176 protein-coding genes and 1 tRNA gene are annotated in these 97,221 nt (G+C 33.6%); 86 read left to right on the top strand and 91 right to left on the bottom strand.

Features of this window, described 5'->3' with window-relative positions; genetic code table 11:
* Positions 1 to 990 precede the first annotated feature (990 nt).
* The gene (locus O5637_RS03050; protein WP_269606014.1) at positions 991 to 1,161 is read left to right on the top strand and encodes a hypothetical protein; all 171 of its coding nucleotides are present in this window, start codon (positions 991 to 993) and stop codon (positions 1,159 to 1,161) included.
* A 126-nt stretch (positions 1,162 to 1,287) separates the two neighbouring features.
* Here O5637_RS03050 and O5637_RS03045 read toward each other — a convergent pair whose 3' ends face one another.
* Complete coding sequence (locus O5637_RS03045) at positions 1,288 to 1,431, bottom strand: hypothetical protein (protein WP_269606013.1); 144 nt, start codon at positions 1,429 to 1,431, stop codon at positions 1,288 to 1,290.
* Between the two features lie 673 nt (positions 1,432 to 2,104).
* Between O5637_RS03045 and O5637_RS03040 the strand changes: the two genes are divergently transcribed.
* Positions 2,105 to 2,437: a hypothetical protein gene (locus O5637_RS03040; RefSeq protein ID WP_269606011.1), complete on the top strand. Its 333-nt coding sequence runs from the start codon at positions 2,105 to 2,107 to the stop codon at positions 2,435 to 2,437.
* 148 nt (positions 2,438 to 2,585) lie between these two features.
* Here the strand turns inward: O5637_RS03040 and O5637_RS03035 are convergent, their stop codons facing one another.
* On the bottom strand, positions 2,586 to 2,774 hold the full coding sequence (locus O5637_RS03035; RefSeq protein ID WP_269606010.1) for a hypothetical protein: 189 nt from the start codon (positions 2,772 to 2,774) through the stop codon (positions 2,586 to 2,588).
* 253 nt (positions 2,775 to 3,027) lie between these two features.
* On the opposite strand from O5637_RS03035, the gene O5637_RS03030 reads away from it, so the two are divergent.
* Entirely contained in the window at positions 3,028 to 3,168 is a 141-nt protein-coding gene (locus O5637_RS03030; protein ID WP_269606008.1) for a hypothetical protein, read from the top strand.
* Between the two features lie 14 nt (positions 3,169 to 3,182).
* Here O5637_RS03030 and O5637_RS03025 read toward each other — a convergent pair whose 3' ends face one another.
* Positions 3,183 to 3,350 (bottom strand): hypothetical protein, encoded by a 168-nt coding sequence (locus O5637_RS03025; RefSeq protein ID WP_269606006.1) that lies wholly within the window; start codon positions 3,348 to 3,350, stop codon positions 3,183 to 3,185.
* 160 nt (positions 3,351 to 3,510) lie between these two features.
* Between O5637_RS03025 and O5637_RS03020 the strand changes: the two genes are divergently transcribed.
* Genes O5637_RS03020 through O5637_RS03010 form a run of 3 tightly spaced genes read left to right on the top strand, consistent with a single transcriptional unit; the run spans position 3,511 to position 4,457 of the window.
* Positions 3,511 to 3,981 carry a hypothetical protein gene (locus O5637_RS03020; protein WP_269606003.1) on the top strand — a complete coding sequence of 157 codons (471 nt, stop codon included), beginning with the start codon at positions 3,511 to 3,513 and terminating at the stop codon, positions 3,979 to 3,981.
* Between the two features lie 58 nt (positions 3,982 to 4,039).
* Positions 4,040 to 4,195, top strand: coding sequence for a hypothetical protein (locus O5637_RS03015; RefSeq protein ID WP_269606001.1), 156 nt, complete (start codon positions 4,040 to 4,042; stop codon positions 4,193 to 4,195).
* A gap of 10 nt (positions 4,196 to 4,205) precedes the next feature.
* Positions 4,206 to 4,457, top strand: a complete 252-nt coding sequence (locus O5637_RS03010; RefSeq protein WP_269605999.1) for a hypothetical protein — start codon at positions 4,206 to 4,208, stop codon at positions 4,455 to 4,457.
* Between the two features lie 447 nt (positions 4,458 to 4,904).
* Here the strand turns inward: O5637_RS03010 and O5637_RS03005 are convergent, their stop codons facing one another.
* Complete coding sequence (locus O5637_RS03005) at positions 4,905 to 5,126, bottom strand: hypothetical protein (RefSeq protein WP_269605997.1); 222 nt, start codon at positions 5,124 to 5,126, stop codon at positions 4,905 to 4,907.
* Between the two features lie 192 nt (positions 5,127 to 5,318).
* Between O5637_RS03005 and O5637_RS03000 the strand changes: the two genes are divergently transcribed.
* Together O5637_RS03000 and O5637_RS02995 are read left to right on the top strand one after the other, a co-directional pair.
* Positions 5,319 to 5,468: a hypothetical protein gene (locus O5637_RS03000; protein ID WP_269605995.1), complete on the top strand. Its 150-nt coding sequence runs from the start codon at positions 5,319 to 5,321 to the stop codon at positions 5,466 to 5,468.
* A 79-nt stretch (positions 5,469 to 5,547) separates the two neighbouring features.
* A complete protein-coding gene (locus O5637_RS02995; protein ID WP_269605994.1) occupies positions 5,548 to 5,793 on the top strand; it encodes a hypothetical protein in 246 nt (81 codons plus the stop codon).
* Between the two features lie 274 nt (positions 5,794 to 6,067).
* On the opposite strand, the gene O5637_RS02990 is transcribed toward O5637_RS02995, so the two are convergent.
* Positions 6,068 to 6,202 carry a hypothetical protein gene (locus O5637_RS02990; RefSeq protein ID WP_269605992.1) on the bottom strand — a complete coding sequence of 45 codons (135 nt, stop codon included), beginning with the start codon at positions 6,200 to 6,202 and terminating at the stop codon, positions 6,068 to 6,070.
* 8 nt (positions 6,203 to 6,210) lie between these two features.
* Here O5637_RS02990 and O5637_RS02985 point away from each other — a divergent pair, with 8 nt between their 5' ends.
* Positions 6,211 to 6,390 carry a hypothetical protein gene (locus tag O5637_RS02985; protein ID WP_269605990.1) on the top strand — a complete coding sequence of 60 codons (180 nt, stop codon included), beginning with the start codon at positions 6,211 to 6,213 and terminating at the stop codon, positions 6,388 to 6,390.
* 132 nt (positions 6,391 to 6,522) lie between these two features.
* Here the strand turns inward: O5637_RS02985 and O5637_RS02980 are convergent, their stop codons facing one another.
* From O5637_RS02980 to O5637_RS02950, 7 genes are all read right to left on the bottom strand, one after another.
* Positions 6,523 to 8,217: a protein adenylyltransferase SelO family protein gene (locus O5637_RS02980; protein WP_269605988.1), complete on the bottom strand. Its 1,695-nt coding sequence runs from the start codon at positions 8,215 to 8,217 to the stop codon at positions 6,523 to 6,525.
* Between the two features lie 212 nt (positions 8,218 to 8,429).
* Positions 8,430 to 8,681 carry a hypothetical protein gene (locus O5637_RS02975; protein ID WP_269605986.1) on the bottom strand — a complete coding sequence of 84 codons (252 nt, stop codon included), beginning with the start codon at positions 8,679 to 8,681 and terminating at the stop codon, positions 8,430 to 8,432.
* 7 nt (positions 8,682 to 8,688) lie between these two features.
* Entirely contained in the window at positions 8,689 to 8,973 is a 285-nt protein-coding gene (locus O5637_RS02970) for a DUF3764 family protein (RefSeq protein WP_269605984.1), read from the bottom strand.
* A gap of 141 nt (positions 8,974 to 9,114) precedes the next feature.
* Positions 9,115 to 9,459: a hypothetical protein gene (locus tag O5637_RS02965; RefSeq protein WP_269605982.1), complete on the bottom strand. Its 345-nt coding sequence runs from the start codon at positions 9,457 to 9,459 to the stop codon at positions 9,115 to 9,117.
* Between the two features lie 107 nt (positions 9,460 to 9,566).
* A tRNA-Gly gene (locus O5637_RS02960) sits at positions 9,567 to 9,638 on the bottom strand.
* Positions 9,639 to 9,703: 65 nt separating this feature from the next.
* Positions 9,704 to 9,868, bottom strand: coding sequence for a hypothetical protein (locus O5637_RS02955; protein ID WP_269605981.1), 165 nt, complete (start codon positions 9,866 to 9,868; stop codon positions 9,704 to 9,706).
* 110 nt (positions 9,869 to 9,978) lie between these two features.
* Positions 9,979 to 10,575, bottom strand: a complete 597-nt coding sequence (locus O5637_RS02950; protein WP_269605979.1) for a hypothetical protein — start codon at positions 10,573 to 10,575, stop codon at positions 9,979 to 9,981.
* Positions 10,576 to 10,889: 314 nt separating this feature from the next.
* On the opposite strand from O5637_RS02950, the gene O5637_RS02945 reads away from it, so the two are divergent.
* The 3 genes from O5637_RS02945 to O5637_RS02935 all read left to right on the top strand — a co-directional run bounded on the left by O5637_RS02945 (position 10,890) and on the right by O5637_RS02935 (position 11,754).
* Entirely contained in the window at positions 10,890 to 11,027 is a 138-nt protein-coding gene (locus tag O5637_RS02945; protein WP_269605977.1) for a hypothetical protein, read from the top strand.
* 203 nt (positions 11,028 to 11,230) lie between these two features.
* Positions 11,231 to 11,413 carry a hypothetical protein gene (locus O5637_RS02940; RefSeq protein WP_269605976.1) on the top strand — a complete coding sequence of 61 codons (183 nt, stop codon included), beginning with the start codon at positions 11,231 to 11,233 and terminating at the stop codon, positions 11,411 to 11,413.
* Between the two features lie 56 nt (positions 11,414 to 11,469).
* Positions 11,470 to 11,754, top strand: coding sequence for a hypothetical protein (locus O5637_RS02935; protein WP_269605974.1), 285 nt, complete (start codon positions 11,470 to 11,472; stop codon positions 11,752 to 11,754).
* A 156-nt stretch (positions 11,755 to 11,910) separates the two neighbouring features.
* Here the strand turns inward: O5637_RS02935 and O5637_RS02930 are convergent, their stop codons facing one another.
* Positions 11,911 to 12,708, bottom strand: coding sequence for a TIGR01548 family HAD-type hydrolase (locus O5637_RS02930; RefSeq protein WP_269605973.1), 798 nt, complete (start codon positions 12,706 to 12,708; stop codon positions 11,911 to 11,913).
* Positions 12,709 to 13,566: 858 nt separating this feature from the next.
* On the opposite strand from O5637_RS02930, the gene O5637_RS02925 reads away from it, so the two are divergent.
* From O5637_RS02925 to O5637_RS02910, 4 genes are all read left to right on the top strand, one after another.
* A complete protein-coding gene (locus tag O5637_RS02925; protein WP_269605971.1) occupies positions 13,567 to 13,779 on the top strand; it encodes a hypothetical protein in 213 nt (70 codons plus the stop codon).
* 599 nt (positions 13,780 to 14,378) lie between these two features.
* A complete protein-coding gene (locus tag O5637_RS02920) occupies positions 14,379 to 14,594 on the top strand; it encodes a hypothetical protein (RefSeq protein ID WP_269605969.1) in 216 nt (71 codons plus the stop codon).
* Positions 14,595 to 14,596: 2 nt separating this feature from the next.
* Positions 14,597 to 14,860 carry a DUF1651 domain-containing protein gene (locus O5637_RS02915; RefSeq protein ID WP_269605967.1) on the top strand — a complete coding sequence of 88 codons (264 nt, stop codon included), beginning with the start codon at positions 14,597 to 14,599 and terminating at the stop codon, positions 14,858 to 14,860.
* 243 nt (positions 14,861 to 15,103) lie between these two features.
* On the top strand, positions 15,104 to 15,280 hold the full coding sequence (locus O5637_RS02910) for a DUF4278 domain-containing protein (RefSeq protein WP_332299754.1): 177 nt from the start codon (positions 15,104 to 15,106) through the stop codon (positions 15,278 to 15,280).
* A gap of 105 nt (positions 15,281 to 15,385) precedes the next feature.
* Here O5637_RS02910 and O5637_RS02905 read toward each other — a convergent pair whose 3' ends face one another.
* Entirely contained in the window at positions 15,386 to 15,550 is a 165-nt protein-coding gene (locus tag O5637_RS02905; protein ID WP_269605966.1) for a hypothetical protein, read from the bottom strand.
* A gap of 786 nt (positions 15,551 to 16,336) precedes the next feature.
* Between O5637_RS02905 and O5637_RS02900 the strand changes: the two genes are divergently transcribed.
* The 3 genes from O5637_RS02900 to O5637_RS02890 are packed head-to-tail and all read left to right on the top strand — an operon-like array spanning position 16,337 to position 19,702.
* Complete coding sequence (locus O5637_RS02900) at positions 16,337 to 17,554, top strand: FkbM family methyltransferase (protein ID WP_269605964.1); 1,218 nt, start codon at positions 16,337 to 16,339, stop codon at positions 17,552 to 17,554.
* A gap of 47 nt (positions 17,555 to 17,601) precedes the next feature.
* Positions 17,602 to 19,302, top strand: a complete 1,701-nt coding sequence (locus tag O5637_RS02895) for a tetratricopeptide repeat protein (protein ID WP_269605962.1) — start codon at positions 17,602 to 17,604, stop codon at positions 19,300 to 19,302.
* A 4-nt stretch (positions 19,303 to 19,306) separates the two neighbouring features.
* The gene (locus O5637_RS02890; protein ID WP_269605960.1) at positions 19,307 to 19,702 is read left to right on the top strand and encodes a DUF6165 family protein; all 396 of its coding nucleotides are present in this window, start codon (positions 19,307 to 19,309) and stop codon (positions 19,700 to 19,702) included.
* A 911-nt stretch (positions 19,703 to 20,613) separates the two neighbouring features.
* On the opposite strand, the gene O5637_RS02885 is transcribed toward O5637_RS02890, so the two are convergent.
* Positions 20,614 to 20,835: a hypothetical protein gene (locus O5637_RS02885; RefSeq protein ID WP_269605958.1), complete on the bottom strand. Its 222-nt coding sequence runs from the start codon at positions 20,833 to 20,835 to the stop codon at positions 20,614 to 20,616.
* A gap of 100 nt (positions 20,836 to 20,935) precedes the next feature.
* On the opposite strand from O5637_RS02885, the gene pip reads away from it, so the two are divergent.
* Positions 20,936 to 21,886: a prolyl aminopeptidase gene (gene pip, locus O5637_RS02880; protein ID WP_269605956.1), complete on the top strand. Its 951-nt coding sequence runs from the start codon at positions 20,936 to 20,938 to the stop codon at positions 21,884 to 21,886.
* 92 nt (positions 21,887 to 21,978) lie between these two features.
* On the opposite strand, the gene O5637_RS02875 is transcribed toward pip, so the two are convergent.
* Entirely contained in the window at positions 21,979 to 22,203 is a 225-nt protein-coding gene (locus tag O5637_RS02875; RefSeq protein ID WP_269605954.1) for a hypothetical protein, read from the bottom strand.
* Between the two features lie 789 nt (positions 22,204 to 22,992).
* Here O5637_RS02875 and O5637_RS02870 point away from each other — a divergent pair.
* From O5637_RS02870 to O5637_RS02860, 3 genes are all read left to right on the top strand, one after another.
* On the top strand, positions 22,993 to 23,169 hold the full coding sequence (locus O5637_RS02870; RefSeq protein ID WP_269605952.1) for a hypothetical protein: 177 nt from the start codon (positions 22,993 to 22,995) through the stop codon (positions 23,167 to 23,169).
* A gap of 471 nt (positions 23,170 to 23,640) precedes the next feature.
* Positions 23,641 to 23,874, top strand: a complete 234-nt coding sequence (locus O5637_RS02865; RefSeq protein ID WP_269605949.1) for a DUF1651 domain-containing protein — start codon at positions 23,641 to 23,643, stop codon at positions 23,872 to 23,874.
* A gap of 187 nt (positions 23,875 to 24,061) precedes the next feature.
* Positions 24,062 to 24,346 carry a hypothetical protein gene (locus O5637_RS02860; RefSeq protein ID WP_269605947.1) on the top strand — a complete coding sequence of 95 codons (285 nt, stop codon included), beginning with the start codon at positions 24,062 to 24,064 and terminating at the stop codon, positions 24,344 to 24,346.
* Positions 24,347 to 24,540: 194 nt separating this feature from the next.
* On the opposite strand, the gene O5637_RS02855 is transcribed toward O5637_RS02860, so the two are convergent.
* The 7 genes from O5637_RS02855 to O5637_RS02825 form a co-directional block, all read right to left on the bottom strand.
* Complete coding sequence (locus O5637_RS02855; protein WP_269605945.1) at positions 24,541 to 24,681, bottom strand: hypothetical protein; 141 nt, start codon at positions 24,679 to 24,681, stop codon at positions 24,541 to 24,543.
* Positions 24,681 to 24,929: a hypothetical protein gene (locus O5637_RS02850; RefSeq protein WP_269605944.1), complete on the bottom strand. Its 249-nt coding sequence runs from the start codon at positions 24,927 to 24,929 to the stop codon at positions 24,681 to 24,683. The genes O5637_RS02855 and O5637_RS02850 overlap by 1 nt, the downstream gene beginning before the upstream one ends.
* A gap of 23 nt (positions 24,930 to 24,952) precedes the next feature.
* Positions 24,953 to 25,282, bottom strand: coding sequence for a hypothetical protein (locus O5637_RS02845; RefSeq protein ID WP_269605942.1), 330 nt, complete (start codon positions 25,280 to 25,282; stop codon positions 24,953 to 24,955).
* A 576-nt stretch (positions 25,283 to 25,858) separates the two neighbouring features.
* Positions 25,859 to 26,239, bottom strand: coding sequence for a hypothetical protein (locus O5637_RS02840; protein ID WP_269605940.1), 381 nt, complete (start codon positions 26,237 to 26,239; stop codon positions 25,859 to 25,861).
* Between the two features lie 135 nt (positions 26,240 to 26,374).
* A complete protein-coding gene (locus O5637_RS02835; protein WP_269605938.1) occupies positions 26,375 to 26,788 on the bottom strand; it encodes a DUF1499 domain-containing protein in 414 nt (137 codons plus the stop codon).
* 192 nt (positions 26,789 to 26,980) lie between these two features.
* Positions 26,981 to 27,151: a hypothetical protein gene (locus O5637_RS02830; RefSeq protein ID WP_269605936.1), complete on the bottom strand. Its 171-nt coding sequence runs from the start codon at positions 27,149 to 27,151 to the stop codon at positions 26,981 to 26,983.
* 58 nt (positions 27,152 to 27,209) lie between these two features.
* On the bottom strand, positions 27,210 to 27,407 hold the full coding sequence (locus O5637_RS02825) for a hypothetical protein (RefSeq protein ID WP_269605934.1): 198 nt from the start codon (positions 27,405 to 27,407) through the stop codon (positions 27,210 to 27,212).
* A gap of 36 nt (positions 27,408 to 27,443) precedes the next feature.
* Here O5637_RS02825 and O5637_RS02820 point away from each other — a divergent pair, with 36 nt between their 5' ends.
* From O5637_RS02820 to O5637_RS02810, 3 genes are all read left to right on the top strand, one after another.
* The gene (locus O5637_RS02820) at positions 27,444 to 27,647 is read left to right on the top strand and encodes a hypothetical protein (RefSeq protein ID WP_269605932.1); all 204 of its coding nucleotides are present in this window, start codon (positions 27,444 to 27,446) and stop codon (positions 27,645 to 27,647) included.
* 6 nt (positions 27,648 to 27,653) lie between these two features.
* A complete protein-coding gene (locus tag O5637_RS02815; protein WP_269605930.1) occupies positions 27,654 to 27,860 on the top strand; it encodes a hypothetical protein in 207 nt (68 codons plus the stop codon).
* Between the two features lie 345 nt (positions 27,861 to 28,205).
* Positions 28,206 to 28,682: a hypothetical protein gene (locus O5637_RS02810; RefSeq protein ID WP_269605929.1), complete on the top strand. Its 477-nt coding sequence runs from the start codon at positions 28,206 to 28,208 to the stop codon at positions 28,680 to 28,682.
* Between the two features lie 59 nt (positions 28,683 to 28,741).
* On the opposite strand, the gene O5637_RS02805 is transcribed toward O5637_RS02810, so the two are convergent.
* On the bottom strand, positions 28,742 to 29,026 hold the full coding sequence (locus tag O5637_RS02805; RefSeq protein WP_269605927.1) for an inward rectifier potassium channel: 285 nt from the start codon (positions 29,024 to 29,026) through the stop codon (positions 28,742 to 28,744).
* A 185-nt stretch (positions 29,027 to 29,211) separates the two neighbouring features.
* Between O5637_RS02805 and O5637_RS02800 the strand changes: the two genes are divergently transcribed.
* The 8 genes from O5637_RS02800 to O5637_RS02765 all read left to right on the top strand — a co-directional run bounded on the left by O5637_RS02800 (position 29,212) and on the right by O5637_RS02765 (position 32,154).
* On the top strand, positions 29,212 to 29,586 hold the full coding sequence (locus O5637_RS02800; RefSeq protein WP_269605925.1) for a hypothetical protein: 375 nt from the start codon (positions 29,212 to 29,214) through the stop codon (positions 29,584 to 29,586).
* 603 nt (positions 29,587 to 30,189) lie between these two features.
* Entirely contained in the window at positions 30,190 to 30,429 is a 240-nt protein-coding gene (locus tag O5637_RS02795) for a non-structural protein (NS2)-like protein (RefSeq protein WP_269605923.1), read from the top strand.
* A gap of 7 nt (positions 30,430 to 30,436) precedes the next feature.
* Positions 30,437 to 31,168 (top strand): type 1 glutamine amidotransferase, encoded by a 732-nt coding sequence (locus O5637_RS02790; RefSeq protein WP_269605921.1) that lies wholly within the window; start codon positions 30,437 to 30,439, stop codon positions 31,166 to 31,168.
* A 34-nt stretch (positions 31,169 to 31,202) separates the two neighbouring features.
* Positions 31,203 to 31,403 (top strand): hypothetical protein, encoded by a 201-nt coding sequence (locus O5637_RS02785; protein WP_269605919.1) that lies wholly within the window; start codon positions 31,203 to 31,205, stop codon positions 31,401 to 31,403.
* A 133-nt stretch (positions 31,404 to 31,536) separates the two neighbouring features.
* Positions 31,537 to 31,743, top strand: a complete 207-nt coding sequence (locus tag O5637_RS02780; RefSeq protein ID WP_269605917.1) for a high light inducible protein — start codon at positions 31,537 to 31,539, stop codon at positions 31,741 to 31,743.
* 20 nt (positions 31,744 to 31,763) lie between these two features.
* Positions 31,764 to 31,883, top strand: coding sequence for a high light inducible protein (locus tag O5637_RS02775; protein ID WP_011294968.1), 120 nt, complete (start codon positions 31,764 to 31,766; stop codon positions 31,881 to 31,883).
* Positions 31,883 to 32,029: a high light inducible protein gene (locus tag O5637_RS02770; RefSeq protein ID WP_269605758.1), complete on the top strand. Its 147-nt coding sequence runs from the start codon at positions 31,883 to 31,885 to the stop codon at positions 32,027 to 32,029. The genes O5637_RS02775 and O5637_RS02770 overlap by 1 nt, the downstream gene beginning before the upstream one ends.
* The gene (locus O5637_RS02765; RefSeq protein WP_332299753.1) at positions 31,969 to 32,154 is read left to right on the top strand and encodes a chlorophyll a/b-binding protein; all 186 of its coding nucleotides are present in this window, start codon (positions 31,969 to 31,971) and stop codon (positions 32,152 to 32,154) included. Before O5637_RS02770 ends, O5637_RS02765 begins: the two co-directional genes overlap by 61 nt.
* A 137-nt stretch (positions 32,155 to 32,291) precedes the next feature.
* Here O5637_RS02765 and O5637_RS02760 read toward each other — a convergent pair whose 3' ends face one another.
* The 3 genes from O5637_RS02760 to O5637_RS02750 form a co-directional block, all read right to left on the bottom strand.
* The gene (locus tag O5637_RS02760) at positions 32,292 to 32,468 is read right to left on the bottom strand and encodes a hypothetical protein (RefSeq protein ID WP_269605913.1); all 177 of its coding nucleotides are present in this window, start codon (positions 32,466 to 32,468) and stop codon (positions 32,292 to 32,294) included.
* Between the two features lie 117 nt (positions 32,469 to 32,585).
* Positions 32,586 to 32,978, bottom strand: coding sequence for a DUF3804 family protein (locus O5637_RS02755; protein ID WP_269605911.1), 393 nt, complete (start codon positions 32,976 to 32,978; stop codon positions 32,586 to 32,588).
* 142 nt (positions 32,979 to 33,120) lie between these two features.
* Positions 33,121 to 33,336: a hypothetical protein gene (locus O5637_RS02750; RefSeq protein ID WP_269605909.1), complete on the bottom strand. Its 216-nt coding sequence runs from the start codon at positions 33,334 to 33,336 to the stop codon at positions 33,121 to 33,123.
* 441 nt (positions 33,337 to 33,777) lie between these two features.
* On the opposite strand from O5637_RS02750, the gene purT reads away from it, so the two are divergent.
* From purT to O5637_RS02715, 7 genes are all read left to right on the top strand, one after another.
* Entirely contained in the window at positions 33,778 to 34,941 is a 1,164-nt protein-coding gene (gene purT, locus O5637_RS02745) for a formate-dependent phosphoribosylglycinamide formyltransferase (RefSeq protein ID WP_269605908.1), read from the top strand.
* A 58-nt stretch (positions 34,942 to 34,999) separates the two neighbouring features.
* Positions 35,000 to 35,191: a hypothetical protein gene (locus O5637_RS02740; protein ID WP_269605906.1), complete on the top strand. Its 192-nt coding sequence runs from the start codon at positions 35,000 to 35,002 to the stop codon at positions 35,189 to 35,191.
* A 623-nt stretch (positions 35,192 to 35,814) separates the two neighbouring features.
* The gene (locus tag O5637_RS02735) at positions 35,815 to 35,985 is read left to right on the top strand and encodes a DUF4278 domain-containing protein (protein WP_269605905.1); all 171 of its coding nucleotides are present in this window, start codon (positions 35,815 to 35,817) and stop codon (positions 35,983 to 35,985) included.
* Positions 35,986 to 36,710: 725 nt separating this feature from the next.
* The gene (locus tag O5637_RS02730) at positions 36,711 to 36,980 is read left to right on the top strand and encodes a hypothetical protein (RefSeq protein WP_269605904.1); all 270 of its coding nucleotides are present in this window, start codon (positions 36,711 to 36,713) and stop codon (positions 36,978 to 36,980) included.
* A 151-nt stretch (positions 36,981 to 37,131) separates the two neighbouring features.
* Positions 37,132 to 37,683 (top strand): nitroreductase family protein, encoded by a 552-nt coding sequence (locus tag O5637_RS02725; RefSeq protein ID WP_269605903.1) that lies wholly within the window; start codon positions 37,132 to 37,134, stop codon positions 37,681 to 37,683.
* Between the two features lie 262 nt (positions 37,684 to 37,945).
* Positions 37,946 to 38,278, top strand: coding sequence for a DUF1499 domain-containing protein (locus O5637_RS02720; protein WP_269605901.1), 333 nt, complete (start codon positions 37,946 to 37,948; stop codon positions 38,276 to 38,278).
* An 80-nt stretch (positions 38,279 to 38,358) separates the two neighbouring features.
* Positions 38,359 to 38,532 (top strand): hypothetical protein, encoded by a 174-nt coding sequence (locus O5637_RS02715; protein ID WP_269605900.1) that lies wholly within the window; start codon positions 38,359 to 38,361, stop codon positions 38,530 to 38,532.
* Between the two features lie 23 nt (positions 38,533 to 38,555).
* On the opposite strand, the gene O5637_RS02710 is transcribed toward O5637_RS02715, so the two are convergent.
* On the bottom strand, positions 38,556 to 38,825 hold the full coding sequence (locus tag O5637_RS02710) for a DUF3764 family protein (RefSeq protein ID WP_269605898.1): 270 nt from the start codon (positions 38,823 to 38,825) through the stop codon (positions 38,556 to 38,558).
* 802 nt (positions 38,826 to 39,627) lie between these two features.
* Between O5637_RS02710 and O5637_RS02705 the strand changes: the two genes are divergently transcribed.
* The 3 genes from O5637_RS02705 to O5637_RS02695 are packed head-to-tail and all read left to right on the top strand — an operon-like array spanning position 39,628 to position 40,278.
* Complete coding sequence (locus O5637_RS02705) at positions 39,628 to 39,831, top strand: hypothetical protein (RefSeq protein WP_269605897.1); 204 nt, start codon at positions 39,628 to 39,630, stop codon at positions 39,829 to 39,831.
* A gap of 5 nt (positions 39,832 to 39,836) precedes the next feature.
* The gene (locus tag O5637_RS02700) at positions 39,837 to 40,097 is read left to right on the top strand and encodes a hypothetical protein (protein ID WP_269605895.1); all 261 of its coding nucleotides are present in this window, start codon (positions 39,837 to 39,839) and stop codon (positions 40,095 to 40,097) included.
* Position 40,098: 1 nt separating this feature from the next.
* Positions 40,099 to 40,278 (top strand): hypothetical protein, encoded by a 180-nt coding sequence (locus O5637_RS02695; protein ID WP_269605893.1) that lies wholly within the window; start codon positions 40,099 to 40,101, stop codon positions 40,276 to 40,278.
* 1,001 nt (positions 40,279 to 41,279) lie between these two features.
* On the opposite strand, the gene O5637_RS02690 is transcribed toward O5637_RS02695, so the two are convergent.
* The 7 genes from O5637_RS02690 to O5637_RS02660 form a co-directional block, all read right to left on the bottom strand.
* On the bottom strand, positions 41,280 to 41,414 hold the full coding sequence (locus O5637_RS02690; RefSeq protein WP_269605891.1) for a hypothetical protein: 135 nt from the start codon (positions 41,412 to 41,414) through the stop codon (positions 41,280 to 41,282).
* Positions 41,415 to 41,462: 48 nt separating this feature from the next.
* Positions 41,463 to 41,654 (bottom strand): hypothetical protein, encoded by a 192-nt coding sequence (locus O5637_RS02685; RefSeq protein WP_269605889.1) that lies wholly within the window; start codon positions 41,652 to 41,654, stop codon positions 41,463 to 41,465.
* A gap of 90 nt (positions 41,655 to 41,744) precedes the next feature.
* The gene (locus tag O5637_RS02680; protein WP_269605887.1) at positions 41,745 to 43,220 is read right to left on the bottom strand and encodes a glycosyl hydrolase family 57; all 1,476 of its coding nucleotides are present in this window, start codon (positions 43,218 to 43,220) and stop codon (positions 41,745 to 41,747) included.
* A gap of 200 nt (positions 43,221 to 43,420) precedes the next feature.
* Positions 43,421 to 43,981 (bottom strand): CIA30 family protein, encoded by a 561-nt coding sequence (locus O5637_RS02675; protein ID WP_269605885.1) that lies wholly within the window; start codon positions 43,979 to 43,981, stop codon positions 43,421 to 43,423.
* 214 nt (positions 43,982 to 44,195) lie between these two features.
* The gene (locus O5637_RS02670; RefSeq protein ID WP_269605884.1) at positions 44,196 to 44,369 is read right to left on the bottom strand and encodes a hypothetical protein; all 174 of its coding nucleotides are present in this window, start codon (positions 44,367 to 44,369) and stop codon (positions 44,196 to 44,198) included.
* A gap of 134 nt (positions 44,370 to 44,503) precedes the next feature.
* On the bottom strand, positions 44,504 to 44,767 hold the full coding sequence (locus O5637_RS02665; RefSeq protein WP_269605883.1) for a hypothetical protein: 264 nt from the start codon (positions 44,765 to 44,767) through the stop codon (positions 44,504 to 44,506).
* Positions 44,768 to 45,130: 363 nt separating this feature from the next.
* Positions 45,131 to 45,448, bottom strand: coding sequence for a hypothetical protein (locus O5637_RS02660; protein WP_269605882.1), 318 nt, complete (start codon positions 45,446 to 45,448; stop codon positions 45,131 to 45,133).
* Between the two features lie 215 nt (positions 45,449 to 45,663).
* Here O5637_RS02660 and O5637_RS02655 point away from each other — a divergent pair, with 215 nt between their 5' ends.
* Positions 45,664 to 45,888: a hypothetical protein gene (locus tag O5637_RS02655; protein WP_269605881.1), complete on the top strand. Its 225-nt coding sequence runs from the start codon at positions 45,664 to 45,666 to the stop codon at positions 45,886 to 45,888.
* Entirely contained in the window at positions 45,872 to 46,102 is a 231-nt protein-coding gene (locus O5637_RS02650; protein ID WP_269605879.1) for a hypothetical protein, read from the top strand. The genes O5637_RS02655 and O5637_RS02650 overlap by 17 nt, the downstream gene beginning before the upstream one ends.
* A gap of 23 nt (positions 46,103 to 46,125) precedes the next feature.
* On the opposite strand, the gene O5637_RS02645 is transcribed toward O5637_RS02650, so the two are convergent.
* Both O5637_RS02645 and O5637_RS02640 read right to left on the bottom strand, forming a co-directional pair.
* Complete coding sequence (locus O5637_RS02645) at positions 46,126 to 47,655, bottom strand: phytoene desaturase family protein (RefSeq protein ID WP_269605878.1); 1,530 nt, start codon at positions 47,653 to 47,655, stop codon at positions 46,126 to 46,128.
* A gap of 95 nt (positions 47,656 to 47,750) precedes the next feature.
* The gene (locus O5637_RS02640; RefSeq protein WP_269605876.1) at positions 47,751 to 48,512 is read right to left on the bottom strand and encodes a PAP/fibrillin family protein; all 762 of its coding nucleotides are present in this window, start codon (positions 48,510 to 48,512) and stop codon (positions 47,751 to 47,753) included.
* A gap of 576 nt (positions 48,513 to 49,088) precedes the next feature.
* Here O5637_RS02640 and O5637_RS02635 point away from each other — a divergent pair.
* Positions 49,089 to 49,676: a hypothetical protein gene (locus O5637_RS02635; RefSeq protein ID WP_269605874.1), complete on the top strand. Its 588-nt coding sequence runs from the start codon at positions 49,089 to 49,091 to the stop codon at positions 49,674 to 49,676.
* Positions 49,677 to 49,749: 73 nt separating this feature from the next.
* On the opposite strand, the gene O5637_RS02630 is transcribed toward O5637_RS02635, so the two are convergent.
* Positions 49,750 to 50,076 (bottom strand): hypothetical protein, encoded by a 327-nt coding sequence (locus O5637_RS02630; RefSeq protein ID WP_269605872.1) that lies wholly within the window; start codon positions 50,074 to 50,076, stop codon positions 49,750 to 49,752.
* 173 nt (positions 50,077 to 50,249) lie between these two features.
* Here O5637_RS02630 and O5637_RS02625 point away from each other — a divergent pair, with 173 nt between their 5' ends.
* On the top strand, positions 50,250 to 50,837 hold the full coding sequence (locus O5637_RS02625) for a rhomboid family intramembrane serine protease (protein ID WP_269605870.1): 588 nt from the start codon (positions 50,250 to 50,252) through the stop codon (positions 50,835 to 50,837).
* A 91-nt stretch (positions 50,838 to 50,928) separates the two neighbouring features.
* Here the strand turns inward: O5637_RS02625 and O5637_RS02620 are convergent, their stop codons facing one another.
* The 9 genes from O5637_RS02620 to O5637_RS02580 all read right to left on the bottom strand — a co-directional run bounded on the left by O5637_RS02620 (position 50,929) and on the right by O5637_RS02580 (position 54,579).
* Positions 50,929 to 51,189: a hypothetical protein gene (locus tag O5637_RS02620; protein WP_269605868.1), complete on the bottom strand. Its 261-nt coding sequence runs from the start codon at positions 51,187 to 51,189 to the stop codon at positions 50,929 to 50,931.
* 137 nt (positions 51,190 to 51,326) lie between these two features.
* Complete coding sequence (locus O5637_RS02615; protein WP_269605866.1) at positions 51,327 to 51,530, bottom strand: hypothetical protein; 204 nt, start codon at positions 51,528 to 51,530, stop codon at positions 51,327 to 51,329.
* A 51-nt stretch (positions 51,531 to 51,581) separates the two neighbouring features.
* The gene (locus tag O5637_RS02610) at positions 51,582 to 51,794 is read right to left on the bottom strand and encodes a hypothetical protein (protein WP_269605864.1); all 213 of its coding nucleotides are present in this window, start codon (positions 51,792 to 51,794) and stop codon (positions 51,582 to 51,584) included.
* Between the two features lie 59 nt (positions 51,795 to 51,853).
* Positions 51,854 to 52,156, bottom strand: coding sequence for a hypothetical protein (locus O5637_RS02605; RefSeq protein WP_269605862.1), 303 nt, complete (start codon positions 52,154 to 52,156; stop codon positions 51,854 to 51,856).
* Positions 52,157 to 52,185: 29 nt separating this feature from the next.
* Complete coding sequence (locus O5637_RS02600; RefSeq protein ID WP_269605861.1) at positions 52,186 to 52,377, bottom strand: hypothetical protein; 192 nt, start codon at positions 52,375 to 52,377, stop codon at positions 52,186 to 52,188.
* A gap of 181 nt (positions 52,378 to 52,558) precedes the next feature.
* On the bottom strand, positions 52,559 to 52,750 hold the full coding sequence (locus O5637_RS02595; RefSeq protein WP_158466707.1) for a hypothetical protein: 192 nt from the start codon (positions 52,748 to 52,750) through the stop codon (positions 52,559 to 52,561).
* A gap of 268 nt (positions 52,751 to 53,018) precedes the next feature.
* Positions 53,019 to 53,219, bottom strand: a complete 201-nt coding sequence (locus O5637_RS02590; RefSeq protein ID WP_269605859.1) for a hypothetical protein — start codon at positions 53,217 to 53,219, stop codon at positions 53,019 to 53,021.
* Positions 53,220 to 53,282: 63 nt separating this feature from the next.
* Positions 53,283 to 54,200, bottom strand: coding sequence for an AEC family transporter (locus O5637_RS02585; RefSeq protein WP_269605857.1), 918 nt, complete (start codon positions 54,198 to 54,200; stop codon positions 53,283 to 53,285).
* 157 nt (positions 54,201 to 54,357) lie between these two features.
* Complete coding sequence (locus tag O5637_RS02580; RefSeq protein WP_269605856.1) at positions 54,358 to 54,579, bottom strand: hypothetical protein; 222 nt, start codon at positions 54,577 to 54,579, stop codon at positions 54,358 to 54,360.
* Between the two features lie 104 nt (positions 54,580 to 54,683).
* Here O5637_RS02580 and O5637_RS02575 point away from each other — a divergent pair, with 104 nt between their 5' ends.
* Entirely contained in the window at positions 54,684 to 54,995 is a 312-nt protein-coding gene (locus O5637_RS02575) for a DUF3764 family protein (RefSeq protein WP_158466703.1), read from the top strand.
* A 744-nt stretch (positions 54,996 to 55,739) separates the two neighbouring features.
* Positions 55,740 to 55,937 carry a hypothetical protein gene (locus tag O5637_RS02570; RefSeq protein ID WP_269605853.1) on the top strand — a complete coding sequence of 66 codons (198 nt, stop codon included), beginning with the start codon at positions 55,740 to 55,742 and terminating at the stop codon, positions 55,935 to 55,937.
* A gap of 119 nt (positions 55,938 to 56,056) precedes the next feature.
* Here O5637_RS02570 and O5637_RS02565 read toward each other — a convergent pair whose 3' ends face one another.
* Positions 56,057 to 56,545, bottom strand: coding sequence for a hypothetical protein (locus O5637_RS02565; protein WP_269605851.1), 489 nt, complete (start codon positions 56,543 to 56,545; stop codon positions 56,057 to 56,059).
* A gap of 397 nt (positions 56,546 to 56,942) precedes the next feature.
* Here O5637_RS02565 and O5637_RS02560 point away from each other — a divergent pair, with 397 nt between their 5' ends.
* Positions 56,943 to 57,116, top strand: a complete 174-nt coding sequence (locus O5637_RS02560) for a hypothetical protein (protein WP_269605849.1) — start codon at positions 56,943 to 56,945, stop codon at positions 57,114 to 57,116.
* 59 nt (positions 57,117 to 57,175) lie between these two features.
* Here O5637_RS02560 and O5637_RS02555 read toward each other — a convergent pair whose 3' ends face one another.
* Both O5637_RS02555 and O5637_RS02550 read right to left on the bottom strand, forming a co-directional pair.
* Positions 57,176 to 57,814 carry an SOS response-associated peptidase gene (locus O5637_RS02555; RefSeq protein WP_269605847.1) on the bottom strand — a complete coding sequence of 213 codons (639 nt, stop codon included), beginning with the start codon at positions 57,812 to 57,814 and terminating at the stop codon, positions 57,176 to 57,178.
* Between the two features lie 56 nt (positions 57,815 to 57,870).
* The gene (locus O5637_RS02550) at positions 57,871 to 58,731 is read right to left on the bottom strand and encodes a PD-(D/E)XK nuclease family protein (protein WP_269605845.1); all 861 of its coding nucleotides are present in this window, start codon (positions 58,729 to 58,731) and stop codon (positions 57,871 to 57,873) included.
* A gap of 713 nt (positions 58,732 to 59,444) precedes the next feature.
* Between O5637_RS02550 and O5637_RS02545 the strand changes: the two genes are divergently transcribed.
* The gene (locus O5637_RS02545; RefSeq protein ID WP_269605844.1) at positions 59,445 to 59,645 is read left to right on the top strand and encodes a hypothetical protein; all 201 of its coding nucleotides are present in this window, start codon (positions 59,445 to 59,447) and stop codon (positions 59,643 to 59,645) included.
* Positions 59,646 to 60,085: 440 nt separating this feature from the next.
* Positions 60,086 to 60,604: a hypothetical protein gene (locus O5637_RS02540; protein WP_269605842.1), complete on the top strand. Its 519-nt coding sequence runs from the start codon at positions 60,086 to 60,088 to the stop codon at positions 60,602 to 60,604.
* 114 nt (positions 60,605 to 60,718) lie between these two features.
* Here O5637_RS02540 and O5637_RS02535 read toward each other — a convergent pair whose 3' ends face one another.
* Both O5637_RS02535 and O5637_RS02530 read right to left on the bottom strand, forming a co-directional pair.
* A complete protein-coding gene (locus O5637_RS02535) occupies positions 60,719 to 61,015 on the bottom strand; it encodes a hypothetical protein (protein WP_269605840.1) in 297 nt (98 codons plus the stop codon).
* 70 nt (positions 61,016 to 61,085) lie between these two features.
* Positions 61,086 to 61,253, bottom strand: coding sequence for a hypothetical protein (locus tag O5637_RS02530; RefSeq protein WP_257473357.1), 168 nt, complete (start codon positions 61,251 to 61,253; stop codon positions 61,086 to 61,088).
* A 127-nt stretch (positions 61,254 to 61,380) separates the two neighbouring features.
* Between O5637_RS02530 and O5637_RS02525 the strand changes: the two genes are divergently transcribed.
* Positions 61,381 to 61,536 carry a hypothetical protein gene (locus tag O5637_RS02525; RefSeq protein ID WP_269605837.1) on the top strand — a complete coding sequence of 52 codons (156 nt, stop codon included), beginning with the start codon at positions 61,381 to 61,383 and terminating at the stop codon, positions 61,534 to 61,536.
* A 21-nt stretch (positions 61,537 to 61,557) separates the two neighbouring features.
* Here O5637_RS02525 and O5637_RS02520 read toward each other — a convergent pair whose 3' ends face one another.
* Positions 61,558 to 61,716 (bottom strand): hypothetical protein, encoded by a 159-nt coding sequence (locus O5637_RS02520; RefSeq protein WP_269605835.1) that lies wholly within the window; start codon positions 61,714 to 61,716, stop codon positions 61,558 to 61,560.
* 177 nt (positions 61,717 to 61,893) lie between these two features.
* On the opposite strand from O5637_RS02520, the gene O5637_RS02515 reads away from it, so the two are divergent.
* Positions 61,894 to 62,160: a hypothetical protein gene (locus O5637_RS02515; protein WP_269605834.1), complete on the top strand. Its 267-nt coding sequence runs from the start codon at positions 61,894 to 61,896 to the stop codon at positions 62,158 to 62,160.
* Positions 62,161 to 62,284: 124 nt separating this feature from the next.
* Here the strand turns inward: O5637_RS02515 and O5637_RS02510 are convergent, their stop codons facing one another.
* The gene (locus O5637_RS02510) at positions 62,285 to 62,419 is read right to left on the bottom strand and encodes a hypothetical protein (protein WP_269605832.1); all 135 of its coding nucleotides are present in this window, start codon (positions 62,417 to 62,419) and stop codon (positions 62,285 to 62,287) included.
* A 194-nt stretch (positions 62,420 to 62,613) separates the two neighbouring features.
* Between O5637_RS02510 and O5637_RS02505 the strand changes: the two genes are divergently transcribed.
* Positions 62,614 to 62,775 (top strand): hypothetical protein, encoded by a 162-nt coding sequence (locus O5637_RS02505; protein ID WP_269605831.1) that lies wholly within the window; start codon positions 62,614 to 62,616, stop codon positions 62,773 to 62,775.
* A gap of 158 nt (positions 62,776 to 62,933) precedes the next feature.
* A complete protein-coding gene (locus O5637_RS02500) occupies positions 62,934 to 63,098 on the top strand; it encodes a hypothetical protein (protein ID WP_269605830.1) in 165 nt (54 codons plus the stop codon).
* Positions 63,099 to 63,110: 12 nt separating this feature from the next.
* Here O5637_RS02500 and O5637_RS02495 read toward each other — a convergent pair whose 3' ends face one another.
* Both O5637_RS02495 and O5637_RS02490 read right to left on the bottom strand, forming a co-directional pair.
* Positions 63,111 to 63,308: a hypothetical protein gene (locus O5637_RS02495; protein WP_269605829.1), complete on the bottom strand. Its 198-nt coding sequence runs from the start codon at positions 63,306 to 63,308 to the stop codon at positions 63,111 to 63,113.
* Between the two features lie 8 nt (positions 63,309 to 63,316).
* Complete coding sequence (locus O5637_RS02490; protein ID WP_269605828.1) at positions 63,317 to 63,481, bottom strand: hypothetical protein; 165 nt, start codon at positions 63,479 to 63,481, stop codon at positions 63,317 to 63,319.
* Positions 63,482 to 63,691: 210 nt separating this feature from the next.
* Here O5637_RS02490 and O5637_RS02485 point away from each other — a divergent pair, with 210 nt between their 5' ends.
* Positions 63,692 to 64,102, top strand: a complete 411-nt coding sequence (locus tag O5637_RS02485) for an MAPEG family protein (protein WP_269605826.1) — start codon at positions 63,692 to 63,694, stop codon at positions 64,100 to 64,102.
* Here the strand turns inward: O5637_RS02485 and O5637_RS02480 are convergent.
* From O5637_RS02480 to O5637_RS02440, 9 genes are all read right to left on the bottom strand, one after another.
* Positions 64,079 to 64,360, bottom strand: coding sequence for a hypothetical protein (locus tag O5637_RS02480; RefSeq protein WP_269605825.1), 282 nt, complete (start codon positions 64,358 to 64,360; stop codon positions 64,079 to 64,081). The two genes, O5637_RS02485 and O5637_RS02480, sit on opposite strands and share 24 nt — an antisense overlap.
* A 15-nt stretch (positions 64,361 to 64,375) precedes the next feature.
* Complete coding sequence (locus tag O5637_RS02475) at positions 64,376 to 65,224, bottom strand: LOG family protein (protein ID WP_269606885.1); 849 nt, start codon at positions 65,222 to 65,224, stop codon at positions 64,376 to 64,378.
* Between the two features lie 93 nt (positions 65,225 to 65,317).
* On the bottom strand, positions 65,318 to 65,659 hold the full coding sequence (locus O5637_RS02470; protein WP_269605823.1) for a DUF1330 domain-containing protein: 342 nt from the start codon (positions 65,657 to 65,659) through the stop codon (positions 65,318 to 65,320).
* Between the two features lie 87 nt (positions 65,660 to 65,746).
* Entirely contained in the window at positions 65,747 to 66,157 is a 411-nt protein-coding gene (locus O5637_RS02465; RefSeq protein WP_269605821.1) for a DUP family protein, read from the bottom strand.
* Between the two features lie 70 nt (positions 66,158 to 66,227).
* Positions 66,228 to 66,473 (bottom strand): hypothetical protein, encoded by a 246-nt coding sequence (locus tag O5637_RS02460; protein WP_269605819.1) that lies wholly within the window; start codon positions 66,471 to 66,473, stop codon positions 66,228 to 66,230.
* Between the two features lie 296 nt (positions 66,474 to 66,769).
* Positions 66,770 to 66,946 (bottom strand): hypothetical protein, encoded by a 177-nt coding sequence (locus O5637_RS02455; RefSeq protein ID WP_269605817.1) that lies wholly within the window; start codon positions 66,944 to 66,946, stop codon positions 66,770 to 66,772.
* Complete coding sequence (locus tag O5637_RS02450) at positions 66,947 to 67,141, bottom strand: hypothetical protein (RefSeq protein WP_011823828.1); 195 nt, start codon at positions 67,139 to 67,141, stop codon at positions 66,947 to 66,949.
* 718 nt (positions 67,142 to 67,859) lie between these two features.
* Positions 67,860 to 68,090, bottom strand: coding sequence for a TIGR02450 family Trp-rich protein (locus O5637_RS02445; RefSeq protein WP_011294554.1), 231 nt, complete (start codon positions 68,088 to 68,090; stop codon positions 67,860 to 67,862).
* Between the two features lie 331 nt (positions 68,091 to 68,421).
* A complete protein-coding gene (locus O5637_RS02440) occupies positions 68,422 to 68,652 on the bottom strand; it encodes a hypothetical protein (RefSeq protein ID WP_269605812.1) in 231 nt (76 codons plus the stop codon).
* A gap of 312 nt (positions 68,653 to 68,964) precedes the next feature.
* Between O5637_RS02440 and pstS the strand changes: the two genes are divergently transcribed.
* Positions 68,965 to 69,936 carry a phosphate ABC transporter substrate-binding protein PstS gene (gene pstS, locus O5637_RS02435; RefSeq protein WP_269605810.1) on the top strand — a complete coding sequence of 324 codons (972 nt, stop codon included), beginning with the start codon at positions 68,965 to 68,967 and terminating at the stop codon, positions 69,934 to 69,936.
* 105 nt (positions 69,937 to 70,041) lie between these two features.
* Positions 70,042 to 70,239 (top strand): hypothetical protein, encoded by a 198-nt coding sequence (locus tag O5637_RS02430; RefSeq protein ID WP_158466684.1) that lies wholly within the window; start codon positions 70,042 to 70,044, stop codon positions 70,237 to 70,239.
* 41 nt (positions 70,240 to 70,280) lie between these two features.
* On the opposite strand, the gene arsJ is transcribed toward O5637_RS02430, so the two are convergent.
* Together arsJ and O5637_RS02420 are read right to left on the bottom strand one after the other, a co-directional pair.
* Positions 70,281 to 71,543 (bottom strand): organoarsenical effux MFS transporter ArsJ, encoded by a 1,263-nt coding sequence (arsJ, locus tag O5637_RS02425; protein WP_269605808.1) that lies wholly within the window; start codon positions 71,541 to 71,543, stop codon positions 70,281 to 70,283.
* Positions 71,544 to 71,553: 10 nt separating this feature from the next.
* Entirely contained in the window at positions 71,554 to 72,579 is a 1,026-nt protein-coding gene (locus tag O5637_RS02420; protein ID WP_269605806.1) for an ArsJ-associated glyceraldehyde-3-phosphate dehydrogenase, read from the bottom strand.
* Between the two features lie 138 nt (positions 72,580 to 72,717).
* Here O5637_RS02420 and O5637_RS02415 point away from each other — a divergent pair, with 138 nt between their 5' ends.
* Both O5637_RS02415 and O5637_RS02410 read left to right on the top strand, forming a co-directional pair.
* On the top strand, positions 72,718 to 73,047 hold the full coding sequence (locus O5637_RS02415; protein WP_269605804.1) for an ArsR/SmtB family transcription factor: 330 nt from the start codon (positions 72,718 to 72,720) through the stop codon (positions 73,045 to 73,047).
* 90 nt (positions 73,048 to 73,137) lie between these two features.
* The gene (locus O5637_RS02410) at positions 73,138 to 73,356 is read left to right on the top strand and encodes a hypothetical protein (protein WP_219045868.1); all 219 of its coding nucleotides are present in this window, start codon (positions 73,138 to 73,140) and stop codon (positions 73,354 to 73,356) included.
* Between the two features lie 225 nt (positions 73,357 to 73,581).
* Here the strand turns inward: O5637_RS02410 and O5637_RS02405 are convergent, their stop codons facing one another.
* The 3 genes from O5637_RS02405 to O5637_RS02395 all read right to left on the bottom strand — a co-directional run bounded on the left by O5637_RS02405 (position 73,582) and on the right by O5637_RS02395 (position 74,182).
* Positions 73,582 to 73,719: a hypothetical protein gene (locus O5637_RS02405; RefSeq protein WP_269605800.1), complete on the bottom strand. Its 138-nt coding sequence runs from the start codon at positions 73,717 to 73,719 to the stop codon at positions 73,582 to 73,584.
* Positions 73,720 to 73,826: 107 nt separating this feature from the next.
* A complete protein-coding gene (locus O5637_RS02400) occupies positions 73,827 to 74,003 on the bottom strand; it encodes a hypothetical protein (protein WP_269605798.1) in 177 nt (58 codons plus the stop codon).
* Positions 74,004 to 74,005: 2 nt separating this feature from the next.
* Positions 74,006 to 74,182, bottom strand: coding sequence for a hypothetical protein (locus O5637_RS02395; protein WP_269605797.1), 177 nt, complete (start codon positions 74,180 to 74,182; stop codon positions 74,006 to 74,008).
* Between the two features lie 165 nt (positions 74,183 to 74,347).
* Here O5637_RS02395 and O5637_RS02390 point away from each other — a divergent pair, with 165 nt between their 5' ends.
* Both O5637_RS02390 and O5637_RS02385 read left to right on the top strand, forming a co-directional pair.
* Entirely contained in the window at positions 74,348 to 74,455 is a 108-nt protein-coding gene (locus O5637_RS02390; RefSeq protein ID WP_011294533.1) for a high light inducible protein, read from the top strand.
* A gap of 149 nt (positions 74,456 to 74,604) precedes the next feature.
* Complete coding sequence (locus O5637_RS02385; protein WP_187146463.1) at positions 74,605 to 74,760, top strand: high light inducible protein; 156 nt, start codon at positions 74,605 to 74,607, stop codon at positions 74,758 to 74,760.
* A gap of 398 nt (positions 74,761 to 75,158) precedes the next feature.
* Here the strand turns inward: O5637_RS02385 and O5637_RS02380 are convergent, their stop codons facing one another.
* The gene (locus O5637_RS02380) at positions 75,159 to 75,305 is read right to left on the bottom strand and encodes a hypothetical protein (protein WP_269605796.1); all 147 of its coding nucleotides are present in this window, start codon (positions 75,303 to 75,305) and stop codon (positions 75,159 to 75,161) included.
* A 403-nt stretch (positions 75,306 to 75,708) separates the two neighbouring features.
* Positions 75,709 to 75,921 carry a hypothetical protein gene (locus O5637_RS02375; protein ID WP_269605794.1) on the bottom strand — a complete coding sequence of 71 codons (213 nt, stop codon included), beginning with the start codon at positions 75,919 to 75,921 and terminating at the stop codon, positions 75,709 to 75,711.
* A gap of 516 nt (positions 75,922 to 76,437) precedes the next feature.
* Between O5637_RS02375 and O5637_RS02370 the strand changes: the two genes are divergently transcribed.
* Both O5637_RS02370 and O5637_RS02365 read left to right on the top strand, forming a co-directional pair.
* Positions 76,438 to 76,614 carry a hypothetical protein gene (locus tag O5637_RS02370; protein ID WP_269605792.1) on the top strand — a complete coding sequence of 59 codons (177 nt, stop codon included), beginning with the start codon at positions 76,438 to 76,440 and terminating at the stop codon, positions 76,612 to 76,614.
* A gap of 118 nt (positions 76,615 to 76,732) precedes the next feature.
* Positions 76,733 to 77,236: an alternative oxidase gene (locus tag O5637_RS02365; RefSeq protein WP_269605790.1), complete on the top strand. Its 504-nt coding sequence runs from the start codon at positions 76,733 to 76,735 to the stop codon at positions 77,234 to 77,236.
* Positions 77,237 to 77,291: 55 nt separating this feature from the next.
* Here the strand turns inward: O5637_RS02365 and O5637_RS02360 are convergent, their stop codons facing one another.
* Both O5637_RS02360 and O5637_RS02355 read right to left on the bottom strand, forming a co-directional pair.
* A complete protein-coding gene (locus O5637_RS02360) occupies positions 77,292 to 77,561 on the bottom strand; it encodes a hypothetical protein (protein WP_269605788.1) in 270 nt (89 codons plus the stop codon).
* Between the two features lie 67 nt (positions 77,562 to 77,628).
* A complete protein-coding gene (locus O5637_RS02355; protein WP_269605786.1) occupies positions 77,629 to 77,895 on the bottom strand; it encodes a DUF3764 family protein in 267 nt (88 codons plus the stop codon).
* Between the two features lie 1,416 nt (positions 77,896 to 79,311).
* On the opposite strand from O5637_RS02355, the gene O5637_RS02350 reads away from it, so the two are divergent.
* The 3 genes from O5637_RS02350 to O5637_RS02340 all read left to right on the top strand — a co-directional run bounded on the left by O5637_RS02350 (position 79,312) and on the right by O5637_RS02340 (position 79,885).
* Positions 79,312 to 79,449, top strand: a complete 138-nt coding sequence (locus O5637_RS02350) for a hypothetical protein (protein WP_269605784.1) — start codon at positions 79,312 to 79,314, stop codon at positions 79,447 to 79,449.
* Between the two features lie 81 nt (positions 79,450 to 79,530).
* Positions 79,531 to 79,683, top strand: coding sequence for a hypothetical protein (locus O5637_RS02345; RefSeq protein WP_269605782.1), 153 nt, complete (start codon positions 79,531 to 79,533; stop codon positions 79,681 to 79,683).
* Positions 79,684 to 79,714: 31 nt separating this feature from the next.
* Entirely contained in the window at positions 79,715 to 79,885 is a 171-nt protein-coding gene (locus O5637_RS02340) for a hypothetical protein (RefSeq protein ID WP_269605780.1), read from the top strand.
* Positions 79,886 to 79,922: 37 nt separating this feature from the next.
* Here the strand turns inward: O5637_RS02340 and O5637_RS02335 are convergent, their stop codons facing one another.
* From O5637_RS02335 to O5637_RS02315, 6 genes are all read right to left on the bottom strand, one after another.
* Positions 79,923 to 80,054 (bottom strand): hypothetical protein, encoded by a 132-nt coding sequence (locus O5637_RS02335; protein ID WP_269605778.1) that lies wholly within the window; start codon positions 80,052 to 80,054, stop codon positions 79,923 to 79,925.
* Between the two features lie 2 nt (positions 80,055 to 80,056).
* Positions 80,057 to 80,158: a chlorophyll a/b-binding protein gene (locus O5637_RS10795; protein WP_420063724.1), complete on the bottom strand. Its 102-nt coding sequence runs from the start codon at positions 80,156 to 80,158 to the stop codon at positions 80,057 to 80,059.
* Positions 80,159 to 80,279: 121 nt separating this feature from the next.
* Positions 80,280 to 80,573 carry an MTH1187 family thiamine-binding protein gene (locus O5637_RS02330; protein ID WP_269605776.1) on the bottom strand — a complete coding sequence of 98 codons (294 nt, stop codon included), beginning with the start codon at positions 80,571 to 80,573 and terminating at the stop codon, positions 80,280 to 80,282.
* Positions 80,574 to 81,091: 518 nt separating this feature from the next.
* Positions 81,092 to 81,529, bottom strand: a complete 438-nt coding sequence (locus tag O5637_RS02325) for a hypothetical protein (RefSeq protein WP_269605774.1) — start codon at positions 81,527 to 81,529, stop codon at positions 81,092 to 81,094.
* Between the two features lie 115 nt (positions 81,530 to 81,644).
* A complete protein-coding gene (locus tag O5637_RS02320; RefSeq protein WP_269605772.1) occupies positions 81,645 to 81,791 on the bottom strand; it encodes a hypothetical protein in 147 nt (48 codons plus the stop codon).
* Positions 81,791 to 82,477, bottom strand: coding sequence for a hypothetical protein (locus O5637_RS02315; RefSeq protein ID WP_269605770.1), 687 nt, complete (start codon positions 82,475 to 82,477; stop codon positions 81,791 to 81,793). Before O5637_RS02315 ends, O5637_RS02320 begins: the two co-directional genes overlap by 1 nt.
* A 91-nt stretch (positions 82,478 to 82,568) precedes the next feature.
* Here O5637_RS02315 and O5637_RS02310 point away from each other — a divergent pair, with 91 nt between their 5' ends.
* From O5637_RS02310 to O5637_RS02275, 8 genes are all read left to right on the top strand, one after another.
* A complete protein-coding gene (locus O5637_RS02310; RefSeq protein ID WP_269605768.1) occupies positions 82,569 to 82,844 on the top strand; it encodes a hypothetical protein in 276 nt (91 codons plus the stop codon).
* Positions 82,832 to 83,464 (top strand): DUF938 domain-containing protein, encoded by a 633-nt coding sequence (locus tag O5637_RS02305; protein ID WP_269605766.1) that lies wholly within the window; start codon positions 82,832 to 82,834, stop codon positions 83,462 to 83,464. Before O5637_RS02310 ends, O5637_RS02305 begins: the two co-directional genes overlap by 13 nt.
* Positions 83,465 to 83,552: 88 nt before the next feature.
* Positions 83,553 to 83,825 (top strand): DUF4090 family protein, encoded by a 273-nt coding sequence (locus tag O5637_RS02300; protein ID WP_269605764.1) that lies wholly within the window; start codon positions 83,553 to 83,555, stop codon positions 83,823 to 83,825.
* 253 nt (positions 83,826 to 84,078) lie between these two features.
* Entirely contained in the window at positions 84,079 to 84,186 is a 108-nt protein-coding gene (locus O5637_RS02295) for a high light inducible protein (protein ID WP_011125327.1), read from the top strand.
* A 20-nt stretch (positions 84,187 to 84,206) separates the two neighbouring features.
* Entirely contained in the window at positions 84,207 to 84,326 is a 120-nt protein-coding gene (locus tag O5637_RS02290; protein WP_011294968.1) for a high light inducible protein, read from the top strand.
* Positions 84,326 to 84,472 carry a high light inducible protein gene (locus tag O5637_RS02285; protein ID WP_269605758.1) on the top strand — a complete coding sequence of 49 codons (147 nt, stop codon included), beginning with the start codon at positions 84,326 to 84,328 and terminating at the stop codon, positions 84,470 to 84,472. Before O5637_RS02290 ends, O5637_RS02285 begins: the two co-directional genes overlap by 1 nt.
* On the top strand, positions 84,472 to 84,621 hold the full coding sequence (locus O5637_RS02280) for a high light inducible protein (RefSeq protein ID WP_269605756.1): 150 nt from the start codon (positions 84,472 to 84,474) through the stop codon (positions 84,619 to 84,621). The genes O5637_RS02285 and O5637_RS02280 overlap by 1 nt, the downstream gene beginning before the upstream one ends.
* Entirely contained in the window at positions 84,621 to 84,746 is a 126-nt protein-coding gene (locus O5637_RS02275; protein ID WP_011823785.1) for a chlorophyll a/b-binding protein, read from the top strand. Before O5637_RS02280 ends, O5637_RS02275 begins: the two co-directional genes overlap by 1 nt.
* Before the next feature lie 737 nt (positions 84,747 to 85,483).
* On the opposite strand, the gene O5637_RS02270 is transcribed toward O5637_RS02275, so the two are convergent.
* The 3 genes from O5637_RS02270 to O5637_RS02260 form a co-directional block, all read right to left on the bottom strand.
* Entirely contained in the window at positions 85,484 to 85,684 is a 201-nt protein-coding gene (locus O5637_RS02270) for a hypothetical protein (protein WP_269605754.1), read from the bottom strand.
* A gap of 38 nt (positions 85,685 to 85,722) precedes the next feature.
* Entirely contained in the window at positions 85,723 to 85,977 is a 255-nt protein-coding gene (locus O5637_RS02265; protein WP_269605753.1) for a hypothetical protein, read from the bottom strand.
* Positions 85,978 to 86,044: 67 nt separating this feature from the next.
* On the bottom strand, positions 86,045 to 86,299 hold the full coding sequence (locus tag O5637_RS02260) for a hypothetical protein (RefSeq protein WP_269605751.1): 255 nt from the start codon (positions 86,297 to 86,299) through the stop codon (positions 86,045 to 86,047).
* A 391-nt stretch (positions 86,300 to 86,690) separates the two neighbouring features.
* Between O5637_RS02260 and O5637_RS02255 the strand changes: the two genes are divergently transcribed.
* The 4 genes from O5637_RS02255 to O5637_RS02240 all read left to right on the top strand — a co-directional run bounded on the left by O5637_RS02255 (position 86,691) and on the right by O5637_RS02240 (position 89,022).
* The gene (locus tag O5637_RS02255) at positions 86,691 to 87,293 is read left to right on the top strand and encodes an NAD-dependent DNA ligase (RefSeq protein ID WP_269605749.1); all 603 of its coding nucleotides are present in this window, start codon (positions 86,691 to 86,693) and stop codon (positions 87,291 to 87,293) included.
* 137 nt (positions 87,294 to 87,430) lie between these two features.
* Positions 87,431 to 87,601 carry a hypothetical protein gene (locus O5637_RS02250; protein WP_269605747.1) on the top strand — a complete coding sequence of 57 codons (171 nt, stop codon included), beginning with the start codon at positions 87,431 to 87,433 and terminating at the stop codon, positions 87,599 to 87,601.
* 179 nt (positions 87,602 to 87,780) lie between these two features.
* Positions 87,781 to 88,026 (top strand): hypothetical protein, encoded by a 246-nt coding sequence (locus O5637_RS02245; RefSeq protein ID WP_269605745.1) that lies wholly within the window; start codon positions 87,781 to 87,783, stop codon positions 88,024 to 88,026.
* A gap of 639 nt (positions 88,027 to 88,665) precedes the next feature.
* A complete protein-coding gene (locus O5637_RS02240; protein ID WP_011293945.1) occupies positions 88,666 to 89,022 on the top strand; it encodes an AbrB family transcriptional regulator in 357 nt (118 codons plus the stop codon).
* A 1,251-nt stretch (positions 89,023 to 90,273) separates the two neighbouring features.
* On the opposite strand, the gene O5637_RS02235 is transcribed toward O5637_RS02240, so the two are convergent.
* The gene (locus O5637_RS02235) at positions 90,274 to 90,675 is read right to left on the bottom strand and encodes a DCC1-like thiol-disulfide oxidoreductase family protein (protein ID WP_269605744.1); all 402 of its coding nucleotides are present in this window, start codon (positions 90,673 to 90,675) and stop codon (positions 90,274 to 90,276) included.
* A gap of 286 nt (positions 90,676 to 90,961) precedes the next feature.
* Positions 90,962 to 91,129: a hypothetical protein gene (locus O5637_RS02230; RefSeq protein ID WP_269605742.1), complete on the bottom strand. Its 168-nt coding sequence runs from the start codon at positions 91,127 to 91,129 to the stop codon at positions 90,962 to 90,964.
* A gap of 233 nt (positions 91,130 to 91,362) precedes the next feature.
* Here O5637_RS02230 and O5637_RS02225 point away from each other — a divergent pair, with 233 nt between their 5' ends.
* The 3 genes from O5637_RS02225 (at position 91,363) to O5637_RS02215 (ending at position 93,618) form a co-directional block, all read left to right on the top strand.
* Positions 91,363 to 91,596, top strand: a complete 234-nt coding sequence (locus O5637_RS02225) for a hypothetical protein (protein ID WP_269605741.1) — start codon at positions 91,363 to 91,365, stop codon at positions 91,594 to 91,596.
* Between the two features lie 146 nt (positions 91,597 to 91,742).
* Positions 91,743 to 93,035 carry a DUF2130 domain-containing protein gene (locus O5637_RS02220; protein ID WP_269605739.1) on the top strand — a complete coding sequence of 431 codons (1,293 nt, stop codon included), beginning with the start codon at positions 91,743 to 91,745 and terminating at the stop codon, positions 93,033 to 93,035.
* A gap of 40 nt (positions 93,036 to 93,075) precedes the next feature.
* Entirely contained in the window at positions 93,076 to 93,618 is a 543-nt protein-coding gene (locus O5637_RS02215; RefSeq protein ID WP_269605738.1) for a GIY-YIG nuclease family protein, read from the top strand.
* A 59-nt stretch (positions 93,619 to 93,677) separates the two neighbouring features.
* Here the strand turns inward: O5637_RS02215 and O5637_RS02210 are convergent, their stop codons facing one another.
* From O5637_RS02210 to O5637_RS02190, 5 genes are all read right to left on the bottom strand, one after another.
* Complete coding sequence (locus tag O5637_RS02210) at positions 93,678 to 94,046, bottom strand: DUF7326 family protein (RefSeq protein ID WP_269605737.1); 369 nt, start codon at positions 94,044 to 94,046, stop codon at positions 93,678 to 93,680.
* 240 nt (positions 94,047 to 94,286) lie between these two features.
* On the bottom strand, positions 94,287 to 94,538 hold the full coding sequence (locus tag O5637_RS02205; protein ID WP_269605736.1) for a hypothetical protein: 252 nt from the start codon (positions 94,536 to 94,538) through the stop codon (positions 94,287 to 94,289).
* Positions 94,539 to 94,601: 63 nt separating this feature from the next.
* The gene (locus O5637_RS02200) at positions 94,602 to 94,730 is read right to left on the bottom strand and encodes a hypothetical protein (RefSeq protein ID WP_269605734.1); all 129 of its coding nucleotides are present in this window, start codon (positions 94,728 to 94,730) and stop codon (positions 94,602 to 94,604) included.
* A gap of 78 nt (positions 94,731 to 94,808) precedes the next feature.
* The gene (locus O5637_RS02195; RefSeq protein WP_269605732.1) at positions 94,809 to 95,060 is read right to left on the bottom strand and encodes a hypothetical protein; all 252 of its coding nucleotides are present in this window, start codon (positions 95,058 to 95,060) and stop codon (positions 94,809 to 94,811) included.
* Between the two features lie 99 nt (positions 95,061 to 95,159).
* Positions 95,160 to 96,200, bottom strand: a complete 1,041-nt coding sequence (locus O5637_RS02190; protein WP_269605730.1) for a potassium channel family protein — start codon at positions 96,198 to 96,200, stop codon at positions 95,160 to 95,162.
* 159 nt (positions 96,201 to 96,359) lie between these two features.
* Here O5637_RS02190 and O5637_RS02185 point away from each other — a divergent pair, with 159 nt between their 5' ends.
* Positions 96,360 to 96,581, top strand: coding sequence for a hypothetical protein (locus tag O5637_RS02185; protein WP_269605729.1), 222 nt, complete (start codon positions 96,360 to 96,362; stop codon positions 96,579 to 96,581).
* A 122-nt stretch (positions 96,582 to 96,703) separates the two neighbouring features.
* Here O5637_RS02185 and O5637_RS02180 read toward each other — a convergent pair whose 3' ends face one another.
* On the bottom strand, positions 96,704 to 96,904 hold the full coding sequence (locus O5637_RS02180; protein ID WP_269605726.1) for a translation initiation factor IF-2 N-terminal domain-containing protein: 201 nt from the start codon (positions 96,902 to 96,904) through the stop codon (positions 96,704 to 96,706).
* Positions 96,905 to 96,989: 85 nt separating this feature from the next.
* Between O5637_RS02180 and O5637_RS02175 the strand changes: the two genes are divergently transcribed.
* Complete coding sequence (locus O5637_RS02175; protein ID WP_269605724.1) at positions 96,990 to 97,187, top strand: hypothetical protein; 198 nt, start codon at positions 96,990 to 96,992, stop codon at positions 97,185 to 97,187.
* The last annotated feature ends 34 nt before the right edge of the window (positions 97,188 to 97,221 follow it).

The raw sequence follows: 97,221 nt of genomic DNA, 5'->3' as shown, positions 1-97,221 counted from the left end.
TGTTAGACAACCGTAGTGTTGCAATAATTGAATCTAACCACTTTCTACGAATAATTTTAAAAATAATATTTCTACGTCTATAAGATATCATCTCTTTGTGAGCTTTCTAGTAAAATAGATCCCTACTTCTCTTTATTTGAGATTAGCAAGGAGTAAATAATTTCACTACGTGTAAACGACATACTCTAATCACCATTCTTGAAGAGTGGGAGAGGAAAAACATTACTTTGATAGTTTTATAAGTTTTAGGTGATCCAATTAAATATGTTGTGTACTATCAAAAAGTAAAACATATAGTGAATTCGTCTTAAATTATAAATGGCAAAACTGTTAATCTCTTCTTTTCTAATCGTTCAATTATTGACTACAGTCGCTACAAAGGCAGAAGTTTATAATGCCTTATGTGAAGTTAGTCAATCAATTTATCTAATAACGACTCAAGTGTTGAGGTTTCTAATTGTCATATAACTCATTCAGAGAAGGGGTTCTCAAGACCAACCGACTTCATCCCCAAAGATAGTATTTAGCAGTGGTAGTCAGTTCGGCAAGGAGATAATCTTATCCTCGGTGTTGCAGGAGCGGCTGGTGGTACTTACACAGGAGCAGTTGTCGGTATTGCCGTATGTGGTGCAAGTGCAGGAATACTGCGTATACCAATCTACTTGGGGGTGTTGTTGAGGAGGATGATTGGGATCTCAAGTAGGGGAAGGGAACAACTTTTTATTTTCAGTCATTGGTCAGAATTCTAAGGGAAGCACTATTGCTCAAAATTTTAGAACGCTTAAAAGGAAAACTTCCAAAAAACCAAAAAAGGAATTAGCTTAAATTAGTGGTCTAAAAATGGGCAAGTCAAAATTATTGGGAAGTGAAGTGTATCTTTCTAAAACCATTAATTGGTGAATAATATTGGTATTAGAAGAAAAGGTTTGAGCTATGAAAAGTTGTGTTTATATATAGTTCCAGTCCATCACATACATAACTCTGAAGCTGATGAGTAAAAAAAAGAATACAACAAAAACAAATACCAAAAATCTTCAAAAAGTTGTTGAACAACAACCTGAAAAAAACAATACTCTTATTTTTGGTGGGATTTTACTTGCAATGAGTTCGATCGGACTTTTGATTTTTGTACTTAGCGATAAGGTATTTCATTTGAGTTAAGACTTTTAGTGTCTATTAAAAACTACTTCTTCTAGAAATGTCTTTTAACTTTTTGCATCTAGTATGAATTTTGGTGAGTGTTTGTTTAAATAACCCTCTGACTTAAATCTTTGGTCTCTAATCCAACTATTTATGAACATCAAGATATTCATCATCTGTAAGAACAGGAATAACCTCAATATCATGATCAAACCCCTTACACAAAGGCTGACATAATTCCAAACTGGTTTGTGATCGAATTCTTTTACAATCGCCATCCACTTGCGTCATCAGGATTCAGGACTCTGTTGATGACCTCGAAACCTTAAAGCTTGTCTGATTCGAACCACTTTCAACATATTGAGCAAAAATTTCAGCCCCCCTCATGTGGGCATCTTGATCATGAATCTGCTAATGATTTAAATAAGTTTGCATCAATTAATAAGAAAAAATTACCACAACACACTTTTAATAATAAAAATGTTATTCGATCAAAATGATGTTGATAAGCAAATTAGTTTCATCAAAGATATCTCTTGGTTATCGCTAAGGTCGAAAGTGGCAAAGCATGAGTAAATCAAACCGAACCTTGTAAACCGAATATCACTCACTCACGCTTTTGTTTCTATCAATAGATGATTGTAAAAAGCATCAAATGAAAATCACCTACTTTAAAAGCGTTTCTTTAGAAGAAGTTTTAGAAGAAGATATTTTCTTCAATTACGAACAATATTCAAATCTTTTGGAAGATTCTGAGTGGTAATGAAAACTGCTGAATTACTTTTGATATTTTTCTCATTGTCATTTTCTTTTTTATGAATATCTTTGCTTGTTTTTTATTAGACATGATTCAACCTTTGTTTATGCATCATTTATATTGGATTAATTACTTATGTTCATTAGATTCAAAAAGTGCTTTTATATTAATTAAGAAATCACATTTTTAGTTTTCGCTTTTTACCAAATGGAAGACCAAATTAATGCCGCCGAAAAAAGTAAATCTATTTTTGCCGAAATATGCCAATGGTCAGGAGCTGTCTTTGGTATTTTGTTTGGTATAGGTTTTCTCTTGGCGGAAGTTGAAAAGAACGATTTAAAATCTTTGCAGTGGTGGAAGCCAATCACTGCCCTTGTCGCTGGAGCAGCGGTTTCAGCTCATGGTAGCAATGTTGTTAATAATAAAAGGACAGCAGAATTAACTGCTTTGTTAGTCAGGTCAACCAATAGCGCTTCTGAGTTGCCGATAGCAAAGTCACCAGAATATTCTGATCTTTTGGAGGACTCTGATAATCAATGACTATTAAGCTATTTAGCAAAATAAAGATGCAATCTAATATTTTTTAAGGTTTATTCTTTCTTAAATAGCGAGAAAAGAGAACCCTAAAAAAGTCAATGATAATGAAGAAAATATTAAAATTAGTTCAGTGTATTTCATTTGAGCCTTTTTAGAAATTTATTCTTTGTGGTTGAGTTTGATAAGAACAGATACCAAATTGCAAGCACTCCATTTCTTCATCGTTGTTTGATGGATGCTTTGCAAAACTCAGTCTTTTAGATAGTTGACTAAGAACAAGTCGGGCAGCATTTTCTGCAGCCTCTGTAGTCAATTGAGCAAAGCTATTTCCGTAGGACATAAGATGTCGAATGTTCACAATTTATTTCTACTCCTATGCGGTGAATGATACCTAGAGAATAAACACTTAAGTATTTATGCCTTTACGATAAACAATAGTTAGTCTTTCAAGATTTGTACATTTTGATAAACTTATATCTCTGGAAAATCAGTGATTATTTTAAAGTGAGGTAAAAAACATTTTAATAGTTGTAGAAATTGGTTTTTTTAGATTATTAGGTTTAATAGATTGAAAATTAATTGGAGCTTGATTGATGAGCGGCGATAACCTGCTTTCTCATTTGCCGGTAAAATTTTATTCTGATGAAATGACGGAAACCAAAAAGATCATTTATCTAGAACGAAAATGTCAAGAATTAGATGAATTTATTGAAAATATTTCTAAAGTGGCATAGTGCTGGATTTATTTTTATCCAAAATATAACTCTTCGGGTCTAGGTGATTGGCCTTGTATACCACAAATCCCAAACTGTAAGCATTCCTGTTCCTCATCTTTTTGTTGTTTTTCCGATTGAATATTAATGGGCAATAATGCTTGGATTTTATGAATTAAAGGTTTGAGTGGATTAAAAGACATAATTAAGCTCCCTAAATACACTTAAATATTTCTACTCTAATCGGGTAGCAAAAATCTAGAGAGTAAACCCTAAAGTATTTATACGCCTTTACAGGGTGTGAAGAGGCTGTTTTAAGTATTAAATGATGTGCCTAGATTTAACAATATCTAAAGTTACCGAATGATCAAAACAATAATAAGAGCTATGTATTCTGCTTTTATTTCTTTTGTCTTAATCTCAATTGTTCTTGCTGGCTGGACTTGTTTTTCTTTTATTTCCCAACCCACAAAATCTGGTGAAATAATTAATGTGATACAAGATATCTATGCAAGTCAGAAGTCAGTAATCATAGACGTTATTGATCTTTCGAAATTACTAATAAAGGATACAAGTGAAAGAATAGCTAGTGACGATAATAATCTTTTAACAGAATTAGAATCAGATTTTCTCACAAATCAAGAAGACAAGTCCCTATTTGATGAGCCGACAATTCTAGAAGACAATGGTGATAATCCTCTAGGGATAGTTATTGAACCATCTTTGCCTGAAGTAAGCGAAGAAAATTTGCCTGAAACAAGTGAACGACCATTAGATAATGATCAGAGTGAGGTTTCTATGAATGAAATGGAAATAGGAATGGACATGAATTAAGTCAGGTAAACGAACTTTCTTAAAAGGCTTTATTATTGCGTTGATTCCAATTTTTCTTATGAATAAGATTTTACAATTAGTATTTGCCCTTTCTTTTACGACAGCTCCTGTTTTGGCATGGGGTGATGGGGGATGCTCTTTATCTAATAAGAACAAAGCAAGCCAAGATGAGACGGTTGAGCAAGTTGATAGTTCCGATTCTACCGATAGGTAATTTCAAGAAAATGAATGACTCATTGCTAATTAGAATTGTTTCTTTCTCTCTTGGTCTTCTTCTGATTCTTTGTCCTGCAGTTGTTAATGTAGATGAAATATATTCATCTCTTATAGAATCAGATCCTACTGAAACTGGTCAAGCTCCTAGACAAATGACAGAAACGCAAATGAATGATCTTTTTGGTGAAGATCCCTATTTAGGCCAAACTTCTTATCTTCAGTCTCCGGATGGCTTTAGACAAAGAGAAAAATCAAAATAATGGAACTTTTTTTTTCGATAAAAGCCAAAGTAAAGTTTGGAGAAAAAGTTGCCTCGTATTAATAAAACAATGTCTTTCAAGTAAATCACTGGTTGTATTCTTCGACCGTAGTCTCGTTGCCTTGAATTGGTTTTCCGTAACTGTATAAATACTTGAGTGTTCCTCCCCATAGATTTCTTAAGCCAACATGAGTAGAAATTAAGCAGGTTGTTTAGATGTCTAACCATGCCATTCTCAAAGCAATTATTTCGAAATTTTTCCGGGGTCTCCATTCACGGAAAAGAAATGTCTGATTTGTTTTCTAATTACAAGCCAAAATATGATGATGATGTGATTGAGTGTTTGCAATTTGGTATCTGTTCTACGCGTCAAGACCCCCCAAGAGAAATACCCTATTTTCACTTTTGATAATAACTTTGCTTAGAAACTTTTAATGTTTACTAGTACTTAATTAAGCTGATTAGCCAAGGTCAGCCAGCGTAAAATCAGCAAAATCAAAACAGTCGTAACTAAAGGGAATGCTGGGTAACGAGTTTTGAAATTAGCTGGAGGCCAGGGAGACCAAGAGATAAGTCTTCCTTTGGGTTCTTTAATTACCTCTTTTTTTTCTGAAGTCTTTGACGTATTTGGGATGAATCCAAGTTTTTTGTTTTTCTTTGCTTCTGTCATAGTTATTTCATTTAAATAAAATATTAAAAGGTTAATTTGCAGAGTGTGAATTTGAATGCAACTAAATTTATTTTTTTTTGTTTTTTTAAGATAATTTGTACACACACATATCCACAAGTTGAATATCATTTTTACTAGTTGTTTTGTACACTCTTCACTAAAGAAGCCTTAGCTCTAAGAATCTCTCGTGTAATGTTCAATGAGAGAAAAAGTATTGAGAGCTTTAATGCTTATCAATGTATCCGAAGTTACTTAGTTGACTTGTCAGTCCAAGAGTTAATTCAACTCGCGAAAGACTATGGAATTGAAGTAGGCAAATCTTCCGCATCGAATAAAAAATAGGAGGTTAACCCTACACGCGGTTGATAATCTCCCTTTTCAGAATGTTTGAGTGATAAATCAGTAACCAAGATTTTGTTGAATGAGTAGGCACAACGTTCGGGTAAAAGCTAGATACCCGCATGGCTTTATAAAGAATGTAGCCAAAAGCAAAGTTGAAGATCGACATGAAAACTTTCATATGTTTACCAAAGTTGTCATGGAAAAGCAGGCTTTGAGAGAGAGGTATATTAAGTTGATGAATGATGCTGAAAGAGCCGTTGGCAGGAAAGAAGCTATTTACCTTTTCAGAGATGCTGAAATTATTTGGCAAAAAATTAATAGTTGAGTTTTTCCTTTCTTAACTACCGGGTGTTCAATAAATTTTTAAATTCCTATCGAATTGAAAAAATAAAATTTCTAGATCCAATAATATTATATTGAAAGTGTTAATTCATTTATAGATCTTCATTATATTCAGTCAATAAATCATTAGAACATAAATATTCCATCTACATTTTATCCAATGATGGCTTAAGTTCTAAGGTCAAAGGTAGATATTAATTCAGAAAGTAATTCTCTATCTTCATGGTTTAGAGGATTTGTTTTAACGAGGTTATGAATTATTTATTAAGAGAAGGATCAAAGTTGATTTCAAGATTATTAATGTTATTTGAAAATCGATCTATCCCCCACAACTCTCCTCTATCAGAAGCTTCAACTATTGTTTCGTAGAATTCAGGAATATGGGATGACATAGTTCTAAATGGATATGGGTGGGATGCCCGCAGAAAGTTGGTGGAAATTAATCACTCCAAAAGAAATGAGAGCGGGAATGAACCAACTAAATGGAAGAAATATTCTGATTTTAGATTTTGTATCTTCAGGCATGTTTTTAATTCAACCTTTCAATCATGTGTCAATTATTTACTTAACGAGACAATGATTGGTTCGGTTACCTATATAAAAAAGTCATCCAAAGAATCTTTTTATGTTTGTTGTTCCTATTGAAGATAATTAAACTTTGTTTTTAAATTATATAGCCCTAGCGAAGTGGATTTTAAATTCTGGTGTTGATTCATGAGGAACAGCTGTAATGGGAAACCCCACCGGCTCCAAAGTATTTCTTGGGCTTGAGTCTGTCATATTTTTTCTGTACCTCTAATGATTGTTCCTCGTATGGTTTGTCTAAAACAGCTTGTAGTTCCTTAATGAGACCATAGTCGCCTTTCTCTGCTATTTCGTATCCAGGTGTGATCAGCCATTCCCGCCATGTGTATTTTGGGTTAATGCGTTTCATTTTTGCTGATATTTCATTTTGATCACCGCTCTTAATTACGTGCTTCCGCCAGCTTTTTAGCCAATTAATCCATTTGGTCTCAATCTCTTCTGAAATTGGTAAATAGAAACTATCTTTTAAATCTTTAAGTGTTTTTGGAATACTTGAAAGTTTTCGGAAAAAGATTGTGTAGTCGACCTTTGTGTGAACCATGAGCTGTAGCATTTCATTTACTAGTGGTGCGTCATACGTGCCTAGGCCTAGTTTCTTTGTCCACATGTTCTCCATTTTCTGATTCATTACTGTAGTAAATCCATCGCGAATGTTATCTAGCCTGTCAAGTGCCTTTGCGTTGCCGGTAACCAGAGGTCGAATCGCCCCCCAAAACATTTGATAATTTGCTGCGGCAGCAACTTGTTGGTTAAAGAATGCAAAATGTTCACCACCTCCTGTCCAAGGTTGGAATCTGGGATCGAAGAGTTCGCAAAATCCAAATGGACCGTAGTCGAGAGTGAAACCTCCTGCAGCACAGTTGTCACTGTTGAAATTGCCTTGGCAGTAGCCAATCCGTATCCAATTAGCTACTAATGATGTTAGTCGTTCTCGGAATGACCTTGCGAGCTCGACGACTTGATTGCTAAAGCTAAGGGTCGGGTCAATTTCTTCCTTGTAATTTCTTACGATTAAGTGCTTCACAATCATCTCGAGCTCTTTCATTGCATCTTGATGCTCATTGTTTCGTACTCTACGTGCAAAGAGTTCTATCTGACCTACCCGTAAAAATGATGGTGCGACTCTTGTTGAGATTGCAGCTGGTGTTTCTACCAATATGTCTGGATCGATTGAATTGGAGTCTTTTGTATACCAAGGCCTGCGGACTGTTTCAGATTTAGAGACATACAGTGTGAGAGAGCGTGATGTTGGTACTCCGAGTGACTGCATATATTCCTGCGCTAAAAACTCACGAACACTTGAACGAAGCACTGCTCGTCCATCTGCTCCTCTGCAGTATGGTGTTGGCCCTCCTCCTTTAAGTTGCATCTCCCATCTTTTGCCATTAAAGAGACCTTCAAATACTGAAATAGCTCTCCCATCCCCATACCCGTTACCTGTCCCGAATGGGCACTGCTGAGTATATTCAGTTCCATAGATAGATAGTGCGTAACCGGTAGCCCAGCCAACTGGTCGCATCGGTTCTGTTGCAACACTTATGTCGCCGGAGAATAGACGACGAAAAAGTTCATCTAGAGCTAGTTCCTGACTCAAGCCTAACTCGTTAAATAATTTTTTACTGTGAGCGACATATTCTGGTTTTGGAATTGCTGTTGGAGTGACAGGTACATAGTGACCAGAAAAGACTTCTCTTGTTAGGTGGTCGTCACCATCATCCGTTGCTTGTGGATCAGGGGCGAGAGAATCCATGAATGAGTAGTCAGCTTGTTTTGCAAACTCAGAGAAAGTTCTAGTAGTCTGAATAGCTTTAGTACTGCTCATTTAGATTTTTTGTAGTTGGTTAAGTCTTTAATTTGATGATTCTTTCATTTATATTTCTAGCATAGATTTGAAGCTGTAATGTTCTTAAATTTTGTTTTGAACTAGGCGAAAAGTCTAAAAAATGGAGAGTAAAAATTTTTGATTAAGCTGTGTATCGTTGAGAAAGTTTCGAGAGATAAAACTACAGGGCTAATTCAATTCTATGTAAAAAGTTAATTCGTATCAGCTACATTTTTAAAGAACTCACAATAAATCATTAAATCCGACTCTTTTTCTGTTTTGAGATTTAGGTCTGAAATTGCTTTAGCAGTTTCAATTCTGTAAGCATACCAATCTAGGCAAAGATCTCTTTGTCTTTGAGTCTCAGAGATTACATTTGGTTTTAAGGAGCTGACTCGAGATGTGTTCTTGGTACAGCCACTTATAAATACAGCAAATACAACAAGAGAAAGAAAGTGTTTCATCTTTTAATTAACTTTTTAAGTAACTAGTGATGACGGTTGAATCATAGATGTCTCCAGCGTCCTCAATTAGAGTTCTTACTTCAGGATTGGAAAACATTGCGATTGATTTACCTTCTTCAGCTTGCTCTATAACAACGGCACTACTTGGATCCTCTTTTTTTCTCTCTCTATAAATACAAACAACTTTTTCTTCTTTCATAAGTTGTTTGTTTTCTTCAATGTCATAGACCGCTGCCCATTGCTCAAACGGAACAGAAATCTTAAAGCTGAATACTGTCGTTTCAAGAGCCACTTATTTGATCAGATGATTAGGAGGCAAGAAGAGCATTGCATCTTTTTATATAAAATTCTGTCTCATTAATCATATCTTCAACCTCTTCTAACACAATTATGATTTTTTACTGTCGTCACTATTGATTTTCTCAATGGCTGATTATCTAAAAAGACCTCCTTTTTTCTTTGGAGTCTTTGCCTGAAGCTGTTCTTCTACGGCTAACATTGCTTTCTTATGAGCAATTTTAGCCTCAACCATTGTTGAGATTGAGATCAAAAATAAGCCTCCTATTCCAATAAATTGATCGGCTTTTGTTGGTTCTGTATCACCATTTAATATGGCTCCTAGAACGAACCAAGCTGTAGCTGCACCTCCAGTTACAAAGTAAGGAATCCAGCGACGTTGGTAAAGGTATCCAGCACCTAAGCCAGGAAGGAAATTTAATGTTGTAGCTACCCATCCACTGGATGCTGCAAGAATTTGTTCCTTAGAGGGATTATCCATGAAAATCTCTAAATTCAAATTATGTCGATATCAATTGTTGTCTGTGGACTGAACTTGCTGTTGTGAGTTACACCACACAATTAGAATTTAGTTTCGGTTTTCTTTTAAGCGGATGACCAGACTCGAACTGGCGACATTCAGCTTGGGAAGCTGACGTTCTACCACTGAACTACACCCGCAGATCTTTAAGTTAGCGAAGTTAAATGGCCTACCACTATCTTTAGACACTTTCTGAAATGAGAGTCTAATCAGTTCTTTGAATGCCCCTATTTCTGTTTTTGCAGCCTTTTTCTATTTCTTTCTTGATCCTTTCATAAAGGGCCAATTCTTCTGGATCTTCAGAACCAAGTCCATACTCCATCGTTGCAGCAATATAAATTTTGTGTTGCCTATGAGAACTCAGACTCATTAGCTTTTAAACACTAATTAAAGTTACTGGATAAATCATATTATGTAAGTAGATAACTGCAAATCTAATTTTAATAAATCATAGGGATCTTGATGTTGATCAATATCTTATTAAGCAGAAATTATTTCTTTTTTTCTTGATCTCTTTAAAACTGAGTAAAAAGCTAAAACACTCATCGTTCCAGATGGACCTATCAATACATGCCATATTTGTTCACCTGAATTTGAAAGAAGAATCCCAAAAAATGTTGTGAATATTACTCCGGTGATTGGATAAACAAAGAAGACCCAATCTTTAAATCGGTTCCACCATTGCGATATAAGTAGAATACTTATTAATACTTGAATTAAAAGAGTTGTTGACTTGCCTAGAAACCAATAGGAAAAAACCGCGGCAATAATTAATAAAATATTGCTAGTTATCATCGACTTCTTTTTAGCTACTGAAATAGTAAAGAACGATAAACCAATAGAAAGAAATGAATAAAACAGCCAATTATATATTGATGAGTGATCTACATATATCCAATCCGTAGTCGTATGATCGAACATCTCAAACATTGAGGCAAGACCTAATGAGATAAAGGCAAGAGGCGGTAACAGAGGAAATCTAATTTGCTTGAATCTATTTATGGACTTAATTCCAATAAGTATAGGGATGAGAACTGCTTGTAGATGTACTAATAACAATAATGCTCTGAAGGTCAATTAAATTAATTTGTAGCTAATAAGAAATTAGCAATATTATTAAAATCTTCCTAATACAACAACTAATATTTTTTAAAGAAACTTACCAGTGATTGAAACAGGGTTTGTTGTTTAACAGAGAACACCCGAGGACGGACTAGTCGAATATTTGGACGCTGACCGCACATTCGAAAAATAATTAAATTGAATATATACATATTCAAGCTAATACTAAGACAAAAGCAACAAGTAAATCAGTAAGAAGATATGTTCTTGATTTCTCCAGTCTCATTTTCAAGATTATTGATTTAATTGCAGCGGCAGTTTTTGAGATAATGAATTGTTTTGCGGTTTTAGATCCTTTAATAAAAACCTTTATCCAAGTTGCTCTTGTTATTGGACGGTTGAGTCTTGTGGGTGTGGTTTTGATACTTAGGAAAATTGAAAAAGATCATCCAGAACTTATACGTTGAAAAAAATGAGAAAAGAAAATGAACTCAACTCTGATTCGAATTTTTCAGAAAACTTTTGGCCGAAAAACCTAACTCTTCTCTGTATGGTCTTTTATTTATTGGGTAATGACTTCGCAAAATGCTGATAAAACTCTCGATCAATATCTTTTTGACCCAATTCTCAGACTATTTGACAGAATAAAAAATAAATGGGTTTTTCGTAAATGATTAAAAGACTTATTTCAAGTGAAAGATCAAAATGGATTTTTGTGATTGGGGTAATTGCCATTTGTGCAGGATTCTCAGCAAAGAATGTGATCTCATATCCAACTGAATGTATTAGTGAAGAAGTTGTACAAGACTTTGTGACGCCCCAAGTAACCACAAGGAATTTCACCATTTTCTAGCTTTTTCCCCTCAATAAGTCAAAAAAACCTCTACATTTGAAGAAAGAAATTTTAAAATGTTTTTCTTTAATCCTTTTTGGCCTTTAACAGCTTTAAGAATCGCTTCGTTAAAAGCAACTTCAACATTACTTCTACTTCTTTTAATTAAATCAAACCTTCTTCGTTTGAAAGGTGGCCTGATAGGTGGCCTTGTTGCACTTACACTTTTTTCTGGATTAATTGTCTCCACAACAGTCGCAGGCGGAGCTGCTTACTATATTTTTAAAATTAAGAAATCAAATGATGATGACGTAAACATGTCTGGCGATGATGTGATTAATGCTGAAGCAGTTTCAGCTTGATTCCTTTTGCAGTTACGAGCTAAAGACTGATAAAGCATAATTAATTAATTGTTTTAAGCACCTTTTTAACAAATTCAATTTAAGAAATTATCTTATATAGATTTTTTTTGGCAAACTGAATAATTCGAGGAATAAAAAATTACATTATTGACTTATCTATTGGTTTATGAACAAATTTAGAATTTCATTTCTTAAATTGCCCATCGATTTAATAATCAAGTCTGCACCTGCTTTTCTCAACTCTGATTCATATCTGAGTCGTTTCTCCTTACTTGAAGCTACATGTAAATGTGGGGGGGCAATAGCGAGACTGATAAATTTCTGATCAGGGATTTTAATTCGAGCATTTATAATTGTTTTAACATCTGCAACAGTATCTCCAATATATGCAATTGGAGGGTTTGAGAAGCCTAAAGGTTTTTTTGAAAGTTTAGAAGATAGTGAAATAAATCCTGTTGGATCAGGTTTTTCAGGCGCTTCACCCATTGCAATCAAGGGAGCAGAGGCTAAGCCGAGCCTCTGCTCTAAGACGAATTTCGCTGATGGTAGTTCAGCTCCACTTACGAAACCCCAACCAATTCTTCGCTGGGTTAATTCATCAAAAAGTGTTTGATTTACTAATAATGTTTCATCTTTAATAAAACCTGACCATTCACTAGAGTCATGGTTTGGATCTCCACCAAAATAAAAGTTTTCAAAGCATTCAATTAATACTTTTCTAGACGGAGCTGAAAAAGAAAGATTGTTTTTTTGTACATGTCTATTGATCATTTCTAGGCTCAAATCCCAATCATTGTTCCAGCAGCCTTCACTTTTTATAGAATCAATATCTTCTATCGAGGGTCTCCACCCACAAAAAATATGTACAGTTTCTTGGATAGCTAATCGATAGCTGTTGGTTACGTCACGAATAACCCCATCGATATCAAATAAAATTAGGCCAATATTATTCATTATTGAGGTTTTTCTAATCAAAAATGTTCAATCGAATTTGTTATTTAGTTGAAGCTTAAGTTCTAATTCACGATCTTTGAGACTTTTTTCATTTTTAATAATTCTATTACCGATCCAGGCAATTCCCATCCCAAATATCACGGGTATACCAATAGTTGAAAATCTTGTAATGCTATTCATGCGTTTTGCTAGATAATGAAGAAGATTTTGTTTGAGTATTCTTTGAAGTTACCAAGCAATTTTGAAAATTAAAATATTAAGTGAATTTCAACTTGTTTTGGTTCTTCTTAAATCTCTCCATAAGCAGGCCATCAAATAGAAATAACCAGCCATAGCAATTATGAAAAATGATGTCATCAGCTTTGCTGTGCAGTGGAAATTTGAAAAATTGAGGCAGAACTACCTACTAAAAAGATTGCGAATAAAATTATGTGATATGGAGTAAGCATGATAAAAATTAAGGACATTAAGAATTTAACCAACGAACTATTTCGATGTTGTGGTGCAATGCGAAGTTTTTTGGGGTGGTTACACCAATATTTGAGAATATGAGGTACAACCATATTGAATAAATTGGAATTTAATGGTTGGTTTCCTTTTCTTAATACTTAAGCCAGTACTCTTTTTGATGTTGAAAAAATTTTTCAAGAAGCAAATGAAAGCTTTTATTATCAGTGCAATTGAGTGGCTAGTTCTTCAAACAGACAATGACTTAGACGACAAGATTCTTGCCAAGGTGAAAAGAGGAATGAAATTAGGTGTCGTTTGATCAAATGCATGAGCAAAGGGTAAATGGATTTAATACATTGACTCCATGCAAAATACATTTATGGTTTATTTGTTAGGTGACTGCAAGCTATGACTGAAAAATATGAAACGAAGTGGTCACCCACTGAAGTTCAAATAGATAACATCATTATTCCAGCAATGCAGGAAACTGCTCAACAATACGCTAATTATGCTAAGGAGCTCCAATGTCCTCCAGCTTTTATTGCACTAATGCTTCGAGATATTGCCGATACTTTTGAAGAAAATGCAATTACAAGCGAAAAAGGTTGTGATTGTTGTTAAAACACGTTCAACTCGTCTACTAATAAAATTTCAGATAGCTAATTATTCAATTGTATCTGTTAAGGCAAATTTCTTGAATACTTTTTCTTATTTGCCAATTAAGCACATGTAACGAGGAATACCCGAACTTTTTGTGTACTGCTTGCCTTGGTCCTCGCATTGCGACATGTTTTTCATTTCTATTTTTTCTATTCCGTAAGTACTGTTTTGAAGGATCAACCAAAAACTTTCGGCTTGTGCATTCATGGCTGTCAAAAATAAAGCCGATGAGAAAAATAATCAATAGCGTTTCATAGATCGTCTCCAAATTTCCAACTCTATCCAGAATTAATTCAAGTTTTTGGAGGGATTTCCTCTTTTTTACCCGAACTGGTTAGCCCTACCTGAACCGACCTTTAGAAATAGATAATTACTGGTTATGTTCTTGGTATTGGTTCAAATTTTAAAAACATTTAGCAATGACAGCAATTAATAAAATTATTGCCGCTAAGCTTTTAGTCCTAATAAACCTTCCTGTTTTGCTTTTAATAGCAGGTATTTACCAAATAGGTACCGCAGTAATAGTTTAATTACTACTTTTACTGATTTTTTTAGTAGTTATGGAAAAATGGATTCCGTCCCAAAAGCAAAAGTCAGGTTTAATAAGTAGATCATTCGAATTCTTTATTGATGAATTAGCTGAATTGCAGGATGAACTTGATTGCCCAGATGAATTCATATGTGATTTCCTTGAAGTTGTTAAAAATCGTTGGTCTTCAGATAGTTGTCATTCAAAGGCACGGCAGCATAAAAGAGATAATCCAAGCTCCTACTGAAAATGCAAAATGAAAGTTGGCTAGTAAAAAAAGATCGAGTCTGGGCAATGAGGTTTTTTAAAGATAAACACCCTGACGAAGACGGCACTAAATATATAAGGATTCACTACGCTTGCTGCAGGAACAGATTCCTTCACGGCATTACTCCCAATGTTCAGTTGTGTGAAAGTGAGAAGTTAACTTATGAAACAGCAAGAGTCTTATGGTTGTGCTCGGTGGAAGCAGAATGGGAAGTTTCTAAGAAACCTTTATGGGTGACTTATTAATGCTTATTAACAAAATATTTTTAGCTGAATTCTTATTCAGTTTGATATGTACGAAAAAATGATTTAGAAATTTGAGTATATACCACCAGATGGTTTTGTATCGAGATGAACTACATGTGCCTGTATTTAATTACATAATGTTTTTTGTAGCAACCACTACCAAAACGTTCAACTCGCTACATTGCGAGCCGCATTTCGATTCAAGCCAAGGAACGGGGACTTGAATCAACATTCGGAGTATGGATGATGACAACTCTTCTTTATCGTGGACATAACTATGTCCAACACAAAGAGCAAAAAGCGCCAAAAGATTGTGTTGAGCTGACTTACAGGCGTAATCACTACAACACATGCAGAAGCGATGCTAAGTCTGAGCTAAATACGCAAATGGCTTATCGTGGTCATCGCTATCAGCATTAGTTTGAAAACTCTTTTTATAAGTCCCTGCTAGCCAGGGATATTTTTTTGCTTAGATTATTCTTGCTTGGATTAGACAGTTGTTAACTCTTAAAAAGTTTATTATCGTTATCCCTCGTAATCTTTGCATGTAGATGCTGTTGGATGATTACTACATTCTTTGTCCCAAAACTCATCTCTAGTTTCATTGGGAACGGTGTAAGAGAAGTCATGCATTGTTCGAATATCACTTAGGGCATTTTTGATCATGTTGAAAGGAGCTCTTAGTTTCATAACCCTCCATGTCGGTATATAGATGTTCTAATCGATTTTGCTTTATTTATACACCTCGGCTTTTACTCAAGTAAAATTAACTAGAGTTGATTAACGAATTAAAAATTAATTATATGACTAGTTCCTCTTTTTATAAATTTACTATGTTAAATATCAATAGTATGTGGTTATTGTCTATTCAAAAAATAAGCTGATTTATTTATCGTGGATGGTTGTGTTGTAATGAAAAATGAAGAAATGAGCGCTTATAAAACCTTTTAGTTCTATTTACTAATCACAATAGATGAAAAGGTTCTATTCATGACCTCTTATCACATAAAAAGATGATTTTCAAACATACTTGATATATAACTTCAGATTCTTTTGGTGCCACGTTAGAGACTCTAAAATCATCAATTAATATTAAAGGTTTTTTTATGCTTATTGCAAAAAAGACAAACTATATCCACTTCTTTTTAATAAATAATAATAAGTTGCTATCTTTTTTATTCAAAAATAATTTTTCATATGGTTAAAGAATTTCATAAGAAACTATTATAGCTATTGCATAAATAATTATAAGCTAGTGACATAAAATATTATTGCATTTAGCCCTAATGATCTTCCGAAGTCTACATTCATTAAAAAAATAACTTCTACTGGAGCATATTCTTTTTTATATTCTAGCTACAGTACGATTTGATATTTAACTAGCTGTAGAATTCTTAATTGATCATTCATTTATAATAAAGTCTTCTATATACTTATAGTATGTTTTGCTATTTATGCAAATAAAGTTATGATTAGATGGAATTAATTTCAGGAACTATGGATAGTGGCAAGGAAGAGGATAACAAGAGAAAATATAATAGATTTGAAGTTAATCCAGTACCCGTTCCATTTAGGGAAGTGAAGCAAAATTTTACTATTAATACTAATATACATAATAGAATGTCTAAAAAGGAAATTATTTCCCAAGCTTTTAAATTTCATTCGCAAGGCAATACTAAAGAAGCAGTAAAATACTATAAATATTTCTTGGACCAGGGTTTCACTGATGCAATAGTTTTCTCTAATTATGGAATGATATTGAAAGATCAAGGTCGATTAGAAGAAGCAGAGGATTTTCTACGTAATTCGATTAAATTAAATCCTTATTTTGTAGAAGCCTACTCTAATTTGGGAACAATACTAAGAAGTCTTGGTGAATTAAATGAAGCAGAAGAATTTACTCGACAAGCTATAAAAATTAATCCTGATTTCGCTGGTGCACATACTAACTTGGCACTTATACTTAAAGATCTTGGTATGTTAGAAGAGTCTGAATTACAGAAAAATATAGGAATTAATATTGATTTTATAAATAATATTAGTAATAAATCTAAAAATCTTTGTTTAAAATATTTAACTTTATCAAAATCACAATTTAGACAAGATTTATTTGTCTTAAGTGAGTTGAATTTTAAGAAAAAAGGGTTTTTCGTGGAATTTGGAGCTTGTGATGGAGTGATTAGCTCTAATTCATATTTGTTAGAAAAATCTTTTGGTTGGGATGGTATTCTTGCTGAGCCAGCAATATACTGGCATGATAAATTAATAAAAATGCGTTCGGCCATAATAGAAAAGAAATGTTTATGGAAAGATTCCGATGAGCATATTTTGTTTAATGAGACTGAGGACTATAAACAACTCTCAACAATAAATTCCTTCTCTGATTTAGACAACTCTAAATGTTATAGAACTAATGGTAATAGGTATAAAGTACCTACAATTTCACTGTTAGATTTATTAGATAAATATAATGCTCCTAAATCTATAGATTATTTATCTATAGATACAGAAGGGAGTGAATTTGAGATATTAAAGTCTTTTGATTTTAGTAAATATAAATTTAAGGTTATTACATGTGAACACAACTTTACTAATATCCGTGAGAAAATCTATAATCTTTTGATTAATAATGGATATAAACGAAAACTCAAATTGATTTCAAAAGTTGATGATTGGTATGTTTTAGATGAATAAATCTAAATTATACTGAATTTAATCTTTGCTTTCTCTATAATTAAAAGATGGATGGTTTTGCTAAAAAGGTTTCATCTACTAAACAAATCGATACTATCACTACCTATCCTGTACCATTTTCTTTGGATAGGATTTCAGGTAATATAACTATTTATACTAATTCGTTTTCTAAGCTCTCAAAAGAGAAGATTATTTCACAAGCATTTAAGTTTCATGCTGAAGCTAATATAAAAGAAGCAATAAAGTATTATCAATACTTTATTGATCAAGGTTTTTCTGATCCAAGAGTTTTCTCTAATTATGCAATTATATTGAAAGATCTAGGTAATTTAGCAAAGGCAGAACATCTTCTTCGTAAATCTATTAAAATAAATCCAAACTTAGTTGAAACTCATTCTAATCTGGGAATAGTACTGAGAGATCTTTCTAAATTAGAAGAAGCTGAAATATCTCTAAAAAATGCCATTAAGCTACAACCAAATAATAAAGAAATTCATAACATTTTGGGGCTAATATTGAAAGACTCAGATCAATTAAAAGCTGCTGAAATTTCACTACGTTTAGCTCTTAAACTTCAGCCTGATTATGCAGATGCTCTGATTAATTTAGGCGGAGTATTGCTTTGTCTAGATGATTTGCGGGCGGCAGAATCAGTAACTAGAAAAGCTATTGAACTTGTTCCCAATGACCCCGGTCCTCATTTAAATCTAAGCAATATACTCAAACAGCTTGGCAGAATTGATGAAGCTGAAATTTCAGCGCGAAAAGCGATTTCGCTAAAACCGGACTATTTCAATGCTTATTTTAATCTTTCATTAATCGAACTTTTAAAAGGTGACTATAAATCAGGGTTTAATAATTACGAATTAAGATTTAAAAAAAATAGCCCGCCAGAACTTCATGGTAATCCAGCAGTAAAAAGAATTGAAAATAAAGATTTAAAAGGAATTGACAAACTTTTAGTTATTTGTGAACAAGGTTTAGGTGATACTATTCAATATATGAGGTATATCCCTTACCTTAAAAAAACAGGTATAGAAGTCACATTTTGTGCGCAAGAAAAATTACATTCATTAATCCAGTCATCATCTATTGATTCTAATCCATTAACTCCAGAACAATCTAATAAAATTTCAGATAGGCAATGGATTTCACTATTATCATTGCCTAAATATTTAAAAGTTAGAGAAAATAATCCAATCATCACAGAACCATATATTTTTTCGAATGATGAATTGATAAAGAAATGGAGGGAAAAATTATCTAATGAAATAAGACCAATTATTGGTATTAATTGGCAAGGGAATCCAACTACTGAAAATTATTCATACATAGGAAGATCATTACCTCTAGAAACTTTCTCTACTCTTGTTAGAAATCATGATTTTAAATTCTTATCTCTGCAAAAGGGATATGGTTCCCAGCAATTCGAGACTTGCTCTTTTAAAAATAAATTTGTTGATTGCCAACCTTTAATTGATAAAACAATGGATTTCTTAGAGGATTCAGCAATTATTCAGAATTGTGATTTGGTAATAACTTGTGATACGTCCATTGCTCATTTGGCTGGTGGAATTGGAAAAAAAGTGTGGTTGTTGTTAAGAGATATACCTTTTTGGACTTGGGGCCTTAATGGAGAGAAAACTCCTTGGTATCCGTCAATGAGAATATTTCGACAAAATCAAAGGCATGATTGGGATGAAGTGATGAAAAGAGTTTCTAGTAAGCTATCTACAGAACTAGAATAAAGTTATGAATAAACAAAGTAACTTCGCTTCTCATATTCTTTCTCCAATATCTCTTGGGGAACTATTAGATAAAATCACAATTCTGGAGATTAAGAGAGAACATATGACCAATCAAAAACTGGAAAATGTAATTAAAGAACATCAATTTCTCCAAAAGGTCTTAAACGATCAAAATCTAGAAGTTGATTTAAATCTATTTCAGTCTCTTAAAGAAATTAATCATCGTCTATGGGGAATAGAAGATGAAATTAGGATCAAAGAACGTAATCAAGAATTTGACTTAGAGTTTATTGAATTGGCTCGATCTGTCTACAAAGTAAATGACAAAAGAGCTGAGATTAAAAGAAAAATAAACGAAAAGTATAATTCTTATCTTGTTGAAGAAAAACAATATAATTAGTCAATTTAAGAAGATCTTTTTGAAGATGTAAATAAAAGATAATAATAATAAAAGATTTTAACTCTATTTTATTATTATTGATTTTTGATTTCTCAAATCTTGTAATGCGTGAGGTTTAAAGATGCATTACCCTCTTTGGCTAATCTATATCAAGAATTATATATATTTAAATTATTTCTTAAGAAACGAATTTGTTTTTATAAAACTCTTTGACTCGTTATCTGTGGAAATTATCAGTCAGGAAAAGAAAGATATTATGATGCTAGTCCTTCGGGCTTATCGTTGAATTGACAAACTTCAATTCCATATAAATAGTTTGATATTTGTGAGAAATTTTGCAGTTATAATAAAAAACGGTCTGTGCAGACTCAGACCGTTAGTGAATTACTTCCTTCCTATATAAATACATTTTTTTAGTTAGTGCGATAGTAAGGAATACCCAAAAAATTTCTTTAAGGACAAACTTACTCTGTATTAATTGGAATTAGCACTGATAAAGGAAGGTGGCTCAAATTTATTTTGGAGTTTGAAAAATTTATTTACTATATTTTTTAAAAAGGATCCAAAACCTAGATCGAAAAAAATATATAGAAATAGGGAATAGCAAAAAACCACATAGAAGATCAAATGACATATGAATGTGTCTATGAGATCAGATTCGTTTTGATTAGTTGATTGTTCTTCAACATCTATCTTGGGTGACTTGAAATCACTTATTGAATTAGTTGCTATTGACTCAACCCACCCAAACTGAGCTAATTCTTGATCGATTATTTTTAGCGCTGAAGTCATAAAAAATGAAGAAGTATCAAATATTCACTTTTTATCGTGTTAAAAATTAAGTTCTAGGCAAACGTTACATTTTTTGGTTTTTATCATATTTTTGCTTGAAGACGAACACATGATTCCAGTTAATTTCTTCCATTGCATCTTTGAACGGCAAGCATATTTGCATCCGAATGATTCTTTTCTGATTTCCAAATCTTATTTGAAGTTTGACCAATACAAACAACTTCAGCTGCATTTTTTATTCCCACTGGTACTTGAGTTAAAGCCAAGATCATTAAGGCAAAACCTGTTCCAGGTGCATGAATATTAAACCGAAAGCTTTTGAGCCAATTTTTTTTAGGCATTGATCAATTCCTTTTTAATTATCCTTTATAGCTAAATTTGTTATGTATGCTTGAGTTGAATGAAATGTCTCAAAAACAAAAGACGAAAATTTAATTAAAAATGTTATTTCCAGAAATAGAACCTAAGGAAGTAGGGATTTTAAAAGTGAGCTCTCTACACTCAATCTACTGGGAAAGAAGCGGCAATCCAAATGGATCCTCTGTTTTGATTGTTCATGGCGGCCCCGGGGGTGGGAGTAGTCCTTCCTATAGAAGATATTTTGACCCAAAAAAATTCAATATTGTTCAATTTGATCAAAGAGGATGTGGTAGATCTTCTCCTCATTCTGAGTTAAAAGAAAACTCGACACATCATTTAATTGAAGATATTGAAAAATTAAGACAGCTCTTGAAAATTGAATCATGGCACGTCTTTGGGGGGTCATGGGGCTCAACATTAAGCTTGATTTATGCTATTCAACACACGGAAAAAGTTTTAAGTCTTACTCTTAGGGGTATATTTTTGTGCAGAAAAACCGAATTAAGTTGGTTCTATCAAAAAGGTGCAAGTGAGATTTTCCCTGAAGAATTTGATCTTTATAAGTCTGTTATTCCCCATAATGAGAGAGGCGATTTGATTAATGCTTTCCATAAGAGATTAACCAGTCAAGATAGGTCTGAGAGAGCCAAAGCGGCGCATGCTTGGACGCGATGGGAAATGTCAACTAGCTTTCTCATGCCAAAGGAATTATCCATTAAAAAAGCGGCAAATGATAATTTCTCAGATTCTTTTGCGCGTATAGAATGTCATTATTTTGTTAATAACATTTTTTTAGAGGAAAATTATATTTTAAAAAATATCACTAAGCTAAAAGATATTCCTGTTTCGATTGTACAGGGTAGATATGATGTGGTTTGTCCAATGAGAAGTGCATGGGATCTGAAAAAATCATTGCCCTCTTCAAAACTTTATGTAATCGATAGTGCAGGACACTCAATGAAAGAGATAGGAATTTCTAAAAAATTAATTGAGTTGACGAATGAGTTGGTTAATTCCTCATCTAATGTCTAATCTTAAGTAGCTGTTATATAATCTGAATTTCATTTAATAAATTCTACACACATTAGAAATTACAACAAAATCTTTTAAATCCCTTAATTGATTTAATCTTGCTTGATATCTTTGTTTAAATCTCCAATAGCTTTTACTGGGAACTTCATACCCTGTCTCCATACAGCTGTAATTATTAAAGCAATGAAGGCAATAATTGGTATGAATCTAAGTACTTCCATCGTTGATGGTTCTGCAACTAAAGATTTAAAAGGATCACTAAGAGATACGGGCACGACCTCGTATGAATTTACTAGTTCATTTAGATCTACTTGCATTTTTCTTGGTGGATTATTACTGAACCTTATAAAAAAAAATTGCGTATATTCTTTTGATTCGTTTGTTTGTGATTTTGATGTAAAAAATATACTTATATAAGTATATAAAGCTAATCCTTTGGGTGATTTAAATTTTATCAACACGCTTCCTTTGCTTTATGGATACTCTGATTAACTTCATATTTGAACTTTTTGCTTATTCGATGATTTATTTGGTCAACCCTGAAAAGAGAAAGAACCAAGTAAAGATAATTATATTTAGTCCAATTGTTAAAGATATTGCGATCACTTTATAAGTTTCTCCAACCTCCTCAGATTCTTGATTGAGCTTTATTCTTTTCATTTCGTTTGTTTGTAAAAAAAATTCTAATTCCCACATTCACCAACGCTATAGCTGGAGTGATGTCATTTCCCTTTCACTTAATAACATGAAGTGTTCTTTTGAAACGGCTTTGATTCTTCCTCCTTTAAGTCTAAGCAAGTCATGATGTATTTCAGTAATTTCAATAGAAGTGGGAGTATTTGCATTTGAACTGTGGAATTACCTGTTGTGAAAATATGCATGAGAAGTACTTAGATGATTTTCTAACTCTGCACGCTTTTATAAGGTCAATATCTTTATACCAACTTCAATTATCTTTCTAAAATCATAAAAAATATTATACTTGAAACTTTTACATTTATTTTTATTAAGTTTGTTTGTTTTGCACTTGATTCAATGTCAATGGATTTATTTACTGATTGATAAAACTTTTTTCAGTAGCTAAAAATGTATAGTTACACATTCATATGACTAGAGCTCAAATTGCAGCATCTCCTTTGCCAAAAGGCTCAACTGTAGTGAAAATCATTGAACGAAGTTGGGGCATTGAAAGGTGCTATGTAACACCAGATGGTGAGAAGGTTTGTACCCCAGCTACATTTTCAACAAATCATCGCAACTTAGATTGGACTTGCTTTGCTTAAAAAGTTTTCTAGTCAAAAACATCAAAAATAATTTAATAACTGTTCAAATCGAATTTTGATTTTGAAATCCATTATTTGATTCTTTCTTAATCTGTTTTCTCTTTTTGACATCTGAAATATTGATGCTGAATCTTATTTTAGTAGAATTCCAGAAATGATCGCATGGTAGGGAGTAAACATTTTCTAGTTTTGCTTTTAACTGAAACTATCTATTCCAATACATCTTATCTTGTAGTTCAATGCGAAGACTTATAGCGTCGTTACACCTATACGTTAAATTTTTACTTGATCTTAAACTTAGACATATGTATTTAATTATCAACATTATGAAATTGTTCACTCCCTTCAGCATTCCTATAGCTGACAAGAGATCTCTTCCTAAACGAAATAATAAAGTTACATCTAAAAAGTCACACTAAAAATACGAACATCTTTTTGCAGTATTCTTTTACTATTAATTTCTGTGATCGTATGAGAAGAGATGGTTGGATTATGGAAGTGAATGGACTATGGGTACTGAGGTTTCGTTATGATTGGGAGAGTTGGGATCAAAACCCTAAGGTTTGGATTGAGAGAGGAAGGCTTGAATCAAATGGACCCCCACTTTTAAAAGATCGTAAAAGGATGAGAAGAGGATTGGCAGTAAAACTATGGAGAGAATTATTATCAACTGGATGGAGACGTGTTGCTCCGCAGTGGGATTAATAATCAAAATGATAAATTTCTCATAATCTCCAAATTAGATTAGTTTTGTTTTTTATCTATTCCTCTTCAAAAGATAAAAATCAGTTCAACGTTTGATTTCGAAGACTACTTAATGTATAGATTTTGAACATCTCTTCGCTATTTAAAAGTAAATTTATTAGGTTGGATTTTCAAATAGCAAATAATCATGACATCGGACATTGAATACTATAAGCAACTGTCTAAAAAGGTTAGTACAAAGCAAGATAAAATTAATTTTTTTGATCAAAATCAAAAGGCATTTTACGTAGATATTTATTCTGATACTTGGTCAAAGATGATGGAGGAATATGCTAAAGCTGAGAATCTAAGTTCGGAGCAATTGAATGAAATTGAGGAAATGAAATGGGTTGAGATGCCTGAAGTTTTGAAGCTTTTTGCTTATGATTTCTGTATTCTTAATGGATTTGTTTTCACTGGAGTGGGTAAGTAGTGAATACTGATTAATCTGCGATTAATAATATTTAGGCGCTTATACCTGTGAATAATTTACCTCTTTACGTTTTAAGTAGATTGTTTGTTTTTATTGTGATTGCTTTATTAATTCGTCAGATGTTTGTTAACTCTGGTTTCATTGAGTTCTAATTGGTATACGCACAAAGCTTTTTGATTTTCAAAGTATGCAATTTATTTCTTCTTTTTCTTCCTTTTGCTTTTTGGCTCAAATCCGTCTTTGAAGTCAGAACCGGATTTATTAAACCAAGCCAAGAAGACAGCAATAGATGTTCCAATTAATGCAGCAATACCCCATTGAGATATTTCATCCATTAGCAAAAAATTTTCTTTCCAGTGGCTGAATAATAGTAGCAAGTACCATCAGCCCCGATATAGAACATACGGTTTTTGTATTTTGACTTTGAAAATTGTTCAAGTCTTCTTTCATGCATGTCAAAGTTTTTTGTATTTAACTCTGGATTCCGTTCTCTTTGTTCATTGGTTCCCTCTTCTGCATTCCATGCGAATTTTCTTATTAGCCAAATTGAGGCAATAAAAAAAACAATAACTAATGCATTCATTTATTTTTGTATGAGAAAAGTTGTTAGCAATAGTCCCTCAACTCTCTCCATTTATCTAGTCCTGCTTGAAGATTCTCCATTTCAGTTTTAGAACCATTTGTTTTAAATGCTTTAATCAACGACTCTGTAGCTTTGATTCCATAGCTAGCAGCTTCTCTTTGCCTTGCACAAACTTTGTCTCTGGATCCATCTTTTAAATCTGTCTCAATTTCTTTCAGTATTTTGCTTGCTTTCTCTTGTTTTTGATAAAAATCGCTTAAATACATCTCAAATTCGGACTCAGCATTAGCTGATATGACTGAAAAAAATAAGAGAACCAAGGATATTAATAATAGAGGAAATAAGCGTTTCATATTTTCATAATGGCGATCTTGCTAATCTTCACAACCTATTTATATGCAATGTTATATGTGGAACCCGAACACGCAGCACGTATCAAATGTTTACATGAAATCAAATCAATTTTACCTCTGCGTTTTTACACGTAAACATTGGGAATTTGTTCTTTTTATTTACTGTGCTTCATTAGCATGCTTCGCTAGTTGATATATATTTAAATGAACTCACTAAATGAACTATTTCAAAAACCCTTGGCAATGACATTTGCATTTCTGGTTTGTACTTTCATTACTGATTCTGTGGTGAGCAATTTAGTATGAAGATACCTTCGACAAGTTTAAAAAGAACACTGGACGTGACGACGAAGGACACTTTCCGAAGGATAAAAGAATTAAGTGAGAAAGACAGTCAAGCATTATGAGAGGAATACAAAGAATGGATAGACGATAGTGAAGGTGGGAATAGACACCCTCATGTTCTATATATGAATCAGATGCAACCCAAAAGTTAAAAAGATCATTAAAAAGGGGCTTAAGTTGCCCCTTGATAATCGTCTGACAATCAGAATTTAATAGTAGTGTTTAGACCTTTCAAGCAGCTAATAGTTCTTCTTCTGCTGGTAATGCTTGAGTTATTGACTCATCCAATTCATCACTTCCCTTTATTTCTAGAGAGATAACGTCTCCTGATTCTAGACTCGGCTCGACAGTTTGCTCAGAAGCCGTTTCCAGATTGGGTTCCATTTTTACTGACGAGGTAATCTCAGATAGAACCACTTGTGCTAACTCAGCTTCTTTAACAACTTGAGACCATGGGTTAACTGTTGCTGCAATGAAGTCCCGATTTGCTTCTGTTTTGTCTCCACGGGTGATGAGTAAGAAAGGAAGGGCAACGGTAAACAGACAAAAAATGGCTAGGAAAAAGTTGGCGATGGCCATTTCTCTACCAGGTTCAAATGCTGCTAGAAGCATAAAAATAAAAGCAATTTGTTAAAAAATCACTTACTTTTCACCCTTAAGCCATACCTTCGCAAACAAACTTAATCGAAAAATTTATTATGTTCAAAATCAATGACTTTACATGGGTATTTAAATTGATTTTATGTGTCAGTTAGTGATGTCTCTTTCTGTCATTAGACGATAAGCAAAATCATCAACTCTCTTCTGATTCACTCCATTATCTCCAACTCCTACTCTTGATTCTGATCTGACTTGAATAATACCTCTTTCTGGAATTGCTTTCAGCAGTAGATCATCTGTATATCTTCTCCATTTTGTCTTCGCTTCAGCATGAATAAATGAATCAGTCTTTTCAACTATTTTTGTTCTGGCTGTGTCAGAGACAATTTTGGTTGCTTTTTTAAAAGCATTTTCTAAATCAGTTACTTTAAAGTCTTCTCTCACGCAGTGAGTTATTACAATACACTCTGGCAGATCAGTTGTTATTGCATTTGCTTTATGGGGGGTAATCGTAAGAACAACAAGAATTGAAAAGAAGAAAGTTAAAAATCGATTAATCATTGATCCAAAAGATCTAGTAAAATTAATTTAAAACAATACAAATAAATATATACCAGGTAAAAATTAAATGTGGATTAAATCTACGACTTTTAGGGATTTATGGCTTGAAATTTAGATCTGTCAAAGCTGGTAAAAAGAATTATGAAAAATTATGGATAAGAAAGTATTTTCTGAACCCATCTGAGCATTTTTTTAACTTGCTAATTCATTTCCCCATTCTTTGTGTTTTCTATCTAAATCTACTATTGAATTTTTTTGAGCATTAAGTATTAGTAAGCGATGAACTAGTTCGATTTTGGTTTCAGTTACCTCTTCTGAGTAAAACTTTAGAGGTTGTTCTCCAAGCAAATTGTCGCCGCTCATTAAATGAAATTTTAAATCATTGGTTTTTTAGTATGAAATCAAGAATAAACAATGGTTTTTAAGGTTTTTTTTCTTTTTGTGTTACATCAATCTTGCTGGTTGTCCCTACCTTTACCATGCATTTAGCAAGAGTAGATGTGGTTACGATTTTATTGTTATCTATTTCCCTTACATAACTTGCTTTCAGAAGTTTTAGCTTTGTAAGTACTGATAGTTTGTAACGTTCCATTTCTTCTTCCCATCCTGGCGGGTTCACACCAAGCTAGTTCTTCAGTTCCTGTTTGATTTAGTAATGCATCCTGTTTTTCATTCTGAATTTATAGGTCTTGATTGGCCCATTCTTTTTATTGGTCACATCATCATGTTCTTGTCTTTAACTGTAAGACTTGATTGGTCATGGATTCCGTTAACGGATCATGAAAAATTATGCGGTTCTAAAGGTGATACATATCGAGCTCAAGTGAGTTCATTGGAGAAAACTTATGAAAATAGCTAAAACCAAATGAAATTTCTTTTTGTGCTACCAATATCCCTTTTCTTTTTATTCCCCACAAAATCTAATGTAACAATAACTGATCAAGTAAGTGCAGTTTGTGAAAGTTTTGCCTCCGGTAAAATAGATGCCCTTAAAACCATAGAGGCTTTAGATCTAAATATTGATGATTATTCAATAGGCGTGAATAATGCTGCAAAATTATTTTGCACGTAGCTTTTGAGTTCTTTTTGTTAATTATACCTACTACATTTTGATCATTCTTGATCTTCGACTCAGAAATTGTGTTTGAAATATAATTTGATGTTTATACAATTAATATGGCTTAAATACTTCTGGGTTTGTTATTTTTCTTTCTTTAGTAATATTATTTACATGATGTGGATCAAATATCGATCTAGGAACATTACTTTCATCTGGTTTTTAATCGATAGCACATAATGAAACAGACTTATACACTTGTGAAGTATAAGTTCTACATGCATAACACTGATGTGAAAATGCATACCCAAGTAAATGTAATTTCTAATTTTCTTTAATTCTCGTTCTCACTAAACAGACATGAATATCTCTCAATCATCGCCTTTGTATGAATATTGGAATTCTGATCAAGTCGAGAGTGATGAAAACAAGAGACTTTTAAAGCTTAACTCTAAGGAACCTGCTTCTAACCTTTTTAGGAATGAACCCTACAAATGGGAGAATCTCTATCAAAGCGTTCTTAGAAACGTTATCAGTGGAGATGATTCATCAATAAAAGGATTGATGGTTTTGTTGTCTACAATCAGTACAAGGGAGAAAAATATAGTCCTTAACTCACTAGAGGCTTTGTTAGATAAGCATGTAATTTATAAATTGAGATATGAAAAATATCAAGATATAAAGTCTAGAAAAAATTTTTATACTGCCTTTAGAATATTGTTGGCTATTTTTATCAATCCATATAATTTAGAACTTAAAAAAGAACCAAAACATCTTTATGAGAAAACAGGAATGTTTTTTTATAACTTTAGAAAGATAGTTTTATCAAATAAGTGATTTTAAATTTCTGGTGAAACATTTCAAATCTCTAAAATTTTAATCTTAGAGAAGGATAACTATTGGAGAGAAAATTTTTCAATTAATTTTTTTAGTTGTTCTGTTCGAGAGTTTTTTTGTGGTCTGGCATCATCAAGTACTGCTGCACAACATAATTGCCATGATGAACCATCTTTTAATTTCAATTCTTTAGAAATATTGACTGGAGCACAGGTTAAGGAAGTTATTTCATCGATATGCTCTAGAGTCTCCCAAAGTTCACTCTCTAAGAAATCTAGTTCAACTTTTGAGAGGAGTTTAGTTGCTATAAAATCTTTGATTAAATCTGTAAGCTCTAAAGACATTTTTCAATTTAATGTAATCGACAAAACCATAGTTTTAATGGAAAAGGCAGTTTGTAAATATTTATTTGATTTTGAGGATAGCACTTTTCTAAATGATTTAATTACGAGCTTATTTTCAAATTCAATCCTTAAAACTTATTTCGGAAAACTATAATAAGAAAAGAAACTGCTTCCTGAAATAATAAATGAGCATGGAGATTACAACTGAATCTGCCAAAAAGGCACAAAAAGAAGCTGAATGGGCATATAACAAAGCGATGGAAAAGTTCTATTATTCAATGTTGGAGGTTGTTTTCTTAAGGATTAAAAGTCATCTATCGACGCATGGACTAAGGAAAGTGGTTGAGATAGATCAAAAAAGAGCTAACAACGAAAATATGGGAGTTGAATTTAGTCAAAAAACTTGGTCGGTATTAGCTGAAGCATGGACGGGTGCAGAGAGTTTGGCTATGACAAATATCGCTGAACTTTATGGGCTGGAGATATCTGATTTGGACATATCCAAAATTCAAAAGCTTGATGGAAATGACAGTTCTCCAAAATGCACTCCATCAAAATAACTTTGATGTACATTGAATCTGTACTAAATACTTTCACTGATTAATGTGAAGTTGCAACAATTAAAAAAATTCTTGAAAGAAAGAAAAAAGCTACTCAAGCAGAAATATCTTAAGAAACTTGTTGAAAAACAACAAAACTAGCTTTGACTTGAATGAGTGGTATTTATTCCTATGTCGTATTAGTCTAGGTATATGACATATTATGGAAAGCCAAATTATATTCAATACTATGAGTTGTTTGACGACAACATTGATCCGTGCGAATTAGAGTATGAGAAGGAAAAAAGTTTAGTGATTCTGTTCACGAGAAATTTTATAAAATGTCAAATCATAATTTAATTATCGGTGGATCGGAGTCCGTTGCAAATTTAAATAAATCTGAGAGATGCTCAGATGGTTTTTGCTCATTAACAGATGAAGAACTCAAGCAACTTTAATCAAACGTAAATTAAGAAAAATATGCATTTTAATGATCATTTTTTTATTTATTTAGAAGCGCTTACTTTTTTTCTTTTGTCTACAATGTTTCTCCTTTTGTATAAAAGCAATAAATGGTTCCAACACTCTAGAGCTTTATCTAAAAAAGATGATTGAATTATCCATATGAAATATCTACTATTATTGACTGTCTTTTTAGGTCTAAGCATTCCTTCGGAAGCAGTTACTACCCGAATGTTTAAAGTTCTAGATACTTGTGCAAGATATAGGTTGAAAGAGAAAACTGCTTTAGTTGCAATAAAAGACCTCAAGCTCAAATATGAGGGTAATGATGAAAGTGAGGCAGAGCTATTCATCAAGTTGTATTGCTCGGTTTTTACTCCAAATGAAAATGTAGATTTTTAATTTATTTATGAGTCGTTTACTTGTTCTCCAGCATTTAGAACGAGAGCGACCCGGACTGTTTGTCAATCTTGCTAAGGAAAGAGGATTTAGTGTTTGTATTTTTCGTTTGGATCTAGGAGACTCTCTTCCAGAACTTAGGAATGGAGATTTACTTTTGGTGTTGGGTGGACCTATGGGTATAAGAGACATTGGTGCTTCAACTTATCCATGGCTTGTTGAGGAAATTGGTCTAATAAAAGAAGCTTTAAATCAAGGCGTTGGATTAATAGGAGTATGCTTGGGTGCTCAACTTTTAGCGTATGCAGCTGGTGGTGATGTTGAAATGATTCAGGAGGAGGTATCTCATCAACCATTAGCTGAAATAGGGTGGGACTATATCTTTCCTCAATCACTAGAGGATAACTTCAAGCTGACAAGACTTTTAAGACATCCTTTCCCTGTTTTGCATTGGCATGGAGATAGAATTTTATTGCCTCATTCTGCAGAGCTTATCGCTAGTAGTTGTAGATGTAAGGAGCAATTATTTAGTATTGGTCCATTAGCTTATGGGATGCAATTTCACGTTGAGATTGACGATGAGATGGTTAATACGTGGATTTCAGAAGATCAGAAATTTATTTCTTCAGCATTAGGGGCAGAGGGTCAATCCATTTTAAAACAACAACAAAAGGAATTTGGTCATAAAACATTAGATTCTAGATTAGAGTTTTTAAACATTTTATTTGACCTATTAAGCTAAGTAAAATTTTTAGCTGCTTAAAATATTTACTAAAATGATTGATGACTTCACACTGGCGCAGTGCAGAAAAGATAGGGAAGTTCTCCAATTAAAAATTAAAAATCTTGAGCATGGTATCAATGAAGCAGAAAAAATGATTTCGGAGTCAAGTATGAATGATGAGGCATTAACTTTTTTAAGAAGAAAAGTAGCAGAATCTAACCAGGATTTAGCAATTCTATATTTAATCCATTAAGTAATCTTCATTGGAATTGTTTTGTTGAAAATCCACTTTAAGTTCTTCATGAAGTGAGTAAGCCGTACCCGACCGTATCTTCCACTTAGAAAATTCATACTTTACATTTGTTCACATCAACGCAATTCCAGCAATGACAAGTTCATCTCCATCTCAAGTAATCACTGAGTACGGCAAGCAAAACATCTTTGGCCGTGAAACACAGCCTCAGCTTGTAGAGGACTACACCAGCTATCCAGAGGAAGCAGAAAAGACAAATGGCCGTTGGGCAATGATCGGAATGTTCAGCCTTTTGGTTTCATACTTCGCAACAGGTCAAATCATTCCTGGAATTTTCTAAACCAATAACTACTCATAACAATGCAACCATCTAACAAAACAATCCTAGAAAGAAGCATCGGCAGACCAGCCATGATGGCATTCGTTCTACTAACAGGTATCTACCTGACAACTGGTCAACTTATCCCAGGTGTCGTTTAATGAAAAACCAAATCACTGAAACTCCAAGAGTTGAAGAAGGCAAAGTTATTGCTGAAAGACTAAATGGCTACGCAGCATTTGTTGGATGTTGGGCACTAATCGGTGCATATCTAACAACCGGTCAAATCATTCCAGGTGTTGTGTAATGAACAAAGAAACAAACTACTGGAAAACAGCAGAGCAAATGAATGGCCGTCTCGCGATGATGGGTTTCTTTGCTGCAGTGATTAATTACGGAATAACAGGCTGGATTATCCCAGGAATTGTATAGTCCGAACTTCCAACTCTAAATTAAAAGCCTCTTGTCTGTGATTACGGAAGGGGCTTTTTTAATGGATTTTTTGTTTGATTAACGAAATGCAAATTAATTCGGTAATATTGATGTTTATCAACTTGATGTAGTTATTTCTATTTGATTCTTGTGTCTAGGATCAATATATCTTCTACTTTGCAACTACCATTAAGCCATTCTCTAAACTCTTGAGCAATTGCTAGTCTTTCCCTTTTAGGTAGCTTTTGGGCTCTAATTAGGAGCAATGTCATTGAATCTGCAATCAACTCTTCAACATTTGGCTTTTCTTGCATTTACGACTATTAACTTTTTCTCTTTTAAATTATCTATCTTGTTGAATGATGAGTACTTCAGACGTAAGGATATATATAGAATTTACGAACACTTAACCATTAAGAAGGAAATATAAATTAGTCGTTCCACAAAGTCATATCTGACTGGCCTGAAGATCTTTGCATCCACGCTACTTTCCATTTATCATCAATCTTTTTAAAAATCGAAGTTACTGTAGGGAGGTCATCATTTTGAGTCCCTTTATAAGTAAATTTTGAGCCTAGGGTGAAAACGCACATTGCAGCATTTGAACCTAAGAATTCAAATTTGTGCACCTTTGTGACTTCCGCGCTTTCTAATACAAGATCTCCTGAGGACCACATCTCTTGAAAACCTTTTGCGTCAATGGGATTCCCACTTGGTCTTATAAATAAAAAGTCAGGGGTTGCATTGTCTAAAAAGAATGATCCCATTCTCTCTGTTGAGGCAAAGGCTTCTAGGATGGATAGGATTTCTTCTTTAGAAGACATTGATCAATTAAAACAATAAACTAGGATTACAGATTTGCTCAATATTTGGATGTTTTCTTTGCCATCTTTTCTTGGTGTGCTGACAATATGAAACTATCCTTTCATAGAGAAATACTAAAATAATTGATTTTAAGTAGAGATTTTAGGCAGCTTCTTTCGACAAATCATTTTGGAAAAGAGATATAACTTCACCTTTTGGTGTTTTATAAACTCTCTCTACAATTTCGCCTTCAGTAATGATTACTTTAGTATTCATTGAACCTGAGGGCAATGTCTTAATAGCTGGTACAAGAGCTTCTTTTAAATCTGGGAACTGATCCAAGTCCTTGAAGTCTTTAATTTTCTTCTTAGCAACCATTCCAATAAATAAGTCGAAGTTATTCCTTCCTTTTAACTAACTTTTCTCCACTCGTAAAGAGCTTGTATAGCCAATCAGCTCTTTATAGGACTAATGTGAAAAATTAGATATAGTTTTTGGATTAGTAATTGCTTTTATAAGCTTGTTTTCATTGTTTTCAAAAGTGTTGTACCTAATGTCCAAAATCAATAGCATTGCAGTACTCAAAAGTAGGTATACAAAAATTACTTGTTGTTGTGGCAATATCATTCTTCCATCTTATTGAGTTGAAAAACAATCGCGAATGATCAATTGATTTTATCCATCAACAACAAGCGCTCTGTTGTACTAAGAATAATTTTCCCCTTTCAGTGTCTCTGTTAATTTCTACTTCCTTTTCTAATAATTAATTCTGTTTGAGGGATATTATATTTATATATTTATTGGCCTATAGATGTGATTATGAACGTTTTCCCAAAGAAAATAATGCTTTTAGGTAGTGGAGAACTAGGAAAAGAGGTGGCAATAGCAGCACAAAGATTAGGTTGTTATGTTATTGCATGTGACAGATATAATGATGCGCCAGCCATGCAGATAGCCGATCAATTTGAAGTATTAAATATGAATAATGGTAGTGAATTAAAAGAAGTTATATATAAATGTAATCCTGATATAATTATTCCTGAAATTGAGGCTCTTGCAGTAGATGTATTAAAGGAAATCGAACAAAAAATCACAGTAATACCAAATGCTAGAGCCACTGCAATAACTATGAATAGAGATAAAATCAGAGACTTAGCTGCTAACGAATTAAATATCAGAACGGCAAAATTTAGTTATGCGATGAATCAATCCGAGCTTAATTTGCGTGCAGAGGAGATTGGTTATCCTTTATTGATTAAGCCAGTTATGAGTTCTTCAGGTAAAGGACAAAGTTTAGTTAATAATAAAAATGATTTAGTCCAGGCTTGGAATTTGGCTATTGAAAAATCAAGAGGTAAATCAAATAAAATTATATTAGAGGAATTTATTGACTTTGATTTAGAAATCACTTTATTAACTATTAGGCAATTTAATGGTAAAACATTATTTTGTGCACCGATAGGACACGAGCAAAAGAATGGAGATTATCAATGTAGTTGGCAACCAGCTACATTAAGTGAAAGTGTTTTAGATAAGGCTCAAAAGATAGCCAAATGTGTCACTGATAATCTTGGTGGAGTTGGTTTGTTTGGCGTTGAATTTTTTATAAAGGGTGAGGATGTGATTTTTTCAGAGCTGTCACCAAGACCACATGACACAGGCTTAGTAACTTTGATTAGTCAAAATTTAAATGAGTTTGAATTACACCTTAGAGCTGTTTTAGGTATCCCAATTCCAGAGATAATTTGTCATGAAGCTTCTGCGAGCAGAGTGATTTTGGCTTCCCTGAAAACTTCAAACATAGCTTTTACGGGACTTGAAGATGCCTTATGTCAATCGAATACAGCTGTATTTATTTTTGGCAAGCCGAGCTCTACTGAACATCGTCGAATGGGAGTAGCTGTCGCAAAAGCTGAAACCCTCGAAGAGGCAAGAATCAAAGCTGATAAAGCAGCTCAATCAGTCCAATTTATAAATGAATAATTTTAATTCAGATTGTTTATCTGATTTCAACAAGTGCAAGTCGATTTGGTTTCTATTTTTGACTGAGTTAAATTGGAATCCAAATGCTATTAATCCTCTTGAGTTGGTCCCTGAATCTTTTTGGCCTGATGTTACGGATCTCTTAATTGAAGCTAGATATATTGGTCAAAGCAGGAATTATTACCTCAAAGAGTCTGATGACTATATGGATTATTTAAGTAAAGGTGGTAGGCCTTTTAAAGCGGATTGAAAATCATACATATTCTTTTAACTGCTTACCAACTTCCTCTAGCCCCATAATTGTTAAAATTTTTGTAACTGGCCTTGCCTAACAAAAACTAAATTACAACAGATTTATGGGGATAGATGATCCAAAACTTCGTTTGTTCATGTTTCTTTTGATTAATTTAATAGTGATAGTAGTTTTTAGAAACTGGGTATTAAATAACGAGGCTTTTGTGTGGTTACTTAATGGTTTACCTTCTTGAAATGCTATGAAAATATTTGATTCAATTTTTCAAAATATTGCTTCATCTGGGTTTAAGCCGTTAGTTAATTTGATAATTTTCGATATTAGAATCCTTTTTTTAGTGCTTTAATGACTTTTGTAAGAAGAGGGAATAGGAGGAATGTTGATTTAGTTTAAAAAAGAAAAAAGAGGATAAATAATTAACTTACTTAGTGATTTAAGGGTGCTTTTTAGTAAGAAATGCAACTATTTCGTTTAACATTGCATAATTAACTGTTTTATGTATCACGAAGAACATCGTTTAAAGATAATTTCTGTTATATTTGATACACGTTCAGCTAAATAACAAGCTGCAGTAAGACTCGAGACATGGAACGGGGTCTTGGGCACTACTAGAAAGAGCAATGACTGTTCTTACTTACAGAGGCCAAGAGTACCTTCAACACAAAGAAGCTACTCCAAAAAAAGTTGTAGAACTTAGTTACAGAAGTAACGTCTACACATCTAGGCAAGCAGAAGCTAAAAAGCAGATGCAAGCATCCTTAACTTACAGAGGTAATACTTACCAAAAGTAATTTAATGGATTTACAAAAGGGGGGGTGATAAAATCCCCCTTTTTTTTATGCTTATTTTCCAAATAAAAAACTAGCTGATTCATAGTTTAGTTCTATGTATTTTTGCCTGAGTTCTATTACTCTGGTTTTATGGGTGGCATCCGATGTAGAAATAAGAATGACTCCGAAATAATCACAATGATTACTCAACAGTCATGGCCTAGTTGCAAGTTGCCTAAAACTCAAAAGGCACTTGAAGCTATTTATTCAATGCTCTGGAAAAGACCAAAGGTGTTTAGATGGTATTACAGGTCAAACTAATAGCTTTATTCAAGGGAAACCGCACACGCAAATCACTTAAAAGTTGTTGAGAATAATATTCGAACCTTTTATTAATTAATGCAAAGATTATTTAAACCTAACAGTAGTTTATTGGCCTTATTTATTTTAGTACCTATTACACCAAGTATTGCAGCTATTACTGTTTTCACACAGTCAGTTTTAAGTGACAGAAGTTCTAATGTAACGTCTATTTCTCATCATGAACAGCGAGTGGTTGATGCTACTAGCTATTAATGACTACTTTGCTCTTTTAGTTACCAGTAAAACTTACTATATGAATTTATTCTTTGCTCATTAAAGCTTTATTTAAAGTCTTATTAATTTTATCCTGATCTTGGTTTAAATACTCTTTACGTCATCAGATCAGTAGGTTACAAGTCAGTAAGTAACAGCTTTCTCAAAGTATGGTTTTAACGAAAAAGTTTAAGGCCTTTGATGACGCAATCTTAGATCTGCATCCTGAGTTAAAAGAGGTTCTTAAACCTAATGATCATTATCCAGAGCTAGAGATTCTTCTGAAAAAAAGATCTGTAAATCTACCTTCTGGATCCTTGAATACGAAGGTAATTATTAATGATGGAGAAATTGTCGAACGCGTATTCAAGACACCCATGGGCCAACTCGTCTCGTTATTTTCAAAACCATCAAATGTAATTCTTGACAAAGTTGCTTGATAAGTGATTTTCAACTAACCATGGTTTATTAGATGTGAGATTCAAGCTGGAGATGATTTAAACGCCTTTTATTTATACAGGTCTCTAAACTAACTTTTTGTAAAATTTTCACTATGGCTAATAGTGTAGTTAATAACGTCAAGAAAAAATCATGGAAATAGCTGAAGCAATTAAAAAACGAAGGACTCTTCATATCTTTTCTAAAAAACGTGTTCCTAGAGAAGTAATTGAAAAATCAATATTTGCAGCTAATCAGGCACCTTGCCATAGAAGGACTTTCCCATGGCGTTTTACCAGCATTGGGATAAAAAAAAGGGAACTTTTATATCAACTACAGCTAACTCTGAAGTTTGGTGATATGAAAATAGATGAATCTAGTTTGAAAAAGATAAGAGACAAAATGCTAAACCCTTCCCATTTGCTTGTTGCCACTCAAGTATGTACTGATAATCAAGTTCAAAAACTCGAAGATTATGCTGCTTGTGCTTGCGCGATTCAAAACCTGTCGCTTTCACTTGTTGGTGATGATGTTGGTTGCAAGTGGTCAACAGGAAAAATCACTAAAGACCCTAATACCTATAAAATTGCACAAATAAACTCAAGCGAGGAGGAAATTATTGGTTTTATATGGATTGGGTATGGGACTGAGCCGCCTCTAATCAAAAGACCTTTAATTAGCACTATCTATCGAGAGAGGGATTAATTTTATTTAACTCATAGAAGAGAGATAATGAAACTGATAAGGAAGTGTTGAGGCCACACTGAATACAATTAGTATCATCCCTGTCTTATCTAATCGTTTCATGTTCAAAAAGACTTTAGAGTTTAACCTAATTGAAGAATCTTTTTCCCATGAGTATTTTTAGTAGGGAGAACTAGACATAACTGAGTAATAAGTTAATGAAAAAAAAGACCAGGGGGGGCATAAAATTTTTGCATGATCAATATATGAACTAATAGAATATATGCCAGATCTTAAATCAGGTCTTAGTCCCTGCTTAAATCCACTTAATTGTGTTTTCTTTCAAAAAGAATTTGGAGATGTTGACAAGACCTTTGATCAACTTGTCACGATTGCCCAGAAAATCCCTAGAACCAAGGTTTTAGTTAGTAATGAACATTATTGGAAAGGGGTTTGTCGTAGTTTGATTTGGAGATTTCCAGATGACTTGGAGATTTTAAAAATAGATAAGAAGATTCAAATCAAATCGGCATCAAGATATGGTGGTGGCGATCTTGGAGTTAATGGAACTAGAGTGGGAAGATTATTAACTGCTTTAGAAAAATTCAATAGTTAGCTACCAAAACTTTCATAAAACAATCAATTTGTTGTCGTTGGGAAATATTCTAGTTATTTTTAAATAGCTGTATAAAAAAGATGAACAGAGCACAAAAATATTTTTTACATCTTCCAAAGGGGACTCATTTTGAAAAAATCATTGATACAGAATATGGGAAAGAGAATATATATGTAAGCCCAGACGGCAAAAAACATTCAATACCTATGATTCCTAATACGATTTCTTTAGCATGTTCAAAACGTGAAAATTAGCAATTAAGACAATTGTTTTCTCATCATGTGATTTTTGTTTCTTCATAAATATGACCAGAGGCTTCAACAATAGGCTTTGTTTCAGGACTAATGAAAATGTTATATAAAACATTCTCTGATCCTTCAGGCATAACAGTTTCTCTTTTAGAGTCTCCTATGCATTCACCGATATAAAAAGTTTTAACACCCATTTCTTTAAACATCGTTTGCTGCTCTGGAGCATTCATATGAGTGCAATACTCTGAAAAAGTATTACTAATCTTGAAGTCTAAAACAGTGATTTCAGTTGCCATTGAAAGGGTAAGTGAATATTAGAGGATGTATAGATTTATATGTTTACCACTTTACTTTTGTCCCTACAGACTTTGTTGTTTTCGCTTCCGTTGTCTGGGAGGATGTTAGTTGGTTTTTTTTATTTATACCGTTAGCATTTTCGATGTCTTGTAAAAGACCTTTTTTGGCTTGATGAAAAGCATTTTTCATTAAAAATATTTGAGCTTCATCAAACTTTTGTTGTATTTTTTCTTATGTACGGAGTCAGCTCATTTGGTGATAAGGTTATTTTTTTTTATATTCTCTTTTAATATTGCTCTTTATTCAAATTGATATGAAGTGGCAACTTCTACAAAAAAATATTATTAGTAATAACTACTCACTCAATTGATAGAGAAGCCTGGTAGTTTTGCATATTGCATCTACAGCTTCAAACGATATAACTAACACAAGTTGCACTGTGACATTGTTTATCTTTAAGCGCTTAAGCAACAGGTTTTCATCGAAAAAGATCGACAACAGCAAATGTTATTCAAGATGTGAAATGGAACCTTTACCTAATGAGATTTATCAAGACATAGTTGATTTTCAATCTGATGTGAATAGACCTATAGACATTTCTATTTACCGTGAATTCAAAAAGGAAGCTGCATGAGCTCCTAACCTAATTTTTCTAGTTCTTAGTTTCTTTGATTCCATTAATCTATTGATAGGGTTCAAATTTTATAACTTTGCAATTTTGTTGAATAAGGCTTATTGATTTTTCCTTGAGTTATTGAACGACAGTAAAGTATAAATAAAGAAGTATTTAAATTTTTGTTGATGGATAGCTTGAAAGCAGAGTCTTTGGCTAATGAATTGAATGAATTAGCATGTAAAGGGTGCACTGAGGGATGGCTAGAAAAACACGATGGACTATCAGATCCAATTCAAGACATTAATGAGTGTGCATCTCTTGGATTTATTACGCCTGAACGACAAGAACGATTAGTTAATGAAGTAAAAGAGCTTAATGCTGGAAATTAAATAATATGGATAAAAAAAGAAATAGTCCGAGTAAGTTTTCTGTTCCTCCTTTCGCTTCAGATGATGAGATATGGATTAAAATTCTTGAACTTTTGACACCATCTGAACAGTTGGAGGCTAGTCGTTCAAAATCAGAGTTCAATGATCCGTATATTGGTGGTAAAGAGATTATTGTTAAACGTTCTGATCAGTCCGATATAGCTGTTGCTTTACTATCTGAAGTTACGGCTGATGGTGATGAATGGGCAATATATAGAGAGCTTTAAGATGGATACTTATTCATTAATCGCATTGTTAACCCTTGTAGTATCCCTTTTGATTTTGGTTTTGCTTTCCCAATTATTTAGGAATTTAATTAGAAAGCAAATTGATGATCAAATGAAAGATATGATTCCGATAAAAGCTATTAGAGAAAGAATTGGAATCAGAATAAAATTGAGAAAATAGCAAAAAAATCATTTTAGTTTTGATTTAATTCCATCCTGACGTTTCCTTGCTTCATGTATTTGTTTTATATAACTATTATTTTTAGCCATTAATTCGAAGATTCATCTCTTTTTCGCCATTGCTTTTTAATGTAAATTTGATTTATGCATCAGTATTTCTTATGCTATTAAGTTAGTAAGTAATACCGATAGAAAAAAATAAAAAGAAAGGATAAATTAAACTTAATTATTGGAGACTTTTATGAATACAATAGATACTAAGAAAATGTCCCAAGGACAAGTTGATCCAATTGAAGATTATCTTGAGTGTGTTACATATTGTTCAATATCTAGCAGTGCGGAGGAGAACGATTGCCAAACTATATGCATGGAAAGGCATTTGAAAAGCTCATATTTTTAGAATATTTATCATAAAACCAAACCAGATAGGTTACGGCTCTCTCAATAATTCAAAAATCCTCTAATCTTAATCTCAAATTAGAGGCCTAAATAAATTGCCTTATCCTGAGGAGATTAATGGTAGAACAGCCTATGAATAACCCAGGAGGAATAAGTATACTTGCGAACAGTGTCGCTTGATTTACACCAAATGTTTACAAATTTATTTAATGACTACGTATTTCTCGCTAATCCAACAAAGTTGTTGATCTAGTGAAAAGAGCAAAAATCTTGAATGATGGTTTTAAAAAATTAATTTTGATGTTGAGGTAATAACAAAAGGTTTAAATACTGATGAAAAAAACTTTCAATATTGTCATCTTTAAAATCAATGATATATAAAAATTTTGGCTCATCCCATATCTTGGTATTGGCTTGTTGGCTTTTTTCTATGGATGGTTCACAACGTTTTGGTTCTTAATCGTAAAGTCAACATTGACAAAGAACGACAAATCTCAAAGCGATTTAATGCAATTTCAAAGCTCTATCCAGAAGGTACATACATTTCACATAGATAATAATCATTAGTTGATTTCAAATTATCTTCAGCCCTTTTTAGTTGCTTTAATAATGGGGGGGCTTAGAAGTTTCTTGAGGGAAATATTCTTCAGTTTCATTTTCATATGTGTCATCTTTCTTTTTGAAGTATTCCTCTGATGGATCGTACCCATCGTTGCCTGGATTGATTTTCTCTTTCATATATTAATATTTTTCTTTAGCAAGATCAGTGGATCTGTAAAAAGTGCTTTATCCAGCAATCCCATTACAAATAATTCCTGCTTTGGCCATTGAAAGTAAGACAAAATGATGAAAGCTAGGAACTGCTTTGTCTAATGCTATAAGAAATATAAGCAATGACATTGATGTCATTGAAAGATATTGCATCCAATGAATACCTGCTTTATCAAGTCCATTTTTGTCAAAACTTGTACTAGTCATTTTATTAAAGCTTTGGTCGGTGACCTTAACGCAAAAATTTGTTTTTTGCTAGTTAATTCTTTTTCTTGTTTGATGCCTTTACAAAATTGATTAAATTTTCTGTGCTGACATTTCTATGTCTCTAAGAACTTCTTCACCTTTTTTGAAGATCGTTTTAGCGTATTCAGTCCAAGTCCCCTGTCCCCAATAACGGAAGCAGCTAGTTTCTAATAGCAAAAGGTATAGGAGCGCTTCTTGATATCTATCGTTTTTTGTTAACGATGGATTTTGATCTATCAAATGGTCAAATGTTTGGTGAAAATGGGAACTAAGTTTTGAAATTGGTTCTAAAACATTTTTATATCCATCTTCCCAACTCAAATCGTTAGTCCAGCTGGCTCCACTCAAAGAAAAAGATTGGTCTTCTTCTTCTAATTCATCGATTGCTTTTTTAAACGAAATTGGTGTTATTGGGCCTGATATTTTTTCCCATATTTTGTGTTGATTGATTGCTTGTATCAATGGGTAACTATCTTCATCTATATTTAATGTCTCTATGAAGTCGAGGTATTCAGATCCGTTCATAGCAATTGTGGGACTTGTATTCGTTTTTGGACCAATTTTTTTATATGCTTGAATAAATGCTTGAGGAAATTCGTTCATCATTACTCCGCCATTTTCTCCGTCAGCTATTTGGGAAACAAGAGTGGGAATAATCTGTTGCCCTAAATTCTGTTTAGATAACCCCACTGCCTCGTAATAAGGTTGCATTTGCCCAACAAGCTTTGTATCTGATCCTTGAGTTTTTATTAGTGAAAGAATAGAGATGGTCTCTCCATTACTACTTTGAGCTTTGAGCATATTGGGAATATATTTTTGCTCGTCTCTTAGATTAGAGCCATCTATATTTTGAACACTATGTTCTTGAACCATTACCCAACGATATCCACATTCCTTAAGTGCTTTGATTAATTGAAATAGAACATCCGGATGATTTGGAAGATGCATCTCAGGAAGAGAGAACCCATTTACTCGACTCAATGCATCTTCTCCAAATAATGACGAAAAGTGGTGCTGCCAGGCTGTTATCTGTAATTTAAAGTCAGAAGGTGGAGTTGAAGAGGCTACTGCATGACTCCAAAAGGTTCCTAGCCACTCAACATGTGGTTGAACTGTGCAATCACACGTTAGGAGCTTTAACGAAGCGAGAATATCCTCGCGACCCATTTGTTCGATTCCCCAAAGAAGATTACCGGAGTAATCAAGCATTATTTTGGGATCATATCCTTCATCTATCAGGCTTGGAATGATTTCAGCTAGACGTTTATAGCATTGAGCGAATGGTTCGGCATTGTGATTATCTCCTTCTGAAGTGTGTTCAAACATATATTGCAAATGTGAAATAAGCTCTCCATTCTTACCTGCTGGAATTGTTGGTTGATGCATATGGAGGGCACATGCAAATCCTGAATTAACATTCTCTAACCTTGACTTTTTCTCGAATTGTCTACTTTCTCTTTCCTTATTTACTAACTTATTAATTTCAAATTCAAAACCACATATCGGTGGTAAGTCTTTGTTCTTCATTTTATTGAGGTTATATATTTAAACCAGTCCCATTTAAAGGACGTTTTCGGAATTAATTGGAGTATATACAATAAAAAGTGTTTTTCATAGATTTAATTTGTTATGTGGTTCATTCCTTTGAGAAATACTTTTAATATTCATTGTATTTTTATTACCTATGAAATCAGAAAAATATAAATACATTTATTTTTCTAATTGTGCTAATAGACACTAATAGATTGTAATACAAAATTTATTTTGCCAGGCTTAAAGCCAGGATTCAATTCACCTGGTTTGCCAAATTTGGAATGTAGTAATTGAAATTGGGTTATAGATTCTGATTTAAATATAATTGGTAAAGAAATTTTTTTTGCTAGAACAGTTGGTTCAAGGTTTTCAAAAGGTACTTTGGTAGTTGTTGTCCCAAATCTTTTTGTTTCTATTTCTGCTACCCATCTGAGCCCACCAGGTGATTTGTCTAAGAAAAATTCTCTTAATCCAAAAATTCCATATTTAGATGACACTCCAAATTTTAAAGTTCGACCTTTACCTTCTATTTTTAATTCAAAACCTTGATAATTGGATAAATTTAGAGCAGGTGAAAATTTTGGAGATTTGCAACTAACAAAACCTCCTTTTTCCTCAACTACAACACCTTCCAGGGAGAGGCCTTTTGAGGAAGATCTACAAACTGCCTTACTTGAGCCTCCCATAACAGTGTCGTTCAAAGAAAACCAATCATCAAAGTCACTGGACGACACGACTTTTGATAGCTCCGTCATTTTTTATCGACAATTTTTTTAACTCTATAAAATTTTTTTGTGAATCATGAGTTTAAGAATGTAGATTTCACCAGTTAAAGAAAAATACCCATTGCTTCTCATTAAGTGATTCTTATGGTCTATGAGTTAATTTTTAACACTAATAAGGCTACTAGAATAGCTTTTAATCTGAGATGATTTGCTTGAGTTGTCTTAAAGTTATACCGATTGAAGGTCAATTATTAAAGAGAAGGCAAGCCGGAGATGATGGATACATAGAGCATTCAGCATCCCAAAAGCCTTCAACTTGGATATCTTCCCAATGATTAATCATTGTTTCTAATTCCTTAATTCTTTCTTTAGCTACATCAATTTTTTCAAGGAGATTTGATGAAGTTTGTTTCTTCATGATTGTTCCTCGTTAGTATTCTTATTTTACTACTAAATTGATATTAAATCTATCGATATAATTACGGATGTATTTGTTCCTATTAGGAATTGATAAATCTTTTCAGAATACTTTTCTATTTTCTTATTTAAAATCTATCTTTGGTTGAAATAGAACGAATTACAAAAATTACCAACATTATTTGTCTCAGCTTTAAGACCTGTTTTCTTTGCAATCAATTTGATTTTTGTGCTTTTTTCTTTTAGTGAGTAGTCATTCTGATTAAGGTACATTGTGTAGTATTCTCTGCATAAATTTGAGAGCTCTTTTTCTCTGGAAAAGGGGATACGGCCTACAGCTATCACTATCAGAGCTAGAGCTATTACACCTGTAAAAGCTTTGTTGAGTGAGTTAGTCATAGTTATGATTTTTTATATTGTCTAGTATGCCGTCTGAAGTGAAAATCCTCGGTTTATAAGGTAAAGACTTCAACTTTATCGAATTTTATCTACTGTTTTTATAGTGCAGACCCTTGGGCAGATTTTAGGAGGAAAAATGTTGCCAATCCTAGTAAAACGCCTACAGAGGTAATTAGTATAAGATTTATAGTGAATGAACTAACATCTAGTTCTGAAGACGCTAAAGCAAAAGTTATTATATTGAAATTGAATTATTTATTATTTTTAAGTATATTTTCTAAAAAGCTCAAGCTCTTAAAAGCTTGTAAGAATTGTTTTTACTTTATTCATAGAATTTCAGATTTGACTGAGTTTGAATTTGACTCAATTTTTCGCTGATTCATTTTCGCTTATAGATTTTGTTGACTGTTGCATATCCTTCTTTAAGGCGGTCTTTCTTTCTTCAGTTTCTTTTTCTATTGCTTTTTTTGCGTCAGCTTCTTTTTCTTCGGCTAATTTTGCTGCTAATGCTACTGATTCTTCATGAGCTATTTTTGCATCGAGTTGACCAGTTGCCCTCATCCATTCATTAATACTTGTTTCCTTCCCAGCTGCTTCACATTCTTTTTTATATCTTAGAAATGGGAACCAATGATGGTTTGCTGTTTCAGGATTACTTCTATTAAGATTATTTTCGCTCATTTACTTGATTAGGCTTTTAAGATTATCCAATAATCTTTGTATTAAGTGCCTTTTAAATTTACTAAAATTTAAGTTCTTTTTATTAATTACATTGTTGTGTAATGTTTTTTACTTGTTGATAGTCACATATAAATAATACGGATAAGAATTATTTCTCAGAGTTAAATTGATTTTGAAGTATGTCTTATTTTTAGTTCTCTTAATAAATATCCCATATGGATCCTTCCTTGGCATTAGCAATTATTTTGACATTTGTTGGGATAATTATTTTTATTTTGATATCAAAAAATGATCTTGGAGTAACTTCTTTAAAGAAAGATCCTGAATCTCATACAACCTTGATTGGTTCCGTTGCTAAGGGTATTCCTGGTTCTGATATTTTAAACTCAGATTCAGTCTCCAATACAAAGGAGTCGACAGAAAATGCAATTCACAGCTAGCAAAGATGCTGATGAAGATTTGATTTGGTCTTTGATTTTAAATAATCTGGGTTCTCCTATTTCAAAAGACGTCTCACCGGCTACTTCTGCTTTCTTCAAAACGGAGGACGGCCTAGAATGTTCAGTTAGGAGAAGAAATGGAGATTTGATTGCACATTGTTATTCAGAATCAGATCGAATGGGGCAAAGACGTTGGACTATTGATCTTAAATAATTGTCAATCAAAGATAAGCGCTCTTATATTCCTAGCTCTTCAATTAAATTCTTTTGGAATTTGGAACCCAGAATTGTATTAGCGGCCAGAGCACCACTTGCTGCTACAGGTGGAATCCCGATCCCTGGGAATGTACTCGAACCGCACATTAAAAGATTTTTAATTGGAGTTTTATTCCCTGGGAAAAGCCCTTCAGCTGCTGACAAGGCTGGACCATAACTTCCATTCTTTGTATTTAAAAATCTTTGATGAGTAAGTGGTGTCCCTAGCATTTTTATTTCGATTCTTTCGTGAATATCAGGGATTAGTTTTTTTACCGGTTCCCAGAAGATTGAGCATCGCTCCTCTTTTTGTTTTTCATATTCGTTAGTACCTATTTTTAGATTTTCCCATATTCCCCAAGGCTCATTAGCAGGTGTATATCCGTGAAGAATGTGTTTGTTGTGGGGAGACATTGTTGGATCCAAGACAGATGGAATAGAGAGAACTACTACATTTCTTTCGGCAGTAATACCTTTAGCCCAATCATCAACCCATATTGAATGGAGTGGAATATTTTCTAGTCCTTCTGCATTAAACCCAAGATGTAGATGAAGAAATGACTTGCATTTTGGAGTCATGGACTTTTCTTCTCTCCATTTTTGAGATATTTCTTTTGGTATTAAATCAAGGGTGTTCCAAATATCTGCATTGCTAACAATATGATCTGCAAGTATTTTCTCACCATTTTTTAACTCAACTCCAATTGCTTTATTCCTTTTGATGATTATCTGACTAACTTTTGAATTAAGTTGGAGCTTTCCTTCAAATGAGTAAATTCCATTTAATAGAGCTTTAACGATAGATTCACTTCCTCCCTTTGGATATTCGAGGTAGGCATCTTGTTTAAACCAATCATCAAAAAGGGTTGCCATCGCAGCTGCATTCGTTTCGTCTTTAGATAAACCGCTTATTAGAAAGCATAATAAATCAACCCAATTTCGTAAAAATGGATCTTTAAGATGTTCATCAACTAAATTTCCAAAAGCTCCTCCTAGGTATTTAAAAGATTTCAAGTGAGTGAGAAGTGTTTTACTACGTCTTAAGAGCTGAAAAATAGTTTCCTTGTTTTGATTTAGCGCTATTAGGGGAATTGCATTAGCTGCTGCACCAATTGGTTTAATCACTTGAATAAAATTTTCCCATTCTTTAATGGCATCATTTCCGCTAATTGAACTGATCTGATCAAGGAATCTTCTATCTCCAACTCCAATCGTGTAGTCACCTTCAGGAATTTGAACATTCCAATCCTGATATTTAATTAATTCAACTTTTTGGTTAAGAGCTTTTAGGATTTGACCTAAAGGATTTGTCGTGGGCCAAGTACCTATTCCACTCCAAAGAGACGGTCCAGATTCAAATGTATATCCATTTTTCTGAAAGCCATGAGCGGCTCCTCCTGGTTTTGAGTGAGCCTCAAGAATTAGGACTTTTTTGCCAGCTTTTGCTAGCAATCCTCCGCAACATAATCCTCCAATACCACTTCCAATTACTATTACTTCTGGATTTTTCATTTATTTTCCTTTAAAGAAATTTTTCTTCTTTAGAGTTTCTACTACAAATTCTTCTGAACTGCTGCAATGAAGTAAGTTTTAAGAAGGGAGTTTACTTAATTTTTTGTTTGGTCAAGAAGAGGAATTGATGGACGTATGTAAACAAATAATGCTCCGTACATATCTCTAATGATTCTTAAATTTTCGTCAACATAGATCACTTTAATCTCACAATTTGGATTTTCTTTGTTCCATGGCAAAAGTTTCCATACGGTCTTTACTGGATACCATCTTTCCATGAGAATTGAATTTACAAATGGAATTTTCCCTAGACCATCTACCTCTGACACCTTAGTCTTCTCTAACTCCATAGAAAGTATGTTGTCTTTTAGTTGAAGTCCCTTTGCCAGAGTTATGACGCGACCACCAAAGGTAGGAAGTAGCTTGAAAAACCCAAGGATTGGGATGGTTGTAAGTCCAAAGATAGTGGTATCAAAGGTGGAGATCATTTCGCCTTTATTAAAATTGAGATATTGACCGACTCTTCCAACTGTTGATAAACCAAATGAACCAACTTGTAAAAGATGAAGCTTGAAAAATAAATCGCTTTTTGATTTGTCGTTTAAAGCCTTTTCAATGGCTAAAAAAAATGGAGAGCTTCTAAATAATTCAACTGATGAGTAAATAAGCTCCCATTCACCTTCAATAGAGCTCTGAGTTATTTCATCTGATAGGGGCAGTATATTTTCAACTAATTTATTCATCTCTACTAATTTATTTTGATACATGGGAGCAATCATCGCGTTCATTCTTTGACCTCTATCTGTTGCTGCAGCTACCTGGTAAATAAGGGCTTTGAGATCATTCCTATCTTGCATTTTATTGAATTGGTTAATTCGTTCTTATCACCTTGACCTTAACTAAAATTTCCTAAAGACCTTGAGTTTATATATAGGTTTAACAAGTAATATTTGAGCGGCTCTCACTGATATGGCTTATAACATCCTTATGATTACAACTAAAACCTTACTACTGACAATTTTTGTTCCCTTGGCGTGTCTTAAATTTTTTGGCTTCTATAAAAAAATACTCAAGGTCTCAGAACCGTCTTTAAAGCAAATAAAAGCAAAATTAGAAAGAACATTTGCAATAGATAGCTAGGTGATTGGTCAAATTTTTGTGTTTTGTGTTTATGGTGATTATTGCTTGCTTTTTTGAGAAGCTTTAAACCTTTAATTCCTTCTTGATAGTCATTCTCGCCATAAGAGAAACTTTTCCTATCTATACCAAAACGTTGCTATGACCTTTGCCTGGTACTCCTTACACTTTTTTATGAATAGTTTTTTTTGTAAATTTATAAGATGCAAATTCTATTTACATCTACATGTAAATAGATTGTTCGGTTTGTATACCCACAATGTGCTAGATGTTGTATATAGGTAATTTTTAATTCAATGTCTCAATTAAGTATCAAAGTTAGCGCTAAAGGCGAAGCAATGATCGCTACTCTTCAAAAGGAAATTTTTAACCGAAGAAGAAAAAAAGTTACAGCATCACAAGTTGTTGAAACTCTTGTAGAGAGCGGTGCTAAGTCACAATCTGACAAGCGTTATGCTGCTTCTTGGAAAAACTTAATAAAGGATATTGAGAAAGCTGCAAAAGTTTCTGAGATCCATGGAAATAAGCCTGCAAATGTTAGTGCTGATGAGTGGGCTTTGATTCTCTCTCACCGTACTCGTAAGACTACGAGTGCTAAAAAAGTTTCAGCAAAACCCTCAGCTAAAAAGGCTGCTATCAAAAAAACTGCTGCTAAAAAAGTAATTGCAAAGAAAGCAGTAACTAAAGCTGCTCCAGCCAAGAGCGCTGCAAAATCAAAAGTTAAGACTTCTAAAGTTAAAACAGCAGTTAAGAAAGTAGCTTCTGCTCAAGCTAAAAAAGCAACTTCAAGCGCAAACTCAGTTTCAAAGAGAGCATCTAAGGCTGTAGCAGGAAGACCTGCGAAACGCGCAAGAAAAGTTAGTCTTAAAGCTGTAAAAGCTTAGTCAAAAAGCCAGATCCGTTAAAGCGGCCTGAAAAGTGCAATGCTTTTCTCTGGCTATTTTAGTAAAGATGTCATTAGTATCCCAATCCTACATTGCCTTTTGTGTAGCCTTGGCAGTAGTACTTGGCATGGTAGTAGTGATTAGTAATATCAGCTTTCTCTCCTTTTAGTCCATCGATTCTTTTCTTTCCTAATTTCAATTCTCTTGCAGCCTTTTCCCCTGTAATTAAATCAGCGCTTAGACGTCCGCAAATATCATTCACTTTGAAGTCTTTCGCTGAAGGACCTCTGACATAGCCTGCAAAAATTGCAAGAAATAATCCAAGGGTTACAAACCTTCGGTGGTTTCTCCACCATTCATAACTATTGAGATTTAGTCTCTTTTTTACATCAATTTTCATTTATATCAATAATAGATTTGTTCACCTTAGGCCTTAGTCCTTTTCTTTATGGGTGATGTTCTTGATAGGTAAATATTTTAGCTTATTCACATAGTTAAAGAATTAACCCTATTTGTTTTTCGATAGATCATATTCACGAAGTACGATTGGATTATTAGTAAATCTATTTACGAATGCTTGAGAAGATTTCAAAAGATGATTGGCAATATTTTGTCCCCTTTTTGGCTTGCACTATTTGCTTCTTTGCAACAGATTTCTTTGGAATAATTGATAAGGCTTCCATTGCTTATTGGTCTGGACGTTTGTTTTATGAGCCATACAGGATTATTACATCCCATTTTTTTCATGGTGATGTTAATCATTTATTGGCAAATATCTCTGGAATCATCGTAGCTAGATATTTTCTTAAATCTTTAAGCCTTCAAAGTGACTATTTCTTTCTGGCTTTTATTTTATTGATAATGCCTCTCCAAGCGTTCATTTGTTGGTGCGTAGATATTTTAATTTATAGAAATGCTATGTCTCTAGCCATTGGCTTTAGTGGTGTTTTATTTGGTATCGACGCGTTTATTCTAATGACTACAATTTATGGAAAGAAAAGATTTTTGTTCATTGGATGTCACCTAAAGAAAGATCCAAGATTACTTAAATCTATTTCTTTGCTTACCGGTATTGGAATTATTTGGTCATTCTTACCTGGAATTAGTTTGTTAGGTCATATGTCTGGACTTTTGGCAGGATTTCTATTGTTTTGGCTCTAAACAAACTATTGATTTGATGTTATGGGTCCTTACGAAAGACGTTATCTTCTGAATAGTAAAAAGCCTCAACTCAACTTTAATTGAGTTGCCTTCACTTCACTTGATAAACTTTTGACCTCCCATTGCACTTACGCACCGCCCATTCGATTGGGGATTTTAAACTTTCTTGTTCTACACAAATAGTCTGATAATTAGCCCATTTAGCTATTGGCCCTAGCCTTATTGCAATTAGTGCAAGGCTAAACGCACATAAAAATGCACACAAAAGCAATGCAATTCCAGTAAATAGATCATTAAACTTGAACTTCATTTCTGTCAGATTGAAGTTCTTATTTGTCTTTGTCTCACTCATAGAACTAATGGGGTGGAATAAAATGCCTCAATATTTAAAGTCTTATATACTCTTACCTCTTTTATGTTGGCATAGAGAATAAAAGCTGAATGAATTTTATAGATCTATTTATTGATAGTTAACAGTTGGAAATTTTCTTAGGTTTCTTCATTTGTCTTTTCCCCATTAAACATCCTTTTCTCCCCGATCACGATGGTTAACCATCCAAGTGCTAGAAGCCCTCCTGCTTGATAGTCTCCTTTTAGAAAATCAAATAGAGCGAGGGTGCTTGCAGAAATAGCAAGAGTACGAACAGCAAACCTTGCAAAGGTAATTTTCTTTTTTTTAATAGGTTTATTCATATACCCATTTTGCAGCGATTAACTTCGTAAAACAAATTTTGGTTGGATGAGTTATTGAAATTTATTCTTTTGAAAACATCTTGTTAATAGAATTAAATCTATAATTTCTTCTTTGTCGTAAGACGATTGATCCTTTCCCCTCACACCGCTTCCCTCTGTTAAACCTTGTAATTCTAGTTTCTTTCTAATCAACATTTTTCTTTCTGCACTTGAGAGATTTTTAAAACGTTTTTTCCTTTCTTCACGACTTTCACTATTGCTCATTGGATTTGTTTAATAATAATTTGTCTATTAATAATGAATTGATAAATGTTTCTACTATTTTAATTCATTAAATAATTGTTATCTATAAGTGCATCAATAACTTTTGCTCCTCTTGATTTATTCCCAAGGGAAAGGGGATTGGCCTTATCTAGTATTGAAGCAAAGCAAGTGAGCCAACTACTACCTTCGCAAACTTGAGCTGCCTCGCAAATGTGCTTTGGTGCTTTCTCTGTGCAACCTTGAGTGCGAGAAAATTTAATAGATTCTAGTTGAGAATCAAGTTCTAATTCTAGTAATGATATTTCGTCTTTATTAATCCATTCACCAGCAGCGTAGCTTTCAAGCAAAATTTGATAGTTCATTATTTAAAGAGTTTTAGTAGTATTGAGCACTAAGATCGAAAAAGTTTTTCTAAATCTTGCTTCACTTTCTCCAATTCATTTAGTTTTTTTGGGTTTGTTTTTTGCCCCCATTTATCTACTTCTCCAGTTCGACCATTTTTAATTGTCATCCTTATCCACCAAAATTGAAGACTCAAGAAAATCAGAGCAAAAAAAATTAGTTCAAGAGTTCCTTGTTTCATCCAAAACTATTCTAATAAATTGAACCTTTTCTTATCGTTGTACCCATTTTTCATGTATTGATTACTCATTAGGATCAACTTCAGTGATTTTTAGATTTAAGCCAACGTAAAGAAGAATACCTCCAATAAGAGGCGTCCAAAGCCCCAATTGGTTTAAATCATGTGATTGCAGAAATTCCATTTATTCTTCATCTCTTCTAATGATGATTTGGTTTGTTTTATATTCAGATACTACCCTATTAGCTATTTCAACAATAAATGAATTTGGACACCGTAAAGCCTCTTGTAACTCAGCTAATTCATCAGAAATAAACTCTATACTCCTTGCAATAACTGCTTGATGTTCTTCTTTTGGTTCCCATTCTTTAGCCATTAATTTTCTTGATAATGAGCTGCTATTGCGTTAAGCATATTTGAAATATATTTTTTATTTGCATTTGTTTGCGCTTTTATTTTTTTGGCATGAGATCTTGACTTTCATACATGCTCTTTCTATCACTTCAAGTTCTTCATTTGTAGGATGCCATTCTTCAGGAATATTAAATATGAGTCAAACCAAACATAATCCCTTTTGAGATTGCCCATCCAATACCTAGACATATAGCAACTGTAAAAAGTGTTTTTAAAAGGTCCATATCATTTTAGTCCCTTCCAAATGCAGTTCTTAACGAACTTGAAAATTCGAATTGAACCCCATCATTAGATGAACCTAGGTTTTGAATTAACTTTGAACTGGCAAATCTTGATTGGGTTGATGAATAAATTGATTGAGATTTTACTGCTGATGATTTTACTGCCGCTGTTCTCTTTGCTGTCGCTTTTGTTGCTGTAGCTGAGGTCATTAAAAAAATTGTATTTCTTACAACTTAGACAAGTTGAGTTAAAAGGCGATAGTTGTTAACTTTTTACAATCTTAAAATCATCAACCAAGCAGGAATTGATATGAGGGCGATGATCGTACTTAAGACAACAAGCGATGTGGCTTCATCTTCATCTCTTGACGCTGCTTGGGATATTAGTAAGACAGATATTGCTGTTGGCGCAGCTGATTGAAGTACTAAAGCTTCTCGCATGACGTTGGGTAATCTGATCACTGAGGAAATGATCAACATAATGACTGGCAATCCAACCAGTTTCATGATTAAAGCATTTTTTATGGATATTATTTGGATTTTTATTCTTGAGAGATTTTCTTTCCTCAGCCAACTTAGACGCATTCCAACGATTACAAGTGCTAAAACAATTACAACCCTTGAAGGTATCCATAGTAAGGCTGTTATTTGTTCATTCCATGGTGATGAATGAACTATTAATGCGCCAATCAGTCCTTTTACAGCAGGGCTTCTAAAGATTGCTTTTATGAAATTTTGCCAATACCTATTAGAACTTAAAACTTTTGAAGGATCTGTTAGCAGTATTGGACCGATACTCCAAATTACTAATGTCGCACCAAGGTCAAAACCTATGCTGTAAATCAAAGCATGATTTGGAAGCAGTGCTAGTGAAACTGGTATTCCGAAATACCCAGTATTTCCGAATGCACTACCTAATTGAAGAGATCTGTTTGGTATTAAGTTTTTTATACCAGGTAGGCAATTTAATAGAGTCATTAAAAAGCCAATAGCTACCAGTGCTAAAGCCGCAGATTGTATTAAAGGGAATTCAAGGCCAGACTTAAGTAATATCCCCATCAAGCTGACAGGAATTCCATAGCTCATTAAAGGACGAGATATCGTTAGGGATAAATCTTTTTTAAATCGTCCTAGTAAAAAACCTATTAAAAGACATGGTATTAATTCAGCTAAAAGAAAGATTATTTCCAACTGAGTAAAGCGAATATCATTTTGTTATGTTGAGTGGTCAAGAGTAATTTTATGATTAATTCGATATCTTGACTTGAGTTTATCTTTGCAAGTACTTTTCAGGTTAGGGACATATGGTTCTCTCCCGTTATTGATAAAGTTTTAATTCGTAGTTAGCTTATTTCTCCTTGTAAATACTTTTTTCTGAACAACCTAATGTTTCTCCAAAAAGAATATCTGTGCACATGGCATTACATAAAAGATAAACGACCCAACTGGTTACAGGGACTCCAATTAAATAACTAAATGGGTGCTTTACTTTTATGAAACCAACAATGGCAACGATTAGAACAACAATTAAGTTAATGATTCGTTTTAGGGTTTTTCTTGGTATTTGCATTAGCTATTTCTAGCAGAAAGTTTTCTTATTTATCTAGTTTTTACAACAACTGTTAGTCAGTTTTGTTTTGTTTGGGTATCGTTTGACCATATTAAAAATTTTAGATGTCTTCTACTGTCACCTCAGTTTTTACTTTTAAGGTTGAAAGCACCTTTGATGAGTGGGCTGCAATCTTCGACAGCAAAGAAGCTACCAGAAGGCATAGAGAGTTTAATATTCAGCCCTTGTACAGAGGTTGTAGTGATGATGACCCTCAAAAAATCATTGTTATACATCAGCACCCAGAGGGGAATATTGAGAAATTTATAGAAGCCAATGGAGACTGGATGGCGAGCCACAGAGTCGATCTATCTACAATGGAGAAGTCTGCTTGGACATGGACCGACAACAGTAGTGTTCAGTTTAAAGCTGCTTAATCAAACACGCGCTGTGTACTTATTGAATGGCATAGATCAAATACCAGATTTTTACTATTTCTAGCTATTCAAGCTGTTTAAAAGTAGTGAATATCTAGATTTTTATGGTTACACTTATTGATTAATTATTTCTCTACTAAAAAGAAATTTTTTTGTTTAGAAATCTGAGTTGTTAAAAAATTGAAATTGAATCAGATAATTCTATGGGTATTGAGATTATTGCTATAAATAAAATTACGATTGGTAGATTCCATAATATAATGAGTTGAATAAACTTAAATTTGGTGAATTTAAACATAGTTAGTAATCAGTTCGTTTTAGTCCCCATAAATTTCCTTGCTCGGATGCTTTAACAATCGCTTTGTAAATATCTAAAGTCATAACTTTGATTAATTGAATAATTTTTTTAAAGTTACCTTTTTACTTAATGTCTGTATGTAGGGAGAAATACCAAATTTATAAAGTAAAAATTATTAATGTAATTAGTTTTTCTAATAATTGAATATTTAGGCGCTTTGTTATTTTTAAGTCTTTTAAAACTTTATACAATTTTAAAGATGCAATTTAGCTACAATTTGGTCGCGTCGATCGTCATCAAGAATTTAGTTCAGATATTATTTGACATCTAATTGGTCAAAAGCATTATGTCTTTTTATATTCGGTTTCCTATCCCAAATTGTTCGGTAGATTTCTTTCAGAACTATTTTGTTATTTTTAAGATATGGTTAGTTGATATTAAAAAAATTGTCTTCAAGACCGATTACATCCTGCAAAAGATACGCTGTTAGCTACCGAGATTTAGATAACAAAAGACATGAGTTAGGGTTTTATGCCATTGATGCTTTTGAAGCTAGACAGTTAGCTATTGAGTTCAATAAATTTGTTCGAGAGCATCCAAATTCTATTGATAGGATTTCTCTGAGAAATAAAGTTATCGCTTGATGTCACTACGTAAATGTAACATTTGCTTATTAATTTATGTACGGAGATATTGCTTATTACAAATATTATTAGAAGAGTTTACTGAACAAAATATCTAAGGGTATTTTAATCCTGGTAGCTTATTTATCTTTTACCCATAGAGCAAGTCCCCCACCCTTTCCTCTTGCTGACAACCATTTACCATTTTGATCAATAGCTATTAGTGCAAAAAACGGCCTCTTCTTTTGATCAGGTGACGGTAGAGATCTCTTTAGAATAGTTAATGAAGCTAGTTTTATTTGAATGCAATCAAAAGAAAAAGGTAATAATGGTTGCTTCCTTTCTAAATTTGCGTAACCACTGAATCTCAGAGTTAATAATCCAAATTTAATTGCGTTGGCGATAGTAAATTTCTCTTCTTTTGGATTCTGTGTATTCTTCTTCAACTCTAGACTGGCTGAAAGAACCTGTAGCAAAGTGCTTGAAATCGTGTCTTCTGTATCTGAGCCCTGCTTCCAAACTGAATTAAATTTCCATAGTCCTAATAGAGAGTCAAATTCAATGCCACTCCCATCTACTCTTGCGCTTTTTTCTAATTCTTTAAGTTTGTCTAGAGAAGGAAGATCCATTCTATTTCCTTTCATTACAATTAATTTTTGTTTGTGTAATTTTAATCAGATATCTGACGACGAGTGGTTTTAGGCTTTATTAATTTCTCAGCCATGAGTAGTTTTGAGTTGATTATTGTTTAATTGTACATTTATTTATTCATATGCTTTCTTTCAATATCTAATTTTCATTATGTATCTTATGAGACTTTTAAATATTTAGGTCATAATTAGAAATCAATAAGAGCGTGAGTCCCTAGTTTTGGCTAATGAATTTAAACCAAGTACATCACTCTTAACAGTAGGACTAAATTTATTTATGCTTATTTTTTTGCTTTTAGCTATTTAGTTCATAATATTCAAGCTATGGACGGTGCTTATTCTTTTTGTTTGAATGGAGTGTTAATTAACTTCCCAAATGACTACCTTTAGAGAAAGAATTAATTCACATCTCCCGATAGTGCTTCAATTGTTAAGCACTGCATCCTTGGTTGTGATCGCTCTGTCTGCTATTTGTGGATCTCAATCATTGAAGAAATTGTCTTCTGCCCATGAAATGCCTAACTCGGCAGAAGTGCATCACGATCATTGAAGTCTTGATCTTATAAAATGTATAAAAGGGCTAGTATATGCCCTTTTTTTATCTTGATTTTATAGGAATGATAATTGGTCGGCATTAGGTTTGTTTATTGGCTCGGCTGTCCATTCTTCTGGGTCCCATTTAGTCATTAGCGGTTTTAAAGCTTTAAGCTCTTGAGCATTTTTAACTGAAGAGATCCATTCTTCTTCTAGCCCACTTGGAATAATAACGGGCATACGGTTATGAAATTGTTTGACTAAATCATTTGGTTCGGTCGTAAGCACACAACAGCTCTCTAGTTCACATCCTTCTTTAGACATCCATCGATTCCAAAGTCCTCCTAACCAGAAAGTTTGAGAATCTTTTCTACCTATTAGGTGACCTTTCTCTAGAAAACCACTGGCTGGTATCAAACATCTCTTATGCCTCCAGCTTGCACGAAAAAGTTTCTTCTCTTCAACACTTTCTGATCTCGCGTTAAATGGCTTTGGCCTTGTGTTCTCAAAAGGGTCTTTACTCCACTCAGATATAAACCCCCATAGCATTATTGATGTTTGTGTCTTGCCTTCATTCTTAAGAACAAGAATTGGAGAACCTGGTTTGATTAACATTTGCGGTTCATAATTTTGACTCAATCCCCTTGGCACATCTTTTTTTAAAAGGTCAGGTAAATTTATAAATTTTGTTAATAGCTGATATCTTCCGCACATTCCATTAATCCTTTAGACGCTTTTTGATCAGAATCATTTTAAAACTATTAGCGTTCTTAAAATAATGGCAAAGTTCCTTGTGTAATTTCTTTTTTACTTGAATTTCTTGAAAATAGTATTTTCGAATATTGATCTGCATAGGCGCAGTTCTTGCATGAAGGATTTGATTCTGGAATCTTTGATTGATTCATTAGTGTGACCATTTCATCTAGTCGACTCTCTATCCAATCATTCCTCCATTTGTAGGGAACAAGATATTCATCAAAACGCATGGTCTTATTAAATTCATCTTCATCCCTTTTTGCATTGCAAACTAGAAAATAAGATATTGGATGAACACTAAAACCCATCCCCGAGAGTAAGTAAGCATAAAAGTCCATTTGAATTTTATAGGCCTCGTGAAAAGGATCCTCTAAATAATCTTTCTTATCAACTCGTCCGTTTTTTGCTTGTGATTTGTAATCCACAATTATTAGTTGTCTTGTAATAGTGTCTTGCCAAATATCGTCTACACCTCCAGTCAAAATTATTCCGGTATCCTTGTAACGATGCACTAGTCCCCGATGAAGTGAGTTTCTCCAGTTATCTATTTCAGGATGATCAAATGGAACAACATGAGATAGTCCATTAGATGCAAATATTCTGTGTGGAACCTGTTTTTGTCTGCAATCGTCAAATTCTTTTTTTAGTAATAGGTCAGTGGTTTCATTGAGAGTCCAACCTGGTGTCCCAGGAGGATCAAGACCTCTTACCCTATCGAGATAAAAGCACCTTTGACACGTCAGAAAATTTGAGAAACGACCTCTACTAATTTTGAAATCTTCTTGTTGATTTGGCTTATATAGAGATGACTTACGACTTCGAAGGCCTGTGGCTTCGATTGGTTCTTTTTTGCTATTTCTTTTGAGATCAATCATTTTGTGTAATCACTTAAAGATTTCAACTGGTTTTATTCGATAGATTTAATTTCTTTAGCGTAATTGTCTTTTTCCTACCAATTAACAGATTTAGAACCTTTTTACTTAATTGAAAAGGATTTTTCAATTAATCGTTTTTAAACCTTTATAAGTTACTTTTTCGAAGATTTAGGTAAGGACATATTTTATAGCTCGCAAATTCATTCAAATAACAAAAGTTTTCCACAGATCATATGTGCTTAATATTTGCGAAATCCCTCTATAAAAGGTTTTCCAATAAAAAAGACCCTAGGTATGGTGTCCTACGGGTCTGGGTGATGGGGATACTATTTCTAACCCTATTTTCCATATAAATCAACCCCCCCCCTACAGATGGTGTCCATTTAAGTCTGAGGTAAAATATATGGTGCTTTAATGTTGCCTAATCTGATCGATTTGATTATTATTTTTGAAAAGCTGGGTGATGGGGATCCTTCAGCAGTTTATTTTGCCCTCATGAGATGAGGGCTTTTTTATTTCTTTTTTGTTTTGTGGTGGACCTATCCGTTTAATTATTTTTAATTAGTCTTTATATCCTTGAAATATTCATCGTGTTTGAGCATCTTGTTTGCTTGATTGTTGGTATTGCAGGCGACATATTTTAGGTGTTTTGAAATATATGACTTGACATTACCTATTGGTTCTTGCTAGTACAAGTGTACTGCTATAGGTAAATGACTCCATCTGCTTCCCCGTATACTGTCTTTAATGCTGAAGAATGGGTATCTGCCGTAGCCCAACCTATTGGAATTGGTCAATGTCTACGACTCACCCCAAAGAAACTTTCACCGTTCAGATCTTCGGTCAAGAAGAAGAGTGGCAATTCCTTGAGAAAGGGATTCGCAAAAAAACATGTTCAGCTTGCGTTTGCATGACATGTCAACATTTTCATTATTCCAGCGACAAGCATTGCTGAACCATTCTTTCTTGTCTTGTCCATCGTCGTCTTATTCCTCATGGAGACCATTTGATTTCACATTGTCTTCTTTGGATGCGGCAACGAGAGAAAGAGATTGGTTGGTGTCCAGAGGTAGTCTGACACTTTGAATAGATCAATTTGTTATTAGTGTTCTAATGCCATCTTTGATCAGCATATGAGGTCTATTAGCTTTATTGACTAGCATTGTTTTTGTATTAGTTTTTGGCTTTTCTCTCGCCCACTAGATATGCCTTTATAGTTAAGATCGAATTATTTGAAGCTATCACTTTAAGTGATATTGATAGATATATAAATATTTAGTTGTCGGTTAACCATTGACTATTGAATTAAATACCCTATATGTGATAGATGTATTAAGAAAGTAATTATTGAGTTATGTCTCAGCTATCCATCAAAGTTAGTGCTAAAGGTGATGCCTTGATTGCTACCTTGCAAAAGGAGATCTTTAACAGACGTCGTAAGAAGGTTTCTGCTTCTCAAGTCGTTGAAACCCTTGTTGAAAGTGGTGCTAAATCTCAGTCTGATAAACGTTACGCAGCTTCTTGGAAAAACCTAATTAAAGATATCGAAAAAGCAGCTAAAGTTTCTGAGGTTCATGGAAATAAGCCAGCAAATATTAGCGCTGATGAATGGGCTTTAATTCTTTCTCATCGCACACGTAAAGGCTCTGCTCCAAAAGGGTCTGCAGCAAAAAAAACCACAGCTAAAAAAGCAGTAGCTAAAAAGCCTGTAGCTAAAAAGGCAACAGCAAAGAAAGCAGTAGCTAAAAAGCCAGTAGCTAAAAAGGCTGCAGCCAAAGCTAAAGCAGAGGTTTCTGCAGTTGTTAAGCCAAGTGCTGGTAGACCTGCTAGACGTGCACGCAAAGCCAGAAAAGCACCTGAAGCTGCTAAATAAAAGCTTACCCAGACCGTCAGGCGGCATGAGAGGTTCAATGCCTCTCACTGGTATTTTTGGTAGATATCTTGTTTATATTTGTTTGGATCTGTTTGTTCAGGTAGGCCTCTTTTTTTAATCAGTAACTATTAAACCTGCATTGCATAGAGCGTTGAATACCTTTTTTTTGCGCTCCATTGTTTTTTCTGTTGGCTGAAGCATATCAAGTATGGACGCAATACAACTTATTTCATAGGAACCCTGGGAAATTAGTGCTGCATCACATATTTTATTATTAGCAATTACAGGTTCGATACCAGTGAATTTCAATTTCTGAATTGATGCTTTTAAAACTTGCTCGAGATATTCTAGTTGTTCGTTATTCAATGTCTTTCTGTCTACATAATCCATTAGAACTAATGAGGGCGTCACTACTAAATCTACAAACAACTAATTTAACTACTTTTTAGAAATATTTTGATCTCTTTGGATTTTCTATCTTTTAATTGTCTTTTTTATTCATATCGGCTTTATATGCATTGAGAGCCTCTTTAATTCTTCCTGGTGCAAAAGGATTTTTACCTTTTGCTTCTTTCTTTGCTTCTTGCCATGCATTGTCGATTTCTTTCTTTGCTATCGGATCGTTATTGAAATTTGTGTATAGCTTCATCAGATACCAAGTGCTTAAAACTAATAGTCCAAGACCTAATAAATACATGAGACTGTCTCGATAATTACGACAATCTAACCAATTGAATGGAAATTGCGCCTATAAATAAAAAAAATACGTATTCGCTATGCCACTTATCGTAGATCCTTCTAAAGATACGAGTAATGGAGTTGGGAAGATTTTTAGAACAATCAATATCACACTTGCTATCGCACTTCCTTTGTCAGCAATTTTGGTGACTATCTTTTGGGGCTTAAAACATGGTTTCAGTAGTTTCATTTGATTTCAATGGAGACATCATTTTTTATCCAAATAAAGTTTTAATGAGTTGAACAAATAATTTGATACTCCAAAATAAGATGCCACCATAAATAAATCCTGCCAGGCCAGAAGCCCAGTCATTGAATAATTTCCATGAAATGATTATCACGAGTAATCCAAGTAAGAGTGAATATGTAGCCATTATTTTGTTATCTCTTTCAAGAGACGCTTTGTGAAAAAGTTTAGAGGTCGGTATACCTAACTTTTCAGTAGTAGCAACCGAAGTGAGTTGTATTTACCGAATCATTTTCTACGGTATGCCTCATCCCTAACTAAATTAATTTAGGACAGAGTAGTTGTGTACTCCGAAAGAAAAGTTATGTACACTTCACTCTTCGATACTTTTTTCTCTGATTCTTTAATTGCACCTACCAGAACTGTTTATGTGGTTTCTGATAGTCAGCTTCAAGAGCTTAAGCGTAATCAACGTCAAGAGGAACTCGACAACATTGAGGACTCCAGAAAAAGACTAGAAGAGAGCTATAAAGCTCGTATTAAAGTTCTTGATGAACGTCAAAATGAGATAAAAGAGGAACTTAAGGCTTTGTCTCCCACAAAGGTTAAGGCTGCCCTTAATAAGAAGTAGCTGTTAGTTGGTCTGAAGAATGTGTTTCTTAGCACCTCTACTATTTAAGTGGAGGTGCTTTTTTTTAGTAAATGTTCAAATGATTTTTCTCAAAGCATTGTTTGTGCCTAAATCGATGAAAGTGTTAATTGTCTAGATTCTTTTTTTTGCTTTCTTGAAGTGCCTTGTTACCCTCTTTGAGGGTTATTCTGACCCACCAAACTGAAAGTCCTGAAATGGCGATGCCTAATGTCATTATTGAAATTATTCTTGGAGTCACTTGTTATAACCCTTAATTGCTTGGGGTTGACTTTGCTTTTTTAAGCAGCTCATTAGATGTCAAAAATTGATTTTCCCAGATTAAAGATATTTTAATTGATGACTCTAAAATAATTTAAGAGAAAGATGAGGATAAATTCACTTGCCATAGGCCTTCTTGATGGTTTAGACCGATATTAATTGAAGAGGAAATCTATGAAACTTCAAACTTCATTTAGCGTCCCCAGCGAGAATATGGGTGACATAGGTAGAAAGCACGAGTTAGTCAAAAGAGGAATGACAGCGATAGCTTCATACTGGGAGAGAGAGTGTGATTTAAATCCTTCCTCACCTGCATGTCTTATTTTTGAGGACTAGTAGTTGATAGGACATAAGGAAATATACTTTCCTTTAGCAAATAGTTAATCTTTTACTTCTCAATGAAAAGTGTTATAAAAACTTGGTTTGGATTATTACTGTCCCTATTTTTAGTAGTTAGTTTTTGCTTCCAGTCGGTTGAAGCACAGCAGGTGTTAATGACATCGGATGTTGATATTGAAAATGATCAAGGCTCAATGGATTCAAAAAGTATTGATGATCTTTTAGGCCCAGATACAAATTTTCCATTTGATCCAGCAAATCATAGAGACGGGTCTAATCCGATTAAAAGAATTGGTAAAATAAGCGATGATAATTTGTAAGTAAGTATCTCTTTATTTTCTAAGCAAAAGTTCTAAACGTTTTTTTTGTTCTTCAAGAGATTCGGTCTTTTCATTTCTTTTTGCCTCCATTCTATTTTTTATTGACTCATCAGCTTGTCTTGCGATACTTGCCTTCCTAAGGAACACAAGGATTGATATCACAGCAAATAAAAGTGCAAGTGAACCCAATGGAACTATTGTTGCGCTCATTTCTTCCATTAGTAATTACAGGCGTTATATAAACGATTAGCTTTCTGCTGATCCTCACATTTTTTTAGTTTCGTCTCTAATTCTTCCATCTCCTTTTGTGCCTGATTGATTAATTCCAATGACCATTGCCAGTTTCGCTCATTGCAATGTTGTTTTGCAGAATCCCAGTCCATGGTTGGATTACTTTGATAATGGATGATTTAGTCGAGCAGAACTCTTTATGACTCCTAGAGAATAACAAGCTTATTAACTAATTATTGTGTTTTTATCTTCTTTTTGAAAATTTTATTTGAATGAACTTTTAGGCTTATCAGTTGAAACCCAACCTTTGATCCTCACTTTGACTCTGCCTCGCTTAGGGTCGAGATATCATTTTTTATTCCATGGAAACAGCTTTTGCTTGGAGCCTTTGCCTGTCTGTCGTTGTTGTTTTGCTTTCAATTGGGCCACTAACTTATGGCCGAGTCAAAGCTGGATATTCTGCTGAGAATATGAGTGCTCCAAGGGCTTTGTTTGACGAGCTCCCCGATTTTGGTAAAAGAGCTGTTTGGTGTCATCAAAATTGCTGGGAGAGCATAACTCTTCACGCTCCTGCATGTCTGCTATGTCTTATTGCTGGTGTTGTCTCTCCTGTGGCCGTAATAGCTGCGTGGGTTCACCCAATTGTGAGGTTTATCTATATCGGTGCTTATGTTGGCGATATTCCTCCTGCTAGAGGACTTTGTTGGGCATCGGGTCTTTTATGTTCAACTCTTTTGTATAAAGAGGGCTTAACTGCTTTGATTTCTGCTTAATTGATCAACGATTAAACTTCTTGGCTTGCCAGTCTTAACAGGATTTAATCGATCAAGTACAACTGCTACTGCTGTAAACCAAGAACTTCCCTCTGGAATATTGGTTTGATTACAAATATGTTTTGGAGCTAGTTCAAGGGAGAGATTCGTATCGATTTCTTTGATTACCTGTTGATAATGTTTTTCTAAAAGCTCAAGATCCTCTTTCTCGAGAATGTTGCCTGAACAATACCAATCTAGTGATGTTTTCCAATCCATTATCAGATGATACGTTTATTGTTTGATAATGTCCCATGCTTCTGAAGCACTATCGGCGTATTGAAAGAGATTCATGTGCTCATCTGAGATAAGTCCGTGGTCTGAAAGGAATTGAAAGTTGATCACTTTCGACCAATAATCTCGACCAAATAGAATAATTGGAATTTGTGTTTTCATTCCTGTTTGACGAAGAGTTAGTAATTCGAAGAGTTCATCAAATGTTCCAAATCCCCCAGGGAAAAAGACAGCTGCAACTGATCGCATCACAAAATGAAATTTACGTAAGGCGAAATAATTAAATTTGAAGCAAAGCCCAGGAGTGATATAAGCATTGGGATGTTGTTCGTTTGGGAGACTTATATTTAAACCTATGGATTTACAGTCGGCATCAAAAGCGCCTCTGTTAGCAGCCTCCATAATCCCTGGGCCGCCACCAGTGACAATTACATGTGAATTGCAGTGTTCTTTTTGGTTTTGTCTGGAGACAATCTTTGCGAATTCTCTGGCCGAATCGTAGTAATGAGATATCGATTGTAAATTCTTTAGACGTGTTAGTTCTCTCTGTAAATCAGATGAGCTCGGATCTTTGGTGAGAGAGTTCTTCGCTAGTTCAAGTCTGTTCTCTACAGAGCTTTTATCGGTAAGGCTCGCTCCTCCAAAGACGATGATTGTTGATAAAATATTTTGTTCTTCTAGGATTTTTTCTGGTTTATTAATTTCTAGAAGCATTCGCACTCCTCTCATTTCATCACTATTGAGTAACTCTCTATCTTCATGGGCTAATTGGTAATTGTTCGAACTAATAATTAATTCAAGGTTTTTCCTGACTAGTTCTGGATCGTCACTTCTATTATGAGTGCTTATCAAAATATGCCTCCTTGAGTTTTAATGCGGTAAGGAATTAGTTCAATTCATCCATCCATGTGAAATGAATGGTGAAGTGGCTGATGCCATTATCTACATTCCCATTGCTCTTCTTAGTTTTGTAGCCTCGTCCATTCCCTCCATGATGGTGAAAGTAGAATTAACTGTCGCGGCTGTACGTAGCTTTGATAGCTCTTGATATTCACTGGATTCATAAGCTTCTACTGCTATTCGCATTGATGGGAATTCACAAATGACGGCTAGGTTTGAATCTTCAGTTTTTTCTTTTCCTACTGGGTCTGTATCTTTCGCGAATACCTCCCCACCATTTTCTTTAAGCCATGGCCCAACTTTTTCGACATATTCATTAAATAATTCTTGATTAATAACCTTTGCAGTTGAGATCCAGTACCCTTTAGCTCCTTTCTTATCCATTAACTTTTAATCAATTATGAATTTAGGATAGATCAGACTTAGCTCAAAAAATAATTTTAAAATCAATGGCCTATAAGTCTCAATAATTTATTTCCATAGACTTCTTTTTTTTAAAAGATCTTCGATATTAGGCCATGCTGCAATTAGTTCCTTGAGGGCTTGTCTATTTGGAGTGTATAACACACATGAGAAGGCACTGATGACATAAAAGATAAACCACAATTTATTGATTGAGTAAACAGAGACAAAGGAGAAGATAAAACTACCAATGAATACAAAAAATAGTGATCGATTTATCACTTCAAGTGGAGATCTTCTTAATCGTCTAAGCAATCTTTTTGTAGATTTTGTCTTTGAAAATCTTTGTGCCTCTATTTCTTCTTCTTTGATTAGTCTTTCATTTTCTTGATCCAAAATTTCGTTTGATCTAACAATATCCTCTATCTCTTGACTGGATAAGTTGTCTAGAGGCTCTGAGTCTTTTTTTATTGTTGCCATTAGTTCAACAAACTTAAAAGTTAGATAGTTATCTGTATCTACCTTACTAAAGCAAATGTTTGCCTTTTGATTAATTGCCTAGACCAGGTGGAAAAGGAAAAACTTGTTCATCCCCAAAAATATCCTCCATACTCAACTCTTCACTTTGAGACTCCATCCCCTCAGCGTCATCCTCAGGCTCCATTCCCATTTCATATGAGTCACCTTCTCCATAATCCTCTGGTGGAACCCAGCCTTGTATTACAGCCTCAGCACTATTCAATCCAGAGAAAAGAATGAATACGAATAAAACTAATTTGATTAGAAAATTTTTCATATACCCATGCTCTCATTACTTAGGCTAATGCTTGATCAGAAGGTTGATTAGCTTTAGGACTTGTAAAAATACCTTTACGATTGTCTTCTTTAGATTGAGGATTTTTTCTTTCTTATTGGTAACTGATTTTAATCTGCATTTTGTCTGACAGGTCTCATCATCCCACCTCCATCATCATCATCATCCCCAAAACCAAAAAATAGCCAGGTGATAGCAAATACAGCTAATGCCCCTGATAGCGTCAATGCTTGTAACTCGTTCAAAGCTTTTCGGCTAATTTTTCACGACCTTAGCCTTTATTTCGTTTTTTTGTTGATGAGGAGTGCTTTCTTTCTGGTTATATTGTCGAAACTTAATTTGATTACTAATGGAAGAATTAGCCAAAAGAGTGGAAGAACTTGAGCGTCGAGTCCAGCATTTAGAAGCAGTGCTGCAATACCAAGCAAGAAAAAACAAATAATCTCTGTTGGCATCTAACCAATACCTGGAATGTCAAAAGGGAGTTTGTCCTCTAGTACTACTAAGTATTTTTGGACTGCAGGAATACGAAGTAGAGCTAATGGAACAACAATATTTAGAACAATCCATGCTCCTCCAACTAATGGAGCCCATTTACCAGCTTTTTTAATGAAGCTCATTCCCTTCTCTTTCTCTGGAGTCTGATTCATGTTTTTGATTTATTGATTAGATCTTAGATAGACCCCAAACTTACTATTTTTGATCAGGTTAAGTGGAAATGCAATGGGCATTAAGGCTGATTGCGTTGAGGTGCAAATAGAGCAAAGATACGTTTGTTGAGCTCAGAGGCACCATTGATGGTCGACACTCCACCTGAGTATTTAAGAGAAGCGAACTGAATTCTGGTTCCTGCTCCAACATTCTCAATGAATAAGTAGGCTATTCGTCTGATGCGACAAGGATCAATGATTTAGGTGCGTCAATTCAGTCGAAACTCCTCTGCATCGTTTAGGTGCCCTAACGGAGTACAAAAGCCTTTCTACTAGACACTTGGCCCCAGGCCACCAATATCCAGAAGCTTCTAAAGAATCGGTAAAGGAAAAGGGCCCCCTAGGGCCCTTTTTAAATGTCTAATTTAATTAGGTTTGTAATTTCTACGGTTTCCCTGCCAAATACGTACGGTCCTACAGAACCATTGAAGAAAAGGAGATTTTAAGATAAATGTACGTCAGGCAATCAATTGCATTGGTCATCAATTGATTGGCTTCTGGGGGGGAGCACTGACGTTTTTTATTCAAAGAAACAACCTTCTAAAGCTCAGTATAAAAAGAAGGTTGTCCTGAGAAGTTCAAAAAATATAAGAACAAACCTCTATTAGCCGTGTAGGAATAATTACTCAAAAATCCTGGTTTTTATTTTCTTTAAAGATTAGTTGCCATCGCAGTCTTCATCTTTTGGCAACTGAAGCCATCCACTCGTCCACTTTGAGTATGTTTTTAATTCCGACCATGGAACTTTTATAAGAATTTCGTTGTTGTTAACTGGAAATAGTTCTACCCACCGTTCATCTTTTTTGCCTCCATAGCTTTTAACTTCAAAATGTCGATAACCTTCTCTTTTTACGGCTGAGGTCCAAGCTGCATTCGGTGGCCATCTCATCTTCTTTCTTTGTAGAGGTATTAATTAGCACTTTCATAATTTTAGTTGATACTTTCTCTAATATCTTTAAGTCGTTTTATTTCTCCATACCTATATTTAATCTATTAATAATCCATCTGTAGATATCTGTTTCCGGATTTCATGGTTTGGATATTGATCGAAATAATAACCCATGCAAAAAATAATTGAGCAAGTAATAACCACTGTTCTAATTAATTTCTTACGAAAATTAATTTGCATACTGGATATGGCGATCAAGGCATATTAGGACATATCAAGTATAATTGATATGTAATACAAAGCTTGTTCATCCTTGTGGTTGATCACTTGTCTAAGAATCCATCCAAGTCAAGAATTTTAATTGTTGAAGACGATAAAAGCATTCGTGAAACACTCCGTGAAGCTCGTCTCCATCTGCTGAGTCTGTATTAGAACCAATAGTGAAATTAACGCTGCTTCCTAATTTTGAAGTAGGACTAAATGCTGTATCAGCATTTACTGCTATCGGCGCCATAAGGCCGAATGCTGCTGGAGCTATTAATAAGCTCTTAAATAATTTCATCGTGTCCTCACACAGGATAAAAGTAAAATTGGATATGAGATCCAAAATGAAATTTATAGGATGTACATTTAGACCTGACTAAAGATACGTAAACAAATGATTAAATTTTGGCCAAGTTTTATTTAAATTATTTCCTTGAAAATTCGCGTTATTTTAAGTTCATTCTTTTTTAAAAAGTAAATTAATCTTGGTTAATCGAAAGGTTATGAATAGATCAAGAAAAATTGATGAATTGCTAATTTGATTTCCAATGACAAATATTTTGATCAATTAGATGCTATGAAATAAGAGCAAGTTTTTTTATTAGGCCTCATGACCTTCGCTAAGAAGGCCCTCACCTTTACTTCTTTGCTTGCAGTGGGCGCAGGCATGTCCGCAAATGCGGCTAGTCGTCTTAGTGGAGCAGGTGCATCCTTTCCCGCTAAAATCTACACTCGTTGGTTTTCTGATTTAGCTAAAGAAGGTGGACCTCGAGTCAACTATCAAGCTGTTGGTTCAGGTTCTGGCCGTAAAGCTTTCATTGATGAAACCGTTAACTTCGGTGCTTCTGATGATCCAATGAAAGCAACAGATATTGCAAAAGTTACTCGTGGATTAGTCCAAATCCCAATGGTTGGTGGAACAATCGCCTTTGGATACAACTATGAATGCGATCTTAAACTTACTCAAGAGCAAGCTGTTCGCGTTGCTATGGGTAAAATCTCAAATTGGAAAGAAGTTGGTTGTCCTGCAGGAAAAATGACATGGGCACATCGCTCTGATGGCTCCGGTACAACCAAGGCTTTTTCAAACTCTATGCAAGCTTTCTCTAAGACATGGAATTTAGGAACAGGTAAATCTATTGCTTGGCCTGCTGGTGTTGGTGGAAAAGGTAACGCAGGTGTTGCAGGCGTAATTCGTAATACTCCTGGTGCAATTGGTTATGTAAACCAGTCATATATTAGAGGTGTAATTAAACCTGCCGCTCTTCAAAATTTATCTGGTGAGTTTTTAAAGCCAACAACAGAAGCAGGAGCAAAAGCTCTTAATGGTATAAAACTAGATAAAAATTTAGCTGGTAAAAATCCTAACCCAAAAGCTAAGGGTGCATATCCAATCGCTACGCTTACATGGATTCTTGCTTACGAGACTGGTAATGGTAGAAATACTAAAGCCGTCCAAGAATCACTTAACTACCTGCTAAGTGATAAAGCCCAGGCTAAGGCTCCCCCTCTTGGATTTGTACCTCTTAAAGGTGATATTCTTGCCAAGTCTCGTGCTGCGGTTAAGCGTATTGGTAAATAAATTAAACCTCATGCTCTTATAAAGGAGGCATTAGCCTCCTTTTTTTATTGTCTGTTTTTGCTTGCTAGTAACTTCTTAACTTAAGCTTAAAAAAAGCTCTTTAATATGAAAAAAAAAGAATCAATGAATAATTGGAAGGAAATAGTTGGATCACCCATCTGGTGGATTCCAGTTTCACTACTAGTTCTATTTATTTCGATTGAGGGATTACATCTTGCCGAGCATGGTAAAAACTGTAAAACGAAATCAGCTTGGATGAATGAAGTTGGACTTGAATATGACAGAGAATCAGAGGTTCAGTAGTCCTTCTTTCCCTTGATATTTAATTTTTTTAATTGAAGGTCTTAGGAATTTTTTATAGCTTTTGTATTTGATACTGGAGGTAGTCGTAAACTAGTCAACAATGAGATAAATACAAATAGGCTTGAACACCATAAACATAGTTGCATTCCTATAGAGGCATTAGCTCCAAGCATGAATAAAACTCCTGATAGGAGAGTACCAATCAGTCTCCCTGCCGCATTTGCCATGTAATAGAAGCCTACGTTTAGACTCACGTTTTCCTTGTCCGTATAAGCAAGAACCATATATGAATGTATTGATGAGTTCATTGCAAATATGAACCCAAATAATATCAATCCAGCTGTAATTGCTATTTCTGGATTGCTTTGTCGCCATAGTGCTATTGCTATTAGCGCTGGTATTGCAGTTAAGGCAGCGCTCCAGAATTGAACAGAAGAAACTCCTGGGCTTGTTTTATTTCCCCATAAATTTCTTAAAGAGGGCGCAAACGCTTGAATAAAACCATAACCAATAACCCACAATCCTAGAAAAGCTCCAATCTCAGAAAAATTCCAATTTAGATACGTTTCAAGAAAAACAGGTAGTGCAACGACGAACCATACGTCTCTTGCCCCAAAGAGAAAAAAGCGTGCAAAAGAGAGGACATTGATCCCTTGAGATTTAGAAAATAAGTCTTTAAAGATTGGTTTGTTTTTCATCTTTCCAATATCTCCAGGCAAAATTAATGTCATTAGAAATGACAGACCTAAACCGATAGCCATTAATTCAACTGCTTTATTAAATCCAAAACTTGTAAGCAAAAGTCCACCAAGAAAGAATCCAACTCCTTTGAGAGCATTTTTTGAACCAGTTAAGATAGCTACCCATTTAAATAATTGATTATTTCCACCATCTTCTTCTGAGGAGTCTGGAACGACAGTTTTGATGGCACTTTTAGCACTCATCTTATTGAGATCTTTTGCTATGCCACTAATCGCTTGAGCAACCATGACATAAATGACACTCAAAAGTTTCGACCAACCACTTGAAACGGGTATCAACATCAATAAGGCGCCGATTTGTAAAAGAGTTCCTCCCCAAAGTGTTAGACGTAATCCATATCTTGCTCCTATCCAACCTCCATAGAGATTAGTGATGACGCCAAAGAACTCATAGAAAAGGAATAAGAATGCAATTTCTAATGTTGTATATCCAAGGCTATGAAAGTGAAAAATCACTAGCATTCTTAGAGCACCATCTGTCAGTGTGAATGCCCAATAGTTGGTCGTTACTATTCCATATTGTTGCAATGCAGTTAATCGCATGTTTTTATTTTTAGCCTTTTTCGAGATTTATGACATGGCAAACGAGATCTGCCATTCGACAGCTATAACCCCATTCATTGTCATACCAAATATAGACTTTCAGTTGAGTTTTATTGACCACCATGGTTGAAAGAGCATCAATGATTGAGCTTCTCGAGTCATTGACATAATCGATTGATACAAGTGGCTTTTCTTCGTAACCAAGTATTCCTTTTAGTTCTTGTTCGGAAGCTTTTTTGAACACATGATTGACTTCTTCTTGCATGACCTCTTTTTCTAATTCAAATACAGCATCAGTTAAAGATCCATTGAGGAGAGGAACTCGAACTGCATGACCATTTAATTTTCCTTGTAATTCAGGGAATATCATCCCTATCGCTTTTGCTGATCCTGTCGTTGTTGGAATTAAGCTTTGTGATCCGCTTCTGGCTCTTCTTAAATCTGGCTTAAATGAATCAACGATTACCTGAGTATTTGTTAGGTCATGGAGTGTAGTGATGCTTCCATGCTTAATACCAAAGGTTTGATTAACGACCTTCACGACAGGAGCTAAGCAATTAGTTGTGCAGGATGCTGCTGTTACTAAGCGATGTTTATTGGGCTCATATAAATCATGATTAATACCGTAGACGATATTTAGAGCATCCTCTCCCTGTATTTCACCTTTAACAGGACATGCAACGACAACTCTTTTCATTCCAAGAGTATCGAAATATGGATTTAATGTTTGAGGGGTTTTGAATTTTCCTGAACATTCGAGAATTAGTTCTATTCCTTTTTCCTTCCATGGCACTTTTGTGAAATCACTTTCTTGAGAAAAAGATATTGGTTGACTTTCAATACTCAGGTTGTTTTGGTCGTTGCTTATTGCTTTGTTCCAACGACCATGTACTGAATCAAATTCAAGTAAATGCGCAGCTCCCTTTGCATCACCCAATGGATCGTTGATATGTGTAATCTCGATATTTTCTCTACCCCAGAGCGCTCTTAGAACAAGTCGTCCTATTCGACCGAAACCATTAATACCGATTCGCATAACGTGTAATTGAGTTGATTGAGTGAATCAATAAAGGATTATATTCCTCATATCAATTTATATTGATGTATAGAGGTTTGTCGATGCAAGCCTTTTCTGCGGTTTGTTTTATCATGTGATTATATTTTTCCTTCTGTGATGGCCACAGCGACAAAGAGCGAAGTAGTTCTTGAAAATGCAATGGCTAGGAAATTGCTAAAAGCTTTATCTGATCCATTGCGATTGCAAATCATTGAGTCTCTTTCAGGAGGAGAACGATGTGTTTGCGATTTGATCAATGAAATTGGATTGGCTCAATCGAAAATATCTTTTCATTTAAAAGTTTTAAAAGACGCAGGTTTGATTACCGATAGGCAGACTGGTAGATGGGTTTATTACCAATTGAATATTGACTCATTAAATTCTTTGCAAGATTGGATTGAACTGTTAAAAGAAAGCTCGCAACAACCATCTCAAGCTTGTAATTAAAGCAATCAATTTTAATCTAGCTATCAATTGATTTACCTCTATTCAGAATTGTTCTAATAATTTTTAGGTAATTATTTCTACTAGGTATCAATGGATACTCTTTTATGCTTGGATAGTTATCATATTCTTATTACATCAAGATTTTTTGATATGAGCAAGAAAATCTCTAAGAAAGCCAGTGCTATTAGAACAATTTCTCTAGCGGTTGGTTCTCTAAGTCTTCTCGTTATTGCTGTTTCTCAAGTTACAGGCAATGAGGCCTGCACAAGCAATGCTTATTCGATTGAAAATCAAATAAGACTTTCTTGATTTTATTTTCAATCTGAATATGTTTAGTGCTTGATTTTTTTAGGTGAATTTTTCAAGAGATATTTTTATTACTAGTTTGATCATTGTGGGATCCTCTTCGATTGTTGGTTATTTTTACCAACTTCAGATTGCTATTGGATATGCATTGTTTAACGTGTTGGTACTGCTTATTTGGTCAAAACTCGCATCTCGCTAAACCTTCATTCATCCCGACTCATACATAAATTATCCTTGGTCTTGTGAAAAATCTGCTAGTTCCATTATTTGTTTAAATTCGTCCATCTCTTCATCCGAAACACCAGTTTTCTCCTGAAGTTCTTTTAATAAAGCATCTATTTTTCTTTTGATATTTTCTTCGCTCAAAATTTTTAATTAAATAGATGACTAATTATAGATTCAATTCACCCTAAACCTGTTAAAAGACGACAAATTTTTGTTGTCAATTAGTACATATTATTTTGGTAGTCAATTCAGGCCTGTGCTCCATCTGCTACACGCATCGTCATTCCTCCATCCATGTCATCATCATCGTTGTTGTCCATTATTGCCTTTCCAACCTCATAAAGAAGATAAGTCCCAACAATGACTAGAACGAAAAGGAAATTAAAATCTCCTGAGTTTGAAGCGTATGTTTGAATTTCACCCATAATTATCCTCTGTTAAACAACCCTCTTCTCTTTGGTTGTGGCTTAGCTGCTCTAGTTCCACGAGACTGCTGCATTTCAGCTTTAGTAATTGGCTTACGATTTTGGAAAGTATCCCAACCAAGTAAAGCCACAGTTCCAATGGCTCCAAAGAAAAGAACTACACCTGGTATTAAATCCATCTAGTTGAATTAAGTTCAACAAAGTTAGTGGAATTGTTATTTAGACCGTGGATAAAAAATATTGCTTCAGCTAATACCCCTGATAACTTTTGCTGTGTACGGGTGCCCCCTTTACATTCCTTTACTTTTCCTTTACATTCATGGCCATTATTTGAGTTTAATCTCGTGACTCCAGAAGCAGAAAAGTTTAATGGTTGGATGGCAATGATCGGCTTTATTGCTGCTTTCGGTGCTTACGCAACAACAGGTCAAATCATTCCAGGTATTTTTTAGGTTCTTATATGATTTCTAGTAACCCAGTTTCTGATCAATCAATAGATCCAACTGATAATCAATCAGAAGGACAATCTGTTGATCCAACAGGAATCCCTGCTTACAGTTCTGCTTCTAACCAGATCATTACTGAATATGGCAAGCAAAACATGTTTGCTACCCAAGTACAAACTCAATTAGTTGAAAACTATTCCAACTACCCTGAGGAAGCAGAAAAGACCAATGGCCGTTGGGCAATGATTGGAATGATTGCTTTACTTGGCGCTTATATCACTACTGGTCAAATTATTCCTGGTATATTCTAAATAGCTTTAGACAGATCAATCTTCATATAAATCTAGAGATTTTTCTCTAGATTTTTTTTGTTCCATTCGAGCATTTAATCCATTTTTTCCAGTTTTTGCAAAATAAAAATTTAAATAAGAAAAAAATGCCAAAAGCAATCATGTTAGGAATAGTTCCTCCAATAATCTCACCTTGTCCAAGCAAATTAATTCTTAGGAAATACGATCACTGATCATCCTTATCAATGGCGCAATTGACCCTATTGCAAGCACTGCAAACATAACAAAAATGATTATTTTTGATTCCCATTTTTCCATGAAAATGGTTTAGCTAATTACCACTTATATCTGTTGATTTTTTATAGCTTTCGAAAAAATTAGTAATTTATTGTCAATCAATACTTTCAATAAAAAGATAATCAGTCTTTACCGGAATTTTTACCAAAACCTGGAATAAAAGGAAATGCTTGATCATCTCCAAGGTCTGGGGCAGCACTAGTTTTCGAATCATCCAAGGCATCACTCGACTCTTCGATCACAATACCCATAGAGTTGTCTTCATTCATATCAGAATCCATTTGCGCCGCCACTACATGGTTGATTCCTGAAAAAATAGTTGTCGAACTTAAAAAAACAGACAAAGCTAAAAAGCTAGCAGCCCTAAATATTTTTTTGAGCATGGATATAAATCAGTTATAAACAATCTAACGTCGGTGTTCACCCGAACGCGTTAGGTCTGAATACTCAATTAATGAGATTCAGTTAGATAACAGGAGTTGTAGCAATTGTTGAAACTTCTGAGAAGATTGCAACAGCCATGAATATGTAAGGAACTAATTTCATTGTTTTTGTGAATATGTATTAAGCATATATGCTTATCATCTAATCAGTGGTAGCTGATTGTACGGTTCTCGCCCCATTACTATAATTAAATTTGTTTGTGGCTATAAAAATATCTGATAACTAATATCAATTGCTATCACTGTTTTGTTGGATCGCTTTTTTTGCAAGATTCTCTAATTGATCAGGTGAAACTGGTGTCGTTTTGTTTTTTTCTTCTTTTAATCCTCTTAGTAAAGAAGTAATTATTGCCAGTCCTAAAAATGCACCTAACCCCAACCAAAAAATTCTTTCTACTAAGAGTGCTGTGGGATTACCAATTGCATCAGTTACTTGTTCCATCTTTTCGATTTTGAAAAAAAATAAGGATCAGAATAGTTTTTCACTAATTTTGCCTTAATCCATCTTTGAAATTACGTGGAGAAATTCATGGCATAAAAAAACCCTCAAATTTGAGGGAGAAGATACTGAGAGATCCCCATCACCCAGTAATTCGAAAATACTACTCGCTGTGTACATATTACGCAAGCTAATCATTCCAGATATGGGTCATGTTTTCTGTTTTTTTAATCTTTTTAACACCAGATATGGTAGGGGTTGCAATTTGGTTGAAAAACAGTTAAAAATAAGATCCCCATCACCCAGGCCTGTAGGACACCATACCTAGGGTCTTTTTTATTGGAATTGCTTTTTATTTAGAACTGGGAGTTATTTAGTGACTCTGAAGCTGTGGAAAACTATGACAGCTTGAAGTAATTTATTTACACAAGTTTCGATTAGATAAACATTCACTTCGTGCTAACCGTAACACTAAATATTTGTAGATCAGTTAGGTTTATGCAAACAATTTTCTGATACATGTCTGAGCTTCAGCTAGTTGACTCATTTCCCATCTGGAAAGCTGTTTTATGGTGTTTCTATCCTATGGCTGCTCTAGTTCTCGTAGAACTCATTTCAAGAGCTCTTCCAGACGATGATGACGATTTCGGTGGAGGAAAGATGATTCCTGCTTACCAACCTGTTCGAGCAAGATAGATTTAATTATTAGTCTGCTCACCTATTCAGCTCCAGTCGTTATCGATAGTTAAATAAATATGTTATGGCTAATATTCTTTTGTTAAGTATTTATACTTAAATTGTGATCTAAGGGATTATGGAAAAATTTAATTCATTTGTTTTAGATTTTAGTGTATGTGTACTTGATCGAATCTACAAAGGTAGACCTATCCAACGTTTTTGGGTTCTTGAGGTAATTGCTAGAGCCCCTTATTTTGCATTCTTATCTGTTTTGCATTTACAAGAGTCGCTTGGTCTAAAGACTCCTTTAAGTAACAAGCTTATGAAGGCTCATTTTTACCAAGCAATCAATGAGACGGAGCATTTAGAGGAGATGGAGTCACGAGGCGGCAATACATATTGGGTTGATCGATTTCTTGCCAGGCATTTAGTGCTCTTCTATTACTGGGTAATGGTTTCTTATTACTTACTATCACCGTCAAATGCATACGATATCAATATAAAAATTGAAGAGCATGCGTATGAAACTTATGCAAATTATCTAACCGTTAATCCAAACGATCAGAGGATACGTGAAATTGCTCAGGATGAGGTCAATCATGCGAACGAATTAAAAGAAGCAATTGCTTTAATAAGTTGAGACGTCAACTTATTGTTGGTATTAATAATGATAATTATTCCTTGAGGTTTTTAAATTATCTAAAGCAAGCATCTCCAACAATTCTGAGCTTCTCAATACGAGTAAGGTTCTCTCTCTTTAGCAATGTTTTAGGGGAAACAGCTAAGCCTACTTTGATTCTGTTTGGCAATGATTCAACTAATGATTCAATATCTGTTAAGTCTTCATTAGAAGATGCAATAACATCTTTTGTGCATTCCCAACCTTTGGTCGTAATAATTTGAGGCCATATAAACCAAAGACCGCTAAATGCTCCGAGAATTAAGAAAAACAGATTTCTAATCATTGTTGAGGTTTAATTGAGACTAATCTTTTGACTTGATTCTTTATTTATAACTAAGCAATGTGGATCCTCAAGACCATACACTAGGTTCTGCCGTACTCATGACTGCATATTTTCTTTCAAATATTTCAATGTTCTCTTGTATATGTTTCCCAAAGACACCCTCTAAAGCTTGAACTACAACGATCCCTTTTTCAGGATTGTTTTTGCTGACACCTCTGAAAATCACCTTTATTCCTTTGGCTGATCTCGCTGGAGCCTCTTCGTTGTCAAACCTTCTCATCCATTCATCGTAAGGTACATTCACATCAATTGTACATACAGTTGTTTCAAGCATTAGGTGAGAAATAAAGTTATTTCTTCAATTTAAAATCTTCTACCTTGCCTTCAATAACGCATCATATTGGTGGCCCAAAATCAATAAATATATTATCGGATATCTTTAAATATTCTGTGATAGATGAATTCTCCCTATGCCACGCCAGCAAACTATCGTGTTCCTTTACTAAGCGGATCGTATTAGTAAATTGCTAAAACTACTTTGAATTGGGAAGTGTTTGGAATATGCATCACAATTTAAGATACAAAAATCGAATAAAAATATCTTAAAGTTTTCTGGGTATTCCCTCCAGTTCTGACTTTTTAACTCTTCAAGCTACGTTTCACTAAGTTTTTTCGTATTTGCATATACGTAAGACCCGTCGTCTAAGTATTTAGGGATATTTTTATTAACCGAGCTTGTTGATTCATTTGAATCAGTAAAAAATGCTTCCTTAGATGAATCAAAAAATTCTATTTTTTGATGATCAGTTCTCATCCTTTAGCTATTTCTCCGAAAATGGTTATTTGATCTTGTTTACTTGTTTGTTCTCTCAACATATTGATGGTTTGATTTGAGATTAAGTCTTATACCTCAAGCTTACTATTTTTGATCAGGTTAAGTGGAAATGCAATGGGCATTAAGGCTGATTGCGTTGAGGTGCAAATAGAGCAAAGATACGTTTGTTGAGCTCAGAGGCACCATTGATGGTCGACACTCCACCTGAGTATTTAAGAGAAGCGAACTGAATTCTGGTTCCTGCTCCAACATTCTCAATGAATAAGTAGGCTATTCGTCTGATGCGACAAGGATCAATGATTTAGGTGCGTCAATTCAGTCGAAACTCCTCTGCATCGTTTAGGTGCCCTAACGGAGTACAAAAGCCTTTCTACTAGACACTTGGCCCCAGGCCACCAATATCCAGAAGCTTCTAAAGAATCGGTAAAGGAAAAGGGCCCCCTAGGGCCCTTTTTAAATGTCTAATTTAATTAGGTTTGTAATTTCTACGGTTTCCCTGCCAAATACGTACGGTCCTACAGAACCATTGAAGAAAAGGAGATTTTAAGATAAATGTACGTCAGGCAATCAATTGCATTGGTCATCAATTGATTGGCTTCTGGGGGGGAGCACTGACGTTTTTTATTCAAAGAAACAACCTTCTAAAGCTCAGTATAAAAAGAAGGTTGTCCTGAGAAGTTCAAAAAATATAAGAACAAACCTCTATTAGCCGTGTAGGAATAATTACTTAACATCTATTACTCATAGTTATAGTTATTTTCTTTGAGGTATTGATTAGAAATTTTAATATAGGCAAACCTATTATTATCATTATTTTTTTATTGAAGTATACCGAAAGGCAATTACCCCTATGGGTCTTTACGGTCACTGAGACTGATTGGTAGTGGTTAAATTTGCATCTGATTTTAATTTTCCATGTCTAAAGAAACTTACCAAGAAATTAAAAGAATCAGTGGAGAAGAATTAAAAGAGTTGTTATCTAATTTGGAAAATGTTTTTGATCTAGGTACTGGTACTTTATTGAAGGATAGTTATTTCGCTTCAACAGATTAGTACGTTACTGTTTATTGCTTTTGACTTGCTGAATTTGTCATTTGATTTTTTTCCTCTACATTTGAAAAAATCAAGTTCCTAATGAATCATTTTTTGGCAACCTATATAGATTTTGTTCAAAGTGTTGGCTTTATATTTTTAACGACCATGGCAGTTTTAATCACAAGGAAACTATTTTTAGACAATAAAAAAGATAATTACATTGAAGTTGTGAAAATTGAAGTTGACGAATGAATTTTTTGCTAGAACTTAAAAAAATAGGAAAATGCCAAAAGCTTTTGAGGAGTTTAAATTCTCTGATGATCAAAAAACAGGAGCAGTGTCAGTATTTTGGGAGAACGTTCACCTTGCAGCTAAGGCCTTAAAGGAAGACACTAATTGCCCCAACGAGATCATTGCTAGTGGTTTAAGAGCCGTTGCGGCTGAATGGGATTGATTCTGTGGTTATCTAATTAATTAGGAGTCATTAACATCTAATTTTGTTTGGACTCGTCATTTGATTCTGAATTCTTTATGTCTTCTTCTTTCTTAAATTGCTCCATGGCTTTACTGCCTATCGCATCTTCGATTAATTCAAAAAACCAAGTTTTAATAGGGTTAGCCATTCTTAACGAATCAGACAGTTTGTGAATAACCAGATAGCAACGATAAACATAGCTACTCTTCCGTGAATAACTTCTGATCTGCTTAGACGAGCAAAGATAGTCATTAATTACCATTCTGGTATCTCTTTTATATCAGTAGTGAGCTAGATATGCATGGGTAATTGTTGGGATCTTTCTTTTGTCTTAGGGTTTTAAACCTTTTCTTAATGCTATTAAATTCTTTCGCTATGAGCCTCTTACACTTTCCACTTTTTCTTTAAATAATTGCTTCTTATCTGTACGTGTATTTACTTTTAATGTTGTATAGACACGTGGAACACCTTTGATATGAACTGCCTCATGGCATTTCTTTACGCATTCAAAAACTTGATCCCACTCCCCTTCAATTGCAGTTCCATTTGGACCCAGTTCATACTCAAGCTTATGTTCCTCAATAATTGATAAGCACGTCTTTATGTATGGAGATAATGAGACACCTACCCCTATTGGTACTAAGCAAAGATCTATGCTTACCCACATATCAACTTAAGATTGACAGCATTTTTAAATTCTAGCTAGTAATTTTTCTACTTAAAGTCTTGTTAAATAAATGCTTTATACAAAATAATTATTCTAGGCCGGTTATTACTAATGTTTTTGCGTAGTTATTGATCTCGTCCTCTTTGTGATTTTTATTACGGTATAAAAAATATTTGAGATCTATGAATAACAATAAAATTCAGGTTCTGCCTTTTTTCATTATTACCTTTGCCATTCTTATTAGCGGCGTTACTGTTGTCTTTACTTAAGTGGTTGTATTTATACTTCCTGTTAGATTAAGAGAACAAATTAAATAAATATTTTTTTAATGAATTTTGCCACGATTGCAATCATTACGATTATTTCTACTATACTTTTATACATGATTTTTTTAGTGATTGGGATTGGAGGTGTTGCCAAAAACCGCAGAGCCCAAGGCCTTGATCAAAGTAAAAGAAGTAAAAATAGTCCATTTCGGACATAGTTGATTAGTATTTTATAGTTTTAAATCTATCTTCTTATCCTCTTCCTTTTTGACAAGTGCCTATTAATGTTCTATTCCTTTGAGGGGATTCAACTGAGTATGTTCCATGATTTCCATTTATTTTGTAGATATTCTTGACGCTGTTTCTATTATCTCTGTGCGTAATTGTGTATGAATTACGTCTAATCATAGTCCTTCCTTCTTTTTTTATTCCTTTATCATAAATAGTAGATATTAATCCATCTAGATTAATTGTTAGGTAGCTCGTTTCCCAATCTGGTTTTATTAGAGGACCTCTATTTATTTCATATTTACCAACACATTTTAGAAAAAGTTCTTCCGATCTAGTTTGTTGCAATGGTACCAAGAGTAATCCTGATAGCAATACCAAATTGAAATGAAATTTCTTACCATGAATATACTTAAATAAGGTGTTGATATAAGGAATTAGAATTTTAATATCTTTATTCATATCTTTCTTGCATTAAATCTTGCTTTTAACGAGTTTAATCTAAATCCCTATTTTGTAGTTGTTTGTTTAGTTACTCACAACTTTCTTTATCGTTAAAATCGTCAGTGAAAATAACTTAATCTTTCTTTCCTCTTAAAATCATTGTTAGTGGTACGCCTACTGTAAATAGTATTCCTATGGTTAAGATGGTTAATCCCATCGGGGAAAGGATCTCTACTCCTCCCATTACTTGTGAGGCTTTTTGCGCTGTAGCAATAATCATTAATTTATGGCGTATGCCCAGGGTATTGATAGGTTATTTTCTCCAAGATACTTTTGCAATTTTCTTGAATTGATTTTCAATACTAGTCCATTTGTTGGATAGCTTTTAAATAACTTACCCTCTCTCCAGCATTGAAGATAGATTTCGATATCTGAAATGAAGTTTGTAAATTGAGTTTGAGGAATTTCAAATTTTAGATGTTTTAACTCTTTAAGTGATTGAAAATGATTTATATTGCAATGACATATTTGAAAAGCGCAAAATTTTAGTCTTTTAGACTGCGATATGAAATTATGAATTTCTATAAATTCAGTTTCATTTTTTCTAGTTGAGAAATTTAGATCGTCGTAAAGAACTCCTTGTATTTCTATTGTGTTTTTAATCGGTAGGCTATCAGGAATAATTTTCAAAGACTTGACACTTTCTGTAATGTCCATACTATTTTTATTTATCACCTTTTCTAATTCTCCATTGATATATTGAATGCCAATGATTGATCCAATAATTTTTGGTTCTAAAATTATTCTTGTATTCGGAAGAAATGTCTCCAACCATTCACGGATATTTCCTTGTCCTAATGATAAGAAGGCTTTTCTTCCATATTTGTAATTACAGATAGAATTTTCTGGAGATATTCTTTCAAGATTCCTTATAAGGTGATTTGATACCTCATTTTCTTCTCTCATTTTTCAGTCCTACATTTAATCAAATTAGTTTGCTTTATACAATGGTAGGCGTATTTAATATAGATAAATTTTGTTTTTTGTAAGATCTGAAATGAACCGATATCATTGCCCTTTCTGCTCTTCTCGTTATCAATTTCATAAAATCAGTAGTGATGGTGTTTTGTTTTGTGGCCTCTGCGGTGATCCATTAGTTAAAAAGCCCTTATTAAATTCAAGACGAATTATTGGAGCAGTTGCCTCATCCGCATTTATAGCTCCTTTACTAATAATGATTATTTTTGTTATTAAAGATTTTTCTAAGGAAAAACATCCAAACAATTCCAATTCATTAGCCTTGTTAACTATTGATAATTCATGGACAATATAAATCCCGACTATCGCCTAAATTTTCCTGCCACGACAAGGAACCGTGATTTCATCGCTTCAGTTTTAAGCAATTTTATTTCTCCTAATAGCTTGCTTTTAGAAATAGCCAGTGGTAGTGGAGAACATGGAGTTTTCTTTCAAAAAAAATTCCCATCAATTACTTGGCAAACTAGTGATCCCGAATTTTTACATAGAAAAAGTATTACTTCATGGATTTTGCATGAGGGGCTTTATTCAAAAATGCCGGAACCTCTTGATCTTGATGTAGAAATGCGTCCTTGGCCAATTACTAATCGACTTGGGGATTTAATTAAAGGAATTGTTTGCATAAATATGATTCATATCGCACCATGGAGTTGTACAAGATCTTTGTTTGAACAATCAAAGAATTTTTTAGATCAAAGTAATTTTTTGATGCTCTATGGACCTTTCTTAAGAAAAGAGAAACAAACTTCAGAAAGTAATTTGAATTTTGATCAATCCTTAAAAATACAAAACCCGCTCTGGGGGCTTCGTGACTTAGAAAATGTTAACGATATTGCATTTGAAAATGGATTTAAACTTGATAACGTAATTGATATGCCAGCCAATAATCTTTCAGTCATTTATCGCTTAAAGTAAAATTTCACATAACCTTTCTTCGTTCTACTAAGAATTCCAGAAATTTGGTAGATGAGATAGGAGAATAAGTCTACTACGCTTTTTTATTGTGGAGTTTTCTGGCCCAGATGCAATTGATAACGCTATCCAAGCTGGATTAGATCTAGATGGAAGTCCTATACCATCTGAAATGCTAACCCTCTACAGGGATGTCATGGATAAAGAAAATGCGCGTAAAAGAAGTGGAGTTAAGAAATCAATGCGAAACCGTATTGTTAAAACGGGATCTAAACATTTTGACCAAGACACTTTGAATACACGATTAATCAATGCTGGTTGGGATGGATTACAAGCTAAAGAAATTGACTTTTTTTATAGCTGAAATCTGAGATAACAAAATAAATCTGCTGCTGATATACACTAGTGTCACACTTTTTTTATTAGTTAATTCATCTGGAAGGTTTTTTTTTAATGGCTTGATTTCTCATTTGTGTAGTCAGATTGACTGCATCAACGATGTTTTTTGTATCCGTTGCGTCTGAATTTGATATTCATGAGGCAAGCCGTACTTTTAGGGCTTTACGTAGTTTAATAATTGGTTTACATTTATTCACATACACATCTCGGAATTCATCATGACTCCAGAAGCAGAAAAATTTAACGGTTGGGCAGCAATGCTTGGTTTCGTTGCAGCCTTCGGTGCATACGCAACAACAGGTCAAATCATTCCTGGAATTTTCTAAACCAATTACTACTCACAACAATGCAACCATCTAACAAAACAATCCTAGAAAGAAGCATCGGCAGACCAGCCATGATGGCATTCGTTCTACTAACAGGTATCTACCTGACAACTGGTCAACTTATCCCAGGTGTTGTTTAATGAAAAACCAAATCACTGAAACTCCAAGAGTTGAAGAAGGCAAAGTTATTGCTGAAAGACTAAATGGCTACGCAGCATTTGTTGGATGCTGGGCACTAATAGGTGCATATCTAACAACCGGTCAAATCATTCCGGGTGTTGTTTAATGACTACTAAAATCAATAACAACAACAGAAACATTGATCCTGAAAAGGTAACTGCAGAAAGACTTAACGGTTATGCAGCATTGTTTGGATGCATCGCTCTGGTTGGTGCTTATGCAACAACAGGTCAAATCATTCCAGGTTTTGTGTGATGAACAAGGAAACTAACTACTGGAAAACAGCTGAAATAATGAATGGCCGTCTAGCGATGATGGGCCTTCTTGCGGCTGTAGTCAATTATGGATTTACCGGCTGGATTATTCCAGGTTTCGTTTGACCTAACTTTTTTTATTACAATGGCTTTAAGTTACTGGCTTCGTGCTGAAGTCGACGATCTTCTTAACGAGGATACTTTCTTTGATAGTTCAGAATATTCATCTCTTTTAGAAGATACTGACTGGGCATAATCATTGATAAGATTTGCAATGGAGAAACAATTATTTCATTGTCAATTATGCAAAAAAAATTCAGCTGAAACTTTCTGGAGGAGGAAAGGGTTGATTATGTGCAAGCAATGTTTTGAGAAACTCGAGGAAAAAGAGTCATAAAACTTTCTACTCTTAGCTTTAACAATTCAGTGAATTCCAACTTGCTTTTGTATAGCTAATATATTACTTTAATTTTTTAAGTAAGCATCTTTTGTTTTTTACTTCACTTAAGAATTCATAACAGTATTTACCTCTTAAGGAACTTCCTTCTAATTTACAAACCTTATAAAAGTTTTTGCAAATTTTTGACAATATTAAACTGTTAGATTTATGACATTAGATTTTCCAAACGTTATCATGTTAGTAACTTATAAATGAGATGCATAATATAAATTTCTTAAAATATCTTTCCCCTTTTATTGTTATTTTACTTTGCCCTGTCACGATTATATTCTGTTGGACTATTTGGACTGGACCTGTATTTGAATCTGAGAACGAGCTTATTGAAGAAATACATCACTAAATTATTTGTCAACTTAACTATCTAACTATGTTAACCTGATTGATTTTGAATTTTATAAATATATTAAATATTAATCAGGACACGGCTACTTTGCTTGACGTCCATTGTTAGAAGTTTTATAGCATTTTCCAATTCTTCTTCAGTTTGAAAACCTAATACTTCTGCTGGCTCTAGACCTAATGAACTGAAGTCTGGTTCTATTCCAAATGGCTCTATGCTTTCAAGACATCCAACTATGTCTTCTAGCTCTTCTAATTCTGTCATGATTTTACAAGAATAGTTTATATTTTTTGAGGATATTTTTATGAGACTTCTAGTTTGAAGCCTTTATCTAAAAGTTGTTGATATGTGAGTCTTGCTTGAAATGCGAGGATTTCAATAGGCTCTTTATCATCTCTTTGCATGATGAAATAGTGGTTGTCTTCACCTTTCCTAGCAAAGATGACAATTTCAGATCCTCTTACTAGCCTCCAATTCTCTAGAGATTTATGCTCAGATAATGGTCCTAAATCCCATGGAGCCTTTTCTGGATACTTCTCTCTTTTTACCCGTGGCATGTATTAAAAATGAGTATATCTTTTAGACTACACTTATGATCTTCAACGTCAATAATTAGTTATTCAATCAGGAAAAGGCAGCCAATGAATATCCCTCGTCAAATAATCTTTGGTAAGTAAATCTTGCCTCGTATTCTTTATATGCCTTTCTTTTGCCATCGTTCCTTTGTATGTATACATAATTATCGTCTAAACGACTCCTTGAGAATGTATAAACAATGTCTGCCTTGGAAAGCATCCATTGAATTGATTTGTATTTACTTTGATCGACAGTTCTTAAATCCCATGGAACATTCTCCGGATATTTCTCTGGTATGGTCATTAGAAAGGATGTATTTTTTAAAACTATGGTATAAATATCTTGTAGACATGAGAATAAATACTGTTTTTGTTTAATTAAAATGTTTTTGTTGATTATTTATTCAATTTCTATAAAACATTGTATGAGCTTCAGGATTTGAAAAATATCTAGCTATACATAACTTTTCCCTTCCTAGCCAGATATGTTCATTTTCAAGCGGTTATTTAATTTTTGGTAACTTACGTTTATCTCCTCTCAGTAACATATCCAGAACATTGTTAATTTATACTTATTACTTTTTCCTTTTTTTATTTTTATGTTGATATACCTTCACCAGCTTTATATTTCCCGATTTATTAAGAAAAGAAGTTATTGAAGCGACTTGGCTCGATATTTTCCTATTTATATATATATGAGATTACTTGGACTTGATAAAGATTGTTTTTCAAGCTGGTGTGCAAAGTTACCAGAGGGATCAACCATTGTTGTACAGCCCAAAATCGATGGTTTCGCAATTGGACTTAGATATAAATATGGCCAATTAGTAGATGCTTATTCTCGTGAAGCTTGTGAGATTGTTGAAAATATAAGGAATATAAATTCTATTCCTTTGAGTATTGATGACTCCTTGAAAGTTGAAGTTGAGTTGGAGGGCATTTTATATTCACCTTCTTCTAGTTCAAATATTTTGATAGAGCAATTGCTATCGAACTCATTCTCGAATATTGATAATAATACTTCTCTTTTATTTAAAGCATTCCAAATTTTTTGCTCAAACAGTGATGAGTTGTCAGATTTAACCCAACTTCAAAACTGGGGATTCGAGGTTCCTATAACTCTGAGAACTGATGATCCTAATCAGGTTAAAAGATGGCATTCTCAATGGATCAAGAATGAATTGTTTTCAAATCTTCCTACCAATGGAATCGTCGCTAAGTGCAATTCCTCTTTGACCAAGAATATTTTAGGTGTGAGCCCTTCCTTTCCTAATTGGGCTTTGGCTTTAACTAGGTAATTGTTTGATTAACTATTCTGATCATCGATTCGAGTATGTGATTTTTTTTTCACAAGTTTCGATTGAGTTATCCTTATGTAAGATTGCAAAAAAAACTCAATGAAAATATCCTTTATTGAATTGCTCATCTTCTTAATATGACATTTACAGATAAACAACTTTTTCGAGCAATAGAGTCGAATGTCGATGTTAACGATTGCTATAAAAAAATTACTGATGCATGCAAGGAATTAAAAAGCAAGACAGGCTGTCCTAATGATGATGTTGATCGTTTTCTTGAATTTGCAATTGGAAAGTGGTCTGATTGATTTTGAAGTCTCTTAATTATATGTTTTCAGCAAAATCTGCAATTCTCAATAGGCTTAAGCTTACATCTTAATTTTTATCCCTTAACCTGACATAATATTTTTTATTAGTAAATGGTTAGTAGAGCCATCTCCTCATCTTTTTGAACAACTCTTGTTGATATGTTTATTTTAGTTCAGAAATGAATGATTTCTACTCAAAAACTTATTTGGGACTTATTGCTGTAGGTTTTACTGCATTAAATATTCAATTATTCCCTATCTCCAAGCAAGCCTCAGTCTGGAATCGATGCTTAAGAAAAACATCTGATACATTGAGTAAAGTTAAGGCTGTCAAGAAAATGAATGATGAGAGTAAAGAAGTTTTATCTGTGATGATATGCAATGGTGCTGTATTTGAACCCAAATTTAAGGCGAATATCCAATAAATTATCGGCATTTATTTCTAGAAGATTTGATATACCGCCATTTCTAAGAAATTATGTTCTGTAGTACTTAGTCTGATTTAAGAAGAAGAATAAGTCTCAAGGAAAGGTTAAATTAATTATTTGTTGTTTATACTAAAGATTTATTTGAGTTCCAAATAATCCAGCTAATGCTAAAGGATGAATATAGATACAATATAAATCAGAGGATTTTAGGAGAGATTCATTTTTTGTTGTAATAAGTAATTTTGTTCTCATTCATGCGTTAACAAATATTCAAAAGTAAAGCTTTATAGTCTGACCGATTTGTTTGAATGAAGCTACCAATTTGCTCATAGCTGTCTACAAGCACGAATAAATTTTTCCTTATTTTATAAAATTATCTTGCTATTGCTGGCGATTGAGGGTTTTCTAATAGATAAATGATCATCCGAATCATTTATTTTTTAACATGCCAAAAAGGATTTTTCCTATAAATCAATGCCTTCAACCTTGAATAATTTTCCATATAACCTTGGATTCCTGAGTTTAATCTAGAGGCTTTTGTTCCCATAACTTTTAGCCTTAATGTCTCGGACTAATGTAAATATTGTAAGTTTGTTAATTATAAGTTAGTATTATAAGTACAACCATTTATTTATCATGCTCACTGGTAAGGATTTATTAGCCAAGGTCAAAGACTTGGGAGATGTCTCAAAATCTGATCTTGTTAAAGCTTGTGGATATGTTTCCACAAAGAAAGGAGGCGGAGAGCGTCTTAACTACACTGCTTTTTACGAGGCACTTCTAGAGGCTAAAGGTGTAAACCTAGCAGCTGAAAGTGCTGGTGGAATTGGTAAAGGTGGAAGAAAGCTTAGTTATGTGGCTACCGTTCAAGGAAATGGAAACCTATTGATAGGAAAGGCCTATACAGCTCTTTTAGATCTCAAGCCTGGTGATAATTTTGAGATTAAGATGGGACGTAAAGGATTCCGTTTGGTTCCAGAAGGAGAAGGTTAATCCCAGAAAAACTGAATTTATAAATTCAGATTTAGCCGAGAAGCATATGTGCCTCTCGGCTTTTTTATTGGCTATATTTTCCTAGTTAAATTTATCTGATTCTTCATCTATATTTTATTTACTGAGAGAGATCTTACTTTTCTTTTTCACAGCGTTTTCAGTTATTTATTTAAAGGATTCTTCCTTTTTATATCTATGTGGTTTTGGATTTTTCTCAAATTTTGTGTTTTTCCCTCTAATACCAATTACATATACCCTTTTCAATTATCGTTTTATTCTATTTTAATGATTCTTTATCATGTTTACTTTAAGCATGTTCCATTTTTGTCGTTGTAGATTGTTGACCGGATAAAATCTTGAGTCTTTAATTTTTACGATCGGTTAGACTTTAGAGTAGCCCTCCGTCCAGTATTCGTTTTTAAGGCTTATACACCTTTTGTTTTTTCTGGTATACACTCTTTTTTATCTTCTCTTTAATTATTTATATTCACATTTTGATATCTAATTTCGTTATGCTTATGACCTTGTACGTATCTTAGATTCTTGTTTGATCCGCTTTATGAAGAGATTGTTACTACTACATCCGATTTAATGGTTTATATGGTTCGGCATTTTTTTATTGAGCTAGTTTATCCATTGTTTATTTTTGTCTCTGTAATGCTTACTCTGCTTGTTGATTGGAGTTGGATACCTATCACATTTATTGAGCATGAGAGGGTTCCTAGTCTCGAGCAAGTTAAAAAGCATATAATTGAATAAGTTGTATTTAATTATTTCTTTAGGGTAAGCTTACTTGTTGATTAGCTTCCTTCGTAATTATTCAAAAAATAATTATCATCTTAGATTTTTTGTTTTAGCTTGGATCCCGAAATATATTGATAAAGCAATCAAAAGAATTACTAGTAATGAAGTGCTATTACCAATGATTTCTATAAGCATATTTAGAGTAGATATGTAAAATCTTATTTTACATATCTACTCTCGTCCTATGTATTGGATCTACCCTCTCATCAACTGATGTTACAAATAGAATATAAAATGGACATTGTTTGACAAAATTCAACCAAAGTTTTGAGAGAAGTCTTGGGTATAGCATTAATTAATTTCTACTTCTTGAACAATCTTCTGATAGCTTTAATTTAATAACTAAAATTCTACGTCTAATTTGTCCTATTGGTTATTAATCTCAAACTATTAAAAATTTAAATATTTATTCAACTTAGAATTATGAATTCAGTTTGTATGACACATTCAGAAAAATTGACTATTTTCGCTAACTGGATGCCATACCTTTCCTTTTAATGTCAGTGATAATCTTCTTCCCCATAAAAGGAATGGAAATAAAAAATTAGTCATCTTGTTAGAGGTGAAGATAATCCTGAGTAATTCTAAAAGTGAGTCGCTTGGCTCCTTTATCTCAGAGCAAATCCAATTAATTGCATCCGCCCCATGCATGATTTTTTCATCAGTGATCAGAATTGCACCTTTATTCAAATCATAACCTTGGTTATAGAGTTTAGTTAATAGGGCTAGATTTTTTCTTCCATCTAATATTTCGAATTGAGGTAGACTGCTTTTTAATTCAATTAATTGTGCAAAGTGATTGCAAAATGGGCATTCACCATCGTATATGAATAAACTTTTATCTGACATGTTTACTTGATGGTTTAAGTATTTTACATACACTTTGTCTGAAAACGTGTAAAAAAATGAAAATCTTTAAATGAACCCCAACAAAATAAGCAGTAAGTATATTTTTAAATATGATATTTTGGAGTTTGTCTCAAATTTAATGTGCTACTGATTTTGATGCTATTAGAGGCAAATATAAAAATACATTAAATGTGTATATTAATATTTAATTAATATATTGATTTATTTTAAATTATGCTTTTAGTTGATAACTTATTCATATTTATTAACCGTATGATACTTAGCTTCAGCTTTTGAAAACGTTGCTCTTTACATTATCTTCTTGTATCTGAGGTCGTAATAAAGACATAGGAAGTGCTGTTACTATTGCGAATGAAAGAACAAGAATTAAATCTGTTGTAAAATGGCTTATGCCTAGCTCTGAATGAGCAAGTGCAAAGTTCAGTAATGACATTTTGTTGTATTCAATACACCTCAATCATATTTTCTTTTTAAATAAAAATATATATTGTGTAGTAAAAATTATTGCTCGAATACAATAAGATTTTGCTAATAGTTGATAACTATATAAATACTCATTCACCTTTAACCTTTTAATGAAGTGTTGGTAAAAAGCCTCATTTGTGCTCAAAGTACTTTAGTATTTATCAAGTAAATATTGAGATGGATTCGTTCATAAGGGACATTATGTTGAAAATCGTTGCCTATGTTCGTTATTCAACTGCATCAATAATGTTTGATTGGCATATCTTCTTGGGTGCGCTTATTTTTTTTATACTTTGTGGAATCTTGATATTTCAAAATCAGATTTGGGAGGAGGAAGATTATTCAAGGAATAAAAAATGGTACGAATGGAAATCATCGGCTATTAAGGCAAATAAAGGAGATCTATCTGGAATCTACCCAAGTTCAAAAGAATAATCTAATACGATTTCTTCTTTCTCTTTCTATCCAGGCTTAACATCATCCTTTTTGATAACTGGTTTTTGGGTTTAACATAATTCTTGCTTGTCGAAGCGAAACAAGATAAAAATAGAAAATAGTTTGTATGTCACTTTTGCTCAGATATGAATGAAATCAAATGTCCTGAATGTGGTAGTAAGATCAGCGTTGATGAAGATAGTTACTCAAATATTGTTAAGCAGGTAAGAGATCAGGAGTTTGAAGATGAAATGAAGAAAAGACTTGAAATTCTTGAAAGGGATAAACAGAAATCCGTTGATCTTGCTATTCAAAATCTGCGATTACAAATGCAAGAGGCAGCATTTGTAAATGAAAAAAAAATGCAAGGCCTTCAGTCTCAATTGATTTCTACCCAGGCTGAAAAAACTATGACTATTAACAAGATTAAGCATACCTTCGAAAAAGAGAGAGACTCACTTGAGTATTTATTGGAGAAAACAAGAGAAAAGAGTGAATTTGATAAAAAACTTGCAGTATCTGACGCAATTACTGAATTAAAAGAAGGCTATGAAAAACTCAAAAATAACTTAGATAAAGTTCTGCTACAAAAGGAATTATCAGAAAAATCTATAAAAATGAGATATGAGATTCAGTTAAAAGATCGAGATGATTTAATTGAGAGACTTCGTGATATGAAAATAAAATTGTCCACCAAAATGGTTGGCGAGTCACTTGAGCAACATTGCGAAAATGAATTTAATCGACTAAGGGCTACCGGCTTTCCTAATGCCTATTTTGAAAAAGATAATGATGCTAGTTTTGGTAGTAAAGGTGATTATATTTTCCGTGACTGTGACAGTGATGGGAACGAAATAGTATCTATTATGTTTGAGATGAAAAATGAATGTGATAGCACTTCCAGCAAGAAGAAGAATGAGGATTTTCTTAAAGAGTTAAACAAAGATCGTATAGAAAAGAATTGCGAATATGCTGTATTAGTTTCTTTATTAGAATCTGAAAATGACTTATTTAATGCTGGCATTGTTGACTTTTCATATCGGTATCCAAAAATGTATGTTGTTCGTCCGCAATGCTTTTTACCAATAATTACTTTATTGAGAAATGCTTCACTTAAGGCGCTTGAGTATAAATCCGAACTTGCAGCTATTAAAGAGCAGAATATTGATATCACAAATTTTGAAAATAGTCTTGAACTATTTAAGGATTCTTTTGGTAAAAATTATGCTCTAGCTTCAAAACGTTTTGAAACAGCAATTATGGAGATTGACAAATCTATTAATCACTTGCAAAAGACCAAAGATGCATTACTTGGTGCTGATAGAAACCTTAGATTAGCCAATGATAAAGCTCAAGAGGTTTCGGTTAAAAGATTGACCAGAAATAATCCTACGATGAGAGAAAAATTTAACTCAATGAGAAAAAATGATGCGGCATAATTCCCTTATTAATATTGACTAAGTAATAGGTTAAATTTATATGAGCGGTTGGCTTTACTTAATAAGGAATAGAGATTTATATAAGATTGGCATAACAAAAAACTTTAAGAATAGGATGAGACAACTGAAGCCACATTCAGTTGTGGCTAAATTTTATACTGCTGATTATGTTTTATTAGAAAGAGAGTTACATAATCGCTACAAAAAGTTCAGAATTCCTCAAACGGAGTATTTTAGATTAGAAAAATCTCATATTAAAGAAATAAAACAAAGAATTTTCATACTTAATTATCCTTTAAGTTTAACTTTTGGTATATGTATAAAATCAATATTATTATTATTATTTTTATTTTTTCTTACATTAGTAGTTATATCTTTATATATTAATGACTTCAATATGGCTATATCTAAGTCACTTTTCTTTATTGAGAGAATTTCATTTGGACTCGCCTTTATTTCTTTATTCGTTTATTCAGGTAAATATTTAAGTTTTTGCAATGAATTAAAATATAGATCCACAAGATTAATTATCTTTATTTTGTTTTCTTTCTTATTTCGTCTAGCTGCTTTCTTTTTCTATTGATAGATATTCAATATCAGTTATATATATCAAGCTTAAACATCATTATATGATGTTTATATTTACCACATGTCTTTGCTTGACTCCTCTTCTTGTTGTTGCTTTAGAAGACCAAGTCTTCTATCAAATTCAATTTCTTCTTGACTTTTTTGTTCTGCTTTAGGGTTTTTATTGCATTTTTCTTTCACTTCAAGAATCTTTTTACTTAAGTCTTCTGAGAAATGATCTTTTATTTCTTCCCATGCTTCCTTCTCTTCAGCATTACCTACTGTTCCTTTGATTTGATCGATAATTATTTCCTTAACAAATTTCCTTAGATCACTTTCGCTCATAGAATTAACTCGACTTGATATATACATATCTTTAAGGGTGTCTAATTCGTTGTTGCTCAGATCCTTATAGGTAAGTTCTTTCATTTCGTTTTTTTGCATTAGTAATTATTTATAGACACATATAGCTTCTAATACAGTTGAATGGGTAAAAATCCAGCATATTCCTTTTTGCTTCCTCTTCATTATTGGCAATAACAGTCTCTTCATGGCGATTAGCTTGATCGTTAATCATAGAAACTTTAAATCTCATTTTGAGAGTAAATCTTATTCATTTTATGGCAATTATTTTTTTAAACAATTGATTGCTCATAAATGTTGAAAGCATAACCTTACATGAGTTTATTTTTTCTCACGATCATATAGAGAATTTATTACAGCTTCAATCAATATTGCTGTAAAGAATAAACTTAAAGATGGAATAAATACTGGATACCAGAGCTTTTGAAATAAATTATAAAAATAAGAGTTGCCATTAATACTTAATACAAAACTAAAAGCTAGATATAAGGAACCTATTATTAAAATATAAAGATTATAAATTAATATATTATCTATGGTTTTTTTCCAATTGGTTTCGTTCTTTTTTTCCATTTTATTTCAATTCCTATTAAATTTAAATTTAAATTTTTTTGCTATGAGCAACTTTGCTAAAAATCAGGAAGTACCCCTGAAGGCATAAAGGTCTATTCCAATTGATTTAAGGTAGAAAGCTCCTCCAATAGCAACTACGTTGAGGCAAAAAACAAAAAACCAGGCTTTCCATGATTGATTTTCAGAATCCATCGCTTTTCATGAAATTTATTTATACATCACATAATTAGATGTATAAATAAATTTTAGCTTTAACTGCTAGGAAAAGTATCAACTCAATGCATCAAGATCTCTTCTGTAATGTTTCGAGGATCTACAATATATATCATTTGATTTCCAATCGGTATCTTCTAGCAAGTCCGAATATTTATAGCTATTTGATGGAAGTTTTTTTTCTAATCTCCAGCCAGCTTCGCTCAAGAAATCTACGTAGTCTTTAGAAAATATTTTCCCATTGATTTTCGATGGCTCAATGTTTGTTCCTGTTTCTGCATCTAATTCATTTTTTGTTTGTAATGGCATCAACGTAAATCAATTCATTTTGTTCTAATCTTTTTTTTATTTAGGTGTTACGTTTTTTTTGTAGTGTTAACCCTAGCAAGACTGATTTCAAAGGTTAACTTATGTTGTTTTTACTAAAACTTCCATAAGACGAACTCTAATCCTGTTTAATTGCTCTTGACTTCCAAGGAATATCAAAATCATACCTGGAGAGATTGATACCTTATTTTTAGGATTACCCATTAATTGACCTGAGACTTTAGTGGCTAAAAGTAATGCTTCACCTCGTTTTGAAAAGTCAAAAAAAGTTTCATGTTGACTTCTGAAGATCTCAATTTTATCAATATTATCGGTTAACTTGAATTCTTCTATTTCGCAATCTGAACCTGCAAGTAAATCAATAAAGTCTACAGCTATAGGTCTTAAGGCAGAGGCAGCCATGGTTCTCCCTGCGGCAACATATGGACTAACTACTGCATCAGCTCCTGCTAGTTTTAATTTACTAGCAGCTTCCTCGTTCGCGGCCCTAGCGATCAATCTGCAAGTATCATTTAGTGCTTTTGCACTTAGAACAACATATAAATTTGCTGCATCATTTGGAAGGGTAACCACTAAGCTCCGACATGTTTTTACTCCTGCTAGTAATAATGTATCGTCCATAGTTGCATCTGCTAATAGGACGTTGAATCCTTTTTCCTCAGCTTCTGTTTTTCTTGTAGAGTCGTTTTCTATTATTAAAGTAGATATTTTTTCAGACTTTAATTGGTCAGCAATTTCTTTACCTGTGCGCCCATACCCACATATAATAACATGATTTTTCATTCTTCTAATTAGTCTCCTTAATCGGAGTTCCTCTAATTTTATGAAATATCCTAGTTCAGACAATTGTATAAATCTTTGAAGAGTTAATTGAACTACAAATAATCCACCTCCGATGATTAAAAAAGTTATGATCCGCCCTGCTGAAGTCAAAACTTCAACTTCACCAAAACCTATTGTTGTAATTGTTATCAGTACCATCCATAAACAATCTCCCCAATCCCATCCTTCTGTAAGTCGATAGCCTAAAGCACCGAATAAAAATAAGAATATGAGTAATGATATTGGCGCTGCCCAAACTTTTAAATAACCTCTAAATTTATTTGTTTTTATCAGATTCAATTTAATTCTTTAGTCTTTATTTTTATAGTATACTGAAAATTAATTAAATATTTTTTCATTTTTATTTCTATAGGTATAAATCTAGGCTATTTTATAATCATCAATTATCAATCATTACTTATAGTATGATTGAATTAAACGTGCTAGTAATTATCTGATATGCAATCTCTTACAGCTGAAGATAAAAGAGAATTATGTAAGGATGCGTTCCAAGACATATCTTCAATTCTTGCAGGTTTACGCGATCAGGGTTTATCTGATTTAGAAATTTTTGAGTTTGGTAAGTCACTCATAGATCATTTTGACCCAATTAAAATGGAAAATTTAAAGAAAGAATCAGATTATCAAGATGCTTTGTTCAGAGAAGCTAATGATCTTTAGATTTATTTTTAGTTTTCTTTCCTTTTAGTATTTTTTCATACTTCGCGTGATCATATTTTTGTTTTGTTATTCATGAAAATTTAATTATATAATTTTATTATAATTCATTTTAGTTGTCATAATTATTTCTCATTAATATTTTGCTTAGGAATTGTCTTTTGAATATAGTCAATTATTTCTTTGCTCTGATCTATTGTTAATGATGATAGAGGAGATGAAGCTGGTATTTTTAAGAGCGTGCATGTTGCAATTATTTCAGGAGAATCAACGCTTAGGGCTTCAGCAAGTTCCTTTACTCTCAATTTAGCCACATTAAAAGTCATTGTAATTAATGATCTTATAAAGATCTATGTGTATATTTTTTTATTTTATTGCTATGTGTACAGGTACTAGTATCGAAATCGAAAAATGAGTGATGATAGTGATTTGAAGTTGACCCTTCACAAAGTTGTCTCTTATGCAGTGCTTCGAATGGAATCTGCATCAGATGCCAATATAAGAAGATGTATATTTCAAGAATATAAGGAATGGTTAGGAACTTCTATTGATGATTGGGTTATGGCATTGCCGAACGAATCTGGTAAGTCTGATTTTAATCTTTATTAGATTTTTTTTATCTTTAAGTTTGTAACTAGAATTG

It is taken from the genome of Prochlorococcus marinus str. MIT 0917 (assembly GCF_027359575.1).
Taxonomy (GTDB): domain Bacteria; phylum Cyanobacteriota; class Cyanobacteriia; order PCC-6307; family Cyanobiaceae; genus Prochlorococcus_B; species Prochlorococcus_B marinus_D.
Note: the sequence above shows the minus strand (reverse complement) of the source record. Positions and strands in the feature narration are given on the sequence as shown.

Bases quoted from the DNA above. Each gene is read 5' to 3' on its own strand.
- O5637_RS02670 (WP_269605884.1), bottom strand. From the start codon at position 44,369: ATGAAGAAACAAACTTCATCAAATCTCCTTGAAAAAATTGATGTAGCT.
- O5637_RS02235 (WP_269605744.1), bottom strand. From the start codon at position 90,675: ATGTCAGATAAAAGTTTATTCATATACGATGGTGAATGCCCATTTTGC.
- O5637_RS03050 (WP_269606014.1), top strand. From the start codon at position 991: ATGAGTAAAAAAAAGAATACAACAAAAACAAATACCAAAAATCTTCAA.
- O5637_RS02225 (WP_269605741.1), top strand. From the start codon at position 91,363: ATGTTGAAAATCGTTGCCTATGTTCGTTATTCAACTGCATCAATAATG.
- O5637_RS02525 (WP_269605837.1), top strand. From the start codon at position 61,381: ATGCCACTTATCGTAGATCCTTCTAAAGATACGAGTAATGGAGTTGGG.
- O5637_RS02655 (WP_269605881.1), top strand. From the start codon at position 45,664: ATGGATCCTTCCTTGGCATTAGCAATTATTTTGACATTTGTTGGGATA.
- O5637_RS02625 (WP_269605870.1), top strand. From the start codon at position 50,250: ATGCTTGAGAAGATTTCAAAAGATGATTGGCAATATTTTGTCCCCTTT.
- O5637_RS02565 (WP_269605851.1), bottom strand. From the start codon at position 56,545: ATGGATCTTCCTTCTCTAGACAAACTTAAAGAATTAGAAAAAAGCGCA.
- O5637_RS02430 (WP_158466684.1), top strand. From the start codon at position 70,042: ATGAAAAAAAAAGAATCAATGAATAATTGGAAGGAAATAGTTGGATCA.
- O5637_RS02895 (WP_269605962.1), top strand. From the start codon at position 17,602: ATGGATGGTTTTGCTAAAAAGGTTTCATCTACTAAACAAATCGATACT.
- O5637_RS03025 (WP_269606006.1), bottom strand. From the start codon at position 3,350: ATGTCTTTTAATCCACTCAAACCTTTAATTCATAAAATCCAAGCATTA.
- O5637_RS02865 (WP_269605949.1), top strand. From the start codon at position 23,641: ATGAGAAGAGATGGTTGGATTATGGAAGTGAATGGACTATGGGTACTG.
- O5637_RS02465 (WP_269605821.1), bottom strand. From the start codon at position 66,157: ATGGCAACAATAAAAAAAGACTCAGAGCCTCTAGACAACTTATCCAGT.
- O5637_RS02775 (WP_011294968.1), top strand. From the start codon at position 31,764: ATGCAACCATCTAACAAAACAATCCTAGAAAGAAGCATCGGCAGACCA.
- O5637_RS02185 (WP_269605729.1), top strand. From the start codon at position 96,360: ATGCAATCTCTTACAGCTGAAGATAAAAGAGAATTATGTAAGGATGCG.
- O5637_RS02250 (WP_269605747.1), top strand. From the start codon at position 87,431: ATGACATTTACAGATAAACAACTTTTTCGAGCAATAGAGTCGAATGTC.
- O5637_RS02550 (WP_269605845.1), bottom strand. From the start codon at position 58,731: ATGATTGATCTCAAAAGAAATAGCAAAAAAGAACCAATCGAAGCCACA.
- O5637_RS02635 (WP_269605874.1), top strand. From the start codon at position 49,089: ATGTCTCAATTAAGTATCAAAGTTAGCGCTAAAGGCGAAGCAATGATC.
- O5637_RS02980 (WP_269605988.1), bottom strand. From the start codon at position 8,217: ATGAGCAGTACTAAAGCTATTCAGACTACTAGAACTTTCTCTGAGTTT.
- O5637_RS02995 (WP_269605994.1), top strand. From the start codon at position 5,548: ATGAGTAGGCACAACGTTCGGGTAAAAGCTAGATACCCGCATGGCTTT.
- O5637_RS02620 (WP_269605868.1), bottom strand. From the start codon at position 51,189: ATGAGTGAGACAAAGACAAATAAGAACTTCAATCTGACAGAAATGAAG.
- purT (WP_269605908.1), top strand. From the start codon at position 33,778: ATGAACGTTTTCCCAAAGAAAATAATGCTTTTAGGTAGTGGAGAACTA.
- O5637_RS02265 (WP_269605753.1), bottom strand. From the start codon at position 85,977: ATGCCACGGGTAAAAAGAGAGAAGTATCCAGAAAAGGCTCCATGGGAT.
- O5637_RS02785 (WP_269605919.1), top strand. From the start codon at position 31,203: ATGATTGATGACTTCACACTGGCGCAGTGCAGAAAAGATAGGGAAGTT.
- O5637_RS02580 (WP_269605856.1), bottom strand. From the start codon at position 54,579: ATGCAAATACCAAGAAAAACCCTAAAACGAATCATTAACTTAATTGTT.
- O5637_RS02810 (WP_269605929.1), top strand. From the start codon at position 28,206: ATGAATATCTCTCAATCATCGCCTTTGTATGAATATTGGAATTCTGAT.
- O5637_RS02945 (WP_269605977.1), top strand. From the start codon at position 10,890: ATGAATTGTTTTGCGGTTTTAGATCCTTTAATAAAAACCTTTATCCAA.
- O5637_RS02730 (WP_269605904.1), top strand. From the start codon at position 36,711: ATGGTTTTAACGAAAAAGTTTAAGGCCTTTGATGACGCAATCTTAGAT.
- O5637_RS02760 (WP_269605913.1), bottom strand. From the start codon at position 32,468: ATGCAAGAAAAGCCAAATGTTGAAGAGTTGATTGCAGATTCAATGACA.
- O5637_RS02270 (WP_269605754.1), bottom strand. From the start codon at position 85,684: ATGACAGAATTAGAAGAGCTAGAAGACATAGTTGGATGTCTTGAAAGC.
- pip (WP_269605956.1), top strand. From the start codon at position 20,936: ATGTTATTTCCAGAAATAGAACCTAAGGAAGTAGGGATTTTAAAAGTG.
- O5637_RS03020 (WP_269606003.1), top strand. From the start codon at position 3,511: ATGATCAAAACAATAATAAGAGCTATGTATTCTGCTTTTATTTCTTTT.
- O5637_RS02725 (WP_269605903.1), top strand. From the start codon at position 37,132: ATGGAAATAGCTGAAGCAATTAAAAAACGAAGGACTCTTCATATCTTT.
- O5637_RS02400 (WP_269605798.1), bottom strand. From the start codon at position 74,003: ATGGGTGAAATTCAAACATACGCTTCAAACTCAGGAGATTTTAATTTC.
- O5637_RS02800 (WP_269605925.1), top strand. From the start codon at position 29,212: ATGAGCATGGAGATTACAACTGAATCTGCCAAAAAGGCACAAAAAGAA.
- O5637_RS02255 (WP_269605749.1), top strand. From the start codon at position 86,691: ATGAGATTACTTGGACTTGATAAAGATTGTTTTTCAAGCTGGTGTGCA.
- O5637_RS02460 (WP_269605819.1), bottom strand. From the start codon at position 66,473: ATGAAAAATTTTCTAATCAAATTAGTTTTATTCGTATTCATTCTTTTC.
- O5637_RS02215 (WP_269605738.1), top strand. From the start codon at position 93,076: ATGAGCGGTTGGCTTTACTTAATAAGGAATAGAGATTTATATAAGATT.
- O5637_RS03045 (WP_269606013.1), bottom strand. From the start codon at position 1,431: ATGACGCAAGTGGATGGCGATTGTAAAAGAATTCGATCACAAACCAGT.
- O5637_RS02345 (WP_269605782.1), top strand. From the start codon at position 79,531: ATGAATCATTTTTTGGCAACCTATATAGATTTTGTTCAAAGTGTTGGC.
- O5637_RS02890 (WP_269605960.1), top strand. From the start codon at position 19,307: ATGAATAAACAAAGTAACTTCGCTTCTCATATTCTTTCTCCAATATCT.
- O5637_RS02930 (WP_269605973.1), bottom strand. From the start codon at position 12,708: ATGAATAATATTGGCCTAATTTTATTTGATATCGATGGGGTTATTCGT.
- O5637_RS02295 (WP_011125327.1), top strand. From the start codon at position 84,079: ATGACTCCAGAAGCAGAAAAATTTAACGGTTGGGCAGCAATGCTTGGT.
- O5637_RS02445 (WP_011294554.1), bottom strand. From the start codon at position 68,090: ATGAGATGGCCACCGAATGCAGCTTGGACCTCAGCCGTAAAAAGAGAA.
- O5637_RS02545 (WP_269605844.1), top strand. From the start codon at position 59,445: ATGACTCCATCTGCTTCCCCGTATACTGTCTTTAATGCTGAAGAATGG.
- O5637_RS03015 (WP_269606001.1), top strand. From the start codon at position 4,040: ATGAATAAGATTTTACAATTAGTATTTGCCCTTTCTTTTACGACAGCT.
- O5637_RS02650 (WP_269605879.1), top strand. From the start codon at position 45,872: ATGCAATTCACAGCTAGCAAAGATGCTGATGAAGATTTGATTTGGTCT.
- O5637_RS02815 (WP_269605930.1), top strand. From the start codon at position 27,654: ATGAAATTTCTTTTTGTGCTACCAATATCCCTTTTCTTTTTATTCCCC.
- O5637_RS02245 (WP_269605745.1), top strand. From the start codon at position 87,781: ATGAATGATTTCTACTCAAAAACTTATTTGGGACTTATTGCTGTAGGT.
- O5637_RS02380 (WP_269605796.1), bottom strand. From the start codon at position 75,305: ATGAATGAAGACAACTCTATGGGTATTGTGATCGAAGAGTCGAGTGAT.
- O5637_RS02755 (WP_269605911.1), bottom strand. From the start codon at position 32,978: ATGTCTTCTAAAGAAGAAATCCTATCCATCCTAGAAGCCTTTGCCTCA.
- O5637_RS02590 (WP_269605859.1), bottom strand. From the start codon at position 53,219: ATGACCTCAGCTACAGCAACAAAAGCGACAGCAAAGAGAACAGCGGCA.
- O5637_RS02720 (WP_269605901.1), top strand. From the start codon at position 37,946: ATGCCAGATCTTAAATCAGGTCTTAGTCCCTGCTTAAATCCACTTAAT.
- O5637_RS02500 (WP_269605830.1), top strand. From the start codon at position 62,934: ATGACATCGGATGTTGATATTGAAAATGATCAAGGCTCAATGGATTCA.
- O5637_RS02505 (WP_269605831.1), top strand. From the start codon at position 62,614: ATGAAACTTCAAACTTCATTTAGCGTCCCCAGCGAGAATATGGGTGAC.
- O5637_RS02680 (WP_269605887.1), bottom strand. From the start codon at position 43,220: ATGAAGAACAAAGACTTACCACCGATATGTGGTTTTGAATTTGAAATT.
- O5637_RS02700 (WP_269605895.1), top strand. From the start codon at position 39,837: ATGGATAAAAAAAGAAATAGTCCGAGTAAGTTTTCTGTTCCTCCTTTC.
- O5637_RS02220 (WP_269605739.1), top strand. From the start codon at position 91,743: ATGAATGAAATCAAATGTCCTGAATGTGGTAGTAAGATCAGCGTTGAT.
- O5637_RS02715 (WP_269605900.1), top strand. From the start codon at position 38,359: ATGAACAGAGCACAAAAATATTTTTTACATCTTCCAAAGGGGACTCAT.
- O5637_RS02335 (WP_269605778.1), bottom strand. From the start codon at position 80,054: ATGGCTAACCCTATTAAAACTTGGTTTTTTGAATTAATCGAAGATGCG.
- O5637_RS02290 (WP_011294968.1), top strand. From the start codon at position 84,207: ATGCAACCATCTAACAAAACAATCCTAGAAAGAAGCATCGGCAGACCA.
- O5637_RS02845 (WP_269605942.1), bottom strand. From the start codon at position 25,282: ATGAAACGCTTATTTCCTCTATTATTAATATCCTTGGTTCTCTTATTT.
- O5637_RS02370 (WP_269605792.1), top strand. From the start codon at position 76,438: ATGTCTGAGCTTCAGCTAGTTGACTCATTTCCCATCTGGAAAGCTGTT.
- O5637_RS02230 (WP_269605742.1), bottom strand. From the start codon at position 91,129: ATGTCATTACTGAACTTTGCACTTGCTCATTCAGAGCTAGGCATAAGC.
- O5637_RS02610 (WP_269605864.1), bottom strand. From the start codon at position 51,794: ATGAGCAATAGTGAAAGTCGTGAAGAAAGGAAAAAACGTTTTAAAAAT.
- O5637_RS02940 (WP_269605976.1), top strand. From the start codon at position 11,231: ATGATTAAAAGACTTATTTCAAGTGAAAGATCAAAATGGATTTTTGTG.
- O5637_RS02530 (WP_257473357.1), bottom strand. From the start codon at position 61,253: ATGAAGCTATACACAAATTTCAATAACGATCCGATAGCAAAGAAAGAA.
- O5637_RS02320 (WP_269605772.1), bottom strand. From the start codon at position 81,791: ATGATTATTGCTACAGCGCAAAAAGCCTCACAAGTAATGGGAGGAGTA.
- O5637_RS02860 (WP_269605947.1), top strand. From the start codon at position 24,062: ATGACATCGGACATTGAATACTATAAGCAACTGTCTAAAAAGGTTAGT.
- O5637_RS02360 (WP_269605788.1), bottom strand. From the start codon at position 77,561: ATGATTAGAAATCTGTTTTTCTTAATTCTCGGAGCATTTAGCGGTCTT.
- O5637_RS02470 (WP_269605823.1), bottom strand. From the start codon at position 65,659: ATGGATAAGAAAGGAGCTAAAGGGTACTGGATCTCAACTGCAAAGGTT.
- O5637_RS02870 (WP_269605952.1), top strand. From the start codon at position 22,993: ATGACTAGAGCTCAAATTGCAGCATCTCCTTTGCCAAAAGGCTCAACT.
- O5637_RS02900 (WP_269605964.1), top strand. From the start codon at position 16,337: ATGGAATTAATTTCAGGAACTATGGATAGTGGCAAGGAAGAGGATAAC.
- O5637_RS02410 (WP_219045868.1), top strand. From the start codon at position 73,138: ATGGATACTCTTTTATGCTTGGATAGTTATCATATTCTTATTACATCA.
- O5637_RS02350 (WP_269605784.1), top strand. From the start codon at position 79,312: ATGTCTAAAGAAACTTACCAAGAAATTAAAAGAATCAGTGGAGAAGAA.
- O5637_RS02790 (WP_269605921.1), top strand. From the start codon at position 30,437: ATGAGTCGTTTACTTGTTCTCCAGCATTTAGAACGAGAGCGACCCGGA.
- O5637_RS02975 (WP_269605986.1), bottom strand. From the start codon at position 8,681: ATGAAACACTTTCTTTCTCTTGTTGTATTTGCTGTATTTATAAGTGGC.
- O5637_RS02850 (WP_269605944.1), bottom strand. From the start codon at position 24,929: ATGAATGCATTAGTTATTGTTTTTTTTATTGCCTCAATTTGGCTAATA.
- O5637_RS02765 (WP_332299753.1), top strand. From the start codon at position 31,969: ATGTTGGGCACTAATCGGTGCATATCTAACAACCGGTCAAATCATTCC.
- O5637_RS02330 (WP_269605776.1), bottom strand. From the start codon at position 80,573: ATGTGGGTAAGCATAGATCTTTGCTTAGTACCAATAGGGGTAGGTGTC.
- O5637_RS02935 (WP_269605974.1), top strand. From the start codon at position 11,470: ATGTTTTTCTTTAATCCTTTTTGGCCTTTAACAGCTTTAAGAATCGCT.
- arsJ (WP_269605808.1), bottom strand. From the start codon at position 71,543: ATGCGATTAACTGCATTGCAACAATATGGAATAGTAACGACCAACTAT.
- O5637_RS02275 (WP_011823785.1), top strand. From the start codon at position 84,621: ATGAACAAGGAAACTAACTACTGGAAAACAGCTGAAATAATGAATGGC.
- O5637_RS02555 (WP_269605847.1), bottom strand. From the start codon at position 57,814: ATGTGCGGAAGATATCAGCTATTAACAAAATTTATAAATTTACCTGAC.
- O5637_RS02695 (WP_269605893.1), top strand. From the start codon at position 40,099: ATGGATACTTATTCATTAATCGCATTGTTAACCCTTGTAGTATCCCTT.
- O5637_RS02830 (WP_269605936.1), bottom strand. From the start codon at position 27,151: ATGAGCGGCGACAATTTGCTTGGAGAACAACCTCTAAAGTTTTACTCA.
- O5637_RS02905 (WP_269605966.1), bottom strand. From the start codon at position 15,550: ATGAAACTAAGAGCTCCTTTCAACATGATCAAAAATGCCCTAAGTGAT.
- O5637_RS02855 (WP_269605945.1), bottom strand. From the start codon at position 24,681: ATGGATGAAATATCTCAATGGGGTATTGCTGCATTAATTGGAACATCT.
- O5637_RS02770 (WP_269605758.1), top strand. From the start codon at position 31,883: ATGAAAAACCAAATCACTGAAACTCCAAGAGTTGAAGAAGGCAAAGTT.
- O5637_RS02920 (WP_269605969.1), top strand. From the start codon at position 14,379: ATGGAAAAATGGATTCCGTCCCAAAAGCAAAAGTCAGGTTTAATAAGT.
- O5637_RS10795 (WP_420063724.1), bottom strand. From the start codon at position 80,158: ATGACTATCTTTGCTCGTCTAAGCAGATCAGAAGTTATTCACGGAAGA.
- O5637_RS02645 (WP_269605878.1), bottom strand. From the start codon at position 47,655: ATGAAAAATCCAGAAGTAATAGTAATTGGAAGTGGTATTGGAGGATTA.
- O5637_RS02240 (WP_011293945.1), top strand. From the start codon at position 88,666: ATGCTCACTGGTAAGGATTTATTAGCCAAGGTCAAAGACTTGGGAGAT.
- O5637_RS03040 (WP_269606011.1), top strand. From the start codon at position 2,105: ATGGAAGACCAAATTAATGCCGCCGAAAAAAGTAAATCTATTTTTGCC.
- O5637_RS02820 (WP_269605932.1), top strand. From the start codon at position 27,444: ATGCATCCTGTTTTTCATTCTGAATTTATAGGTCTTGATTGGCCCATT.
- O5637_RS02340 (WP_269605780.1), top strand. From the start codon at position 79,715: ATGCCAAAAGCTTTTGAGGAGTTTAAATTCTCTGATGATCAAAAAACA.
- O5637_RS02485 (WP_269605826.1), top strand. From the start codon at position 63,692: ATGGAAACAGCTTTTGCTTGGAGCCTTTGCCTGTCTGTCGTTGTTGTT.
- O5637_RS02605 (WP_269605862.1), bottom strand. From the start codon at position 52,156: ATGAACTATCAAATTTTGCTTGAAAGCTACGCTGCTGGTGAATGGATT.
- O5637_RS02440 (WP_269605812.1), bottom strand. From the start codon at position 68,652: ATGAAATTATTTAAGAGCTTATTAATAGCTCCAGCAGCATTCGGCCTT.
- O5637_RS02640 (WP_269605876.1), bottom strand. From the start codon at position 48,512: ATGCAAGATAGGAATGATCTCAAAGCCCTTATTTACCAGGTAGCTGCA.
- O5637_RS02310 (WP_269605768.1), top strand. From the start codon at position 82,569: ATGAACCGATATCATTGCCCTTTCTGCTCTTCTCGTTATCAATTTCAT.
- O5637_RS02615 (WP_269605866.1), bottom strand. From the start codon at position 51,530: ATGAATAAACCTATTAAAAAAAAGAAAATTACCTTTGCAAGGTTTGCT.
- O5637_RS02210 (WP_269605737.1), bottom strand. From the start codon at position 94,046: ATGCAAAAAAACGAAATGAAAGAACTTACCTATAAGGATCTGAGCAAC.
- O5637_RS02595 (WP_158466707.1), bottom strand. From the start codon at position 52,750: ATGGCTAAAGAATGGGAACCAAAAGAAGAACATCAAGCAGTTATTGCA.
- O5637_RS02660 (WP_269605882.1), bottom strand. From the start codon at position 45,448: ATGAGCGAAAATAATCTTAATAGAAGTAATCCTGAAACAGCAAACCAT.
- O5637_RS02965 (WP_269605982.1), bottom strand. From the start codon at position 9,459: ATGGATAATCCCTCTAAGGAACAAATTCTTGCAGCATCCAGTGGATGG.
- O5637_RS02795 (WP_269605923.1), top strand. From the start codon at position 30,190: ATGAAATATCTACTATTATTGACTGTCTTTTTAGGTCTAAGCATTCCT.
- O5637_RS02575 (WP_158466703.1), top strand. From the start codon at position 54,684: ATGTCTTCTACTGTCACCTCAGTTTTTACTTTTAAGGTTGAAAGCACC.
- O5637_RS02305 (WP_269605766.1), top strand. From the start codon at position 82,832: ATGGACAATATAAATCCCGACTATCGCCTAAATTTTCCTGCCACGACA.
- O5637_RS02990 (WP_269605992.1), bottom strand. From the start codon at position 6,202: ATGTCATCCCATATTCCTGAATTCTACGAAACAATAGTTGAAGCTTCT.
- O5637_RS02925 (WP_269605971.1), top strand. From the start codon at position 13,567: ATGACTGAAAAATATGAAACGAAGTGGTCACCCACTGAAGTTCAAATA.
- O5637_RS02835 (WP_269605938.1), bottom strand. From the start codon at position 26,788: ATGATTAATCGATTTTTAACTTTCTTCTTTTCAATTCTTGTTGTTCTT.
- pstS (WP_269605810.1), top strand. From the start codon at position 68,965: ATGACCTTCGCTAAGAAGGCCCTCACCTTTACTTCTTTGCTTGCAGTG.
- O5637_RS03030 (WP_269606008.1), top strand. From the start codon at position 3,028: ATGAGCGGCGATAACCTGCTTTCTCATTTGCCGGTAAAATTTTATTCT.
- O5637_RS02260 (WP_269605751.1), bottom strand. From the start codon at position 86,299: ATGACCATACCAGAGAAATATCCGGAGAATGTTCCATGGGATTTAAGA.
- O5637_RS02415 (WP_269605804.1), top strand. From the start codon at position 72,718: ATGGCCACAGCGACAAAGAGCGAAGTAGTTCTTGAAAATGCAATGGCT.
- O5637_RS02365 (WP_269605790.1), top strand. From the start codon at position 76,733: ATGGAAAAATTTAATTCATTTGTTTTAGATTTTAGTGTATGTGTACTT.
- O5637_RS03010 (WP_269605999.1), top strand. From the start codon at position 4,206: ATGAATGACTCATTGCTAATTAGAATTGTTTCTTTCTCTCTTGGTCTT.
- O5637_RS02540 (WP_269605842.1), top strand. From the start codon at position 60,086: ATGTCTCAGCTATCCATCAAAGTTAGTGCTAAAGGTGATGCCTTGATT.
- O5637_RS02455 (WP_269605817.1), bottom strand. From the start codon at position 66,946: ATGCCAACAGAGATTATTTGTTTTTTCTTGCTTGGTATTGCAGCACTG.
- O5637_RS02325 (WP_269605774.1), bottom strand. From the start codon at position 81,529: ATGAATAAAGATATTAAAATTCTAATTCCTTATATCAACACCTTATTT.
- O5637_RS02315 (WP_269605770.1), bottom strand. From the start codon at position 82,477: ATGAGAGAAGAAAATGAGGTATCAAATCACCTTATAAGGAATCTTGAA.
- O5637_RS02600 (WP_269605861.1), bottom strand. From the start codon at position 52,377: ATGAAACAAGGAACTCTTGAACTAATTTTTTTTGCTCTGATTTTCTTG.
- O5637_RS02885 (WP_269605958.1), bottom strand. From the start codon at position 20,835: ATGCCTAAAAAAAATTGGCTCAAAAGCTTTCGGTTTAATATTCATGCA.
- O5637_RS02560 (WP_269605849.1), top strand. From the start codon at position 56,943: ATGACTACCTTTAGAGAAAGAATTAATTCACATCTCCCGATAGTGCTT.
- O5637_RS02395 (WP_269605797.1), bottom strand. From the start codon at position 74,182: ATGGATTTAATACCAGGTGTAGTTCTTTTCTTTGGAGCCATTGGAACT.
- O5637_RS02175 (WP_269605724.1), top strand. From the start codon at position 96,990: ATGAGTGATGATAGTGATTTGAAGTTGACCCTTCACAAAGTTGTCTCT.
- O5637_RS02735 (WP_269605905.1), top strand. From the start codon at position 35,815: ATGACTGTTCTTACTTACAGAGGCCAAGAGTACCTTCAACACAAAGAA.
- O5637_RS02420 (WP_269605806.1), bottom strand. From the start codon at position 72,579: ATGCGAATCGGTATTAATGGTTTCGGTCGAATAGGACGACTTGTTCTA.
- O5637_RS02780 (WP_269605917.1), top strand. From the start codon at position 31,537: ATGACAAGTTCATCTCCATCTCAAGTAATCACTGAGTACGGCAAGCAA.
- O5637_RS03000 (WP_269605995.1), top strand. From the start codon at position 5,319: ATGTTCAATGAGAGAAAAAGTATTGAGAGCTTTAATGCTTATCAATGT.
- O5637_RS03035 (WP_269606010.1), bottom strand. From the start codon at position 2,774: ATGTCCTACGGAAATAGCTTTGCTCAATTGACTACAGAGGCTGCAGAA.
- O5637_RS02915 (WP_269605967.1), top strand. From the start codon at position 14,597: ATGCAAAATGAAAGTTGGCTAGTAAAAAAAGATCGAGTCTGGGCAATG.
- O5637_RS02280 (WP_269605756.1), top strand. From the start codon at position 84,472: ATGACTACTAAAATCAATAACAACAACAGAAACATTGATCCTGAAAAG.
- O5637_RS02665 (WP_269605883.1), bottom strand. From the start codon at position 44,767: ATGACTAACTCACTCAACAAAGCTTTTACAGGTGTAATAGCTCTAGCT.
- O5637_RS02480 (WP_269605825.1), bottom strand. From the start codon at position 64,360: ATGGATTGGAAAACATCACTAGATTGGTATTGTTCAGGCAACATTCTC.
- O5637_RS02355 (WP_269605786.1), bottom strand. From the start codon at position 77,895: ATGCTTGAAACAACTGTATGTACAATTGATGTGAATGTACCTTACGAT.
- O5637_RS02375 (WP_269605794.1), bottom strand. From the start codon at position 75,921: ATGGAACAAGTAACTGATGCAATTGGTAATCCCACAGCACTCTTAGTA.
- O5637_RS02450 (WP_011823828.1), bottom strand. From the start codon at position 67,141: ATGAATCAGACTCCAGAGAAAGAGAAGGGAATGAGCTTCATTAAAAAA.
- O5637_RS02205 (WP_269605736.1), bottom strand. From the start codon at position 94,538: ATGGAAAAAAAGAACGAAACCAATTGGAAAAAAACCATAGATAATATA.
- O5637_RS02180 (WP_269605726.1), bottom strand. From the start codon at position 96,904: ATGACTTTTAATGTGGCTAAATTGAGAGTAAAGGAACTTGCTGAAGCC.
- O5637_RS02630 (WP_269605872.1), bottom strand. From the start codon at position 50,076: ATGAAAATTGATGTAAAAAAGAGACTAAATCTCAATAGTTATGAATGG.
- O5637_RS02710 (WP_269605898.1), bottom strand. From the start codon at position 38,825: ATGGCAACTGAAATCACTGTTTTAGACTTCAAGATTAGTAATACTTTT.
- O5637_RS02805 (WP_269605927.1), bottom strand. From the start codon at position 29,026: ATGTCTTTAGAGCTTACAGATTTAATCAAAGATTTTATAGCAACTAAA.
- O5637_RS03005 (WP_269605997.1), bottom strand. From the start codon at position 5,126: ATGACAGAAGCAAAGAAAAACAAAAAACTTGGATTCATCCCAAATACG.
- O5637_RS02385 (WP_187146463.1), top strand. From the start codon at position 74,605: ATGTTTGCTACCCAAGTACAAACTCAATTAGTTGAAAACTATTCCAAC.
- O5637_RS02685 (WP_269605889.1), bottom strand. From the start codon at position 41,654: ATGACTAGTACAAGTTTTGACAAAAATGGACTTGATAAAGCAGGTATT.
- O5637_RS02515 (WP_269605834.1), top strand. From the start codon at position 61,894: ATGTACACTTCACTCTTCGATACTTTTTTCTCTGATTCTTTAATTGCA.
- O5637_RS02910 (WP_332299754.1), top strand. From the start codon at position 15,104: ATGATGACAACTCTTCTTTATCGTGGACATAACTATGTCCAACACAAA.
- O5637_RS02520 (WP_269605835.1), bottom strand. From the start codon at position 61,716: ATGGCTACATATTCACTCTTACTTGGATTACTCGTGATAATCATTTCA.
- O5637_RS02955 (WP_269605981.1), bottom strand. From the start codon at position 9,868: ATGAGTCTGAGTTCTCATAGGCAACACAAAATTTATATTGCTGCAACG.
- O5637_RS02985 (WP_269605990.1), top strand. From the start codon at position 6,211: ATGGATATGGGTGGGATGCCCGCAGAAAGTTGGTGGAAATTAATCACT.
- O5637_RS02750 (WP_269605909.1), bottom strand. From the start codon at position 33,336: ATGGTTGCTAAGAAGAAAATTAAAGACTTCAAGGACTTGGATCAGTTC.
- O5637_RS02705 (WP_269605897.1), top strand. From the start codon at position 39,628: ATGGATAGCTTGAAAGCAGAGTCTTTGGCTAATGAATTGAATGAATTA.
- O5637_RS02840 (WP_269605940.1), bottom strand. From the start codon at position 26,239: ATGCTTCTAGCAGCATTTGAACCTGGTAGAGAAATGGCCATCGCCAAC.
- O5637_RS02675 (WP_269605885.1), bottom strand. From the start codon at position 43,981: ATGACGGAGCTATCAAAAGTCGTGTCGTCCAGTGACTTTGATGATTGG.
- O5637_RS02490 (WP_269605828.1), bottom strand. From the start codon at position 63,481: ATGGACTGGGATTCTGCAAAACAACATTGCAATGAGCGAAACTGGCAA.
- O5637_RS02690 (WP_269605891.1), bottom strand. From the start codon at position 41,414: ATGAAAGAGAAAATCAATCCAGGCAACGATGGGTACGATCCATCAGAG.
- O5637_RS02495 (WP_269605829.1), bottom strand. From the start codon at position 63,308: ATGAGCGCAACAATAGTTCCATTGGGTTCACTTGCACTTTTATTTGCT.
- O5637_RS02200 (WP_269605734.1), bottom strand. From the start codon at position 94,730: ATGGATTCTGAAAATCAATCATGGAAAGCCTGGTTTTTTGTTTTTTGC.
- O5637_RS02285 (WP_269605758.1), top strand. From the start codon at position 84,326: ATGAAAAACCAAATCACTGAAACTCCAAGAGTTGAAGAAGGCAAAGTT.
- O5637_RS02875 (WP_269605954.1), bottom strand. From the start codon at position 22,203: ATGCAAGTAGATCTAAATGAACTAGTAAATTCATACGAGGTCGTGCCC.
- O5637_RS02195 (WP_269605732.1), bottom strand. From the start codon at position 95,060: ATGCCATTACAAACAAAAAATGAATTAGATGCAGAAACAGGAACAAAC.